Below are 115,343 nucleotides of genomic sequence, written 5' to 3'. Positions count from 1 at the left end.
ATCTTACAGATTGAAAATGAGCTTTATGCACCAGTGCGTCCTAAGCAGGTAACTCGCTCAGGTGAAAAGCCAACTGATGCATTAGAGCGCCGCGGGATAATGTACGTAGAGCTTAGGGCGTTGGATGTTAACCCGTTTTCTGCTTACGGTATTTCAAAAGAACAAATGCGAGTTTTGGACTTGTTTATGTTGTTCTGTTTGTTCAACGAACGCGATGAATTAGACTCTGTTCAGCAAGATGAAGCAGATGAAAACATTGACCGCATTGTGTTAAATGGTAGAGCAGAGCAGCTGACTCTCAAATTAGACGGCACGGACAAAGATCGCAACGAGTGGGTTCATGAAATCCTCGATGAAATGGCGGCTATCGCAAAATGGCTAGACAACCATTACGGTGGCATACATTACAGTATTGCGCTTGACCGAGTTAAGCCAGCTGCGGATGACCCTAACAAAACCCTGTCGGGAATGTTGCTCAATGAATTACTCAACGCCAATAAAGACAATGGTCGATATGGACTTGAGTTAGCTAATGGCTACAAGACGCAAGCCTTGGCTCATCAGCCAAATCACTTTAAACCGTCGTTTTTGGTTGAAGAAGGACAAAAGTCAATTGCCAAACAACAGCAAATTGAAGCAAGTGATACATTGAGCTTTGATGAGTTTTTGGAAAACTACTTTAAGTACTAAATTATTAGTAAAAAGTCTGCGGACGTTAATCCCACTATTTTACGCCACGCTTGTTTAGATGCTTAAACCAGCGTGGCGCTCAGCAAGTCTAATCTCCAACTTAACGCAATATCCCGTCTGTACTGTTTTTTTCTGACGTTGTTTATTTATACTCAGTTTGGTTATAGTCATTTGTTACCGATAACAAAGGTTTATCCATCCAAACAATTCAGGGTACGAATATGCGGACAACAACAGTAATTTCAAAAAAAGCGATACTAAAAATTGCATCATTTCTTCTCCTCAGTCTCTGTGCTGTGGCTAATATCAATGCGTCTGAGTTTTCTCGAAATGTTGATATCGACAACAAAACAACGACGAGTCACACCACTAAAATTGGCGGTAAAAAAATAAAATACACAGCAACAGTGGGTACACAACCTGTCTGGGATGAAGAAGGCCACCCCACCGCAACGCTGTTTTATACCTATTATCAACGCACCGACATTAAAGATACGGCAAGTCGCCCGTTGCTGATTTCGTTTAATGGCGGCCCAGGTTCGGCGTCTGTTTGGATGCATGTTGCATACACGGGACCAAAAGTATTAAACGTCGATGACGAAGGCTACCCACTGCAACCTTATGGCGTTAAGACTAATCCTTACTCGGTATTAGATGTGGCTGACATTGTATTTGTTAATCCAGTGAATACTGGCTACTCCCGTGTTTTGCCAAACAAAGAAGGCAAAATGCCTTCAAAAGCAGAGCAAAAATCGATGTTTTTTGGTGTGAATGCTGATATTGAATACTTAGCCGATTGGGTTAATACCTTCGTTACTCGATATAACCGCTGGCGCTCTCCTAAATATTTAATTGGTGAAAGCTATGGGACCACTCGTGTATCTGGACTCGCGTTAGAGTTACAAGGTCGTCAATGGATGTATTTGAACGGCGTTGTGTTAGTTTCACCAACGGATATTGGTATTGAACGAAAAGGCCCAGTAAAAGCAGCCAATCGCTTACCGTATTTTGCAGCTGCTGCCTGGCACCACAAAGCATTGTCGAGCGAGCTTCAAGATTTAGATTTAGATGAGTTACTCCCTCAAGTAGAGCGTTTTACTCTTGAAACTTACCTGCCTGCGTTAGCCAAAGGCGGCTTTATTTCTGAGCAAGAAAAACAAGCGGTCGCAGAGCAAGTCTCAAAGTATTCTGGTTTGTCCGTTCAAGAAGTGATTCGAAATAACTTAGATGTATCGACTTCGTACTTTTGGAAAGAATTGTTACGAGAACGTGGTCAAACGGTTGGTCGTCTTGATTCTCGATATTTAGGCATAGATGAAAAGGACACTGGCAGTCGTCCTGATTATTACGCCGAGCTCACCTCTTGGTTACACAGCTTTACCCCTGCGATTAATTACTACTTGAGAGAAGAATTGGGATACGTTACAGACGTTAAGTACAATATGTTTGGTAATGTGCATCCATGGGATCGCAGTAACAATAATACGGGTAAAAATTTGCGATTGGCGATGGCCCAAAATCCATACCTTAACGTCATGGTACAAGCGGGCTACTACGATGGCGCAACAAATTACTTTGATGCTAAGTACACTATGTGGCACCTAGATCAAAGTGGTAAAATGAAGGATCGTCTTTCTTTTAAAGGCTATCGAAGTGGCCATATGATGTACTTGCGTTACGAAGATCTTAGACAGTCAAACGAAGACCTGCGTCAGTTTATTTTAAACACAATTCCATCAACTACGATGCCAGCAAAGTATTGATAACACAGCTTTTACAAGCAAAAAAAAGGCGAGTACGTATAGGTACTCGCCAAACTAACAACAACTTCCAGGGAATGAAAAAAACTGCTTTCACTATGTTAGACAGCTCTTTTCTGGAAAGTTCGATCTTTTTTAAGAAAAATCGTAATTATTTTACAAAGCCTTGATTACAATTAAATTAAATAACGTAAAAAACAGGCGAATAATTTCAAAAAGCAAAAAAAAACGAGTAAATTAATTACTCGTCGAAGATAACAACAATTTCAGGGAAAAACTCTGTTAATACTTTGTTAGACACGCTTCTCACAAAAAGTTCAAAATGTAGTGAAAATAATATGAAAAAGTTTTTAATTGCGCTGATTTTTCCATTTCTACTTGCCTCCTGTACCACCCCTCAACCTAAAAACATTTCAAACGTTTGTGAGATCTTCAAAGAGCGTGAAGATTGGTGGGATGACGCCAATGATATGAATGATCGCTGGGGCACGCCGATCCACGTGGTGATGGCTATGATGTATCAAGAGAGTTCGTTTAAAGCAGATGCCGCACCACCGATGGAATACTTTTTGGGCTTTATTCCAATAGGCCGAGCAAGCTCAGCGTATGGTTATTCACAGGCCAAAACGGGCACTTGGGACGAATACAAAAGAGAATCTGGTAATAGCTGGGCTGACCGAGATGATTTTGAAGATGCCGTTGATTTTATGGGTTGGTATACAAACAAAACCTATCGCATAAATAAGGTGTCTAAGTGGGATGCCAAAAATCAATATCTCAATTATCACGAAGGTTGGGGTGGCTATAAGCGCAAAACTTATCGCAAAAAAGCTTGGTTAGTAAAAGTTGCTAAAAAAGTCGACGCCCGAGCCAAACGCTACGCCCAACAATTACGAGGCTGCGAAGACTACCTTAACTCGAGTTGGTTGTGGCGATTAATGTTTTATTAATCCCCACATATCAAGGATACAAAAGATAAGGTTGACGCTGGCGCTCAAAAACATCGAGTGCCGGTTGCCAACTCACTTTAATTTCTTGTTCCGACATCCCTTTTTCAATTTGCTTGCGAAGTTGGTCAGTTCCGGCCAACTTATCAAAAAAATCTGCCCGGCTAAAAAAAGTTAAAGTATCTTTTTGTTCAAGGTTTTCGACCGATAGATTATACCGCTCAAATTGTTTATACCAATCTAACAAGTAACTCAAATTGAGGTGTTCGATCTCAGTACTTCGCAAGTCTTGCCCTGTTAGCTTTATGCCTTTTAACTTTGGATTTTTGGCGGCGAGTGGCTTTACTTCTGGGGTAAACTCAAAGTCGCCACTATGCGCTTGGTGATGGCCAATAACTTGAAACGGAAAATCAGTACCGCGACCAATGCTTATAGGTGTCGCCTCAAATAAGCAAAGACTTGGGTACAGCCTAATTGCTTGTTGATTGGGTAAATTAGGGCTCGGTGCAACAGGTAAGGTGTATTCAGTACTGCGAGTGTAATTGCGGACCGGGATTACTGTTAATTTGAGCTTAGACTTGTCACTGGATTGAGGTGTTGAACCTTCGATTAACAAGGGGTCTATTGAATTTAGCCAGTCTTCACCTACGGCCATTTTTGCGATTTCACCCACCGTCATTCCGTGCACCATGGGAATCGGTAACAAGCCGACAAAAGACCGAAATTTTGCATCGAGCATAGGCCCAGAAACGGTACTGATGTGTGGGTTAGGTCGGTCCAAAACAACAAACTCGATATTTGCTTGTTGCGCCGCTTGCATCATATAAAACAAGCTGTTTATGTATGTATAAAAGCGCGCACCGACGTCTTGAATGTCAAAAATCAACACATCAAGATCTTCAATCACCTCTCGATTAGGGCGTTTTGAACGACCATAAATAGAAACGATAGGAAGTCCAGTAACAGGGTCAACACTCGAGTTAAAGGTTTCACCAGCACTTAGGGTACCGCGGATACCGTGCTCAGGGGCAAATAGTCTGACGACTTGTACTTGGTTTTTTAACAACTCGTCGACCAAATGCTGGTTTGGAATTTGACCTTTGGTAATGATGGATGTTTGGTTAACAACAAGACCCACGCGTTTGTTTTTGATAAGCGGCAGGTATAAGTGAGGTTGTTCTGCACCTGTTAAAAGAGGTGTGTCATTGGCAGAAGTAGGCATTGCTATACCTACAACACCCCAGCTGGTCACAAAAAAAGCCATAACAAACAAAGCTCTAAGGATGACGCGGTTAGTGAGCTTGGCTAAAACAGAATGAATGTTTTGGTGATTACTTATTGTCATTTTTTTCTGAAACCGTCCAAAGTTTAATTAGTTATCCGTCATTTCTTTAACGTCTTCAGGGGTGTCACCGCTGTGTTTTTCGGCCAGTCTCAAAAAACCATTGGCGTTTTCTAGTCGTTGCTCGGCTTGTGATTTAGTCAGGTTGAGCTTGCCCATTAAAATCGCAAGCTTAACGTTGTTATCACTTTGCTCGAGTAGCTGCTCGGCGCGCTGTTTATCACATTTCAAAGCTTGTTCTATGATTCGAATTGCTCGTAATGTTAGTTTGTTGTTAGACACATTTACGTCGACCATGAGGTTTTCGTAACACTTGCCAAGTTGCACTAGAGAGCCAGTACTTAGTCGATTGAGGATAAGCTTTTGAGCGGTACCCGCTTTTAGTCGAGTAGAGCCTGTGAGTATTTCTGGTCCTACGTTGGCGGCAATGGCGACGCTACTCAGTTGGTTAAGTGTTGCTGTCGGGTTACATGTAACAGTTATGGTTGGTGCACCGATTTGGTTAGCATATTCTATGCCTCCAATGACGTAAGGTGTTCGGCCACTTGCAGCAATGCCAACGACAACGTCATTCGGCGTTAAGCGCAAATGGTGCAAGTCGTCTTTGCCCATTTGTTCGTTGTCTTCAGCGCCTTCGACGGCTTTGAACATGGCAGTATTACCGCCAGCTATTAAGCCAATAACTTGTTCAGACTTGGTGCTAAAGGTTGGTGGGCACTCTACTGCATCAAGTACACCAAGACGACCGCTGGTACCTGCGCCCATATAAATTAATCTTCCACCGAGTTTGAGTTGAGTTACGATGAGATCAATCGCAAGACCAATTTGGGGTAAGACGGGTTTTAGACTCTCAGCGATTTGGTTATCTTCTTGGTTCATCAAGTGGACAATTTGTTCACTATTCATTTCATCAAGGGTCATCGAATTAGGATTTCGAGACTCGGAAACGAGTTGCTCAAGTGGAGTAAGCCTTGACTCAGAAGAATCAGTTGAGTCAGATGAACTAACATCGCTCTGCAATGATTGGCTGTGTGAATAAGAGGTCGTCAATGCATTTGAATCAACTGACAAGGTTGAAACAAATTGCTTAAAGTCATTTCGAAGCTGATAGTATTTGTCTGCTTGTACTTGCCATGGTCCAAATAAACATGCGGCGAATGCGGCCCCTGTAATCGAAGGTTGGGGCAAATAGGTAAGAGAGCCACAGCCCATGTCTTGTAAGTATTCCAGTGTCGCTTTTGCCAAGCCCCCGGTCACAAAGGTGTTTGAGTTTGTCGTAGGTAATAATTCTCTCACTAATTGTAAATGCTGCTGCCAGACATACTGCGCATTTGAGCACGGTGACGGTAAGTTGATAGCATCAACCACTAAAGGCGCGAGCTGCGCATAATCACTTTGTTTGGCGTTGCTCAACCAGGCAAGTACATCGGTGCGATTTTTACCAAGAGAGGTCGCTAAATCGTTGATAAAATCAGAAGGGTTTTCTGATAGTTTGGCGTCGTTACTATTGCTTGCTTGGTATTTGTCTAAATATTGCAAATAAGCCCTAACTGCTAATTGACCTAGACGTGCACCACCGCCTTCATCGCCAATAGGAAAACCCCAGCCACCAGTAAAATGGACCGTTGAGTCTTGGTGATAGGTGGCAACAAAAGAACCTGTACCTAAGGTGACTAAGCGAACGGATTCGGAATGGATCAGCTTTGAATGAGCGATCAAGGTTGCTCCTAGTAAGCTAGATACCGAGTCTTCCATTAATATCAGCTGACACACAGCACTGTCGCGTTTGAACAGTTCAGATTGCAGAGCAGTCAGTGCTTTTTGAGTCAAGGCTTTGGAACCGGCACCAGCGAGTCCGAGAGAAACAACAAAATCGGGCATTGGTCCGTTAGTTATTGACTCACTGACCTGGTCGATAAGACAGTCAATCAACTCAACAAGGGTATTGATACTTTGCGTAAAATCTGCCGATAAGCTACTTGCACCTGACCGATACGAACAAATTGGGGTTATTTCACCTTTGAGTAAGGCGCTATCGGTACTGTGTTCTTGGGTGAATGGACTGAACGCATCGCTTGGGTACACGTGGCCAAGGGTTTTGCTACCTCCGCCGTCTATCGCAATGATATATTTCATAAAACTGTTATCCTGTATGCTATGACGAATGTACTAGAAAGCCGTCAGGATGAAAACCTAACCAAGGAGTCTTTTTTGGGAGTACCTGTCTTCTCTAACTTTGTTGCTTCGCTTTTTTTGTTGGTTATCGCAACGGGACCATTAACGGCGTTTGCATCGGATTCGGCCAAAGCTCAGGCAAATATAGAACAATGGTTACCAAAAGCCATCGGTCAAAAAATCATGCTCGATTTACGCTTTTATTGTCCTTCAGTTAATGGCCCACAGGCAACCAAAAAAGACTGTCGGACACCATTACTCCAATTAACTCCTGAACTGAAAAGCGCTCTGCAACAACAACACATAGGTGGCGTCATTTTATTTTCAGAAAATTTAAAAGATCTGCCTCAAATAAAAGCGCTGACAACTGAACTCAAAAGCATTAACTCTGAGCTGCCAATGTTTGTCGGTATTGATCAGGAGAATGGTCGAGTTGCTCGATTACCTCGGGACAAAGTCACAGCATTTCCTGGCAATATGCCACTAGGCGCCATTTATGCTGGCGACAAGACGCTGGGCAAACAGTTAACTGAGCAAAGCTATCGTCAAACAGGTCAAGCTCTGATGTCATTGGGCTTCAACGTTAATTTTGCGCCTAATGTTGATGTCAATAACAACGCTCAAAACCCTGTGATCAATATTCGTTCTTTTGGTGATAATCCCACTCGGGTTGCCAATCTAGGTAAGTACGCCGTTAATGGTCTACAACAATCTATCTCGGCGGCAATTAAACATTTTCCGGGCCATGGTGATACTAATGTAGACAGCCATACGGGGTTACCACGAGTGATCAAAACCAAACCTCAGGTAACTTCAACAGAACTTGCCCCTTTTAAAAAGATCATAACAGAAGCACAACCCGACTTTGTTATGTCTGCACACATCCAATTTCCCGAGCTTGATGAGACAAAGGTGACGACCAAAAACGGCGATGATATTTTAGTTCCCGCTACTTTTTCTCGGGCGATTTTGACCGATATGCTAAGGGGCGAATTTGGCTTTGAAGGTCTTATTATTACCGACGCGTTAGACATGGCGGCGATAAGTCGTTTTTTTGAGCCAGAGCAGGCAATTCGCAATGCGTTTAAGGCTGGTGCCGATATTGCGTTAATGCCGTTGGTAATCGACTCACCGGCATCTTTAAACACACTTGATCAAACTCTTAGAGCCATTGAGTTTATGGTGTTGAGTGATGATATCAAACGGGATGAAGTTTATGCCTCTTACCAGCGCATCACAGCGATAAAACGGAAGCTGGCGCGCAAAAAACGATTGCCACCTTTGTCAGAGATAGAAAAACAAAGCAGAATCTTGGCTCAGACCATTGCCGAGCAAAGTGTGTATATGTCGTCTTTATCGAATAAAAACAAAACCACAGGCCCCCTGATGACCAAACAACAGCGCTTGTTTGCAGTGATGCCAGATAGTGGTAAATGTCGTGCGTTACTCAGTGGTCTACAAAAGCAACTTTCATCAAACCACTTGTGTTGGGACATCCAGCAACTTAATGATGCGTTAAAATCTAAGGCCTCCAAACTTGAGTTGCAAAAGCTAATGGCTAAATACGATGCCCTGTTAGTGTCGAGTTTAACTCCGAGGCAAGCCAACCCCGAGATGGTTGGTGTCGACCCAGATCAAAGACGATTATTAAAATCACTGACGGCTAAGGCCATACTCAGTAATAACTTGGCGTTAATACAAATGGCAAAACTACAACCAATGAAAACCGCAGTAGTTAGTCTTCGTGCTCCTTATGATCTCAAGTATTACCCAAATGACCTAGACTGGCAGTTTGCGACCTTTTCATACAACGTTATTGAAGAGACCAGTGTTAACAAAGAGGCAGGCCCTTCAACGTTGATTTACTCACCCGTGTTTGATGCGCTTGCTAAGGCACTATTAGGTAAAATAAAAAATAGTGCGCAATTACCCGTCGACATTGATTCTGTTTAGCGGAAACAGTTGATATTATGTGGCTAATATAAAAATGAATGTAAAGATACCCTACAAATGAATACAGTATTCCTAAATGGCGAATTCATGCCAGCAGAACAAGCTAAAATCTCACCAATGGATCGTGGATTTTTGTTTGGTGATGGTGTGTATGAGGTTGTTCCTTCGTACAATGGTAAATATATTGGTTTTGCACCCCATCTTGCCCGGATGTTTGTCGGTTTGGATACAATAGAAATCAATTTAGGGTACAGCGAGTCTGAGCTTCGCGATATTTGTGATCGACTTATAGCGGAAAACAGCAACGATGAAAACGGTGGTAATTTAGGTGTTTACATCCAAGTATCTCGAGGGGTCGAAGCGAAACGTTACCACGCATATACAAACACGGGTAAGCCGACATTATTTATTCACACTTTTGCTATCGCTCCCCCACCGAGTGTTGATGCACCAAAAGCATACCGCGTTAATATGACTCAAGATTTGAGATGGCAGCGCTGTGACATTAAGACTACCTCGTTGTTGGGCAATGTTATGCATTTCCAACAAGGATACGCCAACGGGTTTGATGAAACTATTTTGTTTGACCACAATGATTTTGTGACTGAAGCTTCATCAAGTAACGTGTTTATCGTTAAAGACGGTGTAATCAAAACCCCTAAGCTGGATAATCACAAGCTTGCCGGTATTACTCGACTTATGCTGCTGGATATTTTGCGTAAACACAGTGACTTTAAAGTTGAAGAAACGGATATCAGCCGAAGTGAGCTTCTGGCAGCTGATGAAGTTTGGTTAACAAGTGCAACTAAGCAAGTCGGAGCGGTTACCGAGGTGGCGGGTACCTTGATTAACAACGGCAAAATTGGCCCTGTATGGCCACAAGTTCAAGGCTTATTTAGTCAATATATGTTTGAAGAATAACGACGGAGAAATTATGGCATCACCACTAATCGAACTGAATATCGTTTCACCAAACCAACCTGTTTTCAAAGGCATGGTACAGTCACTTGTGGTCAAAGGCAGTGAAGGTGAGTTAGGCGTTCAATATGGTCATGCTCCGTTGTTAGCTTCGATAAAGCCAAGCATGCTCCGATATACCAATGAGTCAGGTAATGATGAGGCCGTGTATGTGGCAGGTGGCATAGTTGAAATTCAGCCTAATCAAGTTAATGTGATGGCCGATGTTGCCGCGCGCGGCGAGCAAATTGATAGAGAAAAAGCACAAAAAGCCAAAGAATCTGCCAAAACTCGATTAGCCGAATGTGATGTGAAAAAGTTTTTGGCGATTGAGTTAGAGCTAATGAAAGCGACCGCACAATTGCAGGTCGCTGATCATTATAAAAAGAAAGGTTAGAGTGGTGCTTTGCTAAGCAACTAATCCCGCAATAACATAACAGACAATCGTTAGACCGCCAGCGGTTAGCGCGTATGGTAACTGAGTTTTGACGTGTTCTAACAAGTCACACCCTGACGCAACGGCTGAAACTGCGGTTGTATCTGAAATAGGTGAGCAGTGATCACCAAATATTCCGCCACCTAAAATAGCTGATAATACCAGTGGGGCTGGCAATCCAAGTTCAACGACCAGAGGCATGCCAATTGGCACTAACAGGGCGAAAGTCCCCCAAGATGTGCCAGTCGAAAATGACATCAATGCACCTGCAATAAACAGTAATGCAGGGACTAAAAACATAGGAATGTTTCCGGCTACTAAACTGGCGATAAATTTACCTGTGCCTAGTTCTTTTAAACTCGCGCCCAAAGCTAAAGAAAACAAAACAATCACCACTAAAGGCAGTAATTCGTTCATACCTTTAAAGCCTATCTCGGTCATTTGTTTGTGATTAAATCGACCGCTACCGACCATCATCACGTAAGCGACCAGACAAGCAAGCGCAGTCGCATACAGGACTGATTTAGAGCCAGAACCATCGGTAAAGCTTCCGTTGCCCGTCATAAACATAAATCCAACCATAGACACAGACATCACAAACAAAGGAATTAACATAAAGCTTGGCTTTGACGCTGGAATTTCTAGTTCTGAGCTTGAATTTGACTGCGGCGAATCGGATTGGGCGCGCCGTAATTCTGCGTCTTTCATAGGTCCGTGAGTTTTATCTGCGATGATGGTGTACAAGACTATCGCAAGCGTTATAAGCGCATAAAAATTAAGTGGTATTGTTTGAATCAGGGTTGAAACAGCGGATTCCTCAAGGTCGTAACCACTAACCAATCCTAAGACATACGCTCCCCAGCCATTCATCAGAATTAATATACAAATAGGTGCGCTGGTGCTGTCGATGATATAGGCAAGGCGAGCACGGCTCATTTTAAATTTGTCGAATACGCCTCTAGAAATGATACCGGACATTAACACGCTTAGGTTTGATTCGATAAAGATCACTACACCCGTCATAAAAGGTAACATGCGAGCTCGTCTTGCGGTGCCACTGATGCCTTTTTTGATCAAAAAGTTAACGGTTGCCGTGACGCCACCTGAATAGCGCATAAACCCAAGAAGGGCACCGACTAACAGTGAAAAGGTTAAAATACGGGTATTTCCACCAGATTCAAACACACTGATAACACGCTCGATACCGCTTATTGAAAACTGCGCTAGCGCTTGTTCTGCAGGTACAGCGTTGAAGAGGAGGATAAATTCAGAGCACAACACCGCAAGTAATAGAGCAAGAATCACTTCTTTTTTCCAGAGCACTATTATTACGGCCAGTAAAGGTGGGATAACCGTGAGCCAATCTGACACAACTTGTCCTTAATTCAAATCGTTAAAGTTAAATTACCTTATACCATAATTAGTTAGTGCTCCATACCGAAATGGATTGGACGGAATATAGGTTGTAGTCTTTACTAAACATTACCTGGACGGTCTTAGTCAAAGCGTATTATCGTTTAGCTCGAATTTTTAATTTGAGCTAAATGGCTGAATTTAAAAAATTAAAGAGCCTTCTATGAATATCATGCATACAGTCTTCAAGTTTTCTTTATTAATTTCGGTTGCCACTTCATTGGTGTTTACTTCTTATGTACACAGTATGGATGGTATGGAGCATGAACCCTCAATTGAGATCAGTGTCAAGGACACAACTGTACATGCTAAAGAATCGAGCAGGTTGGGTCATAGCAAAGAGTACATAGTGGTACTTGAGGATAAACCGTTAATTTCCAAAATGAAGATGAGCTCAGCGCCAAACCAGAGTCAAATGTCTAATTTAGCGCAATCAGACTTTGCCGTGTACGCTAACACTGCTGCGTTTCAAAAAGACAAGAGAGCATTGGCAACAAAACGCCAACAGGCTCAATTGACTATGGCGAAACAATTAAACAATGTTGAATTTGGTCGAGAGTTTGATGTGTTGCTAAACGGTTACGTTGTTCGCACAACTCAAAAGATGGAGACACTGTTAGGTTTTCCAGGTGTTAAAGCCGTCTATCCAAACTTAACCGTAAAATCTACTTTAGAAAATGCCCTGCCTATCATAAAAGCGCAGCAAAGCTGGCAGGTAGTAGGCGGTCAGTCACAAGCTGGCCAGGGCCAAAAAATAGCTATTATCGATTCTGGTATAACGCCAGACCACCCTATGTTTGACGATACAGGCATGACTGCACCTGCGTCTTTGCCCGGCGACGATTATTGCGCAAGCACGTCTGGTTTTTGTAACAACAAAATCATTGTTGCTCGCCATTACACACCAGATGATTACACCTCAAATCCATCCAAGTACGAGGGCGAGTTTAACACCCCGCAAGCGTTTAGCGGACACGGAACCCACGTTGCCGCTATTGCTGGTGGTCGAGAAGTGGTAGCAGACTCAGGTGAAACACTCATAGGTGTGGCCCCCGCGGCTTATCTAATGGTTTATAAAGCTCTCTGGGGTGAACAAGGCGTTGGAACTACAGTTATGTTGATCAGTGCTCTAGAAGACGCGTTTGCCGATGGCGCTGATGTAATAAACAACTCTTATGGATTACCAAATACCGATAATAACAACGGCTCTATTTTTGATAGTGTTTTCAAAGAGCTTGAAGCAAATGGTGTTGTATTGGTTTCGTCGGCTGGCAACGAAGGCGATCAAGGAGCAGAGACCATTAGCTGCCCTGCGTGCGTACAATCAGGTATTGCCGTGGCATCGACCACGACGGATTTAATCGCTGGTTACATTTTAGAGTTTGGTTCGAACAATGTGTTATCACAGCCTGGCAATAACTACGTGGTTGGTTCGTCATTTAGCGGAGTGGGCGAGTTAGCACAAGACACTGACAATTTAGGTTGTGATTCGTCTGCTTGGTCTGGGATCAACTTGGCCAGTCGCATAGCTGTGGTTAAACGCGGTACATGTACATTTAGAATCAAGGCACAAACCGCAGCAGCAGCTGGGGCGTCGGCAATGGTCGTCATCAACAATGTACCTGGACCTAATGTGTTAATGGAGATTGGCGAAGATATTGAGCTGACTTCAACCTTTATTTCTCAGAATGATGGTGAATTATTGTTGAGTTATTTGAGTACGTCTTTAGTTGATACCATTGCGATGCAAGGCACTCAAACTCGTTCAACGAACCCAGCTGCGGCCGACGTGGTATCTGGATTTAGCTCAATCGGACCCAATGATAATGATGCATACGTCAAGCCAGATATGGCCGCACCAGGTGATTTGATTTTGTCAGCGGTAGCTAAAGAAGACCCACTTACGCCAGATTTAGACTATGGCTATTTAGGTGGGACTAGTATGTCCTCACCTATGGTGGCGGGGGCCGCAGCGTTATTAAAACAGCACGAGCCGTCTTTAACGGCGGTCGATATCAAAAATATCCTGATCAACAGTGTTGACGGAGACATTAAAGGTCCTGACGGTAGTAACAAAGCGACGGCGTTTGAAGCGGGCTCAGGTCGACTTAATATTTTGTCAGCGATGAACTTAACGGCATATGCGACAACACCCAATCTGACCAACAATAATTGCCAAGTATCGTGCCGGATGAGCTCAAGTTTGAGATCGGTAACAGCGACATCCGAATCTTGGTCAGGCCAATTAAGCTTCCACGATACAGCCTTGACAGGAACGGTTTCGCCTTCACAAATCAGTTTAACTGGAAGTGGGGATACAGAATCATTTGAAGTCAGTGTTAATTTACCTTTTGACCAAGATGTCGGTTGGTATTTTGGTGAGTTAGTTTGGACCAACGGAGATGGCAAAACGATACGACAAGGGATTGCAGTTGCGAACATTGCAACCAATAGCGATAAATTCACCCTGACTAAAGTATCTAGTACGGATACCCAGGCGGACTATCGATTAACGACGGACAATTTTACCTCATCGGCCAGTTTGGGCTTTGATTTTGAACTTGTCGGTGGTGCTGAGTTTGATCCACAAAGCTTAGCCATTGCTCCTTCATCTAATGTTTCAAATCAGACTGTAACAAATCAGCGAATTGTTTTTGATTTGGCGTTGCAAGCTGCGCAGTTCGAAACTTTTGGCGATGTACCGTTTGCTATTGATGTCAACAATTTTGGTTTTTCTGAGATTCAATGTGGCGGTGACTGTGATGAGTTCAGTGCGGCAGTTAACTTTAGTTACACCCACTTTGGAGTGACTTACGATCAAATCACTGTTGCTAGTAACGGTGTGGCATTTGTTGGTGACAATATAACTTCTAATGACTCATTTACCATCAACCAAGGGTTACCTTATGACGGTACACCGGATGGTATCATTGCGCCGTTTTGGACCGACTTTGATCTGAAAAATAGTGCAGATAGTGAAGATTTAGGTGGTGGTTCGCTGAAACTTTATCAGCACAATGTGTCAGGCAAATCTTACCTTGTTGTCCAATGGGACAAAGTCAAACTGTACTCTCAAGGAAACTTTAATGCCAATTACTGGGGAGTGTCAGATATAGACGCTGAATATACATTCCAGCTCATTATTGAACAAAACAGTGAAAATAAGTGGTTCCGTTATATCTCTATTCCTGAGCAACCTAATTTTTACACAATAGGTGCTGAGTCAGGCGACTCTTCGGTAGGTATTTCTTCTTGGTACAATGGTGTCGGTAGCAACACTGGTACTTCAGGTTCTAGCTTGCGATACCAATACACAGCACCGGAAGAGGCGGTTGTTGAGTTTTCTGTAAACAAAGCGGCCGACTCACAGACAGAAACATTTGCAGTAAATGACACTGCGTCAGTTCAAGAGGACAGTAGTGCTGCTATTGATGTGTTAGCGAATGATTTGACCGGTGAGCGGGTGTTACTAATTGCTTCCGTTGAAGAGGAGCGAGTCTTGGATCAGCTATTTACTGATCAGAGTGACTTTACGCTTGTGACTTCGAGTATACAAATTGAAGTTCAGCCAACTAATGGCACCGCGACGGTTAATACTAATGGAACCATAACTTACCAGCCAACAAACAATTTTAATGGCAGTGATTCTCTGACTTACTCTGTCCAAAATAGTAATGGTGTCCGCTCAAGTGCAGAGTTAGATATTACGGTCACGGCTGTAAATGATGAGCCAACTGTTGTAGACCTTGATGTTCCGGCTTCAGCTCAAGTGGGCCAGACGATTACATTATCTGTCGAGGCAACAGATATTGATAGTTTACTGACCTATCGCTGGAATTTACCTGCTGGTTTTTCCGCATCGGTAACGGATGAGCGGTCGATTCAAGTTTCTATCACGAGTACAGCTGCGGCAAACTCTAATGTTTCAGTGGTTGTGTCTGATGGTGAGTTCTCACTGACTGCTTCTGCGACAATTAGTGTGACTAATCCAACAACCACGCCACCTCCAACAAATAGCGGTGGTGACTCAGGCGGTGGTTCTGTACCTAAGGAATTACTTGTTGGAGTATTGATGATTATGTTGGTTCGCCGAATTCGCGCCTACCGCACAAAACGTAAATCAATTTAAAGGTGTTAAGTTGATGTCCCTAGATAAACAGAGATAAATCAATACCTTTGAATTTATAACAACGGACTTGAAAGTACTGCCACTTGGGGATTATCACTCAAGTGGCAATTTTTGTTGTCGGCCATAACTGGTATTTATACTGAAAATACAAGTAAATATTCAGCAAGTTATTCCTTTTAGGTATAGAGGGCTCTATAATTGGCCGCTTTCTGACTTTCATGTCTATAGTTATTTCACTTTAGCAGTCGCAAAGCAGAAATAACGCCACAAAAAAATAAGAGGACATTATTGTGCTTCAAGAATATCGCAAACACGTTGAAGAACGCGCCGCACAGGGCGTTGTTCCTAAGCCATTAGACGCAGCACAAGTTGCAGACTTGGTAGAACTTATTAAAAACCCACCTGCAGGTGAAGAAGAATTCATTCTGGATCTATTAACTAATCGCGTACCTCCTGGTGTAGACGATGCAGCATACGTTAAAGCTGGCTTTTTAGCCGCAGTAGCAAAAGGCGAAGCAACGTCTCCAATCCTAAGTGCAGAAAAAGCGACTGAATTACTAGGTACAATGCTAGGTGGTTACAACATCGAGCCAATGATCCAGTTATTAGATAATGCGGATCTTGCTAGCACAGCTGCTGAAGGCCTTAAGAAAACACTATTAATGTTTGATGCTTTCTTCGATGTAAAAGAAAAAGCAGACGCAGGCAACGCTAAAGCTAAAGAAGTTATGGAATCATGGGCAAACGCTGAGTGGTTCTTAAACAAGCCTAAAGTTGCAGAAAAAATCACAGTTAAAGTATTCAAAGTAACTGGCGAAACGAACACCGATGACTTGTCTCCTGCACCAGATGCATGGTCTCGTCCTGACATTCCTCTGCACGCGACTGCGATGCTTAAAATGGAACGTGAAGGCATCAATCCAGATCAGCCAGGCACAGTAGGTCCAATCAAGCAAATCGAAGAGTTACAACAAGACGGTATTCCACTAGCATACGTTGGTGACGTTGTTGGTACTGGTTCTTCACGTAAGTCTGCTACTAACTCAGTACTTTGGTTCATGGGCGAAGACATTCCTTTCGTTCCTAACAAGCGTGCTGGTGGTGTATGTCTAGGTGGTAAAATCGCTCCTATCTTCTACAACACTATGGAAGACTCAGGCGCATTACCAATCGAATTAGACGTTCAAAAAATGAACATGGGCGACGTAATCGACATCTTCCCTTACGAAGGTGTTGTTAAGCGCTCTGGTACTGACGAAGTAATCTCTACTTTCGAATTATCAAAGGTATTACTAGACGAAGTACGCGCTGGTGGCCGTATTCCTCTAATCATCGGTCGTGGTTTAACAACTCGTGCCCGTGAAGCATTAGGTCTAGGTGCAACTGACATCTTCGCTCTTCCAACTGACACTGCAGAATCTACTAAAGGCTACACACTAGCTCAGAAGATGGTTGGTAAAGCATGTGGCGTAGACGGTGTACGTCCAGGTCAATACTGTGAGCCTAAGATGACTACGGTTGGTTCTCAGGATACAACAGGTCCTATGACACGTGACGAACTTAAAGACTTAGCATGTCTTGGTTTCCAAGCTGACTTAACAATGCAGTCTTTCTGTCACACATCTGCTTATCCTAAGCCGGTTGACGTTAACACGCACCACACACTACCTGACTTCATCATGAACCGTGGCGGTGTATCACTTCGTCCAGGTGACGGTGTTATCCACTCGTGGTTAAACCGTATGTTGTTACCAGACACAGTAGGTACTGGTGGTGACTCTCATACTCGTTTCCCTCTAGGTATTTCATTCCCTGCAGGTTCAGGTCTAGTTGCATTCGCAGCGGCAACAGGTGTTATGCCTCTTGATATGCCTGAGTCAGTATTGGTTCGTTTTAAAGGTGAAATGCAACCAGGTATCACATTACGTGACCTTGTACACGCTATCCCTTACTACGGTATCAAAGAAGGTCTATTGACTGTTGAGAAAGCAGGTAAGATCAACGAATTCTCTGGTCGTGTACTAGAAATCGAAGGCCTTAAAGGTCTAACTGTAGAGCAAGCGTTCGAACTATCTGACGCATCAGCTGAACGTTCAGCTGCTGGTTGTACAATCAAGATGGACGAAGAGGCGGTTGCTGAGTACCTTAACTCAAACATCGTTATGCTTAAGTGGATGATTTCTGAAGGTTACGGCGATGTTCGTACTATTGAGCGTCGTATCACAGCGATGGAAGAGTGGTTAGCGAACCCATCTCTAATGGAAGCGGACGCAGATGCAGAATACGCACACGTTCTAGAAATCGACCTAAACGACATCAAAGAGCCAATCGTATGTTGTCCAAACGACCCAGACGATGCGAAATTATTGTCTGACGTTGCTGGTACTGGCATCGATGAAGTATTCATCGGCTCTTGTATGACTAACATTGGTCACTTCCGTGCAGCTGGTAAGCTAATGGAAAACTATGGTGGTGTATTACCAACTCGTACTTGGGTTGCGCCTCCAACGAAGATGGACCGTGACCAGTTAACGGAAGAAGGTTACTACTTCACATACGGTAAAGCAGGCGTTCGAATCGAAACTCCAGGCTGTTCACTATGTATGGGTAACCAAGCACGTGTTGCTGATGGTGCGACTGTACTTTCAACTTCTACACGTAACTTCCCTAACCGCCTAGGTACAGGTGCGAACGTATACCTAACTTCTGCTGAGCTAGCTGCGGCTGGCGCAATCATGGGCAAAATCCCAACAGTTGCAGAATACATGGAATACGCGAAGCACATCGATACGACAGCGGCTGACACGTACCGTTACTTAAACTTCCACCAAATGAAGCAGTACACGGACAAAGCGGAAAAAGTTATCGTTCAACAAGCAGTTTAATCTGCAACGAACTTTAACTTAAACGTTGAAATGAAAGGGCTGATTTATCAGCCCTTTTTTGTTTTAAAGGGTAATTGTTGAATTAACAAAGCGCCAATAATGATCAGCAAGCCGACTACAGTAGCTAGATAAATTTGCTCACCGCGAACGTAATGCAGCAAAATAAGAGAAACAAAAGGAGAGAGGAAAATCAGGTTGGCAATCACCGACGTGTTAGTCGTTAACTTCATCGCTTTGGACCAGAACAAAAACGTAATGCCCATTTCAAACAAACCTATGTAAACCACTGCACTGCCAGCAACCCAATTGAGTTTTGAAAAATCAAACTGGGTACCGACAAATATCCACAGCACAACAGTTGCAATACAAAAGTTAATAGTCAGAGATACCGTTGAATCAGTGAGATTTTTGGCGTTTAAAATCCAAAACCCAGACCACAAAAACGTCGAAAAGAGCGCAAGCGCTACGCCAGTAATACTGTCAAATTGAACCCCAAATACATTGCCTTTAGTGGCAATAACAAAGACACCCAAATAACCCAACACACATGCAATACCATCTTTAAATGTGATGCGCTGTTTTAATACCACCGCCGATAAAATAGTAAGCGAGATGGCCCAGGTATAGTTAATGGGTTGAGCTTGAGAGCCGGGTAATAAACTATATGCGCCAAATAACACTAAGTAATACCCGACCGGGTTAATAAGCGCGGAAAGGATGTAATAGCCCGGCCGGTTCTTTAACTCGACTTTACAGTGCGCAAGTTTGCCTTGAACCAAGCACACAAACAGCAAGGCGATAGCCGAGCTGGTGCAAGCAAAAAGCAGTAACTCACTTGGTGCTAAGTAATCAAGTGCAATTTTAAATGCAGTTGCGACCGTTGACCACAGCAGTACCGCAGTCATTGCCCACACATAAGGATTCTGTTTTAAAGAGGCCACGCTCATTCTCAAAGTTTATATCAGTAAAATAGCAGTGTATGGGACATTATCGCGGATCAACAAGTGAGAATTTTTGAACCGAGACTAGGTTCAGATTAGCTAAAGTAATAACTTTGACTATCAACGCGATTGAATTTTGTAATTAATGTCGCATCCCTCCATTCAATCTACATGTAGGTTTGTGCTAAACTTCGCCGAATTATCAAAATTGAAAAGTGTTTAGATCAAAGATCATGTTAGAAAACGTTCGAATTGTACTGGTTAACACCTCACACACAGGCAACATTGGATCAGTTTGTCGTGCTATGAAAACAATGGGATTGTCAGACTTAGTATTAGTCGACCCTGTTCAAGAGCCAGATAGCCACGCGTCGGCGTTAGCCGCTGGTGCAACAGACATTTTGGGCAACGCCAAAATTGTTCCTGAACTCAAGGACGCCATCGCTGATTGTCAGTTAACTATTGCGACAAGCGCGCGTTCTCGTACTTTGTCATGGCCAATGCTTGAGCCACGTGAGTGTGGTAAAAAAGTAGTCGAAGAAGGACAAAATGCCAAAGTGGCCTTGGTGTTCGGACGTGAAAACTCAGGATTGACCAACGAAGAACTACAGCAGTGTCAGTTCCACGTGCATATTCCTTCAAACCCTGAGTACAGCTCTTTGAATTTGGCGATGGCTGTTCAGACCTTGTGTTATGAGATCCGCATGCACTTCTTAGATAGCCAACAAGCGCAGTTCGAACCAAGTGATGTTGAATATCCAAACAGCGAACAGCTGGAAGGGTTTTATATGCATTTGGAGCAGGCCCTTACTAAGACAGGCTTTATTGTAAAACAACACCCAGGTCAGGTGATGGCAAAACTTCGTCGATTGTTCAACCGCGCTCGTCCTGAGTCACATGAGTTAAACATTTTACGCGGCGTTTTAGCCTCAATTGAAAAAGACGCAAACAATACCAAGGACTAAACGAGAGACCTTTAACCCCTATGTTTGAGCGAATTAAAGAAGACATCAAAAGTGTATATGCAAGGGATCCTGCAGCACGTGGCAATATGGAAATTCTATTCAATTATCCTGGTTTGCATGCTATTTGGTGCCAACGTTTAAGTCATAGACTCTGGAACGCAAACTGGAAATGGCTGGCGCGCTTTATTTCGACCATTGCTCGCTGGATTACAGGTGTTGAGATTCATCCTGGGGCAAAAATCGGTCGTCGCTTTTTTATCGATCACGGTATGGGTGTCGTCATAGGCGAAACTGCCGAAATTGGTGATGATGTAACTGTTTATCACGGCGTGACACTTGGTGGTACGAGCTGGAATGGCGGAAAACGTCACCCAACGTTGGCCGATGGCGTTGTTGTTGGCGCCGGAGCTAAAATTCTTGGACCTATCCTAATTAATAAAAACGCTCGTGTTGGGTCTAACTCAGTTGTCGTCAAGGAAGTACCAGAGGGGGCAACAGTAGTAGGAATTCCAGGTCGAGTGGTGAGTAAAGCCGCTGCCGATAAACACGAAAAACGCAGCAAGATAGCCGCAAAGTATGGCTTTGATGCATATGCTGTATCGCCAGATAACCCAGATCCAGTCGCAAGCGCGATAGGTCGTATGGTTGACCATATCTCAATCATGGACGAGAAGATCACATCTTTGTGTACCGAAGTCTGTAAACTCGGCGGTGATGTATGTGACAAGGCTTTGCCTGAGATTGATCTAGAAGATGACTTTAAAGCTGCCGAGCAAGCTGCGGCCAAACAGCGCGAAGCTGGTATGGCTGGTTTTGACCCAAAAATCTAATACGCGATAACTCCTTTGTTTTGACGGTTAACTCTCTATTTTTGACCGTCATAGCAAAATCGCATTATCTATTAGAAAAACTCATAATAACCTACTAAAGTAGTCAGGTATTAATACTTGACTATTTTACTCAGGTTTGTACAATGCGCAGCCATAGAAATTTAACTCTAAATCACGCTATTGCGCAGTGTTTACACGGTTTAGCTGGCTCAAGAAGGAATGTAAATGAAACTTTCATCTAAAGGTCGATATGCAGTGACTGCCATGTTGGATGTAGCATTACATGCATCGGATGGCCCAGTGCCTCTAATGGACATTTCTGAGCGTCAAGGCATCTCTTTATCCTACCTCGAGCAGCTGTTTGCCAAGTTGAGAAAAAGCCAATTGGTCAATAGTGTTCGCGGTCCTGGCGGTGGATACTTTTTGGGTCGCGAAGCAAACTTGATTTCAATTAACGAAGTGATAGCGGCTGTAGACGAAAGCGTTGACGCGACCAAGTGTGCAGGTCAAGCGAATTGCCAAGGCGGCTCGCGCTGCTTAACGCATAAACTTTGGGCCAACCTTAGTGATCGCATAGAAAGCTTTTTGAGTAACATCACTCTTGGTGAGCTTGTCGAACAAAAAGACGTAAAACGCATTGCAGAGCGCCAAGATGCGGACAACAAAGCAATCCGATTGATTGCCGATAGCCTATAAATTTTTTAACTATTGTTCTACCAACAATAGAGAGCGGAGACATAAATGAAGCTACCTATTTACCTAGATTATGCTGCAACAACACCGGTAGACCCGCGTGTTGCAAAAGCGATGACAGATTGTTTAACAATGGACGGCACGTTTGGTAACCCAGCGTCGCGTTCTCACCGCTACGGCTGGCAAGCTGAAGAGCTTGTCGATATTGCTCGTAACAACATTGCAGAGTTAGTAAACGCTGACCCACGTGAAATCGTATTCACGTCTGGCGCAACAGAATCAAACAACTTAGCAATTAAAGGTGCTGCGCATTTTTATTCTAAAAAAGGTAAGCACATCATCACTGCCAAAACTGAGCACAAAGCAGTTTTGGATACATGTCGTGAACTAGAGCGTCAAGGTTTTGAAGTAACGTATTTAGACGTTCAAGCGAACGGCCTTGTAGACCTTGATGTACTAGCAAATGCAATGCGTGACGATACGGTATTAGTATCTATCATGCACGTAAACAACGAAATCGGTGTGAAGCAAGACATCGCCAAAATTGGTGAAATGTGTCGCGAACGCAAAATCATTTTCCACGTTGATGCAGCACAAAGTGCAGGTAAAGTTCCGGTAGACCTAGGTGAATTAAAAGTAGACTTAATGTCTTTTTCTGCTCACAAGATGTATGGGCCAAAAGGTATCGGCGCATTGTATGTCCGTCGTAAGCCTCGTATTCGTCTTGAAGCGCAAATGCACGGTGGTGGTCATGAGCGTGGTTTCCGTTCTGGTACGCTTCCTGTTCACCAAATCGTAGGTATGGGTGAAGCAGCACGCATCGCTAAAGAAGACATGGAAAAAGACACTCAGCACATTATCGCGTTGCGTGACCGTCTGTGGAATGGCATCAAAGACATTGAAGAAACTTACATCAACGGTGACATGGATCAGCGTTTCCCAGGTATTTTCAACGTAAGCTTCAACTTTGTTGAAGGTGAAAGCTTAATCATGGCACTTAAAGACATGGCAGTATCTTCGGGTTCTGCGTGTACTTCTGCGAGCCTAGAGCCTTCATACGTTCTTCGTGCATTAGGTTTATCTGACGAGTTAGCGCACAGCTCAATTCGTTTCAGTATTGGTCGCTTCACAACAGAAGAAGACATAGATCACGTTGTTGGCCAAGTAAACAACGCAATCGATAAGCTACGTGAAATGTCACCACTTTGGGAAATGTTCAAAGATGGCGTAGACCTTTCAAAAATTGAGTGGGCTGGCCACTAATAATGAATTCAGTCGCCTTGTTAACGAACCAACTTTGATAGGGCGACCAACAACAAACACTTAAATTGACCGTAACAAGCGGTTGAGGAGCTAAAAATGGCTTATAGCGATAAAGTAATTGATCATTATGAGAACCCTCGTAACGTTGGTTCTTTCGACAAAAACGATCCAAGTGTAGCAACAGGTATGGTCGGTGCACCTGCTTGTGGTGACGTAATGAAGCTACAACTTAAAATTGATGAGCAAGGCATTATTGAAGACGCTAAGTTCAAAACATACGGTTGTGGATCAGCGATTGCTTCTTCTTCTTTGGTAACAGAGTGGGTTAAAGGTAAATCAATCGACGAAGCTCAAAAGCTGAGCAACACTGAAATTGCAGAAGAGCTTGCGCTACCGCCAGTTAAAATCCACTGCTCGATTTTAGCTGAAGATGCAATCAAAGCAGCAATCGAAGATTATAAGTCGAAAAAGGGTGCATAATTTCTGTTAACACAGAAGACAGAGCACAATAACGACTCGTAAATTAGGTTTTGGATAAATAAAGAATTAAGGCAGTAGTTGAATGGCCATTAGCTTGACTGACGCAGCAGCAGACAGAGTAAGAACTTTTTTAGATAATCGAGGAAAGGGCTTAGGTTTGCGCCTTGGGGTTAAAACCACAGGGTGTTCTGGACTCGCCTATGTGTTGGAGTTTGTTGACGAACTTCAAGAAGGTGACGAAGTCTTCGAAAACAATGGCGTCAAAGTGATCGTCGATGCAAAAAGCCTTGTTTACCTAGACGGTACGCAATTGGACTTTGTTAAAAACGGTCTAAACGAAGGCTTTGAATTCAAAAATCCAAACCAAAAAGATGAGTGTGGCTGTGGCGAAAGCTTCACAGTATAACTGACACTCATTGTTAAAAGATTAAGGCCATTACTCGTGAATGGCCTTATTTGTTTATAAATAATCGTTTAAGCACTATCTTTAGGCGAGCCAAACGTAATCAAACTTTATCAAAAAGGGAATACTGTGCGTTTTTTTGAACTATTTGATTTACCAGTCCAATTTTCGATTGATACTAATTTATTAGTCGAGCGCTTTCGGACCATTCAAAAACAAGTACACCCAGATAAATTTGCCTCGGCAAGTGACCAGCAAAAATTATTGGCGGTGCAACAGGCATCTGAGATAAACGATGCTTACGAAACTCTTAAGCACCCATTAACCCGAGCTGAGTACATGGTATCAGAGCACGGTTTTGATGTGCGTCATGAACAAGAAACCATTAAAGATGGCATGTTTTTGATGCAACAAATGGAACTCAGAGAAGAGCTTGAAGATGCTGAGCACGCTGCCGATCCAGAGACCGCACTAGATGACTTATACGATGACATCAAGCGACTTACTGATGAGTACACTGATGAGTTTGTTGCTAAGTTTGATGCGGCTCAATACAAAGAGGCGGCAATGGCGGTCAAAAAGCTTCGATTTATTTATAAACTCAAAAATGAAGCGCAAGCGCTTGAAGAAAAGCTCTTAGACTTTTAACACAATCGCAAAGATACATATAGGAACCGGAAAGGTAATTATGGCGTTATTACAAATTGCAGAACCAGGTCAAAGTACAAACCCCCACGAACACAAATTGGCGGTTGGTATTGATTTAGGCACGACAAACTCTTTAGTCGCTTCGGTCAGAAGTGGTTTACCAGAGGTGCTTCCTGATGAAGAGGGAAGAAAGTCACTGCCGTCTGCAGTTCAGTATTTAGAAAACTCAATCGAAGTTGGTCACAATGCCAAGTTAAATGCAGCTTCTGACCCAGAAAACACCATTGTTTCGGTAAAGCGCTTTTTAGGCCGTGGTCTTGAGGATATTCAGTCGTTATATGGCGACTTGCCTTATCAATTTGTTGAAAAAGAGCACACGGTTAACTTGATGACACGTCAAGGTGAAAAGAATCCAATTCAAGTTTCAGCCGAGATTTTAAATAAACTACATCAGCGAGCAACTGCTACGTTAGGTGATGCAATTCAAGGTGCGGTTATCACTGTTCCTGCCTACTTCGATGATGCACAGCGTCACGGTACTAAAGATGCAGCAGAGATCGCTGGCATAAAAGTTCTTCGCCTTATTAATGAACCCACAGCAGCGGCAATTGCCTATGGTTTGGACTCTGGTAAAGAGGGCGTTATCGCTGTTTATGACCTAGGTGGTGGTACTTTTGATATCTCTATTTTACGCCTAAACAAAGGTGTGTTTGAGGTACTATCAACCGGTGGCGACTCTGCACTAGGCGGTGATGACTTTGACCGTGCAATTGTTCGCTTGTTGTTAGCCAAAGCTGACATAACCTCTAAGTTAAGTAATTCTAGCTTGCGTAAAATGTACGACTTAGGTCGTCAGTTAAAAGAGGCCCTTACAGACCAAGAGTCAGTAAGTTACGAATTGTCTTTAGAAGATCAAACCTTAAAAGGTGAACTTACTCGTGCCGACTTTGAAGCGGCAGTTGAAGAGCTAGTTAAGAAGACCTTACGCAGTTGTCGTCGTGCTGTTAAAGACGCCGAAGTTGAATTAGAAGAGATCATGGAAGTTGTTATGGTCGGTGGTTCGACTCGTGTGCCTTTGGTACGGGAGCGTGTTGAAGGCTTTTTTGGTCGTACGCCACTTACTTCAATTGACCCTGATCAAGTTGTAGCGATAGGTGCAGCGATTCAAGCTGACTTGTTAGTAGGTAACAAACCAGACTCAGATATGTTGTTACTAGACGTAACCCCGCTTTCTTTAGGCTTAGAAACCATGGGCGGCTTGGTCGAAAAAGTGATTCCTCGCAACACCACTATTCCTGTGGCCAGAGCCCAAGAATTTACGACCTACAAAGACGGTCAAACAATGATGGCGATTCACGTATTACAAGGTGAGCGTGAGATGGTTGATGACTGTCGAAGTTTGGCGCGATTTGTATTGAAAGGTATCCCTCCGATGACAGCGGGAATTGCTGTGATTCGAGTCACCTTTAAAATTGATGCGGATGGCTTGCTCAGTGTATCGGCAATGGAAAAATCCACTGGTGTTGAAGCTTCGATTCAAGTTAAGCCTTCATATGGTCTAGAGCAAAACGAGATTGCCGACATGATCAAATCGTCAATGGTTAATGCCAAAGAAGATATGCAAGCCAGAATGTTAGCCGAACAACGCGTTGATGCGATTCGTATCATCGAAGCGATTGAGATGGCACTGGAAGAAAATCCAGAGTTAGTAACAGAACAAGAGCTGACTGATATTAACCAAGCTATCGAAACACTGCGCGCTGCAACTCAGCAAGAAGACGGCGATGCGATCAAAACCTACATAAAAGCACTAGATGACACTAGTCAGCCATTTGCTGCTCGTAGAATGGAAAACAGTATTAAACAAGCGCTGACAGGCCAGTCTGTCGGTGATGTCTAACCCGAGAATTAAAGAGAAATAGTTATGCCACAAATTATATTTTTACCGCATGAAGAACTTTGTCCAGATGGTGCGGTGTTAGAAGGCGAAAAAGGCGAATCGGTACTTAACGTTGCGCTTAAAAATGACATTGATATCGAGCACGCTTGTGAAAAAGTATGTGCTTGTACCACTTGTCACGTCGTAATTCGCGAAGGGTTTGACTCGTTAGACGAAGCCGATGAGCTAGAAGAAGATATGCTAGATAAAGCATGGGGATTAGAAGCAGAATCTCGTTTAAGCTGTCAGGCGATCATCAAAGACGAAGACATTGTTGTTGAGATCCCTAAATACAGTCTTAATCACGCGAAAGAAAATCACTAATAAGACAGGTTTCAATCTGTTAATTATTTAATAATTAAGCCCCTTGTGTTGGCTTCGATGCAAGGGGCTTTTTGTTTGTAATGTCTGTAAAAGACAAGGAGCGGACCTTGAGGGTTCGTTGGGGCTACTGCCGCTTTGTGCTATTTACGGACAGTCCTAACATTTCAGTCAGCCGGCGTCTCAGCGGTCGGCTGAATTGACTTTTTACCTCCATTCTCCAATATAGCCCAATTCGTTCCCAAATAGATAGGAATTAAAATTAAAGCGAAGAAATACCAATTGTATGCCTCTATTTCTACAACTTCCTTGGTTAGGATGACGGAGGAAAATGCACAGGTAATCCCTAAAGTAAAGTTACTAATCTTTTGGTTTTTACGTTTAATAAAAAGAGAAAAGGATTTCGAGTAGAACACCAATAATACAAAACTCAAAATAAGACTAATTGTTATCTTTTTGATCGAGCTTTTCGACGGATAGTTTTCTTTTATTGAAGAAATTCCGGCTATTCTGGAATCTACTGTTGGGTAGGTTTTTGATGATGATACGATTTCAAGTGAAAACTCTTCGTCAGAATTAAACAAAAAAGGCTCTACTAAAATACTTTCGCCTTTAATTAAATATTCCAACGTAAGATTTTCAGGAGATTTATCCTTCGCCTTTACCGAAAAAATTTCACTATCAAGTTTTATCAACATAGGCTTTTCAAAATCGCCGGCCATGATCGGCTCTGTCCCTGTATTTTTTAACTTGACCAAATAGAGAGAGGCCTCTTTAATTTGCTTATCCTTTATTTTTATTTCTAAGCCGTCAATTCCGCCTAGCGATCCAACTAAATCGGTTTTTGATACCACTTCAAAAATAATGCTTCGTTCTGGTATCGAGGCGAAATATAACACGATAGGAATTACAAGACTTAAGAAAGCTAATGCTAAAGAAATAATCCATTTGTTTTTTTCAATCATTGCATACTCATTTAATTAGTGGAGAAAACAGCTCTCTGTTGTTAACTCATAGTAACACCAGTTTCCTTTGTAAAACCAGATTCTTTATTTTCTAACGTCCGTTTTCGAGCTTTCCAGATCCAGCGCTCATTATCCCTGAGCGGCCGCTCCACGTACACTACAGACATTAGTGCGACTGTGTCTTTTGAACCAATTCTGACCAAGCAAGAAAAGCCTGAATTGTCTTAGCAATCTGTGTTTAATCTTGATTGAGATAGTCACTTAGTACGCCTTGAAGTTGGCGTTGAGCCTCGAGTCCTCTTGCAAACATGCCAAGGCCAAAGTTTCGTAGGGTGTAAGTGTTGTTAAAGTGATTGTAAATCTGCTCGTTCGTCATTAAGTTATCGGCAGTGATTTCATACGCTATGTTTACCTGATAACCAGGTTTGCTGCGCAGGTTTTGCTGAAAAAAGATGAGGCTTGGTAAGAATAGGTCTCTTGTAAAAACTTCCTGTTCTTTTGATTGATCCATCATGACGATGTATTTAGATATACTGTCGCACATTAATCCGCATAGCCACTACCAATAGCTCTAAATGGCATATCCAAGTTTAGCTCCGGAACTTGCAAACCAATCCACGCTGGGAAGGTATTAGAGTTAGGTCCAGGAAACAGAGTATATTCGTCCTTCCATGGATAAACTTTAATAGCGTCTAGTACTTTTGGGATGAGTTGAGCCGCTTTATCACCTTTAACAGAGAGGATTTTTTCTGGCTTGGCTCCGTACCAGTAGCGATCGGGAGTCGTTGTTTTGTATTCTTTGAGCGCAGGAAGTCCGCGTTTTACTCGCCAACCGACTACTTCAAAAACGGTGTATTCTGAGGCGTCTTTTTCTTTTATGGCTACCCAAGTATGAACCGCAAACCAACCTCGCCAGCTAAAGGCGTCTGCCGCATAAAACTCAATGATTGCCTCTGGTTCTTGGGCTGGATTAGCCGCAATACCGGCAGGCTCTCTACTTGTTTCATACCATTTTTTTGATGTGCAGCCAGTTAATAGGACAGAGCTAAATATCAATAATAAAACCGTTAGGTACTTGGGTTTTAAAGAATTCATTGTGTTGTTTTCGCTTTCGTTTTGGTAGCTCGTCTTGATGTTGATTTGGACGACTTACTTGAAGGTTTACCTTTGGTATAAGAACCAGTATAGGATCTTTTACTCGATCCTTTGCGTTTTGGTTTAAACGGCTTTTCTGGTAATCCCACAAGACGAGTGTCCTTAGCGCTTGCGATTAGACCGTGAAGCGTGTGTTCAATCTCTTTGATAAAGGTTTGATAATGGGCGTTTTGTTCACAAATTTCCTGTAATTGCATTTCCCAGTGAGCTGTCATGTCGGGTAGGGTTATTGCTTCTGGTAGAGCTCGGATCAAAGCTTGGCCAATATCTGTTGAGCGAATACTTTTACCTTGGCGTGTTAAATAACCTCGTTTAAACAGCAACTCAATCATTCCTGCACGCGTAGCTTCAGTGCCAAGGCCATCGGTTTCTCGCAATACCTTTTTGATATTTGGATCTTTTACGAATCTCGCGATGCCTGTCATCGCCGCTAGTAAAGTTGCATCGGTAAAATAAGCAGGCGGTTCGGTTTGTTTCGTTAACAATTCGCCTCGTTGGCAAAACAGCGTCTGGCCTATATTAAGTTGAGGTAGTGAAGGCCCGTCATTATTAAGCTCTTTTTCATAAATGATTTTCCAGCCTATTACTGCGGTTTTTACCGACTTGGCAACAAATTCGCCTTTATTTATTTCTAGGGTGACTTTTTCATTGTCTGTCTCAAAAGCCCCAAAAAACTGCGCTAAATACTGCTTAGCAATTAACTGATAAACATTGGCTTCTGGACCTGAGAGAGAAGAAGCGTTAGGCGCTTTCAAAGTTGGAATAATGGCATGATGAGCACCCACTTTTGAATCATTCCAAGCTTTGCTTTTTAACTTAGGGTTAGCTTGAGTAGCGACATGAGCAACGTGGGCGTGGCCATAGCTAGTTAAGTTACTAACGATGGCAGGTGCATCGTTAAAATGCTGATTGGGCAAATATCGGCAATCAGAGCGAGGGTAGGTTATGGCCTTGTGTCGCTCGTATAGAGACTGACAGGCATCAAGAACTTGTTGCGCAGAGAGTTTAAAGGCTTTTGCCGCATCAATTTGTAAGCTAGACAAATTGTAAGGTAGCGGAGCAGTCTGCTTTTTTCTTTCTTTTTTTACATCTAATACGACTGCAGGTTGCTGATGAATTTGTTTTACGACATGTTCAGCAAGAGACTTATTAATAATGCGACCTTCTTCGTCTTGGTGTGGCGCACAATGTTCACTTGGCTGCCACCGAGCAGTAAAATCACTGTTGTTTTGAATTGCCGAAGTTAAGGTAAGGTGCGCGTCCACTTGATAATAATCTTTACTTACAAAGTTGGCGATTTCTTGATCTCGTTTTACCACTATGCCTAATAACGGAGTTTGCACGCGGCCAACAGACAAAACGGAATTAAAATTCACCTTTTGTCCCAACAGGGTAAACGCACGAGTTAGGTTCATGCCTATTAACCAGTCAGAGCGAGAACGAGCCAGTGCAGATACAGATAAGGGAATAAAGGCTTTGTTTGATTGTAAGTTATTTAGGGCTTTTTTTACTGCTGGAGTATTGAGATCACTGACTAACAGTCTTTGTGTATTTTCGACTTTGGCTTTAGGTAATTTTAAGAAGTGAATGACTTCATCAACCAAAAGCTGACCTTCTCGGTCAGGATCTCCAGCATGTATTAATTGTTGGGCTTGTTTAGTCAACTTTCGAAGTACAGAAAGCTGTGACTTAGTCTTTGACTTAGGTTTCAGTTGCCACTGTTCAGGGATAATAGGTAAATGATCGTAGTGCCACTTCTTATAAAGTGGATCGTAATCTTCTGGTTCAGATTGTTCGAGTATATGGCCAATACACCAACTGACGTGGGTGCCGTCACCTGCGACTATGTAACCGTCCTTTTTCTGATGCGGCTTGGGTAAAGCGTTGGCTATTGCCCTACCCATACTGGGCTTTTCGGCTATTATTAATCTCACGAAGCTATTTACCTAAAAGACTTTTTCTCAATAATAACAGGTTAACTGTTTTTATAAACAGTGGTTGTGGTCTAGTTTTTCATTTTTTACTAAATTAGGGAAAAATTAGCTAACTTAGGGTCAAATGAGAAAAATTTTAGATGACAGGTCTTTTGGTTCTGGTAGATTTATAACTAATTGATTTAAATTAAGATGCGCCGAGATAGGTGCACACAATCACAGGAAAGAATGTTGCGGTCTCAAAGTAAATCTATCTTAGTCATTCTTATCTCATTTTTAAGCTACTACCTTTTTTCTAAAGTAGGCTTATTGTTTGCTATCCCGCCTGGGTTTGCTAGCGCTGTTTGGCCGGCTGCTGGTGTTGGTCTTGCTTGTTATTTGATATTTGGTCGTTTGGCTTTAATCGGTGTCTTTTTGGGTTCCGCTTTGGCCAATATCCAGGTTATGTCCGGTGGTTATTCTGGCCTGCCAATTGCCCAACAAATATTGCCTTTCATCATAGCTACTGGCACCTGTTTACAAATGGTGGTCGCTAGGTATTTATTGAGACGTTCCGTCAGTCTTCCTGTAAACAATACACACTTGCGAAGTGTGATTAAGTTTTTAGCGATAGTAGGTCCAATAGCATGTATCGTTGCAGCAACCATCAACACGACGGCCGTTTCTATAGTTAATGGTCTTACCCTATCACACGCCTTGTTTGTTGGTTTTACTTGGTGGGTAGGAGACTTTATTGGTGTAATGTTCTTTTTGCCAATCGTGCTTTCTCTGGCGAATAATGAATTTTATGTTCAGAAAAAAGATAAGTTAAAAATCGCGGTGCCTGCCGCTATTTTGTTTTTGTTGGTAAGCTCAATTTTTGCGATGTCTCGACAGCATTACCAAACCTCGAGAATGGAAGACTTTGTTAGTCAAACTAATAAGTTTTCACAACAAATTAACCTAATTGAAAATACTATTACTCAGCAACTTGCTGGAATGGAAGGGTTATTTAGAGCCAGTAAGCATGTTACTCGCGATGAGTTTAGACGCTTTATCGATAAAATTATGAACCCCGATATTAATCTCAGAGCGCTAGCTTGGTTGCCTAAGGTTAATGGTAGTGAAAGACGTAAGTATGAAGAACAAATTGCTGCAACGGATTTTCCTGGTTTCAAACTTAAGCAATTGATTGGCGGCAACATTCAAGAAGCTGAACATCAGCGCTATTACATTCCAATTTTGTATACTGAGCCATTAGAGCCAAATAAAGCCGCGGTCGGGCTGGACGTCTCCTCTCATGATGTTGTGGGAATTACTGTTAACAAAGCTATTTATACTGGTGAAAAAGCGGTGTCTCCACAGCTTTCATTGGTTCAAAATTTAGAAAAGTACAACGCGGTAATCGTTTATTATCCAATTTATGAGGGTGGGGATGTTCCTTCAGAGCGAAACCTACGAGTGTCTAAATTGCTTGGCTTATTTGAAGCGGTGATAGAGCTAGACCAGCTTGTCTTAAGCCTGTATGACGAATCTATGGCAGATAATTTTGTATTTAGAACTCGTTATGTGCAAGACGAAGAAACTACCGCAACTTTTGAGGCAAATTATCGCACTGATGCTCTCTTCAACTATAGAGCGTCATTTCCTTTCTTTGATACTCGTATCGAGGTCGATTATGCCAGCTCAGCTATTTTTGACCAAAACTCCATAGACTGGTCGAGTTGGCTAATAATTATTATTGGTTGCTGTGTCAGTACTTTTAGTGTGATCTTCATTATCATCATGACAAACTTGAGTGAAATGTTAGAGCAAAAAGTTGCGCATAAAACTCAGCAACTCAGTCAGAAAAACGATGAGTTAATGAAAGCGAACGCTGCCAAGAGCCAGTTCTTGGCCAATATGAGCCATGAATACCGAACACCTCTAAATGCGGTTATTGGTTTTGCTCAAATTGGTAAGAACAGTAAAAGTGTTGAAGAGGCTAAAAGTTATTTCAAGCAAATATTAGATTCTTCTAAGTTGTTACTCGGTATTATTAACAATGTTTTGGATTTTTCTAAAGTATCAGAAAGCGACTTAAAGCTCGAAGAAAGCCCAATCAACTTGGCGCAGTCCGTGACGAGTATCAAAAACTTACTAACTGAAAAGGCGAGTGCGAAAGGAGTCGTTCTCGAGGTAATAGATCGCGGCTTGTCAGACAAAACTATCATTGGTGATTCGGTTCGATTAGAACAAATAATGATGAACCTGGTTGATAATGCGATTAAGTTTACCGAACGAGGCACAGTAAAATTAACCGTCGTGTTAACCGAAAAAGGCAACAGCACGGCGGAACTCAGTATTGTGGTTGAGGATCAGGGTATCGGTATTCCAGAAAGCAAAATCCCAGATTTGTTTATGTCCTTTACTCAAGCAGATGAATCGACCACTCGTAAATTTGGTGGTACTGGCTTAGGTTTAGCCATTGTTAAGCAGTTAACCGAATTAATGAATGGTAAAATCGTAGTTGAAAGCAAATTAGGCGAAGGTACTCGCTTTAGCATTTCAATGCCTGTTGAGATCTATTCTTCAGAGATCACTCATGCAGAAGAAAATGACGATTCAGAATATCAAGCGCAGCTCGAATTGATTCGTCAGCAAAACTTTAAAGCACTCATCGTAGAAGACAACAAAATTAATCAATTGATTGCGAGTAAACAATTAGAGCTACTGAATATTTCGGTCACGTTAGCTGATAACGGTGAGCTAGGACTTGAAGCGCTAGAGCAAGGTAAGCCAGACATATTGTTTGTTGATTTACATATGCCGGTAATGGATGGTTTTACAATGCTAGAAGCATTAAAGCAAAAGCCGGAGTTTGATGATCTTCCTGCGGTTATTATAAGTGCAAGTGTTAGTGCTGAGGATAGAGCAAGAGCAGAGTTACTGGGTATAAACCATTATGTAACGAAACCCTTCTTATTAGAAGACCTTGAGCGAGTCGTCTACGAACTCTTGGCCGAAGATAACGAATAGCAAAAGTGATTAAAACAAAAAAAACCAACGCTAAGCGTTGGTTTTTTTTAGGATTTATCGGCTCAGAGCTATTTAGAGCGCAAGCCATCGTTTAAATGTGGGCGAATAGACTTAAGAATCGCACCTAAAACTTTTGGTGTCGCAACAACAATGTTGCCTGTCTTATCAAAGTCGTTTCCACCTTCAAAGTCTGCAATTACTGCACCCGCTTCTTTAGCAATAAGCTGACCTGCCGCAGTATCCCAAGGGCGTAAGCCTAGCTCGAAGAAACCTTCAACTCGACCAGCTGCAACGTATGCTAAATCAAGAGCCGCAGAACCAGCACGGCGCATGTCCGCAACTTGTAAAAATAGATCGTTGAATATTGCAGTGTAGGTTTCTAACTGGTGCTTTTGTTTGAACGGGAAGCCCGTTGCTAAGATAGTACCAGAAAGGTCTTTCGCTTTTGATACGCGAATGCGTTTACCGTCTAACTGAGCACCGGCACCTTTAGAAGCTGTGAACAACTCACCGCGGATTGGATCTAAAATAACCGCTTGCTCTAATTTTCCATCTACTTTTAGGGCAACTGATACTGCAAAGTGAGGAATGCCTTTAACGAAGTTAGCTGTACCGTCTAGTGGGTCGATGATCCACTGATACTTAGCGTTGCCTTTGATGACGCCGCTTTCTTCTGCAACAAATGAATGGTCTGGGTAAGAAGCTTGAATAGTAGAGATGATTGCTTGTTCTGCTTCTTTGTCTACGTTCGTTACAAAGTCGTTAGAGCCTTTTAACTCAGCTTGAACCATATCAAGTTGCTCATATGCACGAGCAATAATTTTACCAGCATTACGCGCAGCGCGAACTGCGATGTTTAACATCGGTTGCATTTACAATCACCTATTTTTCAAAAGAACGTAATTTAATAATAGTAAAAAAGCACAAAAAATCCCGAGCCATTTCTTTCAAATTTATGGTTCGAAAGAAGCTCGTGAGCCACTATTATTCAAATTACTAAAGAACATTTTTTAATCAGGCGCGCATTCTAGTGATTTTTGCCAAAAAGTAAAGGAATACCTCGCAAAAACCACTTTTATTTATAGAATACGCGAAGAAGAATTACAGCTTTTCGATTTCGGCGATTTTTTGGCTAAACTCAACTAATTCCATTTCTGGGCATTCGCCATCTTCTTGCCAGTCTAAACCAATCATTACATTGTCTGTGGCTAAGTCTTCAACCCAAAACTCCAGCCATTCAGCGACTGAAATTTGAGTTGGTACATACTGCGCCCACTCGTCAGTACAGTTACTTTGAGCAATAGACTCACGAGACCACAATAGCATCACGTCTGTATCCTCAAACTGAACTGAGTCGACAATAACCCAGCCGTCTGTTTCTTTGTCGTGTAGTGCCCAAATCATTTGAGTTGCTGCGATTTCTTCGAAAAATTGTTGTTGGGTGCTCATGGTGTTTCCCTTTGTGTATCTGGTTTATTTACAAAAAGAGCCTTTATCATAAAGGCTCTTTATAACAATAATGTGAATAGGGTTAGCGTCCTGCGCGGCTCTTGGCTTTTGGCTTACCGCTGTGTTTGTTACCCGCTGGTTTACCTTTTCCAGTCGGTTTACCTTTTCCAGCTGGCTTACCTTTGTCTGCAGACTTGCCCTTATTAGAAGAAGCATTGTCAAACTGACCTAAGCCCGTGTGACGCGTTAAGGCTTTTTGACCGCCTTGTCCATTGCCTTTGCCTTTGAGGTTAGGGCGACGACCGCGGTTACTCGCTGCCAGTCTCTCTTCATTAGCTGAGGCCGGTGGCACTAAATGTTGCTGGCCGTGACCAATGAGCTTAGCTAGGCCCATTTCTTTAAGTGCATGACGGATCATCTTCCAGTTTTTAGGATCGTGATAACGCAAAATCGCTTTGTGTAATCGACGTTCTTTTTCACCACGAGCAATAGGCACCACATCGTTTTGTTTTTTTACCTTGTGTAAGGTATCAATTTCTGTGTGGTACATGGTCGTTGCCGTCGCCATTGGCGAAGGATAGAAGTTTTGAACCTGATCCAAGCGGAATTTATTTTCTTTTAACCACAAGGCCAAGTTAATCATGTCCTTGGTCTCAGTACCTGGGTGAGCGGCGATAAAGTACGGAATAAGGTATTGCTCTTTACCTGCTTCTTTAGAGTACTTTTCAAATAGCTCTTTAAACTTGTAATAACTGCCCATACCCGGTTTCATCATCTTCGACAATGGACCTTCCTCGGTGTGCTCTGGGGCAATTTTTAAGTAGCCACCTACGTGGTGAGTAACGAGCTCTTTAACATAACGAGGGTCTTGAACCGCAAGGTCATAACGAACACCCGATGCGATTAAGATTTTCTTAATACCAGGCAGTTCACGAGCACGTTGATACAACTTAATAGTTGGCTCATGATCAGTGTCCATGTGCTTACAGATATCTGGGTAAACACAGGATGCGCGACGACATGTAGCTTCGGCTTTGGCACTCTTACAACGCAACATATACATGTTGGCAGTAGGACCGCCTAAGTCTGAAATAACCCCAGTGAAACCTGGTACTTTATCGCGAATTTGTTCAATTTCTTGGATGATAGAATCTTCAGAACGACTTTGAATAATACGACCTTCGTGCTCTGTGATAGAACAGAAAGTACAACCACCGTAACAACCACGCATGATGTTAACCGAAGTCTTGATCATCTCGTATGCTGGGATCTTTTTACCATCGTATTTGGGGTGTGGAATACGCGCAAATGGCATTCCAAATACAAAGTCCATCTCTTCGGTTTCAAGTGGGAACGCCGGTGGGTTAATCCAAACACTGCGATCTCCGTGACGTTGCATTAACGCCTTAGCACAACCAGGGTTGGTTTCTTGGTGCAAAATTCGGTTAGTGTGGGCGTACAATACTTCGTTTTTAGAAACGACTTCAAATGCAGGAAGTTTTACATATACACGGTCCCACGGACGACGAAGCTGTGCTTTGGTTTTCTTTTTGTCATACGGTTGAACCACAACCGCTTGTGCTACGCCCGTATCATCTGCGGCACTTTGCTGAATTGCTTGGTCTTTGTTGTCACAGGTATTGGCATCATACTCTTGATACGGATTAAGCATAGGGTCGATGATACCCGGCTTGTCGATGTGCGTTGAGTCGATACCCTGCCAATCTGGTAAAGCATCTTTAACAATAATCGCTGTACCACGAACATCTTTGATATCTTTGATGTCTTCGCCATTAGCTAAACGATGAGTCACCTCAACTAAAGGTCGCTCGGCATTACCAAAAATAAGTAAATCGGCTTTAGAGTCAAAAATCACCGAACGACGAACTTTGTTTGACCAGTAATCATAGTGGCCAATACGACGTAGTGAAGCTTCGATACCACCAATAACAACAGGCACGCCCTTGTAGGCTTCGCGACAGCGTTGAGAGTATACCGTAACTGCTCGGTCTGGACGTTTGCCGCCGATATTATCTGGCGTGTACGCGTCGTCGTGACGAATTTTACGATCTGCAGTATAACGGTTGATCATCGAGTCCATGTTGCCGGCAGTGACACCGAAATACAGGTTTGGTTTACCCAGGCGCATGAAGTCGTCTTTGCTGTGCCAATCTGGCTGGTCAATGATACCTACGCGGAAGCCCTGTGCTTCTAGCATACGACCAATTACGGCCATACCAAAGCTCGGGTGGTCGACATAAGCGTCACCAGTGACAATGATCACATCACAACTGTCCCAACCTAATAAATCCATCTCCTCACGAGTGGTAGGCAAAAACGGCGCAGGACCAAAACATTCCGCCCAGTATTTAGGATAATCCCACAGCTTTTTATCCGTTTTTACCGTTGCTTGCGGCGGCTTGGCCACAGCAGGTTTTTTGGCAGTTGTAGTTTGCATTGATGACACCTTATTTTTACAGCAAAGAGCTGAATTAGCTCGAGTTGCAGGGCGTGCTAATTGCAGCAAAAAGTTACCCCGCAAATTGGACGCGCGATTATACAGGTAAAAGTAGCAAAGGGGAAAAGCAAATCAGAATATTTTTGAATAAATTTTAAACAGGTTGGGAGTGAGTTTTGGACTCGTAAAATTTAACTTTGAGAAGACCAGTTAATTATCCAATTGATTATAAAAACATTGAGCTTTATTTTCGAACCTGCTTAAAATAGGAACAAAGCTCGTCCCCTTAGTTCAACTGGATAGAACAAGGGCCTCCTAAGCCTTAGATACAGGTTCAAGTCCTGTAGGGGACGCCATTTAAAAAGGCAAACAAGGTAATCAAGTAAAATCTATTTTCCTGTTGTTGGTTGCTCTACTGACGGTAAATATCCACGCTGGTTATATCGATTCGTTTCATATCAAGCGCGTTGTCAGCCCCAATCCACAAAATAACGATGAACCAATCGTCACTCTATCTCACCGAGAGTCTAAATTGGAATTTCAAACCATTGAGCGCAAAGGTTTGTATTATGATGTCAAAGTGGTCAATCAAGATAAGGTGTTGTTTGAAGACACGGCTCCTTACTCACATTTGGTGATGTCATCTCTGGGAACGGCAGCACTAATCGTAAATACTGACATCGAAAACTCGACCAAGCGATTTACCGTTTTGGTTAACAACCAACGTTATTTGATGCTTGAAGAATATCCAGCTCAAAGCCTTATCGACTATTACGATCCTTACATGGTTTATCGTGTATCTGATGATGGAATGTCAATTTTGATGGGCCGAATTAAAGAGGACGAGGGATTAGTCGAAGCGAAAACCTGTGATGTGACAGTCACGAACCCTAAGTGTTCAGAGGTAAAGGTTGAACCAGGCTACTTTCTTAGCGGAGTTGCTTTGTTAGATAAAAATAGGGTCATTGTTTTATCTTCAAGTACACAGGTAAACGAATCTGATGGACAGCGACAATATTCGTTATCAAGCGTGATTCAAATGTTCGAAGGTGACAGCTTATTATGGGAGCACTCGTTGGGAAATAGCACAGAGTACAAATGGGAAAGTGCAACGATTAACTCCTATAAAAAGGAACTTGTTGTCTACAGCCATAATCACATAGAAATTAGAGATATAGAAACGGGGAATTTGGTTTGGAATCTAAACAAGAAAGAAACAGACCATAAAATTAACTCTATGTATGATGTTTATTTAGAGGAAGGCAAGATCATTGTTCCTTTTGCCGACGGTACAGGGCTGTATCGCCGGACTTTGACTAACTAATTCTTAAAACGAATATCGCCAGCCAACTTCTATTTCTCTGCCGCGAGCAGGTACTTGTTGGACAATGCCATTTTCGTTTACTCCGAGTGATTGAGAGTAAGGATGGAAATAAGACTTGTCGGTTAAGTTGTGAAATTGCAGGCGTAATAAGCTTCGTTCGCTTACCTGATAATTGACTAAGCCATCAAATAACCAGAGTGAGCCTTTATCTTGAAGCAGGTCTACTTTGTCACGCCAATTGGCTTGAACATTGACCGTCAATGCGCTGGTAATATTAAAATCAATCGCTACATTGGCGTATTGATCAGGCGTCATCTTTTCACTCATGACGCCTTTATCATGAAGAATTGTCGTACTTTTGTTACTCAACATGTTGGTGTACGCGAGCAATAGATTTACATTCGGAGAGAGTTGTATTTGACTATCCAACTCGATGCCTCGACTCAAGTTATGAGATATGTTTGTCACGGAAGAGCGCTGCTCGTTAGTAAATCCAATTAAATTAGAAACGTCATTTTCAAACAGTGTCACAGACACAAAATAACGGTCATCGACATAGTTATATGACAGTTCGAGTGACTGAAGCTCCGCCGTTTTAACATCACTACTACCAGGCGAAAGATTGCTTTGATCCTCATATAAATCGCCAATAGAGGGCACTCGAAATGCTTCATTGTACAATAGTTTGACAACGCTTTTAGGAGAAACGTTGTAAACTGCGGCGACTCTAGGTGACCAAGCAGAGGTAATATCGTTGTAGTGATCGTGGCGAAGGCCTGCAGAAACGTTCAAATCTGGGGTGACTTGGAGGTTATATTGGCCATAAATACTACTAATCTCACGAGTTTTATCGCTGACCGTTTGGAGTTCTCGTTCGTTAAAATATCGCAGTTCATTGAGATAGCTTAAATCTGTAAAAATGTTGTAGTTCGAAATAAAAAATGCCTCAGGAACTTGGCTACGTTGGTAACTTGTTCCAAAGGACAGGCGACTACCATCCTCAAATAACAAATAAGAAGATAAATTTAACTGAAGGCTTTTATGTTCGATATTAAAGCCAAATAGGACGTCGTCCTCGGCAAAACCAGGCATCCCTTGCAGAGCCTGCACGCCCATTGACTCCCGCTGATTTGTTGATGATTGGGCGCTCAAATTGAGCCCAAATTCACCTGTGTCTACCAACTTATACTCAAGTTGGTGAATTTGGTTTTTAAGGTCGACTCGATTTAGCCCGTCATACAAATTGTTGTATAAATAAAAATTATCACGAGAGTTTTGTTGAAATAAGTATCTCCAGGTAAAGCTTTGATAAGAGGCACTGGCTTCTATTTGGTTTGCTGTTTGTGGATCGGTTGACTGATTTTGGCGACCAAACCTATCGTAAACATTGTCGTAGCGTTGGCCGTCGTGATCATAGTGGTTTACGTTGAGCGCCAATTGTAAGTCATCAACCTGATAGGTTAGGCCCAAGTTACCATCGAGAGTTAAGTTATTTCCTGTAGATACAGATAAAGTGTCTTCTGTTTTGGTAATGATGTTAATAACTGCATTAAACGCATTGGCGCCATAGGTCGCCGAGCCTGGACCTCGGATAACTTCAATCCGTTCGACATTACTTAAATCAAACTGCCGAATAAAATAGGTTAGACCGCCTGAGTAGTCATCGTTAATTCTTTGGCCGTTATACAAAAACAACACTGTACTGCCGTATTTTTGTGACTGACCGCGAACTGAGATATAAGATTGATTGTCTTCGGTCGAGTTGAATGCCGAGTAAAAGCCAGGAATAAAACGGTACAATTGATGCAACTTGGTTATACCAAGTCGCGCAAGACGGTCTCTCGTAAAAAATGAAATTGTTGCAGGAGCCGTAATGATAGCTTCGGGGCTCGTAGACGCGATCGAGACTTCCACGTTGAGTAACTCTTCAAGTGGTAAATCAAAAAAGTCAGCTTTTTTGGCCAGCGCGACGGAGCTTGTCGATAGGAGTACACCGGCACAAACCGAAACACAAGCAAGGATATTAATTCGTTTCATGCAGATTCATTTAATTTGTGGTTACAAATTATTGTAGTCGAAAGATCTTTTATGAGCTGAGTTTTTTATCTCGTCGGATATGCCAATCCTGCTGGAATCTTCAAACACAATATAAAAATTAGTGGCATTAAAATTGCGTGCATTAGAGCAAAACAGATCATAATTACTCCAAACTTGCGTTCAAATAAGCGAGTTGTTGATCCTAAAAGATCATTGTCGGTTTTTTGGCTATGTCAGATTGGAGCGTTGAGACGATGTGGATAATGCAATGAGAGTGCTATTTTTGGTGTTGATTGGCGTATTGAGCGGTTGTAGTACAATCGAAAAAGTCGCCGAATTACAAAACCCTAAGCCACCAGAAGGGTATAAACAGTATCAACCAGAGTCTGCGCAAGACACTATGCATGCGCATGTCGAATTATTGGCTAGGCAGTTACTTGATACGACAAACAGTTTTGATCCGACCCGGCCAGTTGCCGTCGGCACCTTTTTGCCTGCAAATAGCTTGAAGCAGGACAAAAACAAAAGCCATCGTGGCATAGGCTTACAGTTACAAGAGAGCATGATGACCTTTTTGACTCAAGCAGGATTAAAAGTCATTGAGTTTAAAGTCAAAAAGTCTATGTCGGTGGCGGCAGAATACGACCAATTTGTATCGAGAGCAGTAACAGATTTAGATCCCGCCGTACGTGCCGATTACATATTGGTAGGCAACTATACTCAACAACAAGACAATTTGATGGTGAATGTACGTTTAATCGATGTGGGTTCAAAAACCATAGTTGCAGCGGCAACCGATTATTTGCCTTTAACGGCAATGTGGAGCCATGAAAAAGTGAAACTAAAAAACGACCAACTTATCCGTGGCGAATACTAGGAGCTTAGAATGAAGAAGTTACTTTTAACCCTGTTAGCAACTCAGTTAGTGGCGTGTTCGAGCACGGATTATTGGGGGTGGGGCGATGACGAATCCGATACAAATGAGCAAGAGGTAACTAAGACTACCTCTCAAGAGCAATACGTTGTTGAAGAAGAGGTGGTACTGAAACCACGTTTAGCCAGTGGTACCGTTGCGACTCCTGATGAAGCCAGTGTTGATTTTCAAAATGATTATCGCCAGCAATTGTTAGGGCGCATGAACGAGCTGAAAAGCCAACAACCTAACTCAACCCGCAGCGTCAAAAATTTAAATTATTATGTTCGTACTATGATGCAAGACTTAGTGGGCAACATGAAGTATGTCAATTCGACTACACCTATGGTTGTGACCAGTTTTGTTATGTTAGACAGCGATTATCAACATGCAGACTTACTGGGCCGCCAAATTTCAGAAAGCTTTATTCACGAAGTTCACAAGTACGGCATTCCTGTGCTTGATTTTAAAACCTTGGACTTTGTGCGAGTAACACCAACGGGTGATTTTGTATTCAGTAAAGATTACCTCGAGTTAAATGGCGATTTGCCAATTAAATATGCAGTTGCAGGAACCATGGTTAAACAAGTCTCTGGCTACTTAGTCAATGCAAGGGTAATAGGCATCGAATCTAAAGCGGTCGTAGCGAGCGCGCAAGGTTTTTTACCAGCTAATGTTGTTAACAGTTTAGTGTCGAGTGGTTACAGTGATGGTGTTCCACTTATGTCGGGTGACCGCGACGCAGACTCAGAATAGCCCTAGTTAGCGGAGGGTAAACCATGAAACATGTATCTAAGTCCAAAGCTCTGTTGAGTGCCTTGTTAACAAGCACCATTCTAAGTGGTTGTAGTTTGACAGAGTTTGTCACGGGTCAACCACAAGCCTCTGACTCTGCTCAAACCAATGCAGAATACAGCAACCTTGACCAAGGCGACACAGCACCAGTTACTAAAACAACCATTGAGAAAGAAGAAACTCGCGTTGTGCATGATGCGACAGAGCCATCTACCGAGACAATGGTTGTTGAAAAGCGAGTGATCAAACGTTTACCAGCAGAAAAGCCCAACTCAACAATGAGTTATTACGGTTCGGTTAAACAGCCTTATCGCCCAGCGGTGACTCATCAAGGTTCGAACGAGCAGTTTATTCCGCCTATCAGTCAACACTCTCTGAGTGGCGCCGAGCACAGTGTTGTAGTTGAAGAGTACATTGAGCGTGTATCGACAGACTTAATTAATAGCCTTGCAAACAATCTCAATGACCCTGTTATTGGGGTGACTTCATTTGTCGACTTTAACAATAATCTGACCTCAGTTACGCCTTTTGGAAACCGAATCGCAGAGCATTTTATCAGTGAGCTGCAACAAAGCGGATTTATGGTTGCCGACTATAAAGTGAAAGATACAATCACTGTTAATCACGATGGCGATCTTGTTTTTTCTCGTAACACCAATGAGTTAAATGCAGTTGAAGGTATGACTCATGTATTGGCCGGCACCATTATGTATCAAGAAAAAGGTCTGAAGATCATTGCCCGTGTGGTTGATTTTGATAACAAATGGGTTGTGGCAAGCGCTTCCACCTTTATGCCATATTTTGTATTAGACACTATTGTACCAAGTGGTGCTAAACATACAGTATATTAAGCTTGGTGAGGGGTTGAGCAGTGTTAATAAACAAGCGGTTTAATCCTGGCAAGTGGACAAAGCGAAGCATTACATTAGTCGTTGCTGGCGCTTTATCTGCTTGTGCAATTACCGAAATGGATTGGTTTGAAGAAACACCAGATGCTTCTCAGCCAGTTGTCGCTGTCGCTAAGCCGTCAATTCAGCCTAAGCCTCACATGGAACGTTTGCCTCATGATGTGGTTGTGGCAATTTCAGGTCACGAACAAGATGTTGTGTCCGCTGTTGAGGCCATAAAACAACTTCGTTTAGGTCAGTTGGATAAGTTCAGCCCTTATTATCACCGAGCAGAACAGTATTTGTTATTAGAGTTGCAAATTCAGCAGCTTATTAACGAACTTGCCGTGTACTTTTCGATCGAGCCTTCTGAGCTGTATTACCGACTTGCCCCACTTAAAAATGAGTTGCCGGCACTGCCTTTTAGGCAGCGCGGTGCACATATTGTTGAAGAACTAGTTAAAGATCAGCTCAGTTTATATGCTCAGCACTCACCAAAAAATGCCGATTGGTTGATCACGCCCAAATTAACCATGCGATTTGGTAAAATTTGTCTGCAACTTGTGCCCTCTGACTTTACTGGAAAGAGTCGAGAAGCAAGTATGGCATTACCTATCACTGACTATTACTTCTACGATTATCTAGATGGTATACGTCAGAATTAAAACGCCATCGTTGAATCACCAATTTTTCACTATCAATGTAAGTTTAAACACGTTGTTGAACGTGGTTAAATGGTCGTTATTCAAAAACAATTCAAATAAAAATGAAAGGGAACCCCATGTCTTTTAAACTCTCTTTGGTGTCAGCGGCTCTGGCCTTTGGTTTGGTTTCTACCAATTCTCAAGCGATTGAAGTTACTGATAAAGCAAGAAAAATAGCGCAAAGTACAATCATTGTTGATAGTCATATTGACGTTCCATACCGCATAAAAAAACGTTGGGAAGACGTGACAGAAGCCACGGCTAAGGGTGACTTTGATTACCCTCGTGCGGTAGAAGGTGGCCTAAACGCACCTTTTATGTCGATATATATTCCAGCAACGTTCGAAGGCCCGGGTAAAGATTTTGGGGTTCAAATGGCGCACGAGCTGATTGATTCAGTGGAAGCAATTGAAGCCCGAGCTCCAGAGAAGTTCGCAGTAGCTTATTCAACCAAAGATGTTGAAGATCATTTTAAACGTGGTGTTATTTCATTACCAATGGGAATGGAAAACGGTAGCCCGATTGCCGGCAGCATTGACAACTTAAAAATGTTTTATGAGCGAGGCATTCGTTACATCACATTAGCTCATTCTTTGTCTAACCACATTTCTGACTCGTCCTATGATCTTCGTCGCCAATGGAAGGGGCTAAGTGACTTTGGTAAAGAATTAGTCGTCGAAATGAACAAGATTGGCATGATGGTCGATATTTCTCACGTATCGGATGCTGCTTTTTATCAAACACTCGAGATAACAAAAGCGCCTGTAATTGCTTCTCACTCTTCGTTACGACGTTTTACACCTGGCTTTGAACGAAATATGGATGACGATATGATCAAAGCATTAGGCAAAAACGGTGGCGTGATCATGATTAACTTTGGATCTAGTTTTGTATCAAAAGAAACTCGTGAATGGCAGTCTAAGCTATCAAAATTAATGGAAGAAGCAGGTACTAAATGGGGTGAGCCAAAAGCGGAAGAGATTGCTAAAAAATACCGCGAAGAAAACCCATACCCATATGCTTCTTTGGAAATGGTGTTAGATCACATCGATCATGTTAAAGCATTGGTAGGCATTGATCATATCGGAATCGGTTCGGACTATGACGGTGTTGGTGATTCTTTGCCTAGAGATTTGAAAGATGTGTCTTATTTTCCTCACTTTGTACAAGGCTTGTTAAACCGAGGCTATACTGAAGCTGAAATTAAGAAAATTTTAAGTGGCAACTTTATGCGCGTTTGGAAGCAAGTCGAAGAGCTTGCAACTAAGATGTAAAGCGCTGGGGGAAAACAATGGCTGATGAAATCGGGAAACTCTCTGACCTTGCAGATGTAATCTTGTTGGATGATATTTCTGATGTGTTTTACAGAAGTATTGTTTTTCCTTTTATTTTGCGCACTGAGCTTGATCCTGCCTCTGATCAAGTGGCGCAGTTTGATGAAAAACTACAAAAGCGATTAGGGCGCCACCTTTATTGGGCTGACGCCCTAATCACTCTAGATCCCAAGTTACAGCTCATTTGCACTATTGCAACGGCTATTCACAAAGGCCAATACTCTGTTGAAATGTTGAACCAAGACCGTCAACGAGACTTTTGGTTAGACAAGGCGATTCAAGATGTTTTTAATGACAAATCGGATTCTGCAACAGTTATTACACAAATCGTCGATGTGAAAACGGGGTATTTGGGGTCAACTAAGTTACGCCAGTTGGTCTGGCATTACCTTGGGCTTAATTCAGTCGAGCCCTGCGCGTCGATTCAAACTCGGGTTGAAGAGCTAACTTTGGACTATCGCGACCTCGCTATCGGTATTGCCGAAAAAGACGGGGTTAAATTAGATCACCACAGTCTAGAGTCTATCGTTTTACTACATGCCTTGCCTATGCTGGCTTTGCTAAAGCTCTATGAGCAATCCTTGACCAAACTATCTATTGAATATAACAAGTTACACCGAGAGCCCTTTGAGCCAACGGCAGAGTCTTTATTGGACTTTTTAAAGTTTGATGAGTTTATTCGCCCGCATGTCATGGAATCATTAGGGTTGAGTGAGGCTTTGGTACCGAGTTTACTCAATATCAAAGAGCCCAAAAGTACTGAATTAAAGTACTTTCTGTTAGGGCGTAATACGGTAATAAAAAACTTGTTGGCGGGAAACCACGTTTTAACCGTGCCTCAAATCCAAAAGTTGGAATCACAAATGGGTATTGAGCCTGAGCTTAAAGAGTCGATAGAAGATAGCTTTTACAAAAAGTTTATTAGTCGTCTGCTAAGTAAGCGTTAAGTCTCTTACCTCTTAATATTTTATCTGCTAGTATGTCGGAACTTTTTCGTTTCTGGCCTTTCAAATAGGCAGTGAATTGTCCTTTAAGTAGTTTAAAAATGAAGCATTTATTATTAGTTTTTGTCTCTTTAGTGTTGGTTTCTGGATGCAGCAGTTGGGTGTATAAGTACGACATCAACCAGGGTAACTTTTTGAATCAAAGAGACGTGGACAAACTACGTGTCGAGATGACCAAAGAGCAGGTTAAGTTTGTATTAGGTACGCCGGTGGTAAGCAGTCCGTTTAGCGACCATACATGGCGCTACGTTTATACAATCAGAGTTGGTAAGACTGACGAATTTATCAAAAAAGAGCTGGTGTTGAACTTTGAGGGTGATGCGCTTAAATCAATGTCTGGTGATTTTGAACAGCCAGAGTCATTTATGACGCCACTTGATTCTGAATAAGGTAATCGCCTAATTATAAATTCAAAAGCCGAGATTAACTCTCGGCTTTTTTACGCGGGTTAGGACGACCACCGGTTATTTTATCCGCTCGACCTTCTTGTTTAGCACGCTCAGCACGACGTTTGCGTACTTCTTTTGGATCGGCTATCAATGGACGGTATATCTCAATTCGATCGCCATCGCGCAATGACGCATCTAATTTACAGGTCTTAGACCAGATACCCACTTTGTTTTCGGTTAAGTCAATCTCAGGGTGACTCACCAAAATTCCACTCTTTTCAATGGCCTGTTGTACCGTACTGTCGGCATTGACCTGTAATTGCAGCAGTGATTGTTTAAGTGGAAGGGCGTATGCCACTTCAATTGTTATTCTATTAACCATAAACTTGTTTTGCTCTTTGCGTAAATGCAGTCACCATACTTGAGGCGACTAGATTAAACACTTTTCCAAATGCTAATTCGATCATTTTAGAAGAAAATTCAAACTCTAGATGTAACTCAACTTTACAAGCATGGTCATCTAGTGGGGTAAATTGCCAGTACCCATGCAGATATTTAAACGGACCATTAACGAGCTTTAAGTCGATGCGTTGATTTGAAGTGAGCGTGTTTTCTGTCGTAAACCACTTGCTTATCCCGGCTTTGTTGATCAATAACGAGCCTTCGAGTCGGTCTTCACTGACTTGTCGCTTTTTGGCATCCGCGCAATTTGGAATAAATTGCGGATATTGCTCAATGTCGTTTACTAACTGATACATCTGGTCAACGCTGTACATGACCAACGCATTTTTGGATAGTTGCGCCATACCCTCACTAAACCTAAAGTATTTTTGATGTACGTTATTCTATCAAACTTGGATAGAAAATAATGCACAAATGGTTATAATCCACTGGTAAACAACAAAGAAGTGATTATGGCTAAGAAAAAACCAAAGGCTCCGTCCAATACTATTGCGCTGAATAAGAAAGCTCGTCATGAATTCCACCTAGATAAAAAGTTTGAAGCTGGGATTGAATTACAGGGTTGGGAAGTAAAAAGTATTCGCGAAGGCAAAGTAAATATCTCTGATACTTACGTTCACATCAAAGATGGCGAAGTGTTTTTGCTTAACTCGCAAATCCAGCCACTGACACAAGCGTCTACCCATGTGGTGTGCAATCCTACTCGTTATCGCAAGCTATTGCTTAAGCGCCGAGAAATTAACGAGTTAGTAGGTGCAGTAGAACGCCAAGGTTATACTTTGGTGTGTACGGCTATGTATTGGAAAAAGAGCTGGGCCAAAGTCGAATTTTATTTGGCTAAGGGTAAGCTAAATCAAGACAAACGTACTGACATTAAAGACAGAGACTGGTCACGCCAGAAAGAGCGGATCATGAAACACTCAACTAGATAATCTATCTAATTTGGCTTATTGGTTAAATTATTTGAAATTTTTGTCTATCTTTGGTGTTCTACTAAGACAAAGAATAATAATTTAGCCAGTGCCTATGCCCAATATTCAACAACTTACTCTTGATAATATTGCTCTGCTCAAGCAATTGGCAAACTTTGTCGAAACACTGAGCTCTCATCAATTTGTCCAAGCTAATACAAACCTAAATTCTGGTTCTATTGCGGCTCACTTACGTCACATCATCGAACATTATCAGACCGTTATTGGCTCTGAGCGAGAATTTGATTACGACCAAAGGCCTCGAAACCAACAACTTGAGCGGTGCCAAAGTGCGGCGGTTTTAGCATTAACAAAGCTTCAAACGCAATTGGCAAAATTGATCAAACACAAGGACTCCGAATCGCAAGACGAGCAGCCTGCAATATTAGTTAAGTGTGCGACAAATACCCAGGCTCATAGTCAACCTGTAGTATCATCAATCGCCCGCGAATTAGTGTTTTTGCATAGCCATACAACTCATCATATGGCGATTATTCGCTTGTTAGCCTTGTCTGATGGTGTTGTGGTAGACAGTAGTTTTGGAAAGGCGGCTTCAACCAAACAATACGAACAACAGCAGAGTGACGTTAATGTGCAGTCTAAATTGGCGTGAATTCGACGATCATATTGGTTTGGTATTTACTAGAGACGAAGCCATACAAAGACCAAAAGCGCTACCTCCTCAGCGCTTTAGTAAAGCCGGTGTAGAGTATCTTATGCCCGTTGATCCAGTAGGGCAAGGCAGTTGGATTGCTGTAAATAACGCTGGCTTTACAGTGTTTTTGTTAAATGATTATCAAGGTGTTCTCAAGCCTAACTCATCGGACTTACAAAGCCGTGGTCAACTGATCCGCGCGGTTGCGCAATGCAACACAATAGAAGCCATCAAAGGCGTTGTTGAGGCATGGTCACTAGAGCGTTCGCAGCCGTTTGTGTTGGGGGTGTTACATCAGGATAAACAACGACGGGGAATGGTTCATTATTCGGGCACAGAAACCCAGCTTGTATGGCAGCCTTTACCACAGCAACTTTATTCATCCGGCGATCCTGAAGTTAACGACATCATTCGCGCTAGAACTGCGTACGTTGACCAACAGCAAGTAGGCTCTTTAGAGGATCTGATAAGGTTACACCAATCCCATAAGCCTCTTGTAAACGATGACTTTATTTATAGCTTGTGTATGCATAGGGAAGTTGCCGAGAGTCAATCAATAACTGTGGTGAGCATGACTAAAGGAGAAGTTGAGATGCGGTATTTTGCTGGCTCTCCTTGTCAGTTAGAACCAGCAAATTGGATAACCAAACAAATTAGTTGCAGTCACCGCCTCTAAAAATGCGGTTGCTTTCTAATTCTTCCTTGTCCTTAGCCATAAACAAGAACTTACGTTGATTAAGGCCTGTCGATGTTTCGGTTACATCAACACGGATAATAGATAAGTCTTCAATGTTACGAGTAAACGTAATGACATCAGACTTTATACTTGGAGTGATGTCACCCATACACAAAGTTGTACTCCACTGATAACGCGGTGTGTCGTTACTCCAGCGTAATTTTACTTGCCATTGTGCGGTCGGGCTGACTGTATTACTAACACCAATCACGTCTAATAAAGGTTCGACATCGGTAAAGTTATTAGCGTTAAACTCATACTCAACCGAATCCACACAACTTTGTAGATTACCTGTATTACTCATCTCTAATTGTTCATTTTGAGAGGCTGGCGTTTGGCATGTGTAGTCATCGTTGGTTTCAAACGTCAACTGATGGGTTCCAGCTCGTTTAGGAGTTGCATAACCAATAACATAAAGTCCGTTTTCGTAAGACTTAACGTGTGCCAATGCATCGCTTAAGTAACGTTCAACACTTGCGATGTTATCCAGTTCAAAAATATTGTCTGAGTCAGTAAACTCTTCCAAAATCGCACGGTCTGTATCTGCACCAAGCGTGATAAAGTACAAATCTTTACCTATAGATGCTTCAAGCGCTTGCTCTTTACTTACTAAAAACGATGAGTCATTACCATCAGTAAATAAGATCATGCTGCCATAAGAGATGTTTTCCAACGATACTTGGTTTTCCCAGCTCGATGCAGCTGCTTGAATAGCTCCGTACAAGTTAGTTGAGTTACCACCGACGGTAATACCGTCAATTGCAGTGTTAATTGCATTGATGTCTTGTGAGTTTTCAACAACAAACTCAACGTCGCCATCGAAAGTCAAAATCGACACTTTTTGATTGTCTAATAATAAAGACTGGCCACTTTCATCGGCAATAATGGACTTGATACCGCCTTTAACAAGCTCAAGGTCAGCTGGTTCTATCGATGCACTGACGTCAATAGCAAACACAGTAGTGTAATTGGTGTTGAGGTCGGTGACGTTATCCACTTCAATAAATGACTCTTTGTCAGAAACGGGTAAGCCATTTTCCAAAATCGTTAAATAATCAGAAAAATTATCAGCAGTTAGGTCATCGATAGCATCACCTGTTTTGCGATCGACCAAATGCAAACTCGTCGACAACACAGAAGAAGGCGATTGATATTTGAAGTCCAACGCATTAATACTGTACGCGCGGGTTTCTAAGCCTGAGCAAGAAATCAAAACGTTGGTTTGACTTTGCTCTGCGATACCTGAGCCGTTTGATACGGTACAGGTTAAGCCATCTAACGTGTCCGAAACGCTTATCGTAAAATTAGAACCCGTCTCAATTCTCGTATCTAAGACAAAGTCACCGTTGGTGGTAAATACTTGTGGAGAGCCATTTAAGTTAACAGTGATAGCGCCGACAAGGCCTTCAATGCTACCAGAAAAACCGACGGTGCCTTCAGGGCCTTCCTCTGAGGTCGAGCCTCCTCCACAACCAAGTAATAAGGTGGAAAGTAAGACAGAAGCAGACCAGGTTGTTTTTTTCATTCAGTGTATATTCCGTTATTTAATATTGTTGGGCGTTTTCTTCGCAATAGCGCGTCAGATAAGGATCGCTTTTGTCGGTAATGACTAGAGCCCGAGCATCTTTACAAAAATAAGTCGTGACGTTGCCACTGTAATCGCTTTTGACTGTTGTCGATATTTTGCGAATTAGGGTTTTCATGTCACCGGTTTCGGCAAAATGATGTTTGACGATATAGTCGTATTTTAAATCCCAAATGAGCTCGATACCTTCTTCATTTGCGTATTGTGATAGTGCGGTTTTTAGGGTGTCATTTTGCTTAAATGAACGCTTTTTATTTTCTCCGTTCCAGTCTTCTGGCGCGGGTTTTACATTACCGTCTCGAGACGTCAATTGATCGCCCATCGAGACGTCAGGCTCTGGTAATTGGATTGTGTAATCATTAAGTCGCTCAGCTCCAGGCTTTAAGGCTTGTCTTACTTCGGCATAGAACTTAGCAACACCTTTAGCGACCGGGTTTTCACTGGTTTTATTGGCTTCGTCACTACCCCAATAAACAAAACCAACAATAATAAGAACAAAGATCGAAACCCCTAGTACTTTGCCTAGGTAACCAGATTGGCTTTTTTTGGTTGTTCCTTTTTTGACACTTTTCTGTGACATATTGTTCTCCTTAATATTCTTCACTTTAGTAAAGAGACTCGGGCTCGTCCTCTGGTCGAGTTTTAAAACGACGATGAACCCACATATATTGTTCCATGTTGTCCAGCACAGCTGATTCAACCCATTTGTTCACTTGCACGGCATTTGCGAATGAATCTTCACAAGGATAATCCGTCAAAGGCGGCAAAAATTCAATCTCATAACCATTAAAGTTGTCTAAGCGACGAATTTTGGTCGGAATGGTTTCGGCATTCTTATGGCTTGCAAAGATCTCTGTCCCTGTTGTTGTGGCCGCTTTTTCGACCGCAAAAAATGGCGCAAAGACACTGCGCTTTGGTCCGTAGTCATGATCTGGTAAATAAACCGTGATCTCACCTTCAGACAATGCTTTTAACAATCCTTTCACATCTCGTTTGCCAATCATGTAGCGGTTTGAACGACAGCGTCCTCGATACTGCACCCACTCTAATAGCTTATTGTTATGCGGGCGATAAAAGCCAACACATGGGTAGCCATTGTCGCCTAATACTCGAGCCATCATTTCTAGTGGGAAAATGTGCGTGAATAACAAAAAGATCCCTTTGCCTTGCTGAAGCGCTTTATCTATGTGTTGGGTACCTTTTACGTGACACATATTTTTAAGTCGCCAATTAGGCCACCACCAAGAAATACCACTTTCAAAAATGGCTATGCCGGCGTTTTCAAAATTAGCGATAACAAGACGGTTTATCTCTTCTTCAGATTTATCAGGGAAGCACAGTTGTAGATTGCGAGTGGCTGTTTTTTTTCGGCTTTTTAATACCTTAAGCAATAGGCGACCGATGAGTTTACCCAAACCGATCTGAACACGGTATGGCAGCCAACTCAATAAATACAAGAAGGTTATGGTTAGCCAAGTTAGCCAAAAACGAGGGTGCAAAAAGGCAAATGAAAAAGTAGGTGGCACAAAGCTGTTTGGCGAGCTATTGCGGTTTGAATTTTTGTCACTCAAAGTAAAAAAACCAGATAAAAATGAAATGAATAAGGGCTATTCTACCCTATCACAGCACAAGGGGAAGACTAAATCTGGTCTTGCCAGAGACAGTGGGGCTGTCAGCATTAAATTGGCACAAAAAAAAACGGAGCCAGAAGCTCCGCTTTTCGTTTGTATTTTTTAGCCTTTTGGCTGAAGGGCTTTGGTTATTTTAGCCCGCTGTTGACTGCCACTAGGTCTTGAGCACTTAATTCACCGGCCGCTTGTTTTAACGACATCATAGCTAAGATGTAGTTGTAACGGCTGTTCGATAAGTTGCGTTTAGCATTGTAAAGATTACGTGTGCTGTTAAGAACGTCAACGATAGTACGAGTACCAACTTCAAAGCCAGCTTGTGTTGCTTGTAACGCACTCTCTGCAGAAATCACTGATTGCTCTAGTGCTTTCAAAGTCGAAACAAGAGACACAACGTCAGCATATGAAGTACGAACGGTACGTACAACACTGCGATAAGTTGCTTCGCGGTCCTCACTTGCCAGTACATAGTTGGCTTGTGCTTGTTTAATCGCTGCTGACGTACCACCACCAGTATAAATTGGTACCGTTAATTTAACGCCAATTGAAGAAGAATTAAGGTTTGGTCCTTCGATATCACCACCGGCCTTTTTACCGCCAATACTCGCTGTTAAATCCAATGTCGGGTAATGACCCGCTTCAGAACGCTTAATATCGAACTTAGCTGCTTGTACCAACAACTCTTTGGCTTTTAATTCTAAGCTGTTTTCTTCCGCCTTTTTTACCCACGCATTTACATCAGCTGGGCTTGGTTTTTGGGCGTCAAAACGCTCTGTGTTTAAGACGTTGACGTCTGCGTAGAATTTTCCAGTTATCTCGCGAAGACCTTCTTTGGCAATCTCAACGTCGTTTTGACTGCGTATTTCTGTCGCAACCGCGTTGTCGAAGTTTGCTTGTGCTTCGTGAACGTCAGTACGGGCTGTCAGACCAACTTTAAAACGCTCTTTAGTTTGTTCAAGCTGGCGCTCGATTGCTTTGCGCTCTGCTTGCGCAAACTCAAGGGTGTCTTGTGCTTTTAATACATTGAAGTAAGCATTAGCTACTCGTTGAATGAGTCCTTGTTGAGCAAAATCAAAGTCAGTTTGTGAGCGCAATGCACGTTGCTCGGCAGCGTCTAAGTTGTACCAGTCACCCATTTTAAAAATGGTTTGTGAAAGTGTTACGCCCCAAGATGTCGTATTAGAGTCAACGTCATAAATCGCGCCTGCATCACTTACTTGCTCTGACGTGCCCGTTGTATAACCCGCTGTTAGGCTGACACTTGGCAACAAGCTAGAGAAGGCAATTTCTTCTGCTTGAACGCTTGCATCATAAGCCGCTTTCGCTTTTAAGGTTTGCGGGTCGTTTTGAACAGCGTCTTTGTATGCTTCGACTAGATTTGTCGCATACGCAGGAATCGCGGCACCGGCAAATAAAATTGCCAAAGTCGCAGATAAAAATGACTTTCTCATAGTGGTTCCTTAACAGAGGTTCTTATTCCAAAATTCTTAAATGACAATGATCTCAGCCTTAGTCTAGCCTTTCTAATTGTTTTAAGTAATGTTTTTGTGTTAACACATTACTGCTAAATGTAACAGAATATTGAAATGTTAATAAGGCATATTTCAATTTGTGATAAAGTTTACTGCTCGTCGCATCTCACCTGGAATTGGTCCATGACACAACAAAAATATACCCCAGTATTTAATAGCAAAAATGTCGAAATCAAGTCTATTGAACGCGCTTTTGATGGATTTTTCAAAATAAACACGTTCACTTTCAGACATGCCAAGTTCGCTGGCGGTCAGAGTGACTGGGTTCAGCGCGAAATCTTTGAGCGAGGTCACGCTGTCGGGGTGCTACCTTACGATCCTTCGAATCAAAAAGTCGTGCTAATTGAGCAGATCAGAATTGGCGCTCTGGCAACAAAAGACAGTCCTTGGTTGCTAGAAATTATTGCCGGGATGGTGGATAAAGAATCCGAGCAACTTGAAGAAGTTGCGATTAGAGAGGCACAAGAAGAAGCCAACCTAGTTATAGACGAGTTGACACCTATGCTAAGCTATCTATCTAGCCCTGGAGGAACAACGGAGCGTTTGTACCTTTATTTAGCAGAGGTTAATAGCGAAGACGCTGGCGGTATTTTTGGTCTGGATACAGAGCACGAAGATATCAAAGTTCACGTATTGGACGTAGATCACGCCTTTGAATTATTAGATAATGGCGTGATAGACAATGCGGCTGCGGTGATTGCTCTGCAATGGCTGCGTTTGAAACTGGTCAAGGAGGGCCATAATAAGTACGTTTAATAGAGCCCATCTGAGAGTTTTAAGGCACATATGAGAAATAAAGTAATAAACAAAGATAAATACGTGGTGGATTTACAGCGCCTTCAAGGTCTGTGTACGCGTAATTATGCCTTGTTATTACGTTTGTTGCCGTTGCAATACGAACTGGGTCAACAATGGCAAATTAAGATGCCAAATGGCCTTTACTTTGAACTCTCAGTCCTCGAAATTTCTGCGTACACTGAGTGTTACAAGCTCGCACAAAAGGTTTGGGCAGTGAGTGATGAAGAAGGTGAATCATCTCCGTCACAGGTTCCTGGCTTTATGAATATGGAATTTGAATTTCGGGTTTACCACGACGCGCAAATGCTCGAAGTGATCAGTTACCAGAAACAATCTCGTATTCGCGCTAACAACCCCTACCCAAACGAACATTTACATCACAAAGATGAAAAGCTCCAGGTCAATCAGTTGTTAAAAGACTGGCTGAATTTAGCGGTAAAACATCAATCCAAAAATAATAATAAGACGTTACTCGAAGCGTCCACATCAGAATAAGCATTATGCCAAGCATTTTATATTTACATGGCTTTCATTCATCACCGATGTCTGAAAAAGCCCAACTGTTTAGTCAGTACATCAAACAACACTATCCACAGGTCTCAGTTATAGCGCCACAATTGGCCGTCACTCCTGATATTGCGATTAACCAAGTTGAAGCCTTGGTTGAACAACATTACCCCGAACTTATTGGTGTTGTGGGTAGTAGTTTAGGAGGGTATTTGAGTACTTACTTACACAATAAATATGGATTAAAGGCGGTAGTGATCAATCCGGCTGTTAAGCCTTTTGAGTTGCTGTCTGATTACCTCGGCCCACAAATTCATCCAATTACAGACCAATCTTATACTCTGACGCCATCACACATGTGTGATTTGCAAAGGATTTATCAGCCATTTTTAAAACAACCTGAAAAGGTTTGGTGTCTGCAACAAGAGGGTGACGAAGTACTGGATTACCGAATGGCGGTAGAGCATTACAAAGAGTCAAAATTAACGCTAGAAAAAGGTGGAGACCACAGTTTTATCGGGTTTTCTAACCACCTTCCACAGATAGTCGAATTTTTACTTTAAGTTTCTCTCGATAGTCGATAATCTTTGATTTATAAAACTCAAAATAAGAACAATTGAACACTTTGTATCCATTGCGGTACATTGCTTTAACGTTTTTGTTAAATTGTCTCAAAAACCAGAACAATAAGTGCTATGACCAACCAATCTTACAACGCAGAAGCTATTGAAGTCTTAAACGGCTTAGAACCTGTTCGTCGTCGACCAGGGATGTATACAGACACAACGCGACCTAACCACTTAGCGCAAGAGGTTATCGACAACAGTGTGGATGAGGCACTCGCAGGACATGCATCAAACATTGTCGTTACTTTACACGAAGATAACTCTCTGGAAGTACAAGACGATGGCCGTGGTATGCCCGTGGATATTCACCCTGAAGAAGGTATTCCAGGGGTCGAACTTATCCTAACTAAGTTGCACGCTGGTGGTAAGTTTTCTAATAGTAATTATGAGTTCTCTGGTGGTTTGCACGGGGTTGGTGTATCGGTTGTAAATGCACTTACAACGCGAATGGAAGTTCGGGTTCGCCGAGATGCGCAGGAGTTTTTGATCGCCTTTGAAAATGGCGACAAAGTACAAGACTTAGAGGTGATTGGTACAGTTGGTCGACGCAATACAGGTACTACGGTGCGTTTTTGGCCTGACCCTTCTTATTTTGATAGCGCTAAATTTTCAATTTCTAGATTGGTACACAATCTTCGCGCTAAGGCCGTTTTGTGTCCTGGTTTAAAGATTAAGTTTAACAACAAACAAACCAAAGAAAGCCAAGAGTGGTTTTATCAAGACGGTTTAAAAGACTACTTAATTGATTCGGTAAAAGGTTTCGTTAACCTTCCGGAAGATCCGTTTATCGGCTCATTTTCAGGTAACTTAGAGGCGGCCGATTGGGCAGTGACTTGGTTACCAGAAGGCGGAGAATCTGTCGGTGAGAGTTATGTTAACTTGATCCCAACAGCCCAAGGCGGTACGCATGTCAATGGTTTGCGCCAAGGCTTGTTAGACGCTATGCGTGAGTTTTGTGAATTTAGAAACCTAATTCCTCGCGGTATTAAGTTAACCCCAGATGATATTTGGGACCGTTGTAGCTATATTCTTTCGGTTAAAATGCAAGACCCTCAGTTTGCCGGTCAAACCAAAGAGCGCTTATCCTCACGTCAATGTGCCACGTTCGTTTCGGGCGTTGTAAAAGATGCATTTAGCTTATGGTTAAACACTCACACAGACATCGCTGAGCAATTGGCTGAATTGTGTATTAGCAATGCCCAGCGTCGTCTTAAAGCGGCTAAAAAAGTCGTTCGTAAAAAAGTGACTCAAGGCCCTGCATTACCGGGTAAATTGACCGATTGCTCAAGTCAAGAAAACGACCGAACAGAACTGTTTTTGGTTGAGGGTGACTCGGCTGGCGGTTCAGCTAAACAAGCCCGTGACCGTGAATTCCAAGCTATCATGCCGCTTCGCGGTAAGATCCTTAATACATGGGAAGTAGAGCCAGGCCAAGTGTTAGCTTCACAAGAAGTACACGATATTTCTGTCGCAATTGGCATGGATCCAGACTCGAGTGATTTATCGCAACTTCGTTATGGCAAAATTTGTATTTTAGCGGATGCTGACAGTGATGGTCTGCACATTGCGACCTTGCTGTGTGCTTTATTTACTCGTCATTACCGAGCACTTGTAGAAGCAGGCCATGTATACGTTGCTATGCCTCCTCTTTATCGTATTGATGTCGGTAAGGAAGTCTTTTACGCGCTGGATGATGACGAAAAAGCCGGGATTTTAGATCGCATAGCGGCAGAAAAGAAAAAGGGCAAAGTTAACGTTCAACGCTTTAAAGGATTGGGTGAAATGAACCCACTTCAATTGCGAGAAACGACAATGGATCCTAATACGCGCCGATTAGTCCAACTGACGATTGATGAAATTACCCCAACGTTAGAGATGATGGATATGTTACTCGCCAAAAAACGTTCGGGTGACCGTAAATCATGGTTAGAGAGCAAAGGCAACAAGGCAGTTGTATAAATGAACGTTGTGCGTATCAAGTCGATATTGACGCTTGTATTAGCTGGTGGTGTGAGCTGGGGGACATTTGCGTCGTCTTTGCCAACCGCGCAACTAGATATTACTAGCACCGAAGAGAGTTATCTCGCGTCAATTGACGATATGCAACTTCCTGAGCAAGACTCAGAACAAGACACCAAGACTGAGCCGCCAAAGGCGGTAGTCTTGGTCGACCAAATAAACCAAAAAGACCAAGCGTTTACACGTAAATTCGAGTCTTATCCGGCATTGATAAAATATGCGTCAATGAACTTAGAGGTTAATCCGGCCCAAGTCGCAGATGAGCTTATTTACGCCTTACAAGATCCTGAGTTAACCCAAGCAGAGGATTTTGAACTTCGTTTATTATTAGCCAAGACCTATATTGAGCGTCGTCTAATTGAAAAAACCACAGATAAAGTCAAAGAACTCCACGACGTTGTTGAGATGCCACAACAGCGCCTAGCGGTGTTTAAAATTCAATTTGAATTGGCCAAAGCCAAAAACGATCTGTCGATGGCGGTTCAAACCCTAGAAGACGCCCTTGAATTTGCTGAATTGAGCATCAGCGAAAATGCCTCAAAAGAATTAGAAATCGAACGAGGTAATTGGTATCAAAAAGCGGCGAGTTTATATTTAGAGTACGGTCAATTTGACAAAGCCAACGACGCGATTCACCAAGCGATTGAAATTGCTGAGCGTTTAGAGCAACTTGGAGCCGTTATTGAGCGTCGTCAATTCTTAGCCGAGAGTGCCAGCGCCAATGACGACCAATATCTTGCTAGGCTGGCTCATCAACGTTTGGTATCAGAATTAGAATCCAAGAACCTCTTTTTGTTGGCGAATCAGCAACGAATCGAGTGGGCGCGTCTGCTTATTAGTGAGCGGATTTTTGTTGATGCCGATGCCTTACTAGAAAAAGCCTTTGAATTTGGCCAAACCATGCGCAATCGCTCTTTGCAGTTAGAGTCATTGACGGTGCTAATCGACAGCCAGCTTAAGCAGTTTAATGATGAGTATGCTCGAGAGCTGTTAACTGCGTTAGATAAGTTACAAAAGTTGCCCAATGCGTTTGGGTTTGATCTGACCAAACAAAGTAAATTACGTGCTGAAATTATTCGGTTACGAAGTTTAATGGCGCTGCGTTTAGGGTTGCACGACCAAGCGTTTAGAGTGATATACACAGGCAAGCCCGTTGATAATGAACAACGGATTCAATATGCGTTACTAAAAAAGCAAATTGTTACCGCACAAGGTCAATGGCAAAAAGCCGACACTTATCAGCAAGTGGCGGATTTTTTAATTCAAAAAAACAAATCCGATGTACTCGCTCGACATGACGCTTTTTTGAAGTTTGAAAACGCTCGTGAAAAAGCAGCACTTAATGCTCACTTGAGTCATCAAAATGAATTGATAAACGACCTAACAGTCGCAGTAGTAAAATTAAAACAGCGCCTCTCTGGGGCTTTGTGGTTATTGGTTGGGGCGTTGGCTCTATGTGGTTTCTTTTATGTTACCCGACGACCCAAACCAAAATATTAAGAACAACACGCAACATAAGATAATAAGAAAGGGCTAGGCAATGACAGACGCCACCATAACGATCAGTAGTGATGGAATCGAGCAGTTACCACTGCGACGATTTACCGAAGATGCGTATCTCAATTATTCCATGTACGTCATCATGGACCGTGCTTTACCGCACATAGGTGATGGCTTGAAGCCGGTACAACGTCGTATTGTATATGCGATGTCAGAGTTAGGTTTAAGTGCGACAGCAAAATACAAAAAATCGGCGCGTACGGTTGGTGATGTTTTAGGTAAATACCATCCACACGGTGACAGTGCTTGTTATGAAGCTATGGTATTGATGGCACAGCCGTTTTCTTACCGTTACCCATTAGTTGATGGTCAGGGTAACTGGGGTGCCGCCGATGATCCTAAGTCGTTTGCAGCAATGCGTTATACCGAGGCTCGTCTGTCAAAAGTAAGTGAAATTTTACTTTCTGAACTTGGTCAAGGCACGGTTGAATGGCAGCCTAACTTTGATGGCACGATGAAAGAGCCTGTCACTCTGCCTGCTCGTTTGCCACACATCTTACTCAATGGCATTACTGGTATTGCGGTTGGTATGGCGACTGACATCCCGCCACATAATATAAGAGAGTTGGCGCAAGCGTGTATTCACTTACTTAAAGATCCAAAAGCTGATCTCGAACAGTTGATGGAGTTTGTGAAGGGCCCTGATTACCCAACTGAAGCGGAAATTATTACGCCAAGCGAAGACATCAAAAAGATCTACGAGACGGGTAAAGGCAGCATCAAAATGCGTGCGACCTATGTGGATGAGGCCGGTGACATTGTTATAACCGCATTGCCACACCAGGTGTCGGGCGCCAAAGTATTAGAGCAAATTGCTCAACAAATGCAGGCCAAGAAACTACCTATGGTCACCGACCTTCGCGATGAGTCTGACCACGAAAACCCAACTCGTATTGTTATTGTGCCGCGTTCGAATCGCGTTGATGTTGAGCAAGTCATGCAGCATTTATTCGCATCGACGGACTTAGAAAAGAACTACCGAGTTAACCTCAACATGTTAGGTCTTGACGGTTTGCCTAGAGTAAAAGGCTTAAAAACCATTTTAACGGAATGGCTTGAATACCGTCGTGATGTTGTGACTCGTCGATTGCAATATCGCTTGGATAAAGTCCTAGCGCGTTTGCATATTTTAGAAGGTTTGTTAGTAGCATTTTTAAATATTGATGAAGTCATCGAAATCATCCGTACCGAGGAAAAGCCAAAACAAGCGCTAATCGAGCGATTTGGGATTGCAGAAACTCAAGCTGAAGCGATTTTAGAACTTAAACTGCGTCAATTAGCAAAGCTTGAAGAGATTAAGATCCGTGCCGAGCAAGATGAGTTAAGTAAAGAGCGTGATCAACTAGAAGCGTTACTTGGTTCTCGCACTAAGCTGAATAACTTGATCAAAAAAGAATTAGCCGCCGATGCTGAAGCGTATGGTGATGACCGCCGCTCGCCATTAGTGGTGCGCGAAGAGGCAAAAGCCATTTCTGCTAAAGACTTAATTCCAAGTGAACCTGTCACCGTAGTCCTATCTGAAAAAGGTTGGGCTCGTTGTGCTAAAGGCCACGATGTCGAACCAGAAAAACTCGCCTACAAAGCCGGCGACGGCTTTAAGTCGGCAGCCAAAGGTCGTAGCAATCAGCCAGTGGTTATTATTGATAGTTCTGGCCGTAGTTTCAGTACCGAGGCTCATTCGTTGCCATCGGCACGAAGCCAGGGCGAGCCATTGAGCGGCCGATTTAGTATTGTCGCGGGTGAAACACTCGAACATACCATTATGGCCAAGACTGATCAGCAATATTTGGTATCATCAGACTCGGGGTATGGTTTTGTCTGTAAGTTTGAAGACATGATCACCCGCCAGAAAGCCGGTAAGGCTCTGGTTAAGTTACCAACGGGTGCCAAATTAATGGAGCCTGTACCAGCGTCTAATTTAGAAACTGACGACTGTTTGGTTATCTCAAACGAAGGCAGAATGTTGGTGTTCCCACTTAAAGACTTGCCAATATTGGCCAAGGGTAAAGGTAACAAGATCATTAATATCCCATCCGCTCGAGCAGCGAGTCGTGAAGAATACGTCAGTCAAATCATGGTAGTACCGGAGGGGGCTAACGTGGTGCTTCACGCAGGGAAACGCAAGTTGACTCTGTCGGCAAAAGACTTAGAACACTATCGTGGAGAACGAGGCCGTCGTGGCAGTAAGCTTCCAAGAGGGTTACAACGAGTCGATCGCGTTGAAGCTGAATTAAAAGCACAAAGTCCGGAAGCTGACATCGATACTGAGGTTAATTCTGAGCAGCTAGATTCGGAATAACCCTGAAGAGGGCTAGACCCACCTATTATAGATAAAGCGGAATAGACTTATGGTTTATTCCGCTTTTTTGTAACGAGCTAATATTAGGTCGACGGTTTCTTCTGCCAATTGATGAGACTCAGCTTCGTTCAGAGGTGCTTCAAATCTCAATATTTGTGGCCAAAATGACTGACCTTTTAATAATGCTTTGATTTGTTTGTTGGCCTTGAGCGGTTCCATATTGTCAAAGCGGCCATCATTACACGCAGCCTTTAACCAGCGGATCAGGGCGGTGTCTTGCTCAAAATATTGGCTCATTTCGGTTCGAAAGCTGTCCTGACTAAACAAACCATAATTGATGGCGATACGCACAAGTTCAAAGAATTCTTCTTTTTGGCTTAACTGGACTTCGTTTAGGACCAGCTCCATCAATTGTGATTTGAGATCTGAGTTTGGATTGTATTTGAAGTCATAATCTACCATCGTTTTAGACCAGATATCTCTGATGATATACGACACCAATACTTCTTTACTCTCAAAATGATTGTATACCGTGCGCTTGGAGACGCTCGCCATTTCGGCCACTTTATCCATGCTTGCGTCAACGACCCCAAACTCTTTAAAAGCGCGTCGTGCACCTTCTAAGATGTCCTTTCTTTTGAGTTCGCTACGAGTTAATTTTACTGGCTGAGATACTGTCTGGCTCATAATGTTCTCTTGAATCAAGTTGAGCTATTTTATACTGATTAGTTTACTTTTTAAACTTAACGTATAGACCTAACAGCCTTTAATTTTACAGCAATTTAAAAAGTTACTTTAAGTAAGTGGCAGTACCAAGTGGCAGTACCTAGGAGGTTTGGTCTATTTTAAGAAGTAAGTTATCGAAAATTAAAACAACAGACCTCAAATTAGAGGATTGGCAAAACAAATGAAACCTGCAGAATTAGGGCAAAAATACGACCAAATAGCCAGCTGGTGGCAAAGCTATCACCAAGATTCTGGGTACGGCGTTAAGTATTTGTGCAAAGCGCTGCAGTTTTTGTTGAACCCTGACCGAAATAGCAAACAGCCAAATTCACAGGTTCAAAAATCAGCAACCCAAAATAGTAACAATAGTCTCGCAGCGTTAGATGTCGGTTGTGGTGCCGGAGGTCGTTTTATTAAAGTTCTCGAAGAGCAGGGGTGCTCCGTCACTGGCATTGACGTGTCTCAAACCATGATTGAATTGGCGACGTTCGAGCACAGTCTTGCTAACGATCAAGGCGTATTACACCGGTTTATCCACGCTGATATTTGTGATTGGCAACCGGACCAAAGCTTTGATGTCATTTATGCTTGGGATAGTATTTTTCACTTACCATTGCAGGCGCAAGTTCCTGTTTTGAATAAGCTTTGTCAATGTTTAAAACCCGGCGGTGTAATCTTATACACGTTTGGCAACGACATTGGTGAGCACATGGATACGTGGGAAGTATCTGATGAGCACAGTGATGTATTTTATTACAGCTCGGTTGGCATTAATCAAAATATTGAGACCCTAATGGACAATGGTTTAACTGTCATGCACATGGAGTTGGATCAATATCCCGAAAAGCACGTTATCTTAATTGCACAAAAGCACTAGCCAAAAAAGTTAATAAAAGATCAAAAAAGCCGCTGCATCAATGAGTAATGACAAACGTCATCCTCATCAACTTAGCGGCTCTTCAACTTAAGTGTTTATTGCTGTGTTAAAGCGACTTAACACCCATATTCCAAAGTGTAAAACCATAAATATCAGCGTATTGCTCAATGATTTTGCTCGTTGGTGTACCCGCACCGTGACCCGCGTTGGTCTCGATACGAATTAACGTTGGCGCTGGACCAGACTGTTTGTCTTGTAACTCAGCAGCAAACTTAAACGAGTGCGCAGGAACAACGCGGTCATCGTGGTCACCTGTCGTCACCATAGTTGCAGGGTAACTTACGCCTTCTTTAACATTGTGCACTGGCGAGTAACCATATAGGTAGTTGAACATTTCTTTAGACTGCTCAGATGTACCGTAATCGTAAGCCCAACCAGCACCAGCGGTGAAGGTGTGATAACGCAACATATCTAATACACCTACTGCCGGAAGTGCAACCTGAACTAAGTCTGGGCGTTGTGTCATTACCGCACCAACTAACAGGCCACCATTAGAGCCACCGCGAATCGCCAACTTATTGCTTGATGTGTATTTGTTGTCGATTAAGTACTCTGCTGCCGCAATAAAGTCATCAAAAACGTTTTGTTTTTGTAATTGCGTACCTGCAATGTGCCACGCTTTACCATATTCACCACCACCACGAAGGTTAGGTACTGCATAAACACCACCTTGTTCTAACCAAAGTGCAACTGTTGATGAGAAACGCGGCATCAAACTCACGTTAAAACCACCATATCCGTACAACATGGTTGGGTTGTCACCGTCAAGCTCAAGACCTTTTTTGTAGGTGATGATCATAGGCACTTTCGTACCGTCTTTTGAGGTATAAAAGACTTGTTTTGATTCGAACTTTGATGCATCAAAATCAACTGGAGATTTGCGGTATAGGTTGGATTCACCTGACTCTAAGTTAAATTCGAAGGTACTGCCTGGTGTGCTGTAGTTAGTAAAGCTATAGAACACTTTGGTTGCGTCTTCTTTGCCACTAAACCCACTGGCCGTACCGACAGCTGGTAGCTCTATTGTACGTACTTTTTTGCCGTTTAAGTCATATTGAGTCACTTGTGACGTTGCATCAACCATACGGTTAGCAAAGAAGAAGTCGCCCGCCGTTGATACATTTAATACGTCTTTACCTTCAGCTATCACATCTTGCCAGTTAGCTGGAGACGGGTCTGTTTTAGCAACTTTCACTAGGCGTTTGTTTGGTGCATCTAGGTTTGTTACAAAAAAGAAATGCTCGTCCGTTGACTTAATTAGGTAAGTATCAGAGCTAGTGTCACCTAAAATGGTGCTAAACGAGCTATCTTTATTTGATAAGTCCTTAACAAATAATTTGTTACCTGAAGTCGAAACCGCTGCGCTGACGAATAAGTGTTGTGCATCATCAGTAACAGAAGCAAAAACATAGCGGTGTTTTTCAGCGTCTGTGCCGCCGTAAACTAACTCGTCTTTGGCTTGGTCAGTACCAAGTTTGTGGTAATACACTTTGTGCTGATCTGTTTTGGCACTTAACTCTGAGCCTTTTGGCTTGTCATAACTTGAGTAGAAGAAGCCGTCATTGCCTTTCCAGCTGATACCAGAAAACTTAACATCAACCAGCTTAGCGCCAATTTGCTCTTTGGTTTCGGTATTTAGCACTACGATTTCACGCCAGTCACTGCCGCCATGAGAAAGTTGATAAGCCACTAAGCTACCGTCTTTTGAAAAACTAACACCCGACATAGATGTGGTGCCGTCTTCAGAAAACGTATTTGGGTCCAAGAATACTTCAACGTCACCCGTTGCATTGCCGTCGGTATTTTTTTGGCGGTACAAAACATATTGGTTTTGTAGGCCGTCATTTTTGTAAAAATACGTATAGTCACCTTCAACAAATGGCGCAGTCACTTTTTCATAATCCATCAATGTCGCTAAACGCTTTTCTAAATCTTCGCGATATGGGATTTGGGACAGGTAATCAAAGGTCACCTTGTTTTGAGCTTTTACCCATTGTGCCGTTTCTTCGCTCATGTCATCTTCGAGCCAGCGATAGTTATCGACAACATCAGTGCCAAAATAGCTGTCAACGACTGGTTTTTTGGTCGTCGTTGGGTAGGTCACTTTTGATACCTCTACTGCTGTTGGGTTTGCCGACTGGGTGTTGCTCTCGTTTGTTGAGCCGTTACAACCTGCTAAGGCGATAGTTAGCGCGGTCAATGCGCCAGTGAAAGTCGCTTTTTTCATTATTATTCTCTCTGTTCCTTTGGGCAGTAGCGCATTAACCATGTCGCTACCTGAGGGTGTTGGATATCCAGATACACTGTATCAAGGCTTGAATTCTTGTAAAGAGCCATGCGAGGAATGTCTGGAAAAAACAAATAAATAACTTGCACAATTCGATTACGGGTGTAATCTTAATTTAAAGATTACATGTGTAAACAAAAAGTTTGGAGACAAAAAATGATTGAGCTATCCAAAGCTGAATTTGAAGTCATGCAGGTTATATGGAAAAAACACCCAGCTCGAGCCAACGAAATTATCGAGCAACTCGAAGGCGACAATGATTGGCAAGACAAAACCGTTAAAACTTTTTTGAATCGTCTAGTTAAAAAGGGCGCGTTGAGCTTTGAACGTGACGGCAGGCAGTACATCTATAGCCCAACCATCGAACAACAAAATTACACATTAAAAGAGAGCAAAAGCTTCATTGAGCGGTTTTTTAGTGGTCGCATTGCGCCGTTAGTGAGTGGCTTTGCACAATCAAAAGAGTTATCTCAGCGCGATATTGATGAGCTTAAACAAGTCATCAGTGATTGGGAACAAAGTAACAAGGACAAATGATGGAATTAGGAATATTAAAAGCCGTGTTTGAATTTGTTGTCGAACAGCAAGTTAACTTGAGTATTTTGTTTGTCGTATTAATCGCGCTGGAGCGTTGGGGCCTTGGCTTATTTAAGTCAACTTGGCTGTATGCTTATGCACTGGCGATACCTGTGTGTTTGGGATTTATCAACTTACCCTTACAAATAAAGACATCGTACGGGGAGGCCGTGAGTCGCTACTTGGTCACCCCGACTGAGTACTCATCGTCACTGTTGACCAAGCATAGTGATTGGTTTGCGGTATCGGCGAGTGTGTATTTAGTGGTTGTGGTGGCGTTGTTTTTACTGACATTGCTCATCCACATTAGATATAAAAAGGCGCTGAATTTGGCACCTTATTCACCATCATCACCATCAGAGTTGTCTCTCGGTGATGATTCGAAAGAACAAACAGCTATTTTGTATACCAGCAACCAAATAAGCTCTCCACTGGTGCTTGGCCTGTGGAACTACAAGTTGGTTATTCCAGCAGATCACCAGACTCGATTTAGTACCAAAGCGCTATCACTTATTTTAGAGCACGAGCAGGTACACATTCAGCGCCGAGATAATCTAATAAACATGTTGGCTCTTAGCTTGGTGATTCTGTTTTGGTTCAATCCGCTTTCTTGGTTAGCGTACGCCACATTTCGACGGTTGCAAGAGCTTACCTGTGACGAACGAGTTCTTAAAAACAAAAACCTCAAAGACAAAATTTTATACAGCAAGGCATTACTCGATTGTGTGACCCACACGGAAGTACGAATGATGGCTTATTCACATTACGGAGATAAACACATGATGTTACAACGATTAAACTTAATTAAACAAAATGCCAAAGGTTCAACGTTAGCCAAAAGTACACTGCTGGGCACGTTATTAGCAGTGATTTGCACTGTCGCCATCGCGAAACAGGCAAGTAACGCTGAGCAAGAGTACGCCATGCCTGAAACGCGCGTCGAGCCATTGTACCCAATTGAAGCGGCAAAAGCGGGGGTTAGTGGTCACGTAGTTTTACAATTTGATATTGACCAAAATGGTACGACTAAAAACATTAGGATTGTATCGCAGGAGCCAGAGGCGACATTTGGTAAATCAGCGACCAAAGCTCTGTCTAAATGGAAGTACAAAAGCTCAAAAGCCGGATTTAAAGATGTGTTAGTCAGGTTGGACTTTGCTCTTGAACATCCAAGCGCTTCAAAAGAACCTATCGAACAAATCCATGTAGCGCCTCGAAAAGTAAAGGCCGGAATTGAGGGCGAAGGCTTGATGATGTAAAGAAATTCGAAATGACGCAATGTAAATTTCATTTATTAATTTTTCATCTTGGTCGTTCGGGATTACACTTGCCAACAATATACGTTAATCCCGAATTTGACTTGGAGAAATAAATGACCACATTGAGATTAGGCATCGTAGGCGCAGGAATGATTGCAGGCGTTATTGTTGAGGCAGTAAAACGTGCAGTAGGAGTTGAGGTTGTTGCGGTGGCTAGTCGTCGTCCAGATTCGGCTAAAAAGTTTGCACAAGAGCAGGGTATTCCACACGAATTTGATACTTGGCAAGAGATGCTGAGCTCTGATGAAATAGACGCTGTTTATGTAGCCACACCGACGTCTAGCAAAGAAGAAATCGCCTTGTTTGGCGCTAAACACAAAAAACACCTCTTAGTCGACAAACCATTTGCAAGTATGGCATCAGTACAAGCAATGGTTGATGCGGCCAAAGCTAATGGCGTTGCCTTTATGGACGCGACTCATTTTACTCACAACCCTCGTACACACCAGCTGCGTCAAACTATGACCAGTGAAATTGGTCAGCCACAGGCGCTGCGTAGTTCGTTTTTCTTTCCGTTTATGGACCGCACTAATATCCGTTTTGATACCGAAAAAGAACCGACCGGTGCAGTTGGAGATATGACCTGGTATTCGATGCGTGCCGTTGCAGAGTTTTTACAACCAACTACACCAGTTAAAGTGATGTCAGGCGGCATAATTCGCGATGAAGAAACCAACGCGGTGATCCGTGGTACAGGCGTTGTCATGTTTGAAGATGGCAAGTCATCTACCTTTGATTTTGGCTACAACGCAGGTACGTGTTTGATGGATTTAGACATCTTAGGCCACGATGCGGTATTTAGCCTTAACGACTGGGTTTTGGACTGGAAACAAGGTTTTGCTTTTGACGACCCAGACCATGTCATCGGTTATACCAAGCGCACCGAAATGCAAACGCCTAAACAGCACACATATATTTCAGCCGACTCAGACACACCGCAAGCAGTCGCGATGATGACGCATTTTGCAGAGCTAGCGGCGAACCCAAGCTCAGAGCAAAATACCAAAGCACAAGACTTAGCCATTTTGACTCAATCGCTACTAGATGCGTATTGGGAAGCGGTTAAGTAGAGTTACCTACCTTAACTAAAACTTTTATTGTCACGGACAATCCCAACACAAATCGGACTTCCTTAAAGTGATTAAATTTTAGCTTACAAGTGTACGCTCGAGTTGATACAATGCCGGCCTTACATTTTTTGGAGTATTTGTAGTGCTGACCGTTTTGCGTCTTTTGTTGTTGGGATTGTTTTTTATTTTCTCGACCGCCTTTTTATTAGTCTTTTTGATTGTTCGTCCTTTTAGACGTAACAACGTTCATATTGTTGCGCAAATTTATGGTTCGTTTGCTCGTATTCTTGGCTTAACCGTTGAGATCCGTGGCGAGCAAAACCTGGAAGAAGAACCGGTCGTGTACATAGGTAATCACCAAAATACTTGGGATATCTTTACTGCATCAAATGCGGTTCGTCGCAATACCGTGAGTATTGGTAAAAAGAGTCTAAAGTGGATGCCGTTTTTTGGTCAGGTCTATTGGCTATCAGGCAACATTTTGATCGACCGCGCAAACAAGAGCAAGGCGCACGGTACGATTGGTCAGGCCGCTCAGAAGATTCGTGACAAAAAGTTATCGGTCTGGATTTTTCCAGAGGGCACTCGTTCTCGTGGACGTGGGTTGTTAAAGTTTAAAACCGGGGCATTTTATACTGCGTTTTTGGCGGGCGTACCGATTTCACCAGTTGCGATCAGTAGTACTCACAACCGAATTGACTTGAATCGCTGGGATAATGGCAAGGTCATTATCGAGTATTTACCTGCGATGAAAATCGAAAGTGACGATAAAAAGTACATTCGAGAGCAAGCTGAGCGAGCTCACGCTATAATGTCCGAAAAAATTAACGAACTTGATCGCGAATTAGGCTATATTCCATCCTCAACAGATTCAGAAAAATAGACTTGAATATTAAGGTGTCCGATGGAACCAATCGACTGGCAAGAATTTAGTAACGACATTATCGAGCAGCTATTAGAAGATGGCTCAAACCCAGAAGCCATGTATGGCTTGGAGCATCATTTTGTAGCTGAAGATCCGGAAGTGGCAGACAAAGCTCAGCAAAATGCATTTTTGAAAGGCTGGAATGTGTCGGATCTAGAGCAAGTTGAAACTGAAGACAAAGAAGTTCTTTATTGTTTTGATATCGACACAGAGTGTCCACTGGATGAAGAGATCATTCACGAAGAAGTAGAAGCTATGGTTGCCTTTGCAGAAGAGAACAACCTAGAGTACGACGGCTGGGGCACGCACTTCGAAGACTAATACTCGAAGCTAAAGAATATAAAAAAAGCGCTTGTAGATTTAACTCTCAAGCGCTTTTTTATTTGCTAAATCGTTAACTAATTAACGCTGAATGCTTACCTGGAACATATTAAGAGCTGGGTCTTCTGACCACTTCGAATTGTTTGTTGAGGTAACAATCAAACGTCCGTCAGAGGTTAGTTTTGATTTACCGTGGCTCGTTCCTGAGTACATAGATACTGCCTCCAAAGAGCGCTTCGTCCATTGTAGCTTGCCAGTGTAATCAATATGCGATACGAACAAACGCATATGAGTATCACCTGCTGCGTATTCTTGGTTATCACCTCCAACAAAATACAGGTTACCTACTTGGTCTGTAACGAGTTCAGAACCAAATAAGTAGCCACTTATTGCCAGTTCTGGCTCAGTCGACCACACGATTGCACCTTCTTGAGTGATACGCATTGCTTGGGCTTTAATGGTTTCAGAAGTTGGAAAGTTATCATTACCATTGGCCGCTATTACAAAAATATCATCATTGGCGATATTCATTACGCTGTAAACATAAGTGTCATTGAATGTCTGTGACCACAAAGTTTGGTTATTTAAACTAACGGACATCACGCCATAATTATCCGCAATGATTGCATTTCCGTTACTGTCAATTCGACCTGATTTAGGGAAGGTCCCATATTTTTGTAATAAGGTTGAAGTACCAGTGTCAGTATTTACTTTATGGAACAAAGTTATGTTTCCGCTTCCACCGGTACAGTCTTCGTCACTACAATTGATGCCACCCGATAATGTGAATAATTCACCATTGATGATCTTCATGTCTTTGAGGTAAACGTTACTGACATCACTAACAGCACCACTTTCCGGTAAAATTGAATGAGTAAGTACACCGTCATTGTTAACGATATGGGTGTGACCATCGTTAGCGGCGATGACAAAACCTAAAGTATCAACATATTTAACGACGCTATTGGTACTGCTATGACTTGCACTAAATGGCAAATCAGTCAGTGTTGAGTCAAGAGTCCCGGTCGACAGGTCATAAGATTGATATGAGACTTTATTGTATGGTGTCGCGCCTTTGAGTTGGGTTCTTACAAGAGTTGAAACAATGTTAATTTTGGTGCCAGACACGGCCATAGCCACGTCATGAGATTGACTCAAATAATCAGCAAGTTTAATAGTTTCAACGATTTCTAAACTTGGTGTGGTTTTAATCAAGTATGGATTTTGATACGCGTTAGGTGAAGAGGTTGCAAAGTCACCATCACTTGAGGCGTAGTGATACAAAAAGCCATCGTGCTCAACAAAGGTTTTGGCGTCTAACTGGAAGCCATTGCTGTCTAATGATTGTTCAGTAAGTGTTGCGGTAGAATCAGGAACACTAATGTCTAAGGTAATTGTTGCAGTATCAGTAGCGGCGACTGAGTCAGCAACTTCAACTTGGATTTGGTGCTGGCCCCAACTACCGTTTTTCGGCGCTATCGTCAGCTGGCCATCGTTATTATTTGTTACATCGACATCTTTAATGGTCTCTGATGTAACGCGATAGGTTAAATCAGTGTCTTCGATATCGGTGGCTGCGATTGATACGACCTCTGACGTTTCAATTGCCAGTGCAACTGGAGTGCTAGTTTGATCAAAAACAGGGGCGTCATTGACACTGTCAATGGTGATTAATGTTGTTGCAGCAACACTCTGAAGCTCACTGTCGAGTGCGACAAATGAAAACGAGTCTTCACCGTAATAATGTTCGTTTGGTACATAGGTAAATGAACCATCATCGGCTGTCGTTAAAGTACCATTAGTTGGACGCTCACTAATTGAAAAGGTCAGTGCCGTGTCATCGACATCTTCTCCAACGAGTTGACCTTGATATTCACCGTCTTCATCCATTGTAAAGTTAGTTGCAATTGCCGTTGGAGCGTCGTTAATTGGCGCAACATCAATTGAAACTGTGGCAGAGCTTGATAGCTCTCCTTCGGTTACTCTGAAGGTCAGTGAATCGGTACCAAAGTAGTCCTGATTAGGTGTATAGGTAACATTGTTACCAGATACACTAATTGTGCCGTTTTTGGGTTGGCCAGTAACAGTATAAGATAGTGTTCCGTTGTTGTTAGCTTGGCCAGAGAGGCTAAATGAAACTGCATTGTCTTCGTCAACCGTTACTGATGCTGAAGTGGCAGTTGGTGGAAGTGCCGACTGACTACCGCCACCACATCCGTATAGCGCTAGACAAAGCGCAGATGAGACTATTCCTTTTACAAGTGTACGACTCATTTTTTGTGTCCTTTTTATTATTATTTTTGTGTATAAAAATGAGACATAAGTATCTAAATTTTTGGTTGGTTAGGCAATCACTTTGATACGGTATTTAGGTTATAAATTGTTAAAATGTGTAACCGTTGCTTACCTTATTGAAAGCATTAATTAAATCTTTGTTTTACGGATTTTTTAAAGGTTTTACCTATTTTTATGAGGTTATCATCCGCCATTATAAGGTGGTCTGCATTAAGAGCTTTTACCTTGGTTAAGTTAACGCCAAAGGACTTATGGACTTGAGCGAATAAACCATTGTTGTGCTCGCCAAGAGGCGCACCTAAGGGCGCACTTAACAAATCTATGTGAGGCAGGCTATCGAGTAGTTGCTTGAAAGATGAATTGGCTAGCAGCATTTCATCCTCGAGCCATACTTTGACGTAATTACCGTAGGCTTCAAACCACTGAATATCACGAGTGAGCACTTTTCGTTTGGTACCGGATAAGTTGAGCATCACATAGGACGGAGCTGAGGGCGGGACTGATTGTGAAGGAGATTCAGTATCCGCTGTACTCATAGTCGTAATGGCGAGTTGTTGACTGACTTTGCCAATCGCTTGTTGCAATCTGGCCAGGCTTACTGGTTTAACTAAGTAGTCGGTTACATCTAATTCAAAGGCCGTAGCGGCATGTTCTTGATACGCAGTGACAAATACGATTTGTGGTCTATTAGCGAGTACTTTGACTAAGTCGATGCCGGTTAAGTTAGGCATTTTAATATCAAGAAAGATCAAGTCGACGTCATTTTCGCTTAGCCACTTTAAAGCATCTGTCGCATTGTATCCTTGAAATTTAATGTCTACTGACGCTGCGGATCGTCCGCTTACGCTTTGATCGTGTGCTTTATCCTGACTTTGCTCTTGTTCATGATTGTGACTTTGAATGTGATGAAGCAGCACTTCATGGGCTAACGGCTCATCATCAATGATAATGGCTGAGATTGAGCGATGGGTCGTTAGGCTAGAGGAACTCATAGTATGATCTCCAATTCAGTTCGCCAAACTTCAATAACACGCCCACCTGAAGGTTTACTCAAGTCTTCACTCTCTTCGTTGACTGGCTCACACATAACACGATAGGAGTGTTGATTAGGATAGAGCAGGGCCAAACGTTTTTTTAAGTTGGTTAATCCTACTCCGCCATAATTGACGTTTGGTTGAACCGCACTTGCGTCATAGGAATTACAACACTCGAACCTGAGCGTCACTTCACCTCTATTTTGTTCATTGCTTGTCAATGTTAGAGCAACATCTATTTCTGCTTCTCCTTGTTGTGACTCAGCGCCGTGTTTGAAGGCGTTTTCGAGGATCACAACAAAAAGTAATGGGGCAATTTCAACCTTAGACAAATTACTCTCTTGCAGTGCTGGTTCAGGCCACGTTGTCTTTATTTTGACTCTATTTCCTAATCGAGTAGTTTGTAAGGCGATATAGTCTTGTAGGTACTGTATTTCTTGTTCTAATTTCACTTTTGGTTTTTGGCCTTCGTATACGGTATAACGCAATAAATTGGATAGGTGCATCACAAAGTCGGGCGCCTGCTCAGACTTTTTGAGAGTAAGTGCATACAAACTATTCATAGAGTTAAACAAAAAGTGAGGGTTGATTTGTTGTTGTAAAAGTTGGAGCTCAGCTTGGGTTTTTTGTTCAGCTATTTCGGCCGTTTTTGCAACGTCTCGCTGTCGCTCAAAAGCCAATATAAGTGGGGTAGTTAAAAACAAAAACAGCAACGACACCTTGTAGTTATCCGAGTCAAATACGTCAAAGTTTTCTGACGGGATAAAGGTAAAGTGAGCAGGTGTCATCGGCAAATGAATGACTAGCTGACCGGCGATGGGGGTGTACAAAAGCCAAAAGACAATACTGGCAAGGACAAAATAAAACACACCATAAGCGTTAAGAACCCGCTTTATCAAGACATATCGATTGACGAGATACAAAGTCCCCATCACTACAGAGATAATCGAAAACTGCCAAAAGTAATTTAAAAAAGGCAAAGGGTCAGAAACGATTTGAACAGGATCAAACACCAAATTAATCGGCATGTTGTTCATCGGATCATCGTGATAATGAAATGCACCAGAGATAATGAAAGCCCAGGTGAACAAACATATCACTACCACACTGTTGAGTGAGAATAAGGTTGATAACAAGGAGCGAAGCTTATCCGATTGTGCGGTTGTGGAATTGGTTGAAGTGATTAGTTTTGGCCCTGTACGAGCTGGATTCATAAAATGAACCAAGGCCCAAGTTCCAAGCGCCCCAATAACTAGCCCCATAAAGTGTAGTGATAATAAGTTTACTCGTGCGAACCACTCACTCGAATCTACCGCGACATAAACTAAAAACGGATACGCCACAAAGCCCAGCAGAAATGGCATTGCGATGGACAGCACTGAACGAGATGGCGACTTGGACTCCCGTAACACCCAAGCTAGCGCCACAAACAAGGGTAGTGCTTGAATCGACAGGTGCACAATCAACAAAAAGTAATCAATAAATCCGGGCGTAGAAGAAAGCCAAATATGGTCTATGCCATGGTGCTTAGCAGAGGTGAACCTAACATGAGCTTCAATCAAAATTGCCGTGAACAGTGGCAGTGTGAACAAGTATTGAATGAAGCCACTTGAGTTGGGTGATTTAAAAACTGTTGATAAAGAATTCATCCGGAACCTTTGAAAAAACGTCAGCAAATTCTAGTTTACTGGTTTTGTTTGACGTACGTCCTAACGCCATGACGAAAGTAGCAATTTTTGTGACGTAAGTAAATTTTGACCGTGTTTATGCCGTTCGACACTTAGTCTTAACCTCTTGTCATTTATGTATATTTTAAGTTTTGAGTGATGGCTAATATGAATTTATCAAGACAAGGAGGCGGTGGCCGTGATTCATATATCTAACTTAACCAAAACATATCCCGATGGAACTCAAGCACTTAAAGGCATCAACTTAGACTTACCGACAGGTATGGTCGGGCTTTTGGGGCCAAACGGCGCTGGCAAATCCAGTTTAATGCGTACCATTGTGGGATTGCAGCAAGCGGACAAAGGGCAAATACGGTTAACGCTCCCTGGTAGTGATGCGAATGCAGTTATTGACGTTTTAAAAGATCCACATGCCATTCGACAAACTTTGGGTTACTTACCCCAGTATTTTGGTGTGTACCCCAATATGAGTTGTGTGGCGTTGTTAAAACACATGGCCGTCTTAAAAGGATTGAGCAAGAAGCAGCAAGCAGAACAAATCCCTAAACTTTTGGAGCTGACTAATTTATCCGCATTTGCCAATAAGTCGGTAAATCGTTTTTCGGGTGGTATGAAACAACGTTTTGGCATTGCTCAGGCATTACTAGGTGATCCTAAAGTGGTGATAATGGACGAACCGACCGCCGGATTAGACCCAGAAGAACGCGAACGACTTCATGACATGCTGATCAGTATCAGCAAGGACAAGTTGATTTTACTCTCGACCCATATTGTTGAGGATGTCGAAAACTTATGCCATTACACCGCGCTTTTATTTAACGGCGAGATTAAAGCGGCAGATTCGGTTGCCAATTTAGTTAACACTATGTCCGGTAAAATTTGGACTATGCCAATGTCGGATATTCAGACACCGACTTTGGTCAATCAAAATGACACTGAAGAATGCCAATTCAAAATGTATCAGCTCAATAAGTCATTTCGATTTGGCGAGCCGGTTTTCAGAGTCTTTTCTGATAGCCAACCGCACAAATTAGCCCAACCCATTCAGGCGACGCTACAAGACTTTTATTTTTATACCCGTGCGCAAAGCGAAGAACAAGCTCCTAAAACTCAGGCAGAACTGAGCAAGGATACTTCCGTGCGCATGAATGGAGGTGCACTGAAATGATGGCTCTCGTTCGCAATGAATTGCACTTTCTATTTCGACAGCCTTTGTTTTGGCTGGCGTGTATTTTGGTCCCTGCTGTGGGTTATTTGTTCACAACTGGACTATCGGCTGACGCACCGTCCTTCAGTATTCAAGTGCAGCTCAAATATGTCGCCCTAGTGATGCTGATTTTACCTGTTTATATGGGCGGCTTGTTACCTGCGGTATTGTTGAGAGAGCAAACCTCAAGCATGACCGAATTGATAAGTGCGACTCCCACGACCTTCTTTCGAAGAGAATTAGCTAAGACGTTATCGTTTGTGATCTGTACTTGGTTTTTGTTTGCGTTGACGTTTTTTGCGATTGGCTTGATGGCAGTTGATGTGATAGCGGTTGATGTGATGGCCTCGAGCTCTGACTTGGAATCCAACGTGTTAATTACGAGTTCGGTAAACATGATGGAGTTGTTCATCGATTGGCTTTGTTTTGTCAGCTTGATTTTGTTGCCTACTATCTTGGTTTACGCAGCTTGTGGCTTGTGGATGGCCAAATGGCAAAGCTCTGTGTTCAGCTTTTATGCATTTGCGCTGGTGGTTATGGTTGGTTATTTGGTGCTAGCGAGTTTGACAGGTAGTCCTATTTTGGCCGGTAGCGCTATCGCCAGTGACGCTCTTTATCAGTCGATGATGTGGCTAGACCCGTTTGGATTTACCTCGTTATTTGCTGGATTTACTGGGGTTGGCGAAGATCATCAAACTGTTGGCATTGGTTCTGATGTAAAGTTTGTAATCAATCGATTTGTGGTCTTCAGCGCTGCTTTGGCGTTTATTTGGAAAGCACTAGCTTGGCAGGGGCTTGATTTGAAGGAGCGTCATTTGAAGGTGCTTCATTTGGAGAAGCTTCAAACGGCACCAAAAATTCAATCTCAAGCGAGGGTAGCTCAGTTATTAAATGCTTTAATGAGCCCTTTAAACCGTCGTAAGCAAACAAATCACATTAACTTTGAAGCTGAATCAGGCTCGCCATTGCAGGTGTTGTTTAAGCAAATTTTTTCGTCAGTAGGGCGCCACAAAGTTACCTTACTTATTTTGCTGGCGTGGCCCTTTTTGATCTTCAATGAGGTGTTGTCTGGGCTAGCTTATGTTGAACCGTTTGCAGAAAAGGCGACCGACTCACTGGATGCTGTTAATAGAATAAACAGCGATGTATTACCTGTGATTGGTAGCTTGTTAATGGCTCTGTGGAGTTGGCAAATAACCGGATTATTCATCAGTCATCAAAGCCATGAGTTGATCGCGACGACACCGATTAAAAACAAAACCTTATTGGTGTCGCAAATAGCTGTAATTGTTGCCTTGGTAATGATGCTATCAGGGCTAACTGCACTTGGGTGTTTAGCTGCAGAGCTAGTGGCGGGCAGTCATATTATTGGCTCGGTTTACCTTATCGAATTTAGCCGTGTTGGGCTAAACCTTGTGTTACTCGGCGTTTTGTTTGTCAGTTTGCAGAATATAATACGCAGTAGGATGCTCGGCAGTACCTTGGTGGTTACTTTATTGGTATTTAAGTTTACGCCGATTTCAGGCAGCCTCGGAATGACTCATACCCTGTGGAATATTACCGGTACGCCATTACAACAAAGCGATCATTTTTGGGGAAGTGCTGGTAGTTTTTCTGTGTTTGCTCCTTATATGGCGGTATGGACGTTGGTTGTTGGCTTTTTCGTTGCACTGGCAACAGCACTCAGCCACAGAGGGACGTTTTTTGGCTCTTTTCAGCGGGTTTCGCTCAAACAATTCAACATTAATGGGCTAGCCAAACATTGGCCGGCGTCTCTGTTAGCAGTGTCAAGTCTGTTGGCCATCATTCGACTAGACCAACAACTGGTTACAGAAAAACCACTGACCTATTCACATCACCGAGAAGCTTGGAAAGCTGAGTACGAACACACTTATCGACATTGGTTAAACAGGCCAACGCCAATGGTTGAGCACCTAGATGCTAAGATAAAAATAGAACCCTACTCAGGTTTTGGTCAGTTTGAGTTGCGCTACTTGTTACGCAATAAAGATCAGGAAGACATAAACTCATTTTTAGTCGGTCGGTATGGCAACTTTGAAGCGCCGAGCCTTTATGTAGAGCCGAACGGTAAGGGAGGTGGCAGTGTTCAAAGAGGTCTCGCTGTCCACAGAAGTCTCGCTGTCCACAGAAGTCTTAGTGCTGTCATCGAAGCAGGACAAGTCAGTGGCCAAAGTATTGTCAGGTTGGCACAACCATTAAAGGCAAATCAAACCCTGACCTTAGTGGCTAAATTTACATTACAACAACCCAAGTTGTGGCCTGTTACCTCGCAGTTCTATATCAAACCAGAAATGACCTATTTGCGCGGTGTTCCTTTGTTACCTGTGATTGGATTTCAGCCAGAGTGGATGTTAAGAAATCAACAATTACGCACTCAGTATCAATTACCAGCGATGGCAAATTTAATGCCTTCAGAGCGATTTTCTTCCCGCCCTTATCAACTCGAATGGCAAAGAGAGTTAGCTTACGAGTGGACGACGTACTCAAGTCAAATTGAAGTCCCAACGGGTTACCAAGCCATCGGTCCAGGTAAGCTAACTCATACAGAGTCAACGGGAGGGGAGACCACTTATTTTTTTGACAGTGCTCAGCCGATGCGCCAACTACCAAGCTGGTTTGTAGTCCCAGTGACTGCCACTAATGCAAACCAAATTGAATGGCAAGTCACCAAACAGCAAGTGGGCAATGCAGTAACAGAGGTTTACGTACCTAATACGAAGCACGTAACGGAGCTACAGCAGAAAAATGCCGTCGCCATCAATCAACTTGGCATGGCCGACACGTTGAAGTGGCTGTCTAAGCAGGTAAAGCCATACCCACATAGTCAGCTACGAATGTTTGCGATACCAAATAACGGCCCAACCGGATTTGCGATGCCACAAACTATGTTAATTGGTTACGAAGTTGGTTTTATGGCTCAGCCAACAAAAGAGGCAGGGTTTGATCAACGTTATCGTCGTGCCGTCCACGAAACAGCCCATCAGTGGTTTGGACACGATATTGGCAACGGTATAAGTGAAGATGGCGCATTTTTGGTAGAGTCACTGGCTAAATATGTCGAGTTAGTCATGATTGAACAACGATATGGCAATGAGGCTAAAAATGCCCTAGTGGAATATGAACGTCGCCGCTTTGAAAACCAGCAACGTTTTTATTACGGAAGCGCAAGGGGATTAGTCGATGCAACATCACCACACCAGCAGTATTCGCAAGCAACCTTAGTGTTTGATGTACTGAGAACAGAGTTAGGGGATGACGTTATTGTGGAGGCACTAAAACAGTTGTGGGTAGAACATGGCTACCCTAATGAACCAGCAACGTCGATGGACTTTGTGACTGCTTTAAAGTCCGTCGCAGGAGAGGCTCATCATCGGGTTATTGAGCAGGAGCTCCTTGGAGCTCCGTATGCTAACTAGGCTTGGTTTAAATAGGTCAGTTTAAACCTTAAACTGACCCATAACGTTGGCCAAGCGATGAGCATCAGCGCGCATCTGATTAATCGAATCGGTTGCGCCTTGTGTCTCATTAACGGATTCATCAGCCAATGACTTGAGGTGACCGACATTTTTTGACACTGAGTGCGCGGTTTCGGTTTGTTCGTTACTCGCTTGTGAAATCGATTCTGTTTGCTGCTGAATTTCTTTAATAGCAACGGTGATCTCTTTCAATGTGTCGTCAATGCGTTGAGTTTGGCTGATACTGCGCTCAGCGTATTCACGGCTTTCTTCCATTACGGTTTCGGCCTTACTAGCACTGCTGCGTAGTCCTTCAATGATGTCTTGAATGTTGGCCGTCGACTCTTGAGTACGACTTGCTAGGGTTCTTACCTCATCTGCTACAACGGCAAAGCCTTTACCTTGTTCACCAGCTCTTGCAGCTTCAATTGCCGCGTTGAGAGCAAGTAAGTTGGTTTGTTCAGCGATGGTACGGATCACATTTAAGACTTCACCAACGCCTTCTGAGTCTTGGCGTAAGACGCGAACAACATCTGCAGCGCTTAATACGTTTTTGGATAGAGAGGTAATATCAGTAATAGCGCTGTGAACAACTTTGGCGCCATCTACGACTTTGTTCTCTGCTAACGCCGCGTGGGTCATTGCGTGCGTGGTATTTTGAGCCATTTGTTCACTGGTGTAGGCCAGCTCTTCAGAGGCACTAGCAACCTGGACGATTTCTGATTTTTCTTTGTCGACCAGTTTTATAATTTGCGATGAGGTGTGGTCAACGCGCTCTGAACTTTGGCGAACATTTTCGGTTAGTTCGACTGATTGCTTAACAAGTGCTTGGATTTTGTTAACAAAATGATTGAATTCGATGGCAAGTGCGCCGACTTCATCATTGCGATCAATTTCAATACGCTTGGTTAAATCGCCTTCGCCCTGAGAAATATCGCGCATCGTTGTAACTAGGTGTTTGATAGGTTTTAACACTGGTACAGTAGTAAAATAAACCAAACCACAGATCAGCAACATCACCAAAATAACCAAAGTGACATTTGACCAGATTGCATCTTTTACCGGTTGATTTAGTACTGAGTCAGGCACTGCAAAACCCAAGCGCCAGCTCATTTTGGGATAGTCATTTTCGATTGAAGAATACATGATAGTGTAAGGCTCGTTGTTCCATACAACGTGTGATTTGCCTTCATTGTGAAGCATCAATTCTTTTTGCAAAGTAGCGAAGCCTTCGGTGTCGTTGAATTGACTATCAACCTTGCTCATCAAAGTGCCGGGGGTAAACTTTTTGTTAAAACCCGGAAAATAAACCAGCTTACCTTCATCGGTCACCAAAAAGGCAAATCCTTCATCTTCATATTTGATCTTGCTCAGTAACTCTTGGCCAATCGTCGTAACCAGTATGTCCATTCCTGCCACACCAATTAAACGACGTGCATCATCGTAAATTGGTGTTTTGACGGTTGCTGAGATAGAGCCGTCGTTGGCATCTACAGCAGGATCTGAGACGTATAGGCTGCCTTTCATCTGAGCTTCGTCCCACCAAGGTCGTTTGTTGGTGTAGTAAGTATCACTTTCGTAACGACCATTTAAGTCAAAGTACTCAAAGGTATTACCAGAGCCAAAAAATACGCTCTTTATGGCAGGGTCTTGATCTGAAAAATACTTAAAGTAGCGAACGACGTCCTTATACTCTTGGTCGCTACTTAAATCGCCGCCTCTGTCGTCGTAATTAGAAAACCAATCAAGTACTTGAGGATTGGCAAAAATACTGTGAATAATTTGTCCCTTGGCTTCAAAAAAGCCGCGGATCTCGGTGGCATTTATTTTTACAATATTATTGATGCCGGTTTCGACGCGCTTTTGAGTAGAGTCTTTGACACCAGAAACTTGATAAATTCCGGCGATGATGGATAAAACAAACAGGGGCAAAACCGTCCAGAATACGATTCTGCGCGTGATGGATTGGTTTATAAAGTCCATATACTACAACCTAACTATCATTATTTATTATTATTGGAGTGTTAGTACAACACCTATGCACGACAACCACTGTAAACAAACTAGATGGATAAAAAAAGAGCTATTTGTAATAAAAATGAAAGAAAAGAAAAATGCACTATATTGATGCGATTAATGCACAAAAAAAGGCCGCTAAACGCGGCCGAATGGTCGGAGAAGTTGGTTTATAACCAAGATTCAAATAACTGTTTTAATTCAGAACTTGAGGATGAAGTTGGGACAATTGAGCTGTAATAGGCATCACCGCCAAAAAAGCGATCTTTTTCTAACAAAATACCGACTTGATGGCCCAATTGAACAAAACTTATTTCAACTTCACTTTTAGAGAAGAGGCCACTTGGGCGGCGTAATTCAAACTCTTGATAACAAGGAATTGAACTACTAAATCCGTTGCCATTTAGACGACCTTTCTCAACATCTACTTTGAATAATTGATAACCCATTTCATGTAGAGCATTGAGGGCATTAAGTTGGACAGGGTTAGGTTTAATTGCCAAATAATCCTTGTCAGAGCTGTCCAGACCCATATCAATATCGAGACCGGTTTTTATCCATACCTGTGATTTGCTACCTGCGATATCTGTGACCGGCGTTTCGTCGTGCAGCTTGATAGTTAAATCTTGTTCGATAGTTTGGCCTGCAGCCAGAACCCCATTGTGAAGTCCAAGTTCTTGAGGGTTGATTGCCCACTTGCCTAAAACGATTGTTTCGTTGACCGTCACTTCGCTGTCGCCGACCTCTTTTTCTGACTTGGCTGACGTACAAAGCGCTAGTGATAGACCGTTAATGTCTTGTTCTACCGAATCACCCGCCTTGATTACAACTCTGAGGTCACAATCAGCACCTGGCGTTAAATGTTCGGTTAATACATAGGTATCTACTTTGGCCGAGCCGATGCCTACACTGGCAAGAAGCTTTTTAAACATAAATGAATCCTTTTCGATTGATACCTCCATGTTATAAAGGTGTTATCGCAGGATTCAAGGTGCGGTTCGCAAATTGTTACACTTTGCGGGCTTTTGACACGTTTTTAGTTTGTGGTCTTGTGAGCAGTTTGGTTAGGAGAGTAGATAGAAAGGACGAGGTAACAGCGTCCTTACAGGGACTGACATAGGCTTGCCAGATATTACTTGGGCTAAAATCACTAACCCCAAAAGTCAGTTTTGGGTCAGTTTGGGAGTGGTGGCCTGACACAGATTTTGCGCTGACTAAAGTACCGAATAAGCGGTCCCATACTGCCAAAGCTGAGCCAAAGTTTTTATCGTGATGCTCAATAGCTTGGCTGTGGTGAATTTGATGTTGGGCAGGCGAGATAAACCAATTTTCAACTCTTGTACCCCAGCTTAGCCATACTTGTGAATGACGTAAGTTGGCTGCAAAGAGATTAAAAATAAATACGCCAACATTTGCCCCTGCAATATCGTAAAAGCTTAGCTGGGCACTAAACAAATAGACACCCAAGCCAATCGTTATGCCATTGACGAGCATCAATCGTGTTGCGTATAGCCAGCTCTCAATCGGGTGGGTCCGATATACCGTAATAGGCGTTAATACTTCTGCACTGTGGTGCAGCTTATGTATGGCCCATAATGCCGGGACTTTGTGCATTAGCCAATGCAAAAAGAAACGACTAAAGTCATCGAGAAGAAATAGCACTAACGTAAAGGTGAGCATGACGGTCGAATCGGATACGCCTTTAAATGCACTGGGCCCAAACACAAAATTGAGCCCATTATTTACACTAATTGCAACGGGAGCGACGGCAATTAATAGAGGTGCAATGAGCCATAACTTTATACCAATATTGAGCAACCAAATTTTAACGTCTAGTTTTGATGAGGTGCTCAATAAAACGTCTCGACCGAATGCTCGTCGCCATTGCCATTGACCGGTACGTTTGTATTCCAACCAATAAACAATTGCGACAAACACCAATGTAGCCAAAGAGTAGCCCCAGAACAGTCTTTTGTTTGGATTGGTCAAGTGATTCAAAAACGAGGTTGCAGCTTGCTGCAACCACTCTATATTCCACAATAATCCGAACTCAATTTCACTGAACATTTGGTTTTTCTTTGATTACTCTACAGTTAGGGTTAAAAGTCGTATTTGTAACCGACAAAGACTTGGCGAGGTTTGCTTGGTCTTGCGCCAAATGGACGACGGCTAACTAGTGCTACCTTGTCGGTTAAATTATCGACTTTGGCATAAACACTTCCCCACTGCCCAAGCTCGTAGCTTGCAGAAATATCTACGACTGTATAGGCGTCGGTTGTTTTTCCGGATAAAGCGACATTTTCACCTGCGGCTTCTTGCATCTCGTCGATGTATTTAACCAATAGGTTCACTTGCCAATTAGTACCAGCAAGGCCAAGGTTTACCGTTAACTGTTGCTCAGGTAAGTAAGGAACAGGGTCACCCGCGGTCACGTCACCCCACAGTTCAAAGGTCGATTCGAAGCTATTTTTAAACTCCGAGTCGGTGCGGGTATAGGTAATTGACCAAGGTAAATCAAAGTGGTCTGAAACATATTCACGACGCTGTAAGTTTAGCTCTAGGCCTTTTACGTCAACTTCTCCACCATTGTATTCTTGGTCAACTCGTGCGGTATTGGTACATGAGGCTGACGTCGAAAACGAACAGCTTTCTTTTAAGTTGTCGAAATCATTAAAGAATAAAACGGTTTCAAATTGAGTCTGTTGGTCGTTGTAGCGGTATCCTAACTCGTAATTGACGCTTTGCTCTGGTTCTATTTCTGGTGCTTGTTTAGGGCTAGTTGGAACAAATCCCTCATGAACACCTGCAAATAAACCCATATTGTCATTTAAGGTATAAAACGCCGACGCGCTGTATAAGAACACATCGGTTTGTTTTTCTAACCAATCTTGTTCTGCACCTGCCACTTCGTTTTGATAGCGGCTTTCCGTCAACTCAGCGCGACCGCCTAAGGTTACGTCTAGTGCGCCAAAGGTAAGAGTGTCGGCAAAGTACAAAGACAGAGCGTCGGTTTCTTCGTAATTTACCGTGGTGAATTTTGGCCCTAATTGATCCGGGCTCAGCACACCTGATGTCATTAGATAATTTTGTTCAAAATGATCACGGTCGATACGATCTTGGTGGAATCTAACTCCGACGTTGAGTAAGTTTGGTGTACCGGCAATGGCAGTACTAAATTTTACATCAGATTGAATACCACGAGAGTAGTAAGAGCGATCATTCGTACCAACGACTAATTGTTCATACAACGCCTCAGAGTCTTTCTGACCGGTAATGACTTGGTAAAACTCTTGGTTAATTCCTTCGTCAGGATTAGCTAAAATTTCTTGGAGTGTTCTATCCGTCGCGTTGTTGCCTGTTTGAGCAAAACTATTCACCTTGCGCCAAGCTCGGGTGAACTCGTTGTTATACAAACGCGTCGTTAAACTAAATTTACTCGCGGTCAACTGATGAGTGAACTGAACTTGATCGTGCTCCCAATCCATATTGGCAGCCTGCGTAATCGCATAACGGCGATAAGGGTTAGCGGTGAAATCTGCATCCGTAAGGCCTAAGTAGGTCTCGTTAGAGTCTTCATTAGAGTGACTTACTTTCATTTCGAACGACTGTTCAACAAGATCACCAAATAGGTTTAACGTATTAGCGTAACCCACCTTTAACATGATGTCGTTTTTAACAAAACCAGAATCGTCATCAAACAAACTTTGTTGGGCGTTATCGATGTCTTTGAAGCCATCTGCTTGTTGGCGTAATACTTCACCTACAAAGCCTAAGCGGCCATCTTTGAGCTCTGTGGTACTGCCATAGTGGCCGTGTAACTTGCCGTAACCATTTGAACCAGCGGCAACTTCTATTTGGCCTGTTGCCAATTCTGGAATTGCGCGCGTCGTTAAGTTGAGCGTGCCTGCTACTGTATTAGGTCCGTATTTTATGGCTCCAGGACCTTTTACAACCTCTACGGATGTCATACGTGACATGGAAGGAAAGTAATAAGCGGCTGGTGCAGAATAAGGCGCAGGACCACTTAGTACGCCGTCTTCTAAGATGTTTATTTTTTTACTACGTTCAGGTGTGACACCGCGAAAGCCAATGTTGGGACGTAATCCATAACCGTCTTCTTGACGGATATTAACGCCGGGTACATTCGCTAAAATACGGTGAATGTCATCGTATTCAAATTTTTCTAGGGCGACTTCATCTAACAATGTAACTGAACCCGCTTCCTTGTTTAACTCGTCTTTACGGCTAATGATTTGGATGTGTTCTATGTCTTTTTCGACTTTTGCTGAGGCTGCATTATTTGCCTCTTCAGCATAGGCATTAGATGCCGCCAAACCGAGCGCTGTTAGTACTGCAATAGAAACTATTGATGTTGTTGTGTTTGTCATGATGTTGTTAATTCTGTTTTTCATTAGTCAGCGTCTCCGGCTGATGACGCTGGTAACTGCAATGATAAAAAGGTGATGAACGCTGACTTTAAGTTGTCAGTGACTTTTTTAATGTTTTGGTAAAGCGCTTGAACTTTTGCTGGCTCGTTGACAACGGCTGCCTCAAACTCGCCTTCAAAACTATCAATAGCATCAATCATGGCTTGAATATCGGTTGCCATAGTCACTGCCAGTTCAGAGGCGTCAACGGCCACTAAATAATCGTCAAAACCCACGTCGGTATCTGAGCTGCCACCTTTAAATACACGTTGCATCGCGACGATATTAGCGCGGATGTTTTGTAATGAATGAGCGCTCAGTCGAGATTCGATATCATTAACACAAGTCGCTGTGCCACAGCTATTGTTGATCAAGCCAACCGGAGCACCTAGCTTGGCGTCTTTGGTGATCTTGTCGACGTAGAAGAGGGCATCAGTTACTCGGTTAATCGCTGCATCAACATTGTCAAACTGGCCATTAGTTGCGGCTGTTTTCAATATTTCAGCATAGCTGCTTGCACCACCACTTAACCAAGCATCCGCCAACTCATTGGCTGAGTTCAATAAGTCGTTGGCAACCTCGACTGAATACTCACAACGAGCAATTTGGCGTTCGATATCTGGGCGTTGGTTCCAGTTTTGTGGCGCTTGAGAGTCGTTTGCACAAGCGTGATTTAAATCGGTGTTAAACAGTAAATACTCTTGTGCATCTAGGCCACGGCGGGTTGATGTGCGTTTTGAAATGTCATATTCGCCGCCTGCAACGGTGCCCGCCTCGTTAAAGCCTACATCTTGGTCAACAGCACATTGATTGGTAACCGGCCAAGAGTAAATCTCGTTGCGAAGTTGAGCGTCATTGTTTAAAAGCGGCCCAATTTGCATAACTTCAAGCTGTTGCCAAGCGCTCATACTCACTTGCCAGCTAGTTTTAGCTGTTTGCAGTAAGTCAGCGTCTGACACTTGTTGAGTTTTTAAATCGCTGCAGTACGCGGCAACCGCAGTTGCGTGTTCAGTACTTGCTTGTTGAAAGTCGTTAACGGCAGGGACAAAGACCTGCTCAACTAAGTCGTTTAGAAGTTTGGTCTTATCAAAATCTGATGAGTTACCATTACCTGTATCACCACCTGAGTTATTGTCGCCCTGATCCACATTGCCGCCGTTAAACTGGCTTCCAGCAGCGCTCGTGACTGAGTCACCACAAGCGAGTAAAGAGGTAAGCGTCGCCGCCAAAAACAGGGGCTTAAACAAAGGACGTAATGAAAAAGTCGTCAACGAAACAGCCATAAATAAAGCCTCAAAATAAAAACTAATACAATCGTTATAATTTTCTATAAAAACGCAAAAAGGCTGACATACGTCAGCCTTAAATTTAATTCAACGAAGAATTACCAATTGGCAACGTTTTCTTCATCAAATTCATAAGCTTGCTGAAGTTTAGTGCGTGCCGTTGCCAAGTCAGCAATATAAGCCGCAACATTTGCCTCAACTAATACTGGCGCATCGCCAATCAGATCATTAACTGCTGCATGTTCTGCATCAGAAAGTGGTGAGTCTGGATTGAATTGCAAACTAATCACAAAGCCTTTTAACTCTGACCAGTGTTTAGCAACATCAGTAAAGCTAAATTCTTCAGTACCAAACTTTTCTAAATCAGCAGTGGTGTCATTGATGTAATGAACCGCTGTTGCTGCAATTGATTTTTCCCAGTTCAAAATCGCTTGTTGTGCATAACCGTTAAGTTCAGTCATTTGCTCTTCAGTTAGAGCCGAACCAACGTTAGCATTAATTAGCGCACGACCTTCAATGAAGCCACGCATTGCTAATTCAGTGAAATCTGTTGGGTTAGTGTTGCCCGCTGTATTGATGTCACGCTTAGCAGCGTTTTGTGAGTGACCAAAGTTGTACTCAGAGTTAAAGTCGATCTCGCCATCAGCGTTAGAATCAAACATACCTTGGTGTGTATCACGACCGCCTTTTGCTGCGATTTCTTCGTCAGTGTATAACAAGTAATCACGAGCCGCGCCGAAGTAACCAAAACCCTCATCGAATTGGTGTTCTAGGTTGGTGTAGTTTTTGCCATCTAGAATTGTTGTGTTGTCTGTTAGAAGACCTTTATCTTCAACGTCGCTACCTAGGTAGTCATCAGCACCTTGAGAGAAGGCAACGGTACCTAGTAAGGTCTTTTGGATCAGTTGTTTGTAGTCTAAGCCATTTTCGCCGATGTAAACTTTAGTGATTACGTCGCCATTTACGTCTGTACGCTGGCTGCCGTTGATTTCTGTCTCAACATTGGCTGCGATTTGCGCGAAGTACCAACGGATTAGTGCTTCTGGGCTTTGGTATGTTTCGGTTTCAAAAGCTACAAAGCCTTCTGTGTTCCAGTCTTTGTGTTGACCTTTGGCATCGTTACCGGCAATTTTGCTAACTAAGTCTTTGTTAGTATTTGAAACTTCAGTTAAAACCGTTTGAACTGGTGTAGATAGTGTCGATACTGTTAATGCTTCGTTTTCCCAACGCAATGCATACTCTGTGTCATTCGCGGTTTCAAAGAAGCTATTTAATTTAGTGATAACATCATCTGCCGTCTCAAATACACCGTTATCAACGTCAGCGTCTAGCTGGTTGTTGATGTAGTTGTTTAGTTCGGCAATGATTAGGTGACGCGCAATTTGGCCAGAATAAGAGACACTGTCGTCGTTGTTGCTGAATGCATAAACTTCTTGAACGTCTTCAACCGTGATGTCCAATGTCTTAGTGAACGTATTGCTCGCTGAGTCTGTCACGGTAACTTCTACGCTTGCAGTTGCAGCAACTTCAAAGTCTAGAGCAATACCAGGTGCTAAAGAAAGCGTTGTACCGTCAATTACAAAACCATCAGTAGATGTAGTAAATGTGAACGTTTCACCTGAGTCTCCGTCTGTTGCGCTAAGTGTACCAATTTCACTGCCTTTTGCGCGTTCAGCGACGACATTAGCTGATAATGTAATGTCAGTTGGTGCTGCATTTACTGGAGTTACTGGTGCGTCATTGTCACTGCTTGAACCACATGCAGTTAGTTGAGTAGCTGCAATTACTGTTAATGCGATTAACGATTTTTTGAACATAGTTCCTTTCACCTGATATGAATGAGAATAGTTATCATTTGTTAGGTGGCACTATAGTCAAAAAATAAATGAGAATCAATCTCATTTCTTACATTTCTTTACGTTTTTTTAGTGATTGAATTAATTATCAAAATTAAACGTATTTTGACTGTAAAATGTCAGGCGTTGTCCGTTAACAGGATGGTCTATCGACAATTGTTCAGCGTGCAGTTGTAAGCGGTCTGTAAGTGCTATCACTGGTTCTGGTGCATATAAGCGATCACCTAAGATGGGATGTCCAGACTGTTGCATATGAACTCTTAGTTGGTGACTTCGCCCTGTAATTGGGGTCAGTTTGACGCGGGTTACCTTGTGACCCTTGTAAGAAAATCGTTCCAAGACTTGATACTTAGTTAAACTTTTTTTGCCAGTCTCGAAGCACACTTTTTGTTTTGGTCGGTTGGGGTAATCAACGATAAGTGGAAAATCTATTTCTCCAGTATCATTTGCCAAATGACCCTCGACAATTGCAATGTAATACTTAGTGGGGGTTCGCTCAGCAAACTGTCGGTTGAGATGGCGAGTCGCTTCTAAGTGCATCGACATAACAATGACACCTGATGTCATCATATCCAGTCGGTGGACTACACAGCTTTTTGGCCAAACGGCCTGAACGCGAGACATTAACGAGTCAAAGTGCTCTTTTTTACGACCTGGTACACTCAACAGCCCACTTGGCTTATTTAATACAACGATGTCATCGTCTTGGTACAAAATATCTAAATAAGGGTCTGTTGGAGGTTGATAATTGAGTATTGCCACAGGAGTCCACGCGTTAAACAAGCATAAAAAATGGGATAGACCGAAGTTTATCCCATTTGTAATTTAGACTAAATCAAAACCTAACGGTTATGAGTGATCGACGACAATAAGACGCAAGGCATCCAGTTGTACTTGTGCCGAATCCATTTCTGCAACACATTGATCAATCTGAGTTTTCAAAAACTCAATTTCTTCGTCTCGAATACTCGGGTTAACTTCTTGTAGCGCCTGCATTCGGCTTAACTCTTGCTGACGATCGGCCAAAAGCGTTTGTTTTGCTTGTGCAATAATTGCGTCTGCCTGCTCTCCGACGTTGTCGTTAGCACTGCTAATAAGAGCAGAGACCTCGTCCTTTAACGCTCGAATTAATTGAGTCGCCATCGTCTTTTTGACGTTTTTAAGGCTGCCATCTAATGAGCCTTGTTTTACTTTACTCGCTAGGTCATTACCATTTTTGTCCAACATCATGCGAATTGGTGTATTTGGTAAATAGCGGTGTAACTGCAAGTGACGAGGTGCATTAGTTGTAACCAAAAAGTTTACTTCCAAAAAGTAGGTACCAGCTGGCAACTTTTTATTTTTAAGTAAACAAACCGATGTGTTACCCAAATCAGAAGCGGTTAACATATCTAACACGCCAGTGGTCATTGGGTGCTCCCAGCTTAAGAAATGCTGATCTTCTTGGGCTAGGGCAGTATCTCTGTCAAAACATACAGTCATGCCATCCGATAACAAGCTTGGGAAATGCTCAGTCATCATGTGGTCGCCTGGTTTTAAGATGTAGCTATATGACGACTTTTCTTCGTTGTTGACGCCAAAGTGATCCCAGACTTGAGTCATAAATGCCATTAGCTCAGTGCTGTCGTCGATTTCTTCAATCTTATCGCAGATCTCTTTTGCTTTATCACCACCACTCGAGTTTATCTCGAGCAGACGGTCTCGGCCTTTTTCGACTTCTGCTTTTAAGGCATCGTTTTTGTCTTTACAGTCTTCAATTAATTGAGCAAGTTCAATATCGGCTGTTGGCTCGGCCAATACGTGACTGATTTGTTCAGCAAATTGTTCAAACACAACTCGAGCTGTAGTTGAGGTTTTTTCGAATGCATTAAAGCTATTGTGATATAGCTCAAATAAGACTTGTTGAGCACTGTCTTCGAGATACGGAACGTGAATTTGGACTGTTTCGGTTTGGCCAATTCGGTCCAAACGCCCAATGCGTTGCTCGAGTAAGTCAGGATTAGCAGGTAAGTCAAACAGCACTAAGTGATGAGCAAATTGGAAGTTACGCCCCTCAGAACCAATCTCTGAACAGATCAGTGCTTGTGCGCTGTTTTCTTCGTCAGCAAAGTACGCGGCCGCTTTATCGCGCTCCACAATTGTCATTCCTTCGTGGAATACCGTCGAGCGCAAGCCTTCTTGCTCAAACAAGGCATCATCAAGTTGCATAGCCGTATGAGCGTTGGCACATATCACGAGTACTTTTTCTTCTTTGTGGCCTTTTAAGAAGTCACACAGCCAAGCTACGCGAGGGTCAACCTGCCACCAAGGCTTGTGGTCGCTGGTTTGTGGTTTGTGTTGTAACTCTGGTTGAATGCCAAGTACGTCAACATTTGGTGCAAAGTCTTCTGGACGCGCTTGTGGATGAGCAAACACTTTTCGCTCAGGGAAGCCTTTGATTCCGTGACGACTATTGCGGAACATGATTCGGCCTGTGCCGTGGCGGTCTAGCAATCGAGCAATGAGGGACTCAGCAAGTTCTGTTTTGTCGTCTTCAATCTGGTATTGATTGATTTCGGTTAGGCTTTCTTCGTCACTGAGCATTACGGACAACGACTCGATTTGTTGAGCAGTTAAGCTTTCGCTGTTTAAAAGTGCGTTTGCAATATCGGCGATGTCTTGATAAGCGAGTTCTTCCGCTTTATAGGCATCGTAATCATGGAAACGATTTGGATCTAATAAATTCAGTCGAGCAAAGTGACCATAATGGCCTAGTTGATCAGGTGTTGCCGTTAACAAGATTAAGCCTTTGGTAGCCTTACCTAGCGCCTGAACCTGTTCAAACAGTAGGTTGCCGTCTGTAGCTGCACCTTGTTCTGGCGGTGTCACGTGATGCGCTTCATCTACGACTACTAAGTCCCATTGAGTTTGAGTTAGCATGGTCTGCCATTTCCCGGCTTTGCCTAGCCACTCTTGATTTACAAAAATCAGCTGCTCGTTTTCAAATACGTTTTTGGTTGGATCTGACTCTGCTTCTGCTTCACATCTTTGATCATCAAATATCGCAAATTTAAGGTTGAAACGACGTAACATTTCAACCAACCACTGGTGTTGTAAGCTCGCAGGAAGTACAACCAAAACTCGACTAGAGCGTCCTGAGATAAGTTGTTGATGAATGATCAAACCCGCTTCAATGGTTTTACCTAACCCCACTTCATCAGATAATAAAACGCGAGGTGCATATCGCTTGCCTACCGTGTCGGCAATATATAGCTGATGCGGGATTAAACTGGCTCTCGCACCTAATAGGCCATGCAGTGAAAACGTCTGTAACTCGGCTTTCTTTTGGTGTGCTTCTAAACGAAGGCTAAACCAATGTTTGCGGTCGTAAGCGCCGGTAAAAAGGCGAGCTTCTGGATTGTTTAATCGAACGTGATGGTCGAGCATGATCTCTTTCACACTGACAGGTTCGTCATTGTCTACGCGACGACCGTGATAGACAAAAGTGTCACTGACGACTTCAACGTCATCAACGATAAATTCGTATTCTTCTAGGCTTTGAATTTTATCGCCAGGTGCAAATTCAACTCGCATCAACGGAGCCTGATCCATAGCGTATTGACGAGTTTCTTCGGCACCGGGAAAAAGTACTTGGACAAATCGGTTATCCGCTCCGATAACTGTACCCAATCCCAAATCTAACTCAGCCTGGCTTACCCAGCGCTGGCCAATCGAAAAACTCATATGCTCTCCTGTACTCTGATAGCCGAAAAAAGGCCGCGTAGTCTACTCCCTTACGAACAAAAAATCGTGTCGAAAATTAAAAAATCCATTCTGGATAATAAACATAGGCCACATTAGGTTAAATGTTGAGTTATCTGGTTGAAAATTGAGCTCGATGAGAGTAGAACTTTATTAAATAAAGGATCTTTTTTTAATCAATATTTCATATTGTCGTAGGAATATTGACTACAGTTATCTTAGGGAAGAAAAAATAAGGCAGAATAATCTATGACAGAATCTGTGCGCAAAGAACAAAAAAAGCTGTTTGTACTCGACACAAATATCCTCCTGCATGACCCCCACGCCTATCTCAACTTTCAAGAACACGATGTTTTGATACCCATGACGGTACTCGAAGAACTGGACCATATTAAAGACCGCCATAAAGATGTCTCACGAGATGCCCGTGTTGCAATAAGGTCACTGGAAAATACTCTGCAAGATGTTGAACCAGAACAAATGATAGAGGGTGTGCCGCTTAACCGAGGGGAACTAGAAGGTAGCACAGTTACAGGAAGGTTGATCATCTTAAACGACCATCACATCGCTAACGAAGTGTCTGGGTTACCAGGTGGTGAAAATGATAATCGGATCATAAATGCCGCTCTGCACCTTCAAAAAGAGCGCCCTAAAATTCAGGTTGTACTGGTTACAAAAGACATCAACATGCGTCTTAAAGCCAAAGGTGCCGGCCTTAAACACGTTGAAGACTATACGACTGATCAATTGATTGATGACATACAGTTTTTGACAAAAGGGTTTGAGCAAGTCGAAGGCGATTTTTGGCAACACGTCAAACAGGTTGAGTCAACAAAAGAGGGACGGGATACTATCCACACGGTAAACCGCGATGCATTAGAGTCTGTGTTCATCAATGAATATGTGTTGGACCAAGAAACGGATTTTGCCGCTCGCGTTATTTCTAAAGATGAAAAAGAATTACAATTGTTAGACCTAGGCAGAAGCCGCTTAATGTCTCGAAAAGCCTGGGGCATAACCCCAAAAAATATATATCAAGCAATGGCGATGAATGCGCTAATGGACCCGGATATTGAGTTGGTGATTTTAACCGGCCCTGCTGGATGCGGTAAGACAGGTATTACTGCAAGCTTTTTTTCAATATTTGTGCAGACCTATCTACAGACCTTATTCTTACTGAATAAATTGAGTATTTATAACAGGCTAAGATCTAATCTCTCTAACATGTCATTAAGTGTGACTTAAAGAATAGAACCATTCATCAATAAATATAAGTAACGGATTTAACCTGCAAGAGGCACAAACAAAAATAATAAAGCTAAGGTAAATCTAAAATGCTAATTAATGAAAATCGTTCTCAAAGGAGAACTAAAATGAATAATCCAAGTGAAAACAAAACCCCAAGAGTATTGGATACATCGGCACTAGTTCATGATCCAAAGTCACTTCTTGCGTACAGTGAAGACGTATACATCTGTCTAACAGTTCTAGAAGAATTAGATAACTTAAAAGAAAGAACTAACAAATCGGTTAGTGCTGATGCTCGTGTATGTATTCGTATGCTTGAAGATATAATAAATGGGCACAGTGCAGAAGAGATGGAAGCTGGTATTCCACTGCCTTCTACTGAAACAGCTAAACGAGGAAAACTGTTTATTGGAATTGATACCCAGCTCGATATGGCTAAAGAGTTAAAGCACGGTATTGGAAGTGACGCTGACAATAGAATAATTAACTATGCACTGTATCTTCAGAAGGACTTAGATAAAGACGTAGTAATTGTTAGCCGTGACATTAATATGCGCTTGAAAGCTCGAACCGTAGGGGTCATGGCAGAAGACGTTGCCGTAGATAATCAAATATCAGATATTGATCTTTTATACACAGGGGTACAAGCCTTTAAAGGAGATCTTTTTGATCGAATTAAATCAGACAAAGACTTCAAGGTTTCAGGAGAAGTTTATACTTTCCCAATAAGTCTATTTAATGATGAAGTTCAGCCAAACATGTATTGGTACGATGAAGCTGGACACATTGGGCGAATTTCAGAAGTAACAGATACTGAGGTATTCACAAAGTTATTGCCTCGTAAACAAGAAAAAGTATGGGGCATTTTGCCTAAAAATCAGCGTCAGGCAGTAGCTTTAAGCCAATTAACAGATCCATATTATGACTTAAATATCATCCTTGGCCCTGCTGGCTCCGGAAAAACTTTTTTAGCAGTTGCTTCGGCGCTGCATCAAGTATTGGAGTTAAAAAAGTACAAAAAAATCGTTGTGGTGCGCTCCAGAGACTTTATGGACGATGATCCGGGGTTTTTACCCGGTGACCTGACAGAGAAATCAATGCCGTTATTAGCAGGTATAACAGATGCGCTTATATCAATGCATTCAGGTGATAACAATGAAGGTAATATTAGTGCAACTGTTGAGCATGTGATCGAAAAAGCCAATATAGAATTTACTAGTATGGCTTACTTCCGAGGTCGTTCAATAGACGATGCTGTTTTAATCATTGATGAAGCTCAAAACATGACTAGAGCGCAAATTAAGGGCATGTTAAGCCGTGGTGGCAAAAATTGTCGCACAATCGTGTTGGGCAACTTAGCCCAGATTGATGATAAGTTTGTCACACCCGCATCTTCAGGTGCTAGCGCGGCTGTTAACGTGTATAGAAACTATGAAAAAGGCTCAGTATTGATATTTGATGAAGTAGAGCGTAGTAGCTTGGCTGAATTCACTGAAAAGAACATGTAGGCATCAAACTACAATTCACATTTCCTTATAATATTGCGACAATAGCCACTGCTTTTTGCAGTGGCTTTTCAGAGAAGCCCGTTCCCACGAAAACAGGACGAAATGGATTTACTCTGAACTAAAAGATTAAATATTCACAAAAACTGAGTGACATAGGTGCGTGGCCTAGCGTTGCCGTTTTTTGGTGTATTGATGTCTTTTAATAAAGAAGACCTGCTAGTAAATATAAAAAGGCAGGCAAAACGATTATCTAAATTATTAACTATTCCCCTTGGACAAGCCCAAGAAGCCCTAGCTATTTGTCTTTACGGCTGTGACAGTTACAGCGATTTACTAGTAAAAATAAAAGCTGAATCCTTTGACAACCCATTGATAGCACTGTCTGCACTCTCACCAAACTCGGAAATATTTTTAGTAAAAATATTAGCTAGCCACCTAGATAGCATTATTGGAAATTTTGAAAAAAAATTTCCCGGCTCCAATATAAATGAAGAGATGGTCGTATCCCTGTTTGGGCTTAGCTTTTCAGAGTTCAAACTCAAAATATCTACCTAAAGTTGTACAAATACGTAAGTTGTCATTTTGTTTTTTGGCGATATTATAATATGAAGGCTGAACGGACAGCCTACGCCTACACATGTTTTTAAAATAAAAATATGAGCAGTGAAGCGGAGCATCCGTAAAAATTTGGTGATTCAAATAATCGAATAAATAGTGTGTTGGTAGGCCATTATTTTTTCGCAATAAATTATTTGGAAAATTACATGATATCGCTAAATCAATTACAAAATAAATTAAATAATCAAACAAAAAACTTCGCCTTACTATTAGAATTTCCCCAGCAATATGCTGAACGTCTATGGTTAATCGGTGTTTACGATTGTGCTACTATTCCACAAGCTCATGAGCGTCTTAGAGACGTTTTTGACAGCAATGATTTAAATTCAATTCTTACGCATGACTCTTTCAAATATCTGATTATTAATGAATACGATGATCAAGAAATAATTGAGTCACTTCATAAAGAAATAACGGCAATGGCATCCCGCATAGAAAGCCAGATGTTTGTTGATATCGAAACTTTAGAATTAGTTTCTGCAATTTATAAAGTTTTGGGTTTGTCTGAAGATGCCAAGTTCATCATTAATACAGGAGCTAACTTTAGGCTGGAATGGCGACCTTATTTTGACGCATATGATGATCCATTAGCCGTTCAATATGCGGATTTAAAGGTTCACGGCTGCTACTACAGGCTCATTGCCACTAAGTTTCCTTTTGAAAAAATATCTTTCGATAATATTAAAAGTTATTTGTACAAAATCAAGTGGGAGCACGATGGTGAGTTTGAGGGCTGCATTTCTAATGGTAACAGTTTCTCAAAGCATGAAGACTGGCTGATGATGACACTTGAGCTTTTCAACTCTGGAATAGGAAATGACGCTAGATTAAATCCAACGACCTTCGAAATTGAAAGGGTACGATATTTAGTTTATGGCTTTCCTCTGGTGCCTTCGTTGGTATCAGACTGGCATAAGCCTGACCTTAACCTTCAGGTTAAAAACCTAGACGGAGACCAAAAGTTTATAGTTCGTATTGACCAGCAGAGCCTAATATTTTACGCCCGTCGAGTAGAGGCTAGTTTGTTTAATACGATTGATTGTGAAAAGCATATTTCGTTGTATCGAGCTAGTGTTCTTGCTCATTTTGACGCAGATGACGAGTTATTAAAGGTCAATGGGGTTAAGTACTTAACATGCTTTCGTCCATATTCTCTAGAAGACACGAGAGGTGTTCAGATATGACAGAAAAAACTTACTTAAAGGACGTAAGCATAGTATCGGTTTATGACTACAAAGATTTTGAAAAAACATTTTTGATTGATGTCTTAGCTGGTGTAGTTATTGACGATGAAACATTTAGATTTCGTCCATTTGAGCAAATAGTTACTTCAAAAATTGTTAACAAAAGAGTTGTTGGCGACAAAATAGAAGTAATTACTCATAACGGAAGTTGTTATGTAATTGATGTTGAACATAAGTTATATGACATTTCATTTGCTGAGCTTGTAGTAATGAGAATAGGAGTGCATTCACCTGAACGTATTTTAGAAATGAGAGAACAGCTCAAAACTCCAAAATTGAATTGAATGTTAGTATGCTACGCGAGTTGCAATAACTATTACATTTAATTTCATTAAACTTTTTGGTGAATCTTTACTATTAATTAATAGTCCCACACAAAACGTCACTTAGGTGTGGGATATTGGTTCTTAATAAAATTATTCTATCTAGATAACTCCTCAATTTTCTTTCTAGAAAACCAGCTATATAAAACAGGCAAGACAAACAGTGTTAGCAGTGTTGCTGTTACCAAGCCGCCAACGATAACACTCGCTAATGGGCGCTGTATTTCTGCACCAACACCATTAGACATTAACATCGGTATCAAACCTAAAGCTGATGTTATAGCAGTCATAAGTACAGGTCTTAATCTTGAAGTAGCACCTTCAAAAACGGCTTTAGAAGCGTCTAGACCGTCTTTAATAAGTTGGTTGATACTTTCTACCATTACAACCCCATTTAATACCGCTACACCAAATAAGGTAATAAAGCCTACTGAGCTTGGTACAGATAAATATTGGCCCGATATATACAGGGAAAAAACACCGCCAATTACGGCTAGTGGCACATTAACTAAAATCAGCATGGCTTGACCAACAGAGCCAAAAGCAAAGTAAAGTAACAATGCAATTAGCGCTAAAGATAGAGGTACAACGATAGCTAGTCTGCTTTGAGCACGCTGCTGGCTTTCGAATTGGCCACCTATTGCTACCGAGTAACCTGAAGGTAGGTCAACTTTCTCAGCAATAACTTTTCTGATGTCGGCTACTACACTACCCATATCTCTATTCTGAACGTTTGCTTGAATAACGACACGCCTTTGAACATCATCGCGCCTTACTTGAGGAGGACCTGATTCAAATGAAACAGTTGCAACATCACCTAAGCGTACCCAGGCGCCTGTTGGTGACTGAATTCGAATATCTGAAATAGCTTCCTTATTTTGTCGGTACTCTTCTTCAATACGCACGTAAATATCATAACGTTCATTGCCTTTGATGATTTGTCCAGCTTCAACCCCTCCAATACCATCTCGCACAACTTCCATTATATCAACAACTGAAAGTCCAAAGCGCGATAGCTCTTGCCTATTAGGTTTTACGACAAGTTGCGCTTCACCTGCAATTTGCTCAAGAGCAACATCTCTTGCACCATCAACACTCTTTATAGCCGCTTCGATCTCTTGTCCTTTAGCTGCTAAAACGTCTAACTCAGGGCCAAATAACTTTATCGCCAACTGAGCTTTTACGCCAGATAGTAACTCATCAACACGAGTCGCAATAGGTTGAGAAAAGTTTAGTAGTAAGCCAGGAAACTCCTCTAAAGATCTCTCCATTTTCCCTTGAAGTTCATATCGATTAGATGCACTGGTCCACTCAGAAACAGGCTTCAACCCTATGTAAATTTCTATGTTATTCACAGGCTCTGGATCTCCACCTATTTCGGCTCGACCAATTCGGCTTAATGCATAGGTTACTTCAGGAAAAGCCATTAGTTTTTCTTCTAGAATTGGTGCCACAGTGAGCGCGGTATCTAAACTGGAAGAAGGTGCCAGCGTTGCTCTTAAGTTTATCGTCCCTTCTTCTAACTCAGGTACAAATTCAGTACCAATTAATGGAACTAATGCAAAGGCAGAGAAAACTAATATAAGTGCGGCTGAAATGACTAACTTGGTGCGTTTTAGTGCGAATGTAAGCCCTTTTCTGTAGAGTTTGTCTAATGGCCTAAGAACAAAGCTTTCCCTCTCTTTTACACCTGACTTAAATAAATAAGTTGCCAGTGCAGGTACGATAAACAACGCAACCACAATCGCAGATACAACGGCTAAGATGATGCTTATTGCCATAGGTTGGAATAACTTTGCTTCAACCCCTTCAAAGCTGAACAATGGCGCAAATACGACTAAAATAATCGAGGCAGCAAAAAAGACGGGACGAGCCACTTCTTTACCTGCATTTTGCAGACGTAATTTAATGCCGTGCTCATCGTGTTCTACATCGTGCGGATCTGCGTCAGAAGTTGGAACACGTTCCTTTACCGATTTCGAATGTGTCGCGTCAGGTCTATTTAAATGTTTAAACATATTTTCAACCATAACCACTGAGCCATCTACAAGCATACCAATAGCGACCGCTATGCCACCCAGTGACATAAGGTTTGCAGAAATGCCCCACCAAGCCATGATCATTAACGCGATACCAATTGAAATTGGAATAGATATTAATACCAAGAAGGTTGCACGTAAATTCATTAAAAATAGTGCTAATACAATACAGATGAAAATAAATGCTAGTAATAGTGCATCAACCACTGTATTTACCGCTTTTTCAATCAAATCAGCCTGATCATAAAAAGGCTCAAAGCGAACACCTTTTGGCAATGCTTGATTAATTAATGGAATTCTTGCATTGATACCATCAATGGTGGCTTTAGTATTTGAACCCATGCGTTTTAAGACAATGCCAGAGACAACTTCGCCTAAATTTTCGACTTTACCGTCTTCGGTTTTGCGCGTCATGGTGACAGCACCTTGACGAATTTCACTGCCCATTTCAACTTTAGCAATATCTGAAACCGTAACAACCGTACCATCTACTGTTTTAACGGGAACTTGTTTGATATTACTGATGCCAGCCTCACCACTCTCAAACCAGCCTGTGCCTCTAATCACAAGCTGCTCTTGCCCACGGTTCATGTACCATCCGCCAACATTCGCATTGTTGTTATCTAGGGCACCAACAACGTCTTCTTGCGTTAGTTCATATGCTAAGAGCTTAGATGGATCGACATTGACTTGGTATTGCCTAACATTACCACCAAAAGATAATACATCAGTGACTCCATCGACAGGCATAACGAGTAACTTAACAATCCAATCGTTAAGGCTTCGAAGCGCCATAGCATCATAACCTGCACCTTTATCTGAAATAAGAAGATACTGAAATACTTGGCCCAGCCCAGAGGTGTTTGGTCCCATTTCGGGTGTCCCAACACCTTCTGGTATCAGTTCTTTTGCGGCTTGAAGACGCTCAAATACGAGTTGTCTTGCAAAGTAAATGTCGGTGCCTTCTTTGAAAACAACCGTAACGCCAGACAAGCCTGTTTTAGAAATTGAGCGCACTTGTTCTACATCAGGTAGGGCATACATTACCGCTTCAATGGGGTACGTAATGAGTTGTTCAACTTCTTCAGCAGCCAGTCCTGGCGCTTCAGTATTTACAGCAACTTGAACATTAGTAACATCAGGAAAGGCATCCAAATTTAATTTTGGGATCACCATAACTGCACCAACCATAGTGGCAAACAGCGCAATCAAAATCAGGAGTCTATTATTAACAGACCAATCTATTATTTTATTAAACATAGTCTTGCTCCTTAGTGGTTATGCGGATCAAATCCGCCTTTAGCGATTTCAGAAGCAACAAAAAATGCGCCTTTGGTTACAATTCGAGTACCACTTTCTAGTCCGATAATTTCTCTGAAATCACCTAAAGCTCGACCAAGATTAACTTCAGTCGCTTTAAACTCTCCGGGATGGTCTTCAACAAATACTGTCCAATCACCATCGGCACTGCGGATCAGTGAACCTTCTGGTACAGCCATCACTTTCTGTTTTGTGGCGAACTGGAAATAGACTTTGACGAACATACCAGAGTGGAGTTTGTCATCAGCATTTTCTACCGCTAATCTGATAATTCGGGTGCGGGTCTTGGGATCAATAGTATGTGCTTCTTGGATAACTTTAGCTTTGTAACTTTGACCTTCTAATTTGATTGTCGCAGGAGAGTTAATTGATAGACTAAGCTTTTTGTTTGGCGAGACTTTAGCCTCAACCCATAATTGTTTTTCGTCCGCAAGTAACATAACAGTATCTCCGGCATCAACGCGTTGCCCTTGGATAAAATCGTCTTGAAGTACAACCCCTTCACGCTGAGCAATTAATGTATATTGCCCAAACGCTTTTATGTCTTTGTTAGAAATGCCATCTATTGCTTTTTCAGTTAACCCTAAAGCAATAAGCTTCCCGTAACTCGCATTGTATGTAGTCTCTGCTTGTAATAATCTACTTTCACTCACCGTCTTGTTACCCAGCTTTTTCACACGTTGCCATTCGGTTGAAGCGATTAAATAGTCAGCCTGTGCTTGTGCCATTGCTTCACTAAATAATGTAACTAACTTCTGACCTATTTCTACATGCTCTCCAAGCGCTGCATGGCGACTAATAATGACTGACTCTGTACGTGGCGATACCACATAACTTTTATAGCCATTAGCTTTTATTTCGCCTGGTGCATATACGGTGCTAAATTGATATTCAGGCTTAACACTTTCCACTTTAATGTTAGCAAGCGACATCTTCTTTGGATCAATAGTGATACCTTCTTCATGCTCTTCATCTTTTCCTTCCTTATTTACTTTTTCGTGATCATGTTCGTCATGACCACCTTTTTCTTCCCTATTTTCCTTTTCGTGATCATGCTCGTCATGGTCATCTTTTTCTTCTTTATGTCCTTTATCGTGACCATGTTCGCCATGATCATCTTTATGTTCTTTTACATCTTGCTTCGAAACTTTTGTGACAGAACCAGTACCATCTGACGACTGTGCAAAAGCGTCATGATTTGTAGTAAACCCAACTAACAGGCTGCTAATTACTACGGCTAATAATTTTTTACTAAATATTGTATTCATTTTTGTAACCTATATTTTTTATAAATTTAAGATTTCGCTTCTTTCGCTAATGAAAAATTAGCGCGTTCAAATCTCAAGTTTTGATAACTGACCTATACTTAAAACGAAGGATATTTCTGCAAGCTTAAGTTGCTTTTCCAACCGGATGCCTGCATGAAGCGCTTCCGCGCGTTGATTTAATGCGAGTAAATAATCAGAAGTATTTATGTCACCAGCTTCCCAGCGCTTATTTAATAAATTCGCACTGCTATCTAATCTGCCTTGTGTGAGTTTTCGCCATTGCTCATAGTATTTTTTACTGATATTAAGCGATTCATATTTAGCTTTTGCTTCAAAAGACTGCTTTCGATATACCGATCGAAAGTTAGCTTCTGCTGCAATGGCTTCTGAATAAGCGGCTTTAACCGTATCTGAATAGTTATTCCTGATGTTTAAAGGAATTGATAAAGTCACACCAACCAAGTCTTCATCTCCACTTTTCCCTGCGCTAACGCCAATGGTTGGATTAGCTTTAGATTCCATAGTGGTTAGCTGAGCCTTAGATTGTTGTCCCTTCCATTGCGCTCTAGCGAGTTTAACTTTTGGATGATCCTCAACCCACTGGGAGTTAAATGAATAGCTTGTTGCCCCAAAAGTAAATGAAAACAAATTTGTAGTATTAGGCGTCCAATCAGGCAATAACTCCTGAACCTTTACCTCTGCATTTTTCAATGCTATTTGCGACTCAGATATTTCACTGAAAATTTGGGACAAGTTTAAATAGACCAATTCAGCGTCAAGTGGCTCTAAAAGTCCGGCTTTTCGCTTATCTTCAACAATGCCAAAGAGCGTTTGCAATTGCTCTTCTCTTTCTGAAAGTAACTGAGCAGCTTCTTTTGCTGCTTGCCAATTAACTAATGCAGTTAAAGCGTTAGCCTTTTTAGAATCGAGTAAAGATAACAATTGTTGCTGGTTTACATAGACATCAATTTCACCAATGCTTTTATTTGCTGATTGCTTATCCCAGAAATCAATTGTTTGGCTGATACCAATGGAGTAATTATCAAAATCACCTTCTTTTTCATAACTAGCTTCTAGCTCTGGGTTATAAACGGCTTGAGTTAAACCTTTGGCTCTATGACTACTTGCATTAAGTAACTCTTTAGCCGCAACAACTTCGGGATCTTTATTTATTTGACTATCTAGCCATGAAATACTTTTCTGTTTGGCATAAGTGGCAACTGAAAAACTCACAGCCATACATAAAGACAGGACTAAACCTACATTTTTTAAATATATATACATAAAAATTCTTAATTTTAAAATTAATAAACACGAAACCTTTATCCATTATTAAAGGATAAATAGGTCATTAAAAATTAATCTAATTAAGAAATAGGCGGACGAAGTATCGCTTCAAGAAAGGTACTTGTTTGATCAATTTGATAAGGAGTTTTATTGATAATGTTTAGTTTGCCCGTGGTATTTGAATTACTGACTAAAATCCAAGATAAGTGGCTGCCACTGCAATGACCGCAGTGATGACAATCTTTTTCATTATGCTGCTCATCACCTACATTATCATTTGAGACATTTCGATCATCTGCATGATCATGTTGAGTTTGAAGGTGCTCTATATCTATTTGGTGATTCTCAGATGTTGAGGATGCTACAGCAGTTAACGATTGTAAAACAATCGAAATAACCAAGAGCATTTTTAGTACAACATTAAGGTTCAAAGTTATCACCAGTTAAATATAGTATTTAAAATACTAGCAGAAACTATTTTCTTAAACTAGCTTTTCAATTCAGTTTCCACGCTTTTACATTAAATAATTTTTTATTTGACTCTATAGCCACTATAGATTTTATACTTATTTTAATATTATTACGGAATGTTAAATATGTCAGAAAAATGTAGTGGTCAGTGTCAATCATCTCCTACCAACGAAGACGTAAAAATTGATACACAATTAGATAACTATAGTGGCGCGTTTGTCAGTACATATAAAGTGCCTCAAATGGACTGTCCTTCAGAAGAGAGATTGATCAGATTAGCACTTGACTCAATTGAGCCTTCAGTTGGGTTGCAATTTGATATTCCTAGCCGTTTAGTCAAGGTTTTTCATGATGAAAATTTAGATGAGATAACAAAAAAATTACAACAACTCAATCTCGGTGCAGAGTTGGCATCAACTAAAGAAAGTTGCAGCACCGAAGCTGCAAAAGCAAAAGATCTAGCCCAAAAAAATGAGATGAAAGAAGCATCAACCCTAAAATGGTTGTTAGCCATTAATGGAGTCATGTTTTTTATAGAAGTAATTGCTGGGTTGATTGCACAGTCTGCTGGCCTAATTGCAGACTCATTAGATATGTTTGCTGATGCTGCTGTGTATGGTTTAGCTATTTATGCCGTAGGTAAAAGTATTAGCATGAAACTTAGAGCAGCACATATATCTGGTGTGCTTCAAGTTATTCTAGCGCTAGGTGCTTTGAGCGAAGTCGTAAGACGCTTTGTTTACGGTAGTGAACCGATCTCTTCTTTAATGATGATATTTGGTGGAATAGCACTAATCGCTAACGTTGCTTGTCTGTTTTTGATATTTGGCAACAAAGAAGACGGCGCTCATATGAAAGCGAGTTGGATTTTTTCCGCAAATGACGTTATCGCAAACGTTGGTGTAATTTTAGCTGGCTTATTAGTTACAGCAACAAGCAGTCGTTATCCAGATTTAGTGATTGGTTTGATAATTGCTCTTGTCGTTTTAAACGGTGCTCGCCGCATCTTACAGCTAAAGTATTAAGCAGAGAAATGAAAATAATGCACTCATCGTATATCAAATCAAATATATCATACGTGATAATGATTTTAATCGCGGTGCAGTCTGTGTTTTTTTCGCTAGAAGAGCTTGAAATAAACTTAAGTGAAAGTTCTTTTAGTTCATCACTAACTAAGTCTATTACCCCGCTAAAAGCTCCAGAAGACTCCAATATGCTTGAGGTGAATAATAGCAACTCTTCAATTGATAATTGTAATTTTTGTTGCTGTTGTCACTTATTTTTAAATGCTGATTCTTCCTGTAACATTTTCCAAGCAATAGAATATTTCCTTACCTACGCCTTAGTTTCTCCTGAGCTAAAAGGCTATATCTCGGTGCCATTCCGCCCACCTAAATACGCCTAAATTTTATAGAAAATTATGAAAGGTCAAATGTTAATGACCGAAAAAAACATATAAATTTATAGGAAAGTATACATGGCACTTAATACCTGTGTGCATCGCAAGATAGCAATTTTGAGGTGTGTAACACCTCGGCTTAAATATATCGCGTTTCTCGCGTTGTCACTTTTTACATTTAATGTTTATGCCTTTGAAAAGCAGTTAAATCTTCAAGAGGCAATTCAGTGGACGCTTAAACAAAATCCTGAACTCAAAATATTTGATTTCAAACAAACCGCATTAACAGGACAAGAACAAACAGCAAGTTTAAATCCTGCTTATGAACTAGAAGTTGAAGCTGAGAACTTTGCAGGCTCAGGTGAATTTAATGCATTCGACAGTGCTGAATTAACAGTCGCTCTATCTTCGGTTATCGAAATGGGAGATAAACGCTCAGCGCGGATTGGACTTGTTTCAAAATCAAGAGCACTACTCAATGCTGAGAAAGAAGTCTCTGCGCTTAATTTAATGGCTCAAGTCACTGAGAAGTACGTGGAAGTACTTGCAGCCCAACAAAGAGTTATATTGGCAGAAAATGCTTTGAGCTTAGCACAAGAAACGTTAGAGATTGTATCTCAGCGTAACCGCGCAGGTGCTACTCCTGAGGCTGAAGTGAAACGCTCAAAAGCAGTTATTGCTCAGGCTAACCTCACCCTTCAATCTGAACAAAAGCGCTTGGAATATTTGAAGCTCTCATTAGCAGCCTACTGGGGGGAAAACTCTGTAACCTTCTCTGAAGTACAAGGGGATCTTTTTCAGTTTGGCAATGATAGTGACTTTAACAGCCTTTTTGCGAAGTTAGAGAAAAACCCTGCTATTCAAGTTTATGCAAGTGAGCAGCGACTAAAAGAGGCCGAATTACAGTTGGCTAAAACAGAGTCAACGGCCAATATCAAATGGTCTGTTGGTGTTAGGCGCTCTCAAGAAGCCAATGATACGGCACTGGTCGCTGGCTTTAGCTTACCTTTGTTTGCTGAAAAGCGAAATTCTGGTGCAATCGCTAGTGCGCTAGCAGAGCGTGACCAAGTTGCCATAGAGAAAGAGGCGACTAAGTTGAGGTTTAGAAATCACTTACTACGAGCATACTCCAATAGAAAACAAGCCATATTAACAGCTAATTCATTAAAGCAGTCGGTTATCCCAATGCTTGAAGATGCACTGGAAGATACTCAAGACGCCTATCAAAAAGGTCGATATGGATATCTTGATTATGTATCGGCTAGACAAGAGCTGTTAAATGCTCGGCGAACCCTCATTGATGCGGCATCTGCTGCCCTAATTTATGGCGCAGAGATAGAAAAACTAACAAACGAAGCGCTGTCACTCTAAAAAAAGCATCACTTTAAGCTTAATAACAATTTATTGATTCAGTTATTAACTGAATCGTTTAGGAATTAAAAATGAAAAACTATTTACTCGCACTATTGATTTTTATTGGGTATTTGTCACCCATTCAAAGTGTTTTCGCTAGTGAAGATGAACATGAAGGCGAAGAAGGCATAAGCAAAATCGACAATAACATGGCAAAAAAGGTTGGTGTTGAAACAGCCTATTTAGCTTCAAAAACGTTGAACCAAACTATCCCTGTATACGGCTCTACGACGATAGGCGCTGAACAATTATTTCAAGTTGGCGCTAGATATAACGGCGTTATAAAGACAATAAACTCCACTGTTGGTGATACGGTAAAAAAAGGCGATCTATTAGCCGTTATTGAATCTAATGAGAGCTTAAATACTTATAAAATAACATCGCCTGTTTCTGGGACTGTTTTACAGCGAAATGGAAATATTGGCGGTATCACGCAAAACACTAGCTTGTTTGAAATCGTCAATTTTGACACCTTGTGGGCTGAATTTAAGGTGTTTACCAGCCAATATAATCAAATTAAAGTCGGTCAACCTGTTGATATTGAGCATGGTGAACAGGCATTCAACTCAACCATCACCAATATAATTCCAGCTAAAGATCAGTCTTATGTTTTAGCACGTGTACGTTTAAACAACACTGAATTAAAGCTAACGTCAGGTCAATTATTAAAAGGCAACGTCAAAATAAATCAATTCAAGGTGGATTTAGCCGTTGAGAAAGTTGCTATCCAAGAACTGGGGGGACAATTAGGTGTATTTGTTAAAGAAGGTGAAGAGTACGAATTTGCACCGCTTGTATTAGGACGTTCAGATAAGAACTATATCGAGGTTATTGGTGGCCTCAGTAAAGACACTGAATATGTAAACAAAAACAGTTATCTGATAAAAGCAGATATATTGAAATCTGAAGTAGAAGACGACGATTAGGAGACGCAATATGATTGAATCAATTTTGCGTCTTGCAATAAATAGGCGCTACTTAGTATTAAGCTTGCTGATGGTAATCATCGGCGTTGGTATGTGGAGTTATCAAAAACTTCCCATTGATGCTGTTCCAGATATAACAAACGTGCAGGTACAAATAAACACTTCTGCCCCCGGTTATTCACCTTTGGAAGCGGAACAAAGGGTGACCTTTCCTGTAGAAACCGCCTTAGCCGGATTGCCAAAGCTGTCTCACACCCGCTCCCTGTCAAGATATGGATTATCTCAAGTAACCGTTATCTTTGAAGAGGGAACCGATATTTATTTTGCTCGCAACTTAATCAATGCAAGATTAGCTGCGATAAAAGGCGTTATTCCCTCTGGCTTAGAGCCAGAAATGGGTCCTATTTCGACAGGGCTTGGCGAAATATTTATGTATACCGTACAAGCTTCTCCTGACGCTAAAATGCCTAATGGAGAGCCTTATACCGCTATTGCCTTAAGAGAAATACAAGACTGGATCATTAAACCGCAATTGGCTCAAGTTAAAGGCGTCATTGAGGTCAACAGTATCGGCGGCTACAACAAGCAATATCACATAACGCCTAAACCCGAAAAATTACTTTTTCATCAGGTAACCTTTGAAGAAATATCTGATGCATTACGTAAAAACAATGACAACCGTGGCGCAGGTTATATCGAACAAAACGGACAGCAAGTTTTAGTACGCTCCATTGGGCAACTAGCGACAATAGATGAGATCCTCAATGTCATCATCAAAAAGAACGATGGTATTCCTGTAAAAATAAGTGATGTTGCCAATGTTGCTATAGGCAAAGAACTTAGAACAGGGGCTGCTACTCGTAATGGCATTGAGACAGTGCTTGGTACAACCATGATGCTGATTGGTGAGAATTCTCGCACCGTTGCTTTAGAAGTGGAACATAAGCTCAGCGAAATACAAAAATCTCTGCCAAAGGGCATTACCGCAGAGCCTGTTTACGACAGAACAACGTTAGTAGATAAAGCGATTGCAACCGTTACCAAAAACCTCGTTGAAGGTGCGCTTTTAGTTATTGTTGTGTTATTTATTCTACTTGGAAATTTACGTGCAGCTCTCATTACCGCTGCTGTTATCCCTATTTCCATGTTAATGACAATCACAGGTATGGTGCAAGCAGGAGTATCTGCCAATTTAATGAGTCTCGGCGCATTGGACTTTGGCTTGATAGTGGACGGGGCTGTAATCATCGTTGAAAACTCTGTCCGTAGGTTAGCACAGGCCCAACACAACGGTCATAGGCAAGACTTAAGAGAACGCCTAAATACCGTTTTTGAAGCCACTTCAGAAGTGATACGTCCAAGCTTGTTTGGTGTGGCAATTATCACTGTTGTTTACATCCCCATTTTCACGCTAACTGGCGTTGAAGGGAAAATGTTCCACCCTATGGCGGCAACTGTCGTTATGGCGTTAATTTCCGCAATGATCCTTTCAGTTACACTGGTTCCTGCTGCTGTAGCTGTGTTTATGAAAGGTAAAATCAGCGAAAAAGAAAGTGTAGTTATTCGTTCAACCAAGTCTATTTATGAACCATTGTTAAAAATGGCGATGAAATTTCGTTGGATTATTGTTTCATTCTCAACGCTGTTAATGGGGTATAGCCTTTGGTTAGCAACTACGCTTGGGACAGAATTTGTTCCTCAATTAAATGAAGGTGATATTGCACTACAGGCATTAAGAATTCCATCGACTGGCCTAGAGCAATCAGTAGAAATGCAAGAAGTACTTGAGCAACGTATTAAAGCGTTTCCTGAAGTTGATAAAGTATTCTCGCGCATCGGCACACCAGAAGTAGCAACTGACCCAATGCCACCGAGTATTGCTGATATCTTTGTTATTTTAAAACCACGTAAAGATTGGGCCGAACCTTCAAAGCCAAAGAGTGAATTAGTTGAAGAAATGGAAGAGGTACTGAAAAACATTCCGGGCAACAACTATGAATTCACTCAGCCTATTCAAATGCGTTTCAATGAATTGATTTCTGGCGTTAGAGCTGATGTCGGCATCAAAATATTTGGTGATGATTTGGATCGGTTATTACTCACCGCAAAAGATATTCTAAATATAGTGAAAACCGTGGACGGTGCTGCTGATGCCCGAATGGAACAGGTCACAGGTGTTCCATCTTTATCAGTAATTCCTAAACGAGAAGCGCTTGGTAGGTATGGTTTGAGCGTTACCGAACTGCAAGACTGGGTTGCTACTGCAATTGGCGGTGAATCTGCGGGGATCATTTATGAAGGAGACAGACGATTTGAGTTAGTTGTTCGTCTACCGGAGCAAATAAGAACGGATATCGATAGCTTGAAGCATCTGCCGCTTCCACTTGAGAATGGTAACTATGTGCCACTTGAAGAAGTTGCAGAGCTTAAATCTGAGTCTTTACCTGCTCAAATTAGCCGTGAGAGAGGTAAAAGAAGAGTTGTGGTTACCGTCAATGTTCGTGGTAGAGATTTAGGCGGTTTTGTCAAAGAAGTGAAAGCTAAAATTAATCAGGAAGGAGAAATTCCAGCAGGATACTGGCTTGATTATGGCGGAACCTTTGAACAGCTAGAGTCAGCGAGTAAAAGATTAAGCTTAGTTGTGCCGATCACACTAATTGTTATCTTAGGTATTTTGGTTATTGCATTTGGTTCATTAAAAGATGCATTGATCATTTTCAGTGGTGTACCGTTAGCATTAACTGGGGGCGTAATTTCTCTTTATTTAAGAGACATGCCTTTATCTATTTCGGCAGGTGTCGGCTTCATAGCATTGTCAGGTGTTGCCGTATTAAATGGCTTGGTTATGTTGGCTTTTATTCGAGATCTTTGGCATGAAAAAGGCGACCTTTACGTAGCGATCATTGAAGGTGCCATCATTCGTTTAAGACCTATTTTAATGACGGCACTGGTCGCAAGTTTAGGTTTTATTCCAATGGCGTTAAACACTGGAATTGGTGCAGAAGTGCAACGACCACTAGCAACAGTTGTTATCGGCGGTATTGTATCTTCTACAATTTTAACTTTGTTTGTATTGCCTATTTTATATCAATGGGCGCATGGCGCTGAGAGTAGTAAACAGCAATCTGACGAAATTTAAAAACAAAAAAGCAGCTTAATTTATGTTTAAGCTGCTTTTATATTTAATCTTTTTATTTTAATTTTTAAAGTTTAATTCGCATCATCTCGGCAAGTTTCTTTAGGAAACTCAAATTCAATGGTTGTATGAGACAAGCGATAGGCAGAAAGTCTCTTAGCCACTTGTTCCTTAAGTTTAATTAATTCATCAACGTCAGTTTTTTCGACTAATTCTATGTGAGCGGTTAATACGTGACTTTCGCCATCTAACGACCAAAAATGCAGATGATGTACGCCATTAACTTCTGGAAGGTTAGTTAGCGACTGTTTTATACTTTCTTGAGTTTCCTCATCTGGTGCTGCTTGAAGAAACAAGATGAGTGTAGACTTCAGGTTTTTGAAAACATTAAACAAGATGAAAAGAGTAAAACCAATCGAAAGTAGCGGATCTAATATCGGCAGTTCAACAAATAACAGAACAATTGACACAATAAGAACAGCAACCCAGCCAAGTACATCTTCAAGTAAATGCCATGTCAGCACTTTTTCATTTAGGGTTTCACCAGCTTTTAATTTTAATACAGCATATCCGTTAACGGCAACGCCGAGTATCGCTAGCCCTAACATCCCCTCAACTACAGGCATTTCAGGATTGGACAGCCTTGGAATTGCTTCAAATAAAATCCAAATTGAGCCAATGATTAAAACAATACTGTTTATCAATGCGCCAAAGAGTGTAAGTCTACGATAACCATAACTAAACTTATCTGATGCTTCTTTATCTGAAAAACGACTTAAAATCCACGCAAAACCTATTGAAAGACTATCACCAAGATCGTGAACTGCATCTGCCATTATTGCGGTACTGTTAGTAAGCCATCCACCAATAAACTCGATAGTAGTAAATGTTACATTCAGAAAAAATGCCCAACCAATACGGTCGTCTTTTCCATGCGAATGACTGTGGCTATGATTGTGCATTTTCTACCTCAGGAACTTTTAAATTTCTTAAATTGACTACGTTAAAATTAATTAGGTGGCGAATCACTCGTTGATACATCCAGCGTTTAATTCCAGATAGGTTAGTCCCTTTTTCGCGATAGAACTCATCTGGGGAGTCATACAGTCCAAAATCATCATGAATACCTTCTTTTTGTATGTAGGTATCTGTACCACGCCAATCAGTATCAGGTGAAGAGAAACATTTAGTAGCAACACCATAACCACAAAACTCACCTTTTATTTGGCTAAATTTGTACTGTACTGACGTTAAGTATTGCTCATCTAAAATAAAACCTTCTAAGTTTATCCAGCGTCCATCGAAATAAACTTCCACCCAACTATGTATGATGTATTTGGGCGCTAACCAAAAGACATACGTTGGAATTGCACCTTTTTGCAATTGCTGATCAATGGTGAATCCGTGAAATCGACATTGAATGCCTAACCCTCGCAACAAGGCCATCAGCAAGTTGCCTTTGGTATTACATTGTCCGTAACCATCCGCTAAAACATTGCTTGCAGAAATGTCATCGCTTTCATTGTAGCCAAATAATATTTCATCTTTAACAAATTGGTAGGCCGCACCAATTTTGTTGTAATCATCCAAGCTTTTCCACCTTCGTTGATTTATGAGGGATTGGATATTTTTGTGTTCAAAATTGACTATGCTGGTCTTGGTTAGATACTTATCACACATTTTTACCCCTTATTAACTTGTATGCTTTAACTATAAAACCTATAGTAACTATAGAGTCAAGTTTATTGGAAAGGTTTATGAAAATTGGCGAATTATCGAAAACATCAGGCTGTTCAATACAAACAATTAGGTATTATGAAAGAGAAGGGTTGCTTTCAGATCCTGAGCGCTCTGAGGGTAACTTTAGGTTGTATTCCAATAAGGCGTTAAAAGAGCTGGAATTCGTTAAGCATTGTCGCAGCCTCGATATATCTCTTGATGATATCAAACGTCTTATTGAATTAAAGAATAAGCCAGAAGAAAGCTGCTCTAGTGTGAATGAATTGATTAAGCAGCAATTAAATTTAGTCAACAAACGCATGAAAGAATTAAAGGCCTTAAAAAATGAATTACAACATATGGCAAGTACATGCAATTCTGATAATACCATTGAAGGATGCGGTATTATTAAGTCGTTGGATAGTTAATCTAAATTCTGCTTTGAGCTATTCTTAGTCGCAAAGGCAATTATGAAAACCATTGGTAAATTAGCACAATCATTAAATTTAAACGTAGAAACCATTCGTTTTTATGAGCGAGAAGGACTTATTACACAACCTACAAAACCAATATCAGGTTATAGACAATATGACGAAACAATAGCAGGACAACTTAGGTTCATCACAAAAGCCAAAATGCTCGGCTTTACGTTAAAAGAAATTAAATCGCTAATGTCTATGGACAACGACTGCGCTCAAATTGAGTTATTAAGCCGACAAAAGTTAGCAATCATTCGAGAAAAAATTAGCGACCTTCAACGTTTAGAGAAAGTAATTGTGGATATGACAAATACCTGTATACAAAACGATGATCCAACATATTGCCCTATTATTGATTCATTAAAATGATTGACTCCGTACTCATGTACGGAGTTTAAAGTGCTGGTAATATCAACCAATAGACTTTCAAATGATAAATAAAATTTTAGATAAAGTTGGCTCAGGCGGGGTTTGGCTTGCAGCACTTAGTTGTACAGGGTGTTTCCCTGCACTTGGTTCATTAGCATCAGCGTTGGGGTTAGGTTTTCTTTCTCATTTTGAGGGGATTGCTGTAAATACCTTGTTACCTATATTTGCAACTCTGGCGCTACTAGTAAACTTATACAACTGGCACAAAAATAAAAGCCATACCAGAGCTGCCTTCAGCATTCTTGGGCCTGTAGCAGTGCTATTAACGCTTTATCCTCTTTGGCAATATGATTGGAGCACATACCTATTTTACTTTGGTATTTGCTTAATGGTCGTTATGTCGGTTTTGGATATCGTAAAACCAGTAAGGGAGCAAACATGCAACGTATAGAGCTAAAGTCGACTATTACATGTCCAGAATGTGGGTATAGTAAAA

92 protein-coding genes, 1 tRNA gene and 1 pseudogene (2 of these 94 only partly in view) are annotated in these 115,343 nt (G+C 42.0%); 57 read left to right on the top strand and 37 right to left on the bottom strand.

Features of this window, described 5'->3' with window-relative positions:
- From gshA to J1N51_RS06050, 3 genes are all read left to right on the top strand, one after another.
- Positions 1 to 690, top strand: partial view of a glutamate--cysteine ligase gene (gshA, locus tag J1N51_RS06060; protein WP_232842873.1) — the final stretch only. The gene continues 879 nt to the left of window position 1, outside the view; the window shows 690 of its 1,569 coding nt (coding positions 880-1,569); its start codon lies beyond the left edge, outside the window; the stop codon is at positions 688 to 690.
- Between the two features lie 221 nt (positions 691 to 911).
- Positions 912 to 2,453, top strand: coding sequence for a S10 family peptidase (locus J1N51_RS06055; RefSeq protein ID WP_208833042.1), 1,542 nt, complete (start codon positions 912 to 914; stop codon positions 2,451 to 2,453).
- Positions 2,454 to 2,788: 335 nt separating this feature from the next.
- Positions 2,789 to 3,400, top strand: a complete 612-nt coding sequence (locus tag J1N51_RS06050; protein WP_208833041.1) for a transglycosylase SLT domain-containing protein — start codon at positions 2,789 to 2,791, stop codon at positions 3,398 to 3,400.
- A 10-nt stretch (positions 3,401 to 3,410) separates the two neighbouring features.
- On the opposite strand, the gene J1N51_RS06045 is transcribed toward J1N51_RS06050, so the two are convergent.
- Together J1N51_RS06045 and murQ are read right to left on the bottom strand one after the other, a co-directional pair.
- Positions 3,411 to 4,682 carry an exo-beta-N-acetylmuramidase NamZ family protein gene (locus J1N51_RS06045; RefSeq protein ID WP_208833340.1) on the bottom strand — a complete coding sequence of 424 codons (1,272 nt, stop codon included), beginning with the start codon at positions 4,680 to 4,682 and terminating at the stop codon, positions 3,411 to 3,413.
- An 87-nt stretch (positions 4,683 to 4,769) separates the two neighbouring features.
- A complete protein-coding gene (gene murQ, locus J1N51_RS14720) occupies positions 4,770 to 6,875 on the bottom strand; it encodes an N-acetylmuramic acid 6-phosphate etherase (protein WP_232842871.1) in 2,106 nt (701 codons plus the stop codon).
- A 75-nt stretch (positions 6,876 to 6,950) separates the two neighbouring features.
- Between murQ and J1N51_RS06035 the strand changes: the two genes are divergently transcribed.
- Genes J1N51_RS06035 through atpC form a run of 3 tightly spaced genes read left to right on the top strand, consistent with a single transcriptional unit; the run spans position 6,951 to position 10,221 of the window.
- Complete coding sequence (locus J1N51_RS06035) at positions 6,951 to 8,867, top strand: glycoside hydrolase family 3 protein (protein WP_208833040.1); 1,917 nt, start codon at positions 6,951 to 6,953, stop codon at positions 8,865 to 8,867.
- A gap of 57 nt (positions 8,868 to 8,924) precedes the next feature.
- Entirely contained in the window at positions 8,925 to 9,788 is an 864-nt protein-coding gene (locus J1N51_RS06030; RefSeq protein ID WP_208833039.1) for a D-amino acid aminotransferase, read from the top strand.
- A 13-nt stretch (positions 9,789 to 9,801) separates the two neighbouring features.
- Positions 9,802 to 10,221, top strand: a complete 420-nt coding sequence (atpC, locus tag J1N51_RS06025) for an ATP synthase F1 subunit epsilon (protein ID WP_208833038.1) — start codon at positions 9,802 to 9,804, stop codon at positions 10,219 to 10,221.
- Positions 10,222 to 10,233: 12 nt separating this feature from the next.
- Here the strand turns inward: atpC and J1N51_RS06020 are convergent, their stop codons facing one another.
- A complete protein-coding gene (locus tag J1N51_RS06020) occupies positions 10,234 to 11,631 on the bottom strand; it encodes a Na+/H+ antiporter NhaC family protein (protein WP_208833037.1) in 1,398 nt (465 codons plus the stop codon).
- Between the two features lie 205 nt (positions 11,632 to 11,836).
- On the opposite strand from J1N51_RS06020, the gene J1N51_RS06015 reads away from it, so the two are divergent.
- Positions 11,837 to 15,802, top strand: a complete 3,966-nt coding sequence (locus J1N51_RS06015) for a S8 family serine peptidase (protein ID WP_208833036.1) — start codon at positions 11,837 to 11,839, stop codon at positions 15,800 to 15,802.
- 290 nt (positions 15,803 to 16,092) lie between these two features.
- Positions 16,093 to 18,687 (top strand): bifunctional aconitate hydratase 2/2-methylisocitrate dehydratase, encoded by a 2,595-nt coding sequence (acnB, locus tag J1N51_RS06010; protein ID WP_208833035.1) that lies wholly within the window; start codon positions 16,093 to 16,095, stop codon positions 18,685 to 18,687.
- A 47-nt stretch (positions 18,688 to 18,734) separates the two neighbouring features.
- Here acnB and J1N51_RS06005 read toward each other — a convergent pair whose 3' ends face one another.
- Positions 18,735 to 19,592 carry a DMT family transporter gene (locus J1N51_RS06005; protein ID WP_208833034.1) on the bottom strand — a complete coding sequence of 286 codons (858 nt, stop codon included), beginning with the start codon at positions 19,590 to 19,592 and terminating at the stop codon, positions 18,735 to 18,737.
- Positions 19,593 to 19,861: 269 nt separating this feature from the next.
- Here J1N51_RS06005 and trmJ point away from each other — a divergent pair, with 269 nt between their 5' ends.
- From trmJ to fdx, 9 genes are all read left to right on the top strand, one after another.
- The gene (gene trmJ, locus J1N51_RS06000; protein WP_408635889.1) at positions 19,862 to 20,593 is read left to right on the top strand and encodes a tRNA (cytosine(32)/uridine(32)-2'-O)-methyltransferase TrmJ; all 732 of its coding nucleotides are present in this window, start codon (positions 19,862 to 19,864) and stop codon (positions 20,591 to 20,593) included.
- Between the two features lie 20 nt (positions 20,594 to 20,613).
- Positions 20,614 to 21,423 carry a serine O-acetyltransferase gene (cysE, locus tag J1N51_RS05995; protein WP_208833033.1) on the top strand — a complete coding sequence of 270 codons (810 nt, stop codon included), beginning with the start codon at positions 20,614 to 20,616 and terminating at the stop codon, positions 21,421 to 21,423.
- A 225-nt stretch (positions 21,424 to 21,648) separates the two neighbouring features.
- Positions 21,649 to 22,119, top strand: coding sequence for a Fe-S cluster assembly transcriptional regulator IscR (gene iscR, locus J1N51_RS05990; protein WP_208833032.1), 471 nt, complete (start codon positions 21,649 to 21,651; stop codon positions 22,117 to 22,119).
- Between the two features lie 45 nt (positions 22,120 to 22,164).
- Positions 22,165 to 23,379 carry an IscS subfamily cysteine desulfurase gene (locus J1N51_RS05985; protein ID WP_208833031.1) on the top strand — a complete coding sequence of 405 codons (1,215 nt, stop codon included), beginning with the start codon at positions 22,165 to 22,167 and terminating at the stop codon, positions 23,377 to 23,379.
- Between the two features lie 96 nt (positions 23,380 to 23,475).
- On the top strand, positions 23,476 to 23,859 hold the full coding sequence (gene iscU / locus J1N51_RS05980; protein WP_208833030.1) for a Fe-S cluster assembly scaffold IscU: 384 nt from the start codon (positions 23,476 to 23,478) through the stop codon (positions 23,857 to 23,859).
- Between the two features lie 82 nt (positions 23,860 to 23,941).
- The gene (iscA, locus tag J1N51_RS05975) at positions 23,942 to 24,265 is read left to right on the top strand and encodes an iron-sulfur cluster assembly protein IscA (protein WP_208833029.1); all 324 of its coding nucleotides are present in this window, start codon (positions 23,942 to 23,944) and stop codon (positions 24,263 to 24,265) included.
- 126 nt (positions 24,266 to 24,391) lie between these two features.
- Positions 24,392 to 24,910 carry a co-chaperone HscB gene (gene hscB / locus J1N51_RS05970; protein ID WP_208833028.1) on the top strand — a complete coding sequence of 173 codons (519 nt, stop codon included), beginning with the start codon at positions 24,392 to 24,394 and terminating at the stop codon, positions 24,908 to 24,910.
- A 40-nt stretch (positions 24,911 to 24,950) separates the two neighbouring features.
- Entirely contained in the window at positions 24,951 to 26,810 is a 1,860-nt protein-coding gene (gene hscA, locus J1N51_RS05965) for a Fe-S protein assembly chaperone HscA (RefSeq protein WP_208833027.1), read from the top strand.
- Positions 26,811 to 26,834: 24 nt separating this feature from the next.
- A complete protein-coding gene (gene fdx, locus J1N51_RS05960; RefSeq protein WP_208833026.1) occupies positions 26,835 to 27,173 on the top strand; it encodes an ISC system 2Fe-2S type ferredoxin in 339 nt (112 codons plus the stop codon).
- 164 nt (positions 27,174 to 27,337) lie between these two features.
- Here the strand turns inward: fdx and J1N51_RS05955 are convergent, their stop codons facing one another.
- From J1N51_RS05955 to J1N51_RS05940, 4 genes are all read right to left on the bottom strand, one after another.
- Positions 27,338 to 28,135, bottom strand: a complete 798-nt coding sequence (locus J1N51_RS05955) for a hypothetical protein (RefSeq protein WP_208833025.1) — start codon at positions 28,133 to 28,135, stop codon at positions 27,338 to 27,340.
- A 238-nt stretch (positions 28,136 to 28,373) separates the two neighbouring features.
- Positions 28,374 to 28,679, bottom strand: a complete 306-nt coding sequence (locus J1N51_RS05950) for a hypothetical protein (protein WP_208833024.1) — start codon at positions 28,677 to 28,679, stop codon at positions 28,374 to 28,376.
- Positions 28,679 to 29,230: a DUF3750 domain-containing protein gene (locus J1N51_RS05945; RefSeq protein ID WP_208833023.1), complete on the bottom strand. Its 552-nt coding sequence runs from the start codon at positions 29,228 to 29,230 to the stop codon at positions 28,679 to 28,681. Before J1N51_RS05945 ends, J1N51_RS05950 begins: the two co-directional genes overlap by 1 nt.
- Positions 29,227 to 31,224, bottom strand: coding sequence for a DNA topoisomerase III (locus J1N51_RS05940; RefSeq protein WP_208833022.1), 1,998 nt, complete (start codon positions 31,222 to 31,224; stop codon positions 29,227 to 29,229). Before J1N51_RS05940 ends, J1N51_RS05945 begins: the two co-directional genes overlap by 4 nt.
- Before the next feature lie 228 nt (positions 31,225 to 31,452).
- Between J1N51_RS05940 and J1N51_RS05935 the strand changes: the two genes are divergently transcribed.
- Positions 31,453 to 34,221: a CHASE domain-containing protein gene (locus J1N51_RS05935; RefSeq protein WP_208833021.1), complete on the top strand. Its 2,769-nt coding sequence runs from the start codon at positions 31,453 to 31,455 to the stop codon at positions 34,219 to 34,221.
- 68 nt (positions 34,222 to 34,289) lie between these two features.
- On the opposite strand, the gene suhB is transcribed toward J1N51_RS05935, so the two are convergent.
- The 3 genes from suhB to J1N51_RS05920 form a co-directional block, all read right to left on the bottom strand.
- Complete coding sequence (gene suhB / locus J1N51_RS05930) at positions 34,290 to 35,093, bottom strand: inositol-1-monophosphatase (RefSeq protein WP_208833020.1); 804 nt, start codon at positions 35,091 to 35,093, stop codon at positions 34,290 to 34,292.
- A gap of 229 nt (positions 35,094 to 35,322) precedes the next feature.
- Positions 35,323 to 35,670, bottom strand: a complete 348-nt coding sequence (locus J1N51_RS05925; RefSeq protein WP_208833019.1) for a DUF2750 domain-containing protein — start codon at positions 35,668 to 35,670, stop codon at positions 35,323 to 35,325.
- Between the two features lie 82 nt (positions 35,671 to 35,752).
- Positions 35,753 to 38,128 carry a YgiQ family radical SAM protein gene (locus J1N51_RS05920; RefSeq protein WP_208833018.1) on the bottom strand — a complete coding sequence of 792 codons (2,376 nt, stop codon included), beginning with the start codon at positions 38,126 to 38,128 and terminating at the stop codon, positions 35,753 to 35,755.
- A gap of 280 nt (positions 38,129 to 38,408) precedes the next feature.
- Here J1N51_RS05920 and J1N51_RS05915 point away from each other — a divergent pair.
- Positions 38,409 to 38,484 (top strand) — tRNA-Arg (locus J1N51_RS05915).
- A gap of 44 nt (positions 38,485 to 38,528) precedes the next feature.
- Positions 38,529 to 39,452, top strand: a complete 924-nt coding sequence (locus J1N51_RS05910) for a hypothetical protein (protein WP_208833017.1) — start codon at positions 38,529 to 38,531, stop codon at positions 39,450 to 39,452.
- A gap of 3 nt (positions 39,453 to 39,455) precedes the next feature.
- On the opposite strand, the gene J1N51_RS05905 is transcribed toward J1N51_RS05910, so the two are convergent.
- The gene (locus tag J1N51_RS05905; RefSeq protein WP_208833016.1) at positions 39,456 to 41,489 is read right to left on the bottom strand and encodes a TonB-dependent receptor plug domain-containing protein; all 2,034 of its coding nucleotides are present in this window, start codon (positions 41,487 to 41,489) and stop codon (positions 39,456 to 39,458) included.
- Positions 41,490 to 41,757: 268 nt separating this feature from the next.
- Between J1N51_RS05905 and J1N51_RS05900 the strand changes: the two genes are divergently transcribed.
- The 7 genes from J1N51_RS05900 (at position 41,758) to J1N51_RS05870 (ending at position 47,515) form a co-directional block, all read left to right on the top strand.
- Positions 41,758 to 42,366, top strand: a complete 609-nt coding sequence (locus tag J1N51_RS05900) for a FlgO family outer membrane protein (protein WP_208833015.1) — start codon at positions 41,758 to 41,760, stop codon at positions 42,364 to 42,366.
- A gap of 9 nt (positions 42,367 to 42,375) precedes the next feature.
- Entirely contained in the window at positions 42,376 to 43,158 is a 783-nt protein-coding gene (locus J1N51_RS05895; RefSeq protein WP_232842870.1) for a FlgO family outer membrane protein, read from the top strand.
- Between the two features lie 23 nt (positions 43,159 to 43,181).
- A complete protein-coding gene (locus tag J1N51_RS05890) occupies positions 43,182 to 44,048 on the top strand; it encodes a FlgO family outer membrane protein (RefSeq protein ID WP_208833014.1) in 867 nt (288 codons plus the stop codon).
- Positions 44,049 to 44,068: 20 nt separating this feature from the next.
- On the top strand, positions 44,069 to 44,749 hold the full coding sequence (locus J1N51_RS05885) for a hypothetical protein (protein WP_208833013.1): 681 nt from the start codon (positions 44,069 to 44,071) through the stop codon (positions 44,747 to 44,749).
- A gap of 116 nt (positions 44,750 to 44,865) precedes the next feature.
- Complete coding sequence (locus J1N51_RS05880; protein WP_232842869.1) at positions 44,866 to 46,062, top strand: dipeptidase; 1,197 nt, start codon at positions 44,866 to 44,868, stop codon at positions 46,060 to 46,062.
- Between the two features lie 17 nt (positions 46,063 to 46,079).
- Entirely contained in the window at positions 46,080 to 47,069 is a 990-nt protein-coding gene (locus J1N51_RS05875; RefSeq protein ID WP_208833011.1) for a hypothetical protein, read from the top strand.
- 98 nt (positions 47,070 to 47,167) lie between these two features.
- The gene (locus J1N51_RS05870) at positions 47,168 to 47,515 is read left to right on the top strand and encodes an outer membrane protein assembly factor BamE (protein WP_208833010.1); all 348 of its coding nucleotides are present in this window, start codon (positions 47,168 to 47,170) and stop codon (positions 47,513 to 47,515) included.
- Between the two features lie 34 nt (positions 47,516 to 47,549).
- Here the strand turns inward: J1N51_RS05870 and J1N51_RS05865 are convergent, their stop codons facing one another.
- The gene (locus J1N51_RS05865) at positions 47,550 to 47,897 is read right to left on the bottom strand and encodes an RnfH family protein (RefSeq protein WP_208833009.1); all 348 of its coding nucleotides are present in this window, start codon (positions 47,895 to 47,897) and stop codon (positions 47,550 to 47,552) included.
- Positions 47,890 to 48,321: a type II toxin-antitoxin system RatA family toxin gene (locus tag J1N51_RS05860; protein ID WP_208833008.1), complete on the bottom strand. Its 432-nt coding sequence runs from the start codon at positions 48,319 to 48,321 to the stop codon at positions 47,890 to 47,892. Before J1N51_RS05860 ends, J1N51_RS05865 begins: the two co-directional genes overlap by 8 nt.
- A gap of 108 nt (positions 48,322 to 48,429) precedes the next feature.
- Here J1N51_RS05860 and smpB point away from each other — a divergent pair, with 108 nt between their 5' ends.
- The 3 genes from smpB to J1N51_RS05845 all read left to right on the top strand — a co-directional run bounded on the left by smpB (position 48,430) and on the right by J1N51_RS05845 (position 50,279).
- Entirely contained in the window at positions 48,430 to 48,909 is a 480-nt protein-coding gene (gene smpB, locus J1N51_RS05855; RefSeq protein WP_208833007.1) for an SsrA-binding protein SmpB, read from the top strand.
- A 94-nt stretch (positions 48,910 to 49,003) separates the two neighbouring features.
- A complete protein-coding gene (locus J1N51_RS05850) occupies positions 49,004 to 49,561 on the top strand; it encodes a hypothetical protein (RefSeq protein ID WP_208833006.1) in 558 nt (185 codons plus the stop codon).
- Positions 49,539 to 50,279 (top strand): NRDE family protein, encoded by a 741-nt coding sequence (locus J1N51_RS05845; RefSeq protein WP_208833005.1) that lies wholly within the window; start codon positions 49,539 to 49,541, stop codon positions 50,277 to 50,279. Before J1N51_RS05850 ends, J1N51_RS05845 begins: the two co-directional genes overlap by 23 nt.
- On the opposite strand, the gene J1N51_RS05840 is transcribed toward J1N51_RS05845, so the two are convergent.
- The 4 genes from J1N51_RS05840 to tolC all read right to left on the bottom strand — a co-directional run bounded on the left by J1N51_RS05840 (position 50,257) and on the right by tolC (position 55,003).
- Positions 50,257 to 51,864, bottom strand: coding sequence for a vWA domain-containing protein (locus J1N51_RS05840; protein WP_208833004.1), 1,608 nt, complete (start codon positions 51,862 to 51,864; stop codon positions 50,257 to 50,259). The two genes, J1N51_RS05845 and J1N51_RS05840, sit on opposite strands and share 23 nt — an antisense overlap.
- A gap of 19 nt (positions 51,865 to 51,883) precedes the next feature.
- A complete protein-coding gene (locus J1N51_RS05835; RefSeq protein ID WP_208833003.1) occupies positions 51,884 to 52,504 on the bottom strand; it encodes a TcpQ domain-containing protein in 621 nt (206 codons plus the stop codon).
- Between the two features lie 25 nt (positions 52,505 to 52,529).
- Positions 52,530 to 53,495 (bottom strand): LpxL/LpxP family Kdo(2)-lipid IV(A) lauroyl/palmitoleoyl acyltransferase, encoded by a 966-nt coding sequence (gene lpxL / locus J1N51_RS05830; protein WP_232842868.1) that lies wholly within the window; start codon positions 53,493 to 53,495, stop codon positions 52,530 to 52,532.
- A gap of 188 nt (positions 53,496 to 53,683) precedes the next feature.
- Positions 53,684 to 55,003, bottom strand: coding sequence for an outer membrane channel protein TolC (gene tolC, locus J1N51_RS05825; RefSeq protein ID WP_208833002.1), 1,320 nt, complete (start codon positions 55,001 to 55,003; stop codon positions 53,684 to 53,686).
- 204 nt (positions 55,004 to 55,207) lie between these two features.
- Between tolC and nudF the strand changes: the two genes are divergently transcribed.
- The 6 genes from nudF (at position 55,208) to parC (ending at position 62,893) form a co-directional block, all read left to right on the top strand.
- Positions 55,208 to 55,840, top strand: coding sequence for an ADP-ribose diphosphatase (gene nudF, locus J1N51_RS05820; RefSeq protein ID WP_208833001.1), 633 nt, complete (start codon positions 55,208 to 55,210; stop codon positions 55,838 to 55,840).
- A 30-nt stretch (positions 55,841 to 55,870) separates the two neighbouring features.
- Complete coding sequence (locus tag J1N51_RS05815; protein WP_208833000.1) at positions 55,871 to 56,377, top strand: DUF1249 domain-containing protein; 507 nt, start codon at positions 55,871 to 55,873, stop codon at positions 56,375 to 56,377.
- Between the two features lie 5 nt (positions 56,378 to 56,382).
- A complete protein-coding gene (locus tag J1N51_RS05810) occupies positions 56,383 to 56,952 on the top strand; it encodes a YqiA/YcfP family alpha/beta fold hydrolase (RefSeq protein WP_208832999.1) in 570 nt (189 codons plus the stop codon).
- Positions 56,953 to 57,084: 132 nt separating this feature from the next.
- Complete coding sequence (parE, locus tag J1N51_RS05805) at positions 57,085 to 58,974, top strand: DNA topoisomerase IV subunit B (protein WP_208832998.1); 1,890 nt, start codon at positions 57,085 to 57,087, stop codon at positions 58,972 to 58,974.
- Positions 58,975 to 60,534 (top strand): hypothetical protein, encoded by a 1,560-nt coding sequence (locus J1N51_RS05800; protein ID WP_208832997.1) that lies wholly within the window; start codon positions 58,975 to 58,977, stop codon positions 60,532 to 60,534.
- Positions 60,535 to 60,574: 40 nt separating this feature from the next.
- Positions 60,575 to 62,893 carry a DNA topoisomerase IV subunit A gene (gene parC / locus J1N51_RS05795; protein ID WP_208832996.1) on the top strand — a complete coding sequence of 773 codons (2,319 nt, stop codon included), beginning with the start codon at positions 60,575 to 60,577 and terminating at the stop codon, positions 62,891 to 62,893.
- 54 nt (positions 62,894 to 62,947) lie between these two features.
- Here parC and J1N51_RS05790 read toward each other — a convergent pair whose 3' ends face one another.
- Positions 62,948 to 63,580 carry a TetR/AcrR family transcriptional regulator gene (locus J1N51_RS05790; RefSeq protein WP_208832995.1) on the bottom strand — a complete coding sequence of 211 codons (633 nt, stop codon included), beginning with the start codon at positions 63,578 to 63,580 and terminating at the stop codon, positions 62,948 to 62,950.
- A gap of 220 nt (positions 63,581 to 63,800) precedes the next feature.
- Between J1N51_RS05790 and J1N51_RS05785 the strand changes: the two genes are divergently transcribed.
- Positions 63,801 to 64,496 (top strand): class I SAM-dependent methyltransferase, encoded by a 696-nt coding sequence (locus J1N51_RS05785; protein WP_208832994.1) that lies wholly within the window; start codon positions 63,801 to 63,803, stop codon positions 64,494 to 64,496.
- Positions 64,497 to 64,602: 106 nt separating this feature from the next.
- On the opposite strand, the gene J1N51_RS05780 is transcribed toward J1N51_RS05785, so the two are convergent.
- Positions 64,603 to 66,783 carry a prolyl oligopeptidase family serine peptidase gene (locus J1N51_RS05780; RefSeq protein WP_208832993.1) on the bottom strand — a complete coding sequence of 727 codons (2,181 nt, stop codon included), beginning with the start codon at positions 66,781 to 66,783 and terminating at the stop codon, positions 64,603 to 64,605.
- A 216-nt stretch (positions 66,784 to 66,999) separates the two neighbouring features.
- Between J1N51_RS05780 and J1N51_RS05775 the strand changes: the two genes are divergently transcribed.
- The 5 genes from J1N51_RS05775 (at position 67,000) to rraB (ending at position 71,054) form a co-directional block, all read left to right on the top strand.
- Entirely contained in the window at positions 67,000 to 67,380 is a 381-nt protein-coding gene (locus J1N51_RS05775; protein ID WP_208832992.1) for a BlaI/MecI/CopY family transcriptional regulator, read from the top strand.
- Positions 67,380 to 68,678 carry a M56 family metallopeptidase gene (locus tag J1N51_RS05770; protein ID WP_208832991.1) on the top strand — a complete coding sequence of 433 codons (1,299 nt, stop codon included), beginning with the start codon at positions 67,380 to 67,382 and terminating at the stop codon, positions 68,676 to 68,678. Before J1N51_RS05775 ends, J1N51_RS05770 begins: the two co-directional genes overlap by 1 nt.
- Before the next feature lie 113 nt (positions 68,679 to 68,791).
- Complete coding sequence (locus J1N51_RS05765; protein ID WP_208832990.1) at positions 68,792 to 69,808, top strand: Gfo/Idh/MocA family protein; 1,017 nt, start codon at positions 68,792 to 68,794, stop codon at positions 69,806 to 69,808.
- A 142-nt stretch (positions 69,809 to 69,950) separates the two neighbouring features.
- On the top strand, positions 69,951 to 70,691 hold the full coding sequence (locus J1N51_RS05760) for a 1-acylglycerol-3-phosphate O-acyltransferase (protein WP_208832989.1): 741 nt from the start codon (positions 69,951 to 69,953) through the stop codon (positions 70,689 to 70,691).
- A 21-nt stretch (positions 70,692 to 70,712) separates the two neighbouring features.
- Complete coding sequence (gene rraB / locus J1N51_RS05755; RefSeq protein WP_208832988.1) at positions 70,713 to 71,054, top strand: ribonuclease E inhibitor RraB; 342 nt, start codon at positions 70,713 to 70,715, stop codon at positions 71,052 to 71,054.
- Between the two features lie 81 nt (positions 71,055 to 71,135).
- Here the strand turns inward: rraB and J1N51_RS05750 are convergent, their stop codons facing one another.
- The 3 genes from J1N51_RS05750 to J1N51_RS05740 form a co-directional block, all read right to left on the bottom strand.
- Positions 71,136 to 73,328, bottom strand: a complete 2,193-nt coding sequence (locus J1N51_RS05750; protein WP_208832987.1) for a tandem-95 repeat protein — start codon at positions 73,326 to 73,328, stop codon at positions 71,136 to 71,138.
- 146 nt (positions 73,329 to 73,474) lie between these two features.
- Positions 73,475 to 74,341 carry a LytR/AlgR family response regulator transcription factor gene (locus J1N51_RS05745; RefSeq protein ID WP_208832986.1) on the bottom strand — a complete coding sequence of 289 codons (867 nt, stop codon included), beginning with the start codon at positions 74,339 to 74,341 and terminating at the stop codon, positions 73,475 to 73,477.
- Positions 74,338 to 76,032, bottom strand: coding sequence for a sensor histidine kinase (locus J1N51_RS05740; RefSeq protein ID WP_208832985.1), 1,695 nt, complete (start codon positions 76,030 to 76,032; stop codon positions 74,338 to 74,340). Before J1N51_RS05740 ends, J1N51_RS05745 begins: the two co-directional genes overlap by 4 nt.
- A 217-nt stretch (positions 76,033 to 76,249) precedes the next feature.
- Here J1N51_RS05740 and J1N51_RS05735 point away from each other — a divergent pair, with 217 nt between their 5' ends.
- Positions 76,250 to 77,239 carry an ABC transporter ATP-binding protein gene (locus J1N51_RS05735; protein ID WP_208832984.1) on the top strand — a complete coding sequence of 330 codons (990 nt, stop codon included), beginning with the start codon at positions 76,250 to 76,252 and terminating at the stop codon, positions 77,237 to 77,239.
- The gene (locus tag J1N51_RS05730; protein WP_208832983.1) at positions 77,236 to 80,715 is read left to right on the top strand and encodes a M1 family aminopeptidase; all 3,480 of its coding nucleotides are present in this window, start codon (positions 77,236 to 77,238) and stop codon (positions 80,713 to 80,715) included. The genes J1N51_RS05735 and J1N51_RS05730 overlap by 4 nt, the downstream gene beginning before the upstream one ends.
- A 21-nt stretch (positions 80,716 to 80,736) precedes the next feature.
- Here J1N51_RS05730 and J1N51_RS05725 read toward each other — a convergent pair whose 3' ends face one another.
- The 8 genes from J1N51_RS05725 to rapA form a co-directional block, all read right to left on the bottom strand.
- On the bottom strand, positions 80,737 to 82,737 hold the full coding sequence (locus J1N51_RS05725) for a methyl-accepting chemotaxis protein (protein WP_208832982.1): 2,001 nt from the start codon (positions 82,735 to 82,737) through the stop codon (positions 80,737 to 80,739).
- A 203-nt stretch (positions 82,738 to 82,940) separates the two neighbouring features.
- Complete coding sequence (locus tag J1N51_RS05720) at positions 82,941 to 83,702, bottom strand: sporulation protein (RefSeq protein ID WP_208832981.1); 762 nt, start codon at positions 83,700 to 83,702, stop codon at positions 82,941 to 82,943.
- A 76-nt stretch (positions 83,703 to 83,778) separates the two neighbouring features.
- On the bottom strand, positions 83,779 to 84,837 hold the full coding sequence (locus tag J1N51_RS05715; RefSeq protein ID WP_208832980.1) for a sterol desaturase family protein: 1,059 nt from the start codon (positions 84,835 to 84,837) through the stop codon (positions 83,779 to 83,781).
- A gap of 32 nt (positions 84,838 to 84,869) precedes the next feature.
- Positions 84,870 to 87,182 carry a TonB-dependent receptor family protein gene (locus J1N51_RS05710; protein ID WP_232842867.1) on the bottom strand — a complete coding sequence of 771 codons (2,313 nt, stop codon included), beginning with the start codon at positions 87,180 to 87,182 and terminating at the stop codon, positions 84,870 to 84,872.
- Positions 87,182 to 88,480 carry an imelysin family protein gene (locus J1N51_RS05705; protein ID WP_208832979.1) on the bottom strand — a complete coding sequence of 433 codons (1,299 nt, stop codon included), beginning with the start codon at positions 88,478 to 88,480 and terminating at the stop codon, positions 87,182 to 87,184. The genes J1N51_RS05710 and J1N51_RS05705 overlap by 1 nt, the downstream gene beginning before the upstream one ends.
- 101 nt (positions 88,481 to 88,581) lie before the next feature.
- Complete coding sequence (locus J1N51_RS05700; protein WP_208832978.1) at positions 88,582 to 90,300, bottom strand: DUF4856 domain-containing protein; 1,719 nt, start codon at positions 90,298 to 90,300, stop codon at positions 88,582 to 88,584.
- Positions 90,301 to 90,420: 120 nt separating this feature from the next.
- Positions 90,421 to 91,101: a bifunctional tRNA pseudouridine(32) synthase/23S rRNA pseudouridine(746) synthase RluA gene (gene rluA / locus J1N51_RS05695; protein WP_208832977.1), complete on the bottom strand. Its 681-nt coding sequence runs from the start codon at positions 91,099 to 91,101 to the stop codon at positions 90,421 to 90,423.
- 87 nt (positions 91,102 to 91,188) lie between these two features.
- A complete protein-coding gene (rapA, locus tag J1N51_RS05690; protein WP_208832976.1) occupies positions 91,189 to 94,062 on the bottom strand; it encodes an RNA polymerase-associated protein RapA in 2,874 nt (957 codons plus the stop codon).
- Positions 94,063 to 94,329: 267 nt separating this feature from the next.
- On the opposite strand from rapA, the pseudogene J1N51_RS05685 reads away from it, so the two are divergent.
- From J1N51_RS05685 to J1N51_RS05665, 5 genes and pseudogenes are all read left to right on the top strand, one after another.
- Positions 94,330 to 95,196, top strand: a pseudogene (locus J1N51_RS05685) (PIN domain-containing protein); the annotation flags it as partial.
- Positions 95,197 to 95,453: 257 nt separating this feature from the next.
- Positions 95,454 to 96,836 (top strand): PhoH family protein, encoded by a 1,383-nt coding sequence (locus tag J1N51_RS05680; RefSeq protein ID WP_058405775.1) that lies wholly within the window; start codon positions 95,454 to 95,456, stop codon positions 96,834 to 96,836.
- Positions 96,837 to 97,028: 192 nt separating this feature from the next.
- The gene (locus tag J1N51_RS05675) at positions 97,029 to 97,391 is read left to right on the top strand and encodes a hypothetical protein (protein WP_008109624.1); all 363 of its coding nucleotides are present in this window, start codon (positions 97,029 to 97,031) and stop codon (positions 97,389 to 97,391) included.
- Between the two features lie 209 nt (positions 97,392 to 97,600).
- Entirely contained in the window at positions 97,601 to 98,638 is a 1,038-nt protein-coding gene (locus J1N51_RS05670; protein ID WP_208832974.1) for a hypothetical protein, read from the top strand.
- Positions 98,635 to 98,982: a hypothetical protein gene (locus J1N51_RS05665; protein WP_058405777.1), complete on the top strand. Its 348-nt coding sequence runs from the start codon at positions 98,635 to 98,637 to the stop codon at positions 98,980 to 98,982. The genes J1N51_RS05670 and J1N51_RS05665 overlap by 4 nt, the downstream gene beginning before the upstream one ends.
- A 137-nt stretch (positions 98,983 to 99,119) precedes the next feature.
- Here J1N51_RS05665 and J1N51_RS05660 read toward each other — a convergent pair whose 3' ends face one another.
- The 4 genes from J1N51_RS05660 to J1N51_RS05645 form a co-directional block, all read right to left on the bottom strand.
- Complete coding sequence (locus J1N51_RS05660) at positions 99,120 to 102,320, bottom strand: efflux RND transporter permease subunit (protein ID WP_208832973.1); 3,201 nt, start codon at positions 102,318 to 102,320, stop codon at positions 99,120 to 99,122.
- An 11-nt stretch (positions 102,321 to 102,331) separates the two neighbouring features.
- Positions 102,332 to 103,648 (bottom strand): efflux RND transporter periplasmic adaptor subunit, encoded by a 1,317-nt coding sequence (locus J1N51_RS05655; protein ID WP_208832972.1) that lies wholly within the window; start codon positions 103,646 to 103,648, stop codon positions 102,332 to 102,334.
- 66 nt (positions 103,649 to 103,714) lie between these two features.
- Entirely contained in the window at positions 103,715 to 104,932 is a 1,218-nt protein-coding gene (locus J1N51_RS05650) for a TolC family protein (protein WP_208832971.1), read from the bottom strand.
- An 83-nt stretch (positions 104,933 to 105,015) separates the two neighbouring features.
- Positions 105,016 to 105,375, bottom strand: coding sequence for a hypothetical protein (locus tag J1N51_RS05645; protein ID WP_232842866.1), 360 nt, complete (start codon positions 105,373 to 105,375; stop codon positions 105,016 to 105,018).
- A gap of 156 nt (positions 105,376 to 105,531) precedes the next feature.
- Between J1N51_RS05645 and J1N51_RS05640 the strand changes: the two genes are divergently transcribed.
- The 4 genes from J1N51_RS05640 to J1N51_RS05625 all read left to right on the top strand — a co-directional run bounded on the left by J1N51_RS05640 (position 105,532) and on the right by J1N51_RS05625 (position 112,283).
- Complete coding sequence (locus J1N51_RS05640) at positions 105,532 to 106,431, top strand: cation transporter (protein WP_208832970.1); 900 nt, start codon at positions 105,532 to 105,534, stop codon at positions 106,429 to 106,431.
- A 452-nt stretch (positions 106,432 to 106,883) separates the two neighbouring features.
- Entirely contained in the window at positions 106,884 to 108,176 is a 1,293-nt protein-coding gene (locus J1N51_RS05635; RefSeq protein WP_033103104.1) for a TolC family protein, read from the top strand.
- A gap of 71 nt (positions 108,177 to 108,247) precedes the next feature.
- Positions 108,248 to 109,144 (top strand): efflux RND transporter periplasmic adaptor subunit, encoded by an 897-nt coding sequence (locus tag J1N51_RS05630; protein ID WP_193522662.1) that lies wholly within the window; start codon positions 108,248 to 108,250, stop codon positions 109,142 to 109,144.
- 10 nt (positions 109,145 to 109,154) lie between these two features.
- A complete protein-coding gene (locus J1N51_RS05625; protein ID WP_024602003.1) occupies positions 109,155 to 112,283 on the top strand; it encodes an efflux RND transporter permease subunit in 3,129 nt (1,042 codons plus the stop codon).
- Positions 112,284 to 112,354: 71 nt separating this feature from the next.
- On the opposite strand, the gene J1N51_RS05620 is transcribed toward J1N51_RS05625, so the two are convergent.
- On the bottom strand, positions 112,355 to 113,242 hold the full coding sequence (locus J1N51_RS05620) for a cation diffusion facilitator family transporter (RefSeq protein WP_208832969.1): 888 nt from the start codon (positions 113,240 to 113,242) through the stop codon (positions 112,355 to 112,357).
- Positions 113,229 to 113,960: a transglutaminase-like domain-containing protein gene (locus J1N51_RS05615; protein ID WP_208832968.1), complete on the bottom strand. Its 732-nt coding sequence runs from the start codon at positions 113,958 to 113,960 to the stop codon at positions 113,229 to 113,231. Before J1N51_RS05615 ends, J1N51_RS05620 begins: the two co-directional genes overlap by 14 nt.
- A gap of 77 nt (positions 113,961 to 114,037) precedes the next feature.
- On the opposite strand from J1N51_RS05615, the gene cadR reads away from it, so the two are divergent.
- From cadR to J1N51_RS14715, 4 genes are all read left to right on the top strand, one after another.
- Positions 114,038 to 114,427, top strand: coding sequence for a Cd(II)/Pb(II)-responsive transcriptional regulator (gene cadR / locus J1N51_RS05610; protein ID WP_008128687.1), 390 nt, complete (start codon positions 114,038 to 114,040; stop codon positions 114,425 to 114,427).
- A gap of 42 nt (positions 114,428 to 114,469) precedes the next feature.
- Positions 114,470 to 114,847 (top strand): MerR family transcriptional regulator, encoded by a 378-nt coding sequence (locus J1N51_RS05605; protein WP_058552475.1) that lies wholly within the window; start codon positions 114,470 to 114,472, stop codon positions 114,845 to 114,847.
- 61 nt (positions 114,848 to 114,908) lie between these two features.
- Positions 114,909 to 115,298 carry an organomercurial transporter MerC gene (gene merC, locus J1N51_RS05600; protein WP_058405786.1) on the top strand — a complete coding sequence of 130 codons (390 nt, stop codon included), beginning with the start codon at positions 114,909 to 114,911 and terminating at the stop codon, positions 115,296 to 115,298.
- Positions 115,286 to 115,343 carry the 5' end (the start) of a GDCCVxC domain-containing (seleno)protein gene (locus tag J1N51_RS14715; RefSeq protein ID WP_082653641.1) on the top strand. 167 nt of this gene lie beyond the right edge of the window, so 58 of the gene's 225 nt are visible here — the first part of the coding sequence; its start codon is at positions 115,286 to 115,288; the stop codon falls past the right edge of the window. The genes merC and J1N51_RS14715 overlap by 13 nt, the downstream gene beginning before the upstream one ends.

It is taken from the genome of Psychrosphaera ytuae (assembly GCF_017638545.1).
GTDB classification, from domain to species: domain Bacteria; phylum Pseudomonadota; class Gammaproteobacteria; order Enterobacterales; family Alteromonadaceae; genus Psychrosphaera; species Psychrosphaera ytuae.
The sequence above is the reverse complement of the archived record's forward strand: the minus strand, read 5'-3'. Positions and strand labels throughout refer to the sequence as shown.

Bases quoted from the DNA above. Each gene is read 5' to 3' on its own strand.
- J1N51_RS06055 (WP_208833042.1), top strand. From the start codon at position 912: ATGCGGACAACAACAGTAATTTCAAAAAAAGCGATACTAAAAATTGCA.
- J1N51_RS06050 (WP_208833041.1), top strand. From the start codon at position 2,789: ATGAAAAAGTTTTTAATTGCGCTGATTTTTCCATTTCTACTTGCCTCC.
- murQ (WP_232842871.1), bottom strand. From the start codon at position 6,875: ATGAAATATATCATTGCGATAGACGGCGGAGGTAGCAAAACCCTTGGC.
- J1N51_RS06030 (WP_208833039.1), top strand. From the start codon at position 8,925: ATGAATACAGTATTCCTAAATGGCGAATTCATGCCAGCAGAACAAGCT.
- atpC (WP_208833038.1), top strand. From the start codon at position 9,802: ATGGCATCACCACTAATCGAACTGAATATCGTTTCACCAAACCAACCT.
- J1N51_RS06015 (WP_208833036.1), top strand. From the start codon at position 11,837: ATGAATATCATGCATACAGTCTTCAAGTTTTCTTTATTAATTTCGGTT.
- J1N51_RS06005 (WP_208833034.1), bottom strand. From the start codon at position 19,592: ATGACTGCGGTACTGCTGTGGTCAACGGTCGCAACTGCATTTAAAATT.
- trmJ (WP_408635889.1), top strand. From the start codon at position 19,862: ATGTTAGAAAACGTTCGAATTGTACTGGTTAACACCTCACACACAGGC.
- cysE (WP_208833033.1), top strand. From the start codon at position 20,614: ATGTTTGAGCGAATTAAAGAAGACATCAAAAGTGTATATGCAAGGGAT.
- iscR (WP_208833032.1), top strand. From the start codon at position 21,649: ATGAAACTTTCATCTAAAGGTCGATATGCAGTGACTGCCATGTTGGAT.
- J1N51_RS05985 (WP_208833031.1), top strand. From the start codon at position 22,165: ATGAAGCTACCTATTTACCTAGATTATGCTGCAACAACACCGGTAGAC.
- iscU (WP_208833030.1), top strand. From the start codon at position 23,476: ATGGCTTATAGCGATAAAGTAATTGATCATTATGAGAACCCTCGTAAC.
- iscA (WP_208833029.1), top strand. From the start codon at position 23,942: ATGGCCATTAGCTTGACTGACGCAGCAGCAGACAGAGTAAGAACTTTT.
- hscA (WP_208833027.1), top strand. From the start codon at position 24,951: ATGGCGTTATTACAAATTGCAGAACCAGGTCAAAGTACAAACCCCCAC.
- fdx (WP_208833026.1), top strand. From the start codon at position 26,835: ATGCCACAAATTATATTTTTACCGCATGAAGAACTTTGTCCAGATGGT.
- J1N51_RS05955 (WP_208833025.1), bottom strand. From the start codon at position 28,135: ATGATTGAAAAAAACAAATGGATTATTTCTTTAGCATTAGCTTTCTTA.
- J1N51_RS05950 (WP_208833024.1), bottom strand. From the start codon at position 28,679: ATGTGCGACAGTATATCTAAATACATCGTCATGATGGATCAATCAAAA.
- J1N51_RS05945 (WP_208833023.1), bottom strand. From the start codon at position 29,230: ATGAATTCTTTAAAACCCAAGTACCTAACGGTTTTATTATTGATATTT.
- J1N51_RS05935 (WP_208833021.1), top strand. From the start codon at position 31,453: ATGTTGCGGTCTCAAAGTAAATCTATCTTAGTCATTCTTATCTCATTT.
- suhB (WP_208833020.1), bottom strand. From the start codon at position 35,093: ATGCAACCGATGTTAAACATCGCAGTTCGCGCTGCGCGTAATGCTGGT.
- J1N51_RS05925 (WP_208833019.1), bottom strand. From the start codon at position 35,670: ATGAGCACCCAACAACAATTTTTCGAAGAAATCGCAGCAACTCAAATG.
- J1N51_RS05920 (WP_208833018.1), bottom strand. From the start codon at position 38,128: ATGCAAACTACAACTGCCAAAAAACCTGCTGTGGCCAAGCCGCCGCAA.
- J1N51_RS05905 (WP_208833016.1), bottom strand. From the start codon at position 41,489: ATGAAACGAATTAATATCCTTGCTTGTGTTTCGGTTTGTGCCGGTGTA.
- J1N51_RS05900 (WP_208833015.1), top strand. From the start codon at position 41,758: ATGAGAGTGCTATTTTTGGTGTTGATTGGCGTATTGAGCGGTTGTAGT.
- J1N51_RS05895 (WP_232842870.1), top strand. From the start codon at position 42,376: ATGAAGAAGTTACTTTTAACCCTGTTAGCAACTCAGTTAGTGGCGTGT.
- J1N51_RS05890 (WP_208833014.1), top strand. From the start codon at position 43,182: ATGAAACATGTATCTAAGTCCAAAGCTCTGTTGAGTGCCTTGTTAACA.
- J1N51_RS05880 (WP_232842869.1), top strand. From the start codon at position 44,866: ATGTCTTTTAAACTCTCTTTGGTGTCAGCGGCTCTGGCCTTTGGTTTG.
- J1N51_RS05875 (WP_208833011.1), top strand. From the start codon at position 46,080: ATGGCTGATGAAATCGGGAAACTCTCTGACCTTGCAGATGTAATCTTG.
- J1N51_RS05870 (WP_208833010.1), top strand. From the start codon at position 47,168: ATGAAGCATTTATTATTAGTTTTTGTCTCTTTAGTGTTGGTTTCTGGA.
- J1N51_RS05865 (WP_208833009.1), bottom strand. From the start codon at position 47,897: ATGGTTAATAGAATAACAATTGAAGTGGCATACGCCCTTCCACTTAAA.
- J1N51_RS05860 (WP_208833008.1), bottom strand. From the start codon at position 48,321: ATGGCGCAACTATCCAAAAATGCGTTGGTCATGTACAGCGTTGACCAG.
- smpB (WP_208833007.1), top strand. From the start codon at position 48,430: ATGGCTAAGAAAAAACCAAAGGCTCCGTCCAATACTATTGCGCTGAAT.
- J1N51_RS05850 (WP_208833006.1), top strand. From the start codon at position 49,004: ATGCCCAATATTCAACAACTTACTCTTGATAATATTGCTCTGCTCAAG.
- J1N51_RS05845 (WP_208833005.1), top strand. From the start codon at position 49,539: ATGTGCAGTCTAAATTGGCGTGAATTCGACGATCATATTGGTTTGGTA.
- J1N51_RS05840 (WP_208833004.1), bottom strand. From the start codon at position 51,864: ATGAAAAAAACAACCTGGTCTGCTTCTGTCTTACTTTCCACCTTATTA.
- J1N51_RS05835 (WP_208833003.1), bottom strand. From the start codon at position 52,504: ATGTCACAGAAAAGTGTCAAAAAAGGAACAACCAAAAAAAGCCAATCT.
- tolC (WP_208833002.1), bottom strand. From the start codon at position 55,003: ATGAGAAAGTCATTTTTATCTGCGACTTTGGCAATTTTATTTGCCGGT.
- nudF (WP_208833001.1), top strand. From the start codon at position 55,208: ATGACACAACAAAAATATACCCCAGTATTTAATAGCAAAAATGTCGAA.
- J1N51_RS05815 (WP_208833000.1), top strand. From the start codon at position 55,871: ATGAGAAATAAAGTAATAAACAAAGATAAATACGTGGTGGATTTACAG.
- J1N51_RS05810 (WP_208832999.1), top strand. From the start codon at position 56,383: ATGCCAAGCATTTTATATTTACATGGCTTTCATTCATCACCGATGTCT.
- parE (WP_208832998.1), top strand. From the start codon at position 57,085: ATGACCAACCAATCTTACAACGCAGAAGCTATTGAAGTCTTAAACGGC.
- J1N51_RS05800 (WP_208832997.1), top strand. From the start codon at position 58,975: ATGAACGTTGTGCGTATCAAGTCGATATTGACGCTTGTATTAGCTGGT.
- parC (WP_208832996.1), top strand. From the start codon at position 60,575: ATGACAGACGCCACCATAACGATCAGTAGTGATGGAATCGAGCAGTTA.
- J1N51_RS05790 (WP_208832995.1), bottom strand. From the start codon at position 63,580: ATGAGCCAGACAGTATCTCAGCCAGTAAAATTAACTCGTAGCGAACTC.
- J1N51_RS05785 (WP_208832994.1), top strand. From the start codon at position 63,801: ATGAAACCTGCAGAATTAGGGCAAAAATACGACCAAATAGCCAGCTGG.
- J1N51_RS05780 (WP_208832993.1), bottom strand. From the start codon at position 66,783: ATGAAAAAAGCGACTTTCACTGGCGCATTGACCGCGCTAACTATCGCC.
- J1N51_RS05775 (WP_208832992.1), top strand. From the start codon at position 67,000: ATGATTGAGCTATCCAAAGCTGAATTTGAAGTCATGCAGGTTATATGG.
- J1N51_RS05770 (WP_208832991.1), top strand. From the start codon at position 67,380: ATGGAATTAGGAATATTAAAAGCCGTGTTTGAATTTGTTGTCGAACAG.
- J1N51_RS05765 (WP_208832990.1), top strand. From the start codon at position 68,792: ATGACCACATTGAGATTAGGCATCGTAGGCGCAGGAATGATTGCAGGC.
- rraB (WP_208832988.1), top strand. From the start codon at position 70,713: ATGGAACCAATCGACTGGCAAGAATTTAGTAACGACATTATCGAGCAG.
- J1N51_RS05750 (WP_208832987.1), bottom strand. From the start codon at position 73,328: ATGAGTCGTACACTTGTAAAAGGAATAGTCTCATCTGCGCTTTGTCTA.
- J1N51_RS05745 (WP_208832986.1), bottom strand. From the start codon at position 74,341: ATGAGTTCCTCTAGCCTAACGACCCATCGCTCAATCTCAGCCATTATC.
- J1N51_RS05740 (WP_208832985.1), bottom strand. From the start codon at position 76,032: ATGAATTCTTTATCAACAGTTTTTAAATCACCCAACTCAAGTGGCTTC.
- J1N51_RS05730 (WP_208832983.1), top strand. From the start codon at position 77,236: ATGATGGCTCTCGTTCGCAATGAATTGCACTTTCTATTTCGACAGCCT.
- J1N51_RS05725 (WP_208832982.1), bottom strand. From the start codon at position 82,737: ATGGACTTTATAAACCAATCCATCACGCGCAGAATCGTATTCTGGACG.
- J1N51_RS05720 (WP_208832981.1), bottom strand. From the start codon at position 83,702: ATGTTTAAAAAGCTTCTTGCCAGTGTAGGCATCGGCTCGGCCAAAGTA.
- J1N51_RS05715 (WP_208832980.1), bottom strand. From the start codon at position 84,837: ATGTTCAGTGAAATTGAGTTCGGATTATTGTGGAATATAGAGTGGTTG.
- J1N51_RS05710 (WP_232842867.1), bottom strand. From the start codon at position 87,182: ATGAAAAACAGAATTAACAACATCATGACAAACACAACAACATCAATA.
- J1N51_RS05705 (WP_208832979.1), bottom strand. From the start codon at position 88,480: ATGGCTGTTTCGTTGACGACTTTTTCATTACGTCCTTTGTTTAAGCCC.
- J1N51_RS05700 (WP_208832978.1), bottom strand. From the start codon at position 90,300: ATGTTCAAAAAATCGTTAATCGCATTAACAGTAATTGCAGCTACTCAA.
- rapA (WP_208832976.1), bottom strand. From the start codon at position 94,062: ATGAGTTTTTCGATTGGCCAGCGCTGGGTAAGCCAGGCTGAGTTAGAT.
- J1N51_RS05680 (WP_058405775.1), top strand. From the start codon at position 95,454: ATGAATAATCCAAGTGAAAACAAAACCCCAAGAGTATTGGATACATCG.
- J1N51_RS05675 (WP_008109624.1), top strand. From the start codon at position 97,029: ATGTCTTTTAATAAAGAAGACCTGCTAGTAAATATAAAAAGGCAGGCA.
- J1N51_RS05670 (WP_208832974.1), top strand. From the start codon at position 97,601: ATGATATCGCTAAATCAATTACAAAATAAATTAAATAATCAAACAAAA.
- J1N51_RS05665 (WP_058405777.1), top strand. From the start codon at position 98,635: ATGACAGAAAAAACTTACTTAAAGGACGTAAGCATAGTATCGGTTTAT.
- J1N51_RS05660 (WP_208832973.1), bottom strand. From the start codon at position 102,320: ATGTTTAATAAAATAATAGATTGGTCTGTTAATAATAGACTCCTGATT.
- J1N51_RS05655 (WP_208832972.1), bottom strand. From the start codon at position 103,648: ATGAATACAATATTTAGTAAAAAATTATTAGCCGTAGTAATTAGCAGC.
- J1N51_RS05650 (WP_208832971.1), bottom strand. From the start codon at position 104,932: ATGTATATATATTTAAAAAATGTAGGTTTAGTCCTGTCTTTATGTATG.
- J1N51_RS05640 (WP_208832970.1), top strand. From the start codon at position 105,532: ATGTCAGAAAAATGTAGTGGTCAGTGTCAATCATCTCCTACCAACGAA.
- J1N51_RS05635 (WP_033103104.1), top strand. From the start codon at position 106,884: ATGGCACTTAATACCTGTGTGCATCGCAAGATAGCAATTTTGAGGTGT.
- J1N51_RS05630 (WP_193522662.1), top strand. From the start codon at position 108,248: ATGAAAAACTATTTACTCGCACTATTGATTTTTATTGGGTATTTGTCA.
- J1N51_RS05625 (WP_024602003.1), top strand. From the start codon at position 109,155: ATGATTGAATCAATTTTGCGTCTTGCAATAAATAGGCGCTACTTAGTA.
- J1N51_RS05620 (WP_208832969.1), bottom strand. From the start codon at position 113,242: ATGCACAATCATAGCCACAGTCATTCGCATGGAAAAGACGACCGTATT.
- J1N51_RS05615 (WP_208832968.1), bottom strand. From the start codon at position 113,960: ATGTGTGATAAGTATCTAACCAAGACCAGCATAGTCAATTTTGAACAC.
- cadR (WP_008128687.1), top strand. From the start codon at position 114,038: ATGAAAATTGGCGAATTATCGAAAACATCAGGCTGTTCAATACAAACA.
- J1N51_RS05605 (WP_058552475.1), top strand. From the start codon at position 114,470: ATGAAAACCATTGGTAAATTAGCACAATCATTAAATTTAAACGTAGAA.
- merC (WP_058405786.1), top strand. From the start codon at position 114,909: ATGATAAATAAAATTTTAGATAAAGTTGGCTCAGGCGGGGTTTGGCTT.